Source organism: Cohnella nanjingensis (assembly GCF_014212125.1).
Classification (GTDB): Bacteria; Bacillota; Bacilli; order Paenibacillales; family Paenibacillaceae; genus Cohnella; species Cohnella nanjingensis.
Genome location: NZ_JACJVP010000047.1, coordinates 1 through 114338 on the forward strand (window position 1 = coordinate 1; position 114338 = coordinate 114338).

Here is a 114338-nt window from a genome sequence, read left to right on the forward strand (position 1 = left end):
TGTTAGGACGGGGTTGGTGTTGGGACGGGGTTGGTGTGGTTGAGGCTAGCCATGGGGCTGGTAAAGATAGAGAGCGCCGCAATTACAACCCCTCGCCATAATGATCACGCCATCGCCACATCTCCGCCAGCACCGTCCGTCCCCTCCCATTCCAGCCCACCCGCCAATGTAGGTAGTTTAACTACCCTCTTTTGCTCGTTTCACCCGCCACCCGCCAATGTAGGTAGTTTAACTACCCTCTTTCGCTCGTTTTCCCAGCCACCCGCCAATGTAGGTAGTTTAACTACCCTCTTTCGCTCATTTTCCCCGCCACCCGCCAATGTAGGTAATCTAATTGCCTTCTTTCGCTCGTTTCCCCCGCCACACACCAATGTAGGTAGTTTAACTACCCTCTTTCGCTCATTTTCCCCGCCGGTCCTTGCAGGGACTAAAGAAACGGCAGGATCGCAGTTTGGCGAAGCGGATGCGGAAGCGGAGGTTAAAGAGTAGACTTCAGGACCGCCCCCACGCCAAAACGCCCCTATCCGGATCCCGGACAGGGGCGCTCTGCAGCGATTACTGTTCTTCCTTGAACTTGAAGCTTCGAGCCATATAGATCACCGGCGTCGAGGCGACGGAGATGACGAATTTGAGCACATAGGTCGTGATCGCGATCTCCCACCAGACATCCCACGGATACTCGCCCGCGAAGGCGATAGAGCAGAATACGAGGGTGTCCACCAATTGGCTGATTCCCGTGCTGCCGTTGTTGCGGATCCACAGTTGGCCGCGGCCGGGGTAGGCCTTCTTGAGTCGGCTGAAGATGCGTACGTCCAGGAACTGGCTGACGAAGTACGCGCACAGACTGCCGAGCACGATCCGAGGGACCATGCCGAAGATCGTCTGCAGCGAATCATGCGCCAGATCGTCGGGAGCCGGCTTGAACACGAGCACCATCTGCATGATGACTAGCGACATGATCATCGTGAAAAAGCCGAACCAGACCGCCTTCTTCGCTTCCTTCTCTCCGTACTTCTCGTTGAGCAAGTCGGTGGTGAGGTAGATGGTGGCGTAGATGGTGTTGCCGAGCGTCATGACGATGCCGAACATCTCGATCGTCTTCACGACCTGAATATTGGCTAGCACCGTTGCCGCCGCGATCCACATGTACAGTCCGTTCTTGCCGAACAGCCGGTAGCAGGCGAGGAACAACGCGAAGTTGACCGCGACGAAGAGGACGCCCCAGAGAAAGTTGAACATGGACAAATGCCTCCTAGTTTTGATAACGCGGGAGTTTGCGAACCGCGGCCTCGTGTCCCGAGGCAATGCCTATCATTATAGCACAGGAACCGATTCCCGCCATACGCCAATATCCGGTTTCGTAGAATCGCACAACAGGCGCCTCGAAAAAAGGAACGCCGCACGATGGACGGCGGTTCGGCTTGCTTATCCGGCTCGCCAAGCGCGTTCAACTGCAGCGTTTCTCCGCTATCCAGCTCCTTGTTCATCGGCCATAGACGTTCTTATGCGGCCGTACACCTAGCGATCGGAATAGAAGGCGCCGGGAGGGCACGCTCGCTATCCCCACCTCGAATGCTAGGCGCTCGCTATCCCCACCTTGCTATCCCCCGTCTCGAAATACTAGGCGTTCGCCATCAACGCCGCGCCGATCGCGCCAGCCTTCGTGCCGAGCGTCGGCGGGACGATCCGGACGCCGCGCCCCATCGAACCGATGACGCGCTCGCCCACCATCTCGCGCATCGGCCCGAGCAGCGGCTCTCCGATGTGCGAAGCGCCGCCGCCGAGGATGATAAGCTCCGGATTCGCAATGTGGATCATGCTTACCAGTCCCGCGCCCAGCGCTCTCCCCGCTTCCCGCAGCACTTCGACGGCCAGCGGATCGCCGTCCTTGGCCGCTTCGCTAGCGTGCCGCGAAGTCATCTTCCCGCCGCCCGCCAGCGCGAGCATCCGGGCGCCGCGTGCCGGATCGGCCTCGGCCGCCGCGGCGGCCGCGCGGCCGATCGCCGTGCCGGAAGCGTACAGCTCCAGGCAGCCGACGTTGCCGCAAGGACACTGCGGTCCGTTCCAGTCGATCGTGATATGGCCCAGCTCGCCCGCGCTAGCCGTGAAGCCGCGTACGAGCTTGCCGCCGCTGACGATGCCGCCGCCGATGCCGGTGGACACGGTGATGAATACGCAGTCCTGCGTCCCGATGCCCGCGCCGGCTTTCCACTCTCCGTAAGCCGCGGCATTGGCATCGTTTTCCACGGTGACCGTGACGCCCAGCAGCCGCTCCAACTCCCGGCCCAGCGGCACGTCCCGCCAGCCGAGGTTCGTGGCGATCTCGATGATCCCGCCGTTCGGATTGAGCGTCCCCGCCGTCGCGACGCCGACCCCCGACAACGCATATCGCTCGCCCAGCAGACCGTTCACGAGCGCGACCATCCGTTTAATGACCTTCTCCGCGCCTTGATCCGCATGCGTCGGCTGCTCATCCGATGCGAGCACGTTTCCCTGCGCGTCGACGATCACCGCGAGCAGTTTGGTTCCGCCGAGGTCGATCCCCGCCAGCACTTTTTCTCTCATCTCTTCATTCTCCTCCGATCAAGGATGGTTCTTCTGCATGCGGCACCCTTTCCCTAGATCTAAATATACGATTGATTATAACATCCTATTAATCCAATCACTTCTATTTACAACCATTCTCGCCCAATCGCGAGCTGGCGGAGAAGCTGCAGTTGACAGAGGGGACGGTAAAGGTCTACCTCAGCCGAACCTACGGAAAGCTCGGCGTCTCCTCTAGAACCCAGGCGCTCAGCCAGGCGCGGGAATTGGTTTGCTGGATTAAGATCGGGCTCTCGCTCCGGCGGGATACGCTGGCGAGGAGAGCCTCTTTTTGACGCGGAATCGAACTTCTGCCGGTCCCGTTTCGTCTACCTACCGAATCGGTTAAGGAATACGACCAGACGAAACGGAGTGAAACCCGATGATCCGTACACACGCACGCAAACTCCTGTTGATCGCCGCTCTGTTCCCTCTTCTACTCGCCGGATGCGGCGGCCGGTCGGGATCGGCGCCGAGCGACTCGGCGCCTCCTGTATCTACCGCTACAGTTGCAGCTACAGCTACACCCATAGCATCGCCCGCATCGACCGATACCCCGGATCCGTCCGCGAGCCCGTCCGCATCCGCGACGCCCGAAGCGACGGCGGGGGACGGCGAAGCATCCCCTTCGCCAGTCGCTGCCTCTTCCGCCCATCCGCGGACGCCCATGACTCAAGTCACCGCGCTGCGGCTCGCCGACGCGAAGACGGGCTGGGCGGGCGGCCTCGGCTGGATCGCGCGAACCGACGATGGCGGCAAGGGCTGGCAATTGCAATATGAAGGCGACGGCGAAGTGAACCAGCTGTTCGCCTTGAACGGCGAAAGGGCATGGGCCACGCTGAAGTCCGGCGATCCCGCGCAGTATATCCTGCTGCATACGACGGATGGCGGCCGCCATTGGACCAAGGTAGGAAAGGCGCCGAACGGCGGCTTCCTGCACTTCATCTCGGATAGCGAAGCCTACAGCGCGAACGCGCGAACGACGGACGGCGGGCGGACGTGGACCAAGCTTCCCGCACCGGCCGGCATCGTAGGCGATGCCTATTACCGCGACAGCCGGAACGGCTGGGCGGTCACGCAGACGAAGGGTCAGTTCAGCTTCGTGCGCACGTCGGACGGCGGACGCACTTGGGTCCAGGCTATGACCCGAACTTGGGAAGGCGAGATCTCCGGCGTCACGATTCGTTCGACGGGCAAGAGCGACGCCTGGATCGAGCTGGACGGCGGGTACGGTATGACGCAGCGTTCCTACTCGCTGTTCCACACGGCCGACGGCGGCAAGCATTGGACGACCGTCATTGCCAAAGGCACCGCGGGAGGCGGCCCGGCGCCGGGCTTCAAGACCGCCGAGGAAGGCGTGCCGAGCAATGCCGGCAACTCCCCGGGCGCGCTATATGTAGTCAATCCGACCGTCGCCTTCATGAGCGGCCAATGCCAAGCCTGCGACAAGTCCAATACGATGGGCCATACGACGAATGGAGGGAAGACTTGGTTGAACGGCAAAGCCGAGTTCGGCGGATATGGCGAGCCCCTCGTCGCGGCGGCGGATGCCAAGCACGTCTGGTGGATCACCACGGACAACAGCGAGCCGTCGGTGATGTACACCTCATCGGACGGCGGCGCACATTGGACGAAGGCGCATACGTTCGACAAGCCGGAAGCGCCGAAATCATAAAACAGCAAGCCCCCTGCCGGTCTCGGCAGAGGGCTTGCTTGTCGTAGGGAAGGGGCGTTAGAGTCCCGCAGAGGCTGCTCTTCGGCGGCGAGCGAACAGGAGCCCCGCGATCCCTAGCAGCACGCCGATGTTGATCGCAAGGTCCGCGAAGTTCATGATGCCTCTGCCGCCGGACCAGGCGATGAAGTCGGTCACCTGATTGAACAGCACGCGATCGATCGCGTTGCCGACCGCGCCGCCCACGAAGAATGCGGCCCCTGTCTGCAGCCAAGCTCCCTCGAGTTGTCCTTTTCGCTTGGCGTACAGCACCCAGATGACGACGGCGATCGCGACCGGCACGAACAGCCGGCCGTAGCCCTCGAAGGAGCTCCCCGCGGCGCCTGTATTCACGATGTGCGTGAAGCGCAAGACACCCGGCCAGACCTCGATCGTATCCCCTAGCGGAAGCTGCGCGCGAATCCAGATCTTGGAGAACTGGTCGACGGCGACGACGAGCAGCGTGACGATATAGAGCAGCATCGTTTAAGCCCCTCGGCGCCGCCTCGATCGAGGCCAAGCGCGTATGGCGCGGAAAGACTGGGGCCGTCCTCCGCCGTGCCGGGTTCCAAGCCCCGGCTGCGACCGTTGTCTCATGCGTATCCCGTCCTTCCTTCAAATGCTTGCAAGAGACGCGCGGGCGATGTCGACCGGTCCACGAGAAAGACGGCTTCGTCGGCCGGCAGCACGCGCAGGCTCGGTTCGGCAAAGTCGCCGTACGCTCTCGGATACTTCATATAACGGATAGCCCGATGGTCCTTCACGAAGATCAGCAGGTTGGCGTCATCCAGGTATCGGATGTCGTCGGGGATCCGATCCATCCGGCGAACGCCCTGAATGGACTTGGGATCCGCGTACGGATGCAGGAGATAGAGCGTATCCCAGTCGAAAGCGGTCATGTCCCGAAGCGAGATACGCTGGCCCGCTTCGGCATGGCTTATCCATCGCTGCAGGTCTGCTTGGTCAAGCTCCTGCGGCTTGTCGGCACGATCGCAGAGCGCCGCGCCTGCGACGGCCGCCAGCACGGCGAGCGACAAGAAGGCGATTTTCCTCTTCCTCATCGGTGCACCTCGAAACTTGCGCCATTGGGATTCTTTCTTCCCTTTTTTACGCCGGGAGATCCGATCGGTTTCAGGCTCGGCTGGCCAGTTCCTGGCAAGCGCACGCTAAACCCGGCTCACTCCAGCCGGAATACCCAGGGACCGCGAATGACGGTCTGTAGCCGTTCGATCTTCATCGAGACCGTCTTTTCCTTCTCCGGCACCGGAAGGTACAGATGCTGCAACGCTCCCGTCGACTCATCGAACTTCATGTCCCCCTCGGCAGGGAACACCATTAGCAGCGATTCGGCCGCGCCGGGATCGTAATGCACGTCGACATCCACCTCCAATAGGTCCTTGACGTTCGCGTCGCCAGGGTGGACGGACAAACGTCGAACCTGCCGTATCGTAACCGGGAATCCTTGGAGATCGAACGTGCGATTCACTTGCATGCTCGCTCCCGCTTTCGGTACAGGAACGGATATTTGATCAGTCCCGGCCGGAGGACGCGACAGGATCATCTCCGGGACCGTTAACGTATATCCGCCCGGTCCGCTGTCCGTTCTCCTATAGTACATCTCATTGGGGTGCGGGAAAAGGGAATCCTGACTCAGCGCCACCGCATCGTTCGATTCGTTCGTCATCCGGGGCGGGTGCCGGTCCCATGGGTACATGCCGTACGACTCGACATGCACCTCCTTCGGAAGTTGCGGCAGGAGCGATACCTTCGTTCGCCCATCCGTCATCTCCTGCGTGACCGCGGTGACGGAAACGCCTTGGCGGACATCCGTTATCCCGAAGTCCTCTACGCGATCGGATCTATCCGCTTCCTCCAGCCGGAGCGGAACAGGTCCCTTCAGGCCCTCGATCAGAATCTCCATGCGCCCGGTCAGCGCAAGTTCCCCGCGGTAATAGAAAATGCCCGTCCAGTCCCGAGCCGACCATGAACGTTGGCTCTCAAAGGGATACATCTCCCCCTTTTCATTGCGGAGGATAAAGCCGTCTATCATCGTAGGCGTCGTACCGCTCAACTCCGCCACTGCTACTCGATCGCCCGCCCGAAAGCCGCGTATCTCCAGCTCTCCACCGTTAAATGCAAGATGGATCGGCTCCCGCAGCACGTACTGCGTCCCTGTCTCCTCCGTGTCTCCTACGACGGCAAAGCCGGGCAAGAACTGAAACGCCTTGCGGAGCTGCGCGCGCACTTCGGGCGAACCGGAGGCGATCGAGACGGCCAGGAAAAGCGCGACCAGAATCGCCAGTGCCGCCGCAATGCGGCGCTTGCGCCGGGAGAACGACCGGCGGCCGGCAGGAACGTCGCCGATGGGGCGTGTCGGAACCCGCTCGTCGTCTGCGTCCTGACCGCTCTCCGGCACGCCGATCCCGAGCTTCGCGAACGCAGCCTCCTTTAGGCGATCAAGCGTGTCGGCATCGAGCGGTATCGCGGCCGATGACTCGATGTCAGAGATCCGTCGGTGAGCTGCGTCTTCGTCCATTTCGTCCGTCAACAACCGCATCTGCATCTCTTCCCGCTTCAGCTCCATGACAACCCCTCCTCCCGCTCCGAATACAGACGAGCCTTCAGCAGCCGGCGAATTCGCCTTAACCGGTTCTCTACAGCTTTGCGGGTCAGTCCCAAATCCCGCGCGATCGTTTCCTGAGATTCGTAATAGAAATAAGCGCGATAGAAAATCGTCCGGTCCAGCGTCGGCAGGCGATCCACCATCCCCCACACTTCATCCATCTCCGCCTTGCGCAGTACCGAACGTTCCGTATCTTCGGACGCCACCGGCTCGGTTCTCCAGTCGATAGGCGCTATACGAGCCTCTCGGATGATGCTGCGCCGGCAATCCAACGCCCGGTATTTGGCGATAATGAGCAGCCACGTCTTCAACGACCCCCGCGAAGCGTCATACTCGCGTATGCGGTGCCAGACGGAGACGAAGACGTCGCTCGCGCATTCCTCGATGTCTTCCTTGTTCCCGCACCCTTGAAGCACCCGCCCGATCAGGCTATATACGTTGGCGCCATAGGCGTCGATGAGCGCCGCCAAGGCGGCGGGCTCGCCCGATCGCAGCCGTTCGGCCCACCGATTATCCGACTCTTCCATCGCCGAGCCCCCTTCCACACCTATTACTACGTCGGCATCGACGGTCATCCCTCAGGGCAACGAAAAAAAAAGAAAACCCGATTCGCCGTCTTCTCGGGAACAGATTTGACGCGAAACTGATCATGCGATAGATATAATAAAATCCGCCCCCTGCCGCCTCGCGGCAAATCAGGGACGGACATCTCGGGCTGCGGGGACCGTTTCCGTCTCCCTTAGAGCCACCAGTAGATCGGGATGCACAGCACGCTCGTGATGATGCCCGACAGACTCATGGCCATGCTGCTAATGCCGGCTTGCGCTTCCGATTCCCGCACCAGCCGGCCCGTCCCGATCCCATGCGCGGCGGTGCCGACGGCCGCGCCGATCGCGAGATCGCCGCGGATCCGCAGCAGCCGCAGCAGCGCGGGACCGAACATGCTGCCGAGCAGGCCGGTCAAGACGGTGAAGACGCCTGCCAACTGCGGCGTACCGCCAAGCTGTCCCGCGATCTCGATGGCGATCGGCGACGTCACCGACTTCGGCAGCATGGACAGCAGAATCTCGCGCGTGCCCCCCAGCAGCCACACGACGAGTCCCGAGGCGGCGATGCCAGCCGCCGACCCGACGGTGACGCCGACGGCGACGGCCTTCAAATGACGGCGCATCGTCTGGATGGCTTTGTACAAAGGTACCGCCAGCGCGACCGTCGTCGGACCGAGGAAAAAGGTGATGAGATCTCCGCCCTTGCGATACTGTTCATAGGGAATATCGCATACGAGCAGCAGGACGATGATGGCTCCTGTCGTCGCGAACAACGGATGCAGCCACCGCCGGCGGCCGTTCAGCCAAAGCGCGGCGACATAGGCTGCGACCGTCAGCGAGACCCCGAAGAGCGGTTGCCCGGCGAATGCCCGAAGCTCATCCATGGCTGTCACCGGCTTCCGCGCCGCGTGCCAGCTTCGCGGTCACCCAGCCTGTCAGCGCCAGGACGATGGCCGTGCTGACGAAGAGGTTGGCGACGATCGGCAGCCACTGCTGCCCGATCTGGCCGAAGTAGACGATGACGCCAACGATCGTTGGCGCGAAGAAGATCAGCATATGCTTGAGCAGGAACTGCGCGGATGCCTCGATCCACGCCAGCTTCACCCAGCCGGCCAGCAGGGAGAGCAAGAGGAGCAGCATGCCGAGCACGTTGCCGGGCAGCGGAATATGCAACAGTTGATGGCCTGCGAGACCCGCTAGGTTAAACAAGAGCAAGATGGCAAATCCCTTCATGGGCGCTTCCCCCCGCCGTTAACGCTAAAATCCGCTCGTTTTAGCTTAACACGGATGGATGCGCTGCGGATGGCTTTTCGCGCTGCCGCTCTCCAAGAGAAATCGGGCGGCAGCCCGCTACGGTGCTATTGGGTGTGGTAGGGATATGGCGACGGCGGAGGGTTACGATTGGGTGTGATGGTACGCCGCGAGGCTGCCAGGTTACTCGTAAGTACGGCGGGGATGCGGGCAACTGTACCGTGACTCTTGGGTATGGCGGATAGGCGACCAGGCTGCTCATTACCCTGGGTGGGGCGGGATGCGGCGAGGTAAGCATGTTCTTTCGGACGTTGTGAGATACAGCGAACTACACCGTTACTCCTGGGCGTGGTGGGAATGCGGCGAGGTAAGCATGTTCTTTCGGACGTTGTGAGATACAGCGAACTACACCGTTACTCTTGGGCGTGGTGGGAATGTGGTGAGGTAAGTATGTTCTTTCGGACGTTGTGAGATACAGCGAACTACACCATTACTCCTGGGCGTGGTGGGATTGCGGCGAGGTAAGCATGTTCTTTCGGACGTTGTGAGATACAGCGAACTACACCGTTACTCCTGGGCGTGGTGGGAATGCGACAATAAGGCGCGTCTAGTCCGATGCGGCTGAAAACCCAATTATGACACCGACCAGCACGGTACCCCAACTCCCAGCGGGAGCGATCATTTAGTTGCAAAAGTACAACTTTTTTAGCAAAATGCGTACAAAAAAGGGATAAAATTGCAAATGTACAACTTATTTCGAGGAAAACTTCTGTTTCAGCGGAATACGTCCGAATAAGTTGTACTTTTACAATTCTTTCGGCTTCAGACGCCCTCTCAGCCAAAATAAGATGTTCAAATACAACTAATTCGACGAAGGCTTGATCCAAATGAGGCGCCAAGGCCTCTTGTCATTCGTCTTTATCGGGCGCAAATGAGGCCCCAACACGCTTGTCGTTCACCTTCATCATGCAAAACTGAGACTCCCCGCCTCACAAAAAGCAGCCGCTTCCAAGCACATGGCCTGGAGCGGCTGCTGATGTTTGTCTGCCGCATCCTTCTTGCGATTAACGGTACCGAACGAGCAGGTCGATCGGATATCGTCCGGCGTTGCGGCCGTACAAGGCGATCCCGCCTTCGTCCGCCTGCAGCTGCAGCTTGAAGCTGCGGCTGCGGTCGAGCTTCGCGGCCAGCCTGCCCGGAACGGACGCTTGGCAGAGGTAGCCGTACGAACCCGCTTCCTCCAGCTTGTTCGCTACCGGCTGGTAGTGCCAAGACAACACGCCGCGGCTGTCGGCCGGATCGTCGGCGAGGACGAACACGCCGATCCGCTCTCCGTCGACCGAGACGTTTACCCGCGCTTCGTGCTTCTCGTCGTCGGTCATGTAATACGTGCTGGGGTTGTATTCCACATTGGCGGAAGCCCCGTGCATCATGCTGATGCCGTGCTGATGGATGTGCTCCCCTTCCACGTTGCGGGCGAGCAGCCGCTTCGCGCTCGCTTCGAACAGAATCTCGATCTCGCCGATGACTTCGTACGCCGACGGCTCGGGAAGCTTCACGTCATAAACGAATTCGCCGGCCTTGCCCCCGCTCGCCTTCGCGCCTTGAATCGAAGACCATTCATGCGCGAACGTATGCGACGCGAACCCGGTAACCGGCACGCTCACGAAGCCGCCATCCGCTTCGTAGACCCCATGTTCCCGTCCGCTGCGCACGTCGAACGTGGTAAAGTTGCGAGTGACGACGCGTCCCGCCTCATCCACTAGCTGTACGCCCAAGACGGCCACGGCATCCTGCGACGGCATGCGTACCGCGAGCGGCGCCAGCGCCGCTACGCCATACCCTTCCCAGGAGACGTCGATCTCGCCGCGCTCGGCGATTTTTCGCGTCCCCAGGTTGTCGTAGCTCAGCTCCCATACGAGGCGAAGCGTCTGTCCGTGGTAACGGTCGGCATAGCTCGAGCGCAGCAGCGCCACCGTCGTTTCCGCACCGGCCTGGACGGTCTGGCACGGCGCGGCGTCGATCACGATGAAGTCGGGCGCATGCAGATCGGAGAGCGTCATGCCCGGCACGAACGCTTCGTATCCGAATTGTTTGTCCGAGCCGTCGAGCCGGTAGTAGCCGTTGAATTCGTTGACGACGTCGCGGAACTCGGTGAACACGAAGCCGCACATCTTGTCGTGGCGGCGGAACTCGTTCAACATGTAGCGGTAATGCCAAGCCAGGTCGCTGTCTCCCGCCCCGCCGTCCACGATGCCCCAGACGTTGCCGCATTCGCTGTTCATGAGCGGCGCGTCGGATTGCCGGTTGCCGCCGATATAGTTTTTGTCCGAGCCGGGGTACGTCATGTCGACGACCTCTTGCAGGTGGCTCCGAACTTCCTCATAGCCGTTGATGTAGAAATGCCACGTGTTGATGTCCGTCTCGACATGGTCCCGGTTGCACGGCGAATTGTCCTCCACGATCCGGGTCGGGTCGAACCGCTTGGCCCAGTGGTAGCGCTCGCGCACCCACTCCTGCGTCTCGGGCAAGTAATCCAACTCTCCGCTAAGGTCGCCCGTCAGCCCGGTTCCCTTGCTGTTGGTCTTGAGTCCCCAAGTCTCGTTGAACATCACCCAAGAGAAGATGGACGGATGGTTGTAGTCCCGTTCGATGATTTCCTGCGCTTCGCGCTCGTACGATGCTCTGGCTTCCTCATCCGGATTGCCCCAGAAGCACGGCATGTCTTCCATGACGAGAATGCCGAGCTTGTCGGCCCAATACAGCTTGCGAGGCTCCTCGGGCTTGATGTGAATCCGCACGAAGTTCAGCCCCAGCCGCTTCATCAAGTAGATCTCGTCGCGCATCTCCTCGTCGGACGGATAAGTGAAGTACCCCGTGGCGTGGAAAGACTGATCGAGCGTGCCGTTCAAGTAGACCGGCTTGCGGTTCAGCGTGATCCAACGGTAATCGCGGTCTCCGAACTTCGCCGTGCCGATCTCGCGAATGCCGAAGTAGGTGCCGACGGCGTCCTCGCCGAATTCGCCGGAGAGCCGAATCTCGCCCTCGTACAGATGCGGCGTCTCCGGGCTCCACAGCTGCGGATCCGCGACGTCGAAGGAGGTCGCGAATTCGTTCTCGCCCGCCGCAAGCGTCAGCTCCGTCTCATGCCGGACCGCGCCGTCCGCGAAGTCGAACCGCAGCTTCGCCTTCCCGGCTTGCCGCGCGTCGAGGCGTCCGGTCACTTCCACCCGCCCGTCGAGCCGGGTCGCGAACTTCGCGTCCCGGACATAGGTTTGCGGCCGCGCCTCGAGCCAGACAGGCTGCCAGATGCCGCGAATCTCGCCGTATCCCTGCTTGCCGCGCGCCTGATGCGTGAGGTCGTTGTCCTCCGCACGGACGACGACCGTATTCGTAGCGTCCGTGAGCCAGACCGGCGTCACTTCGAATTCAAAAGCGCCGTATCCGCCGAGATGCGTGCCGACGTGCGTGCCGTTCACCCATACGTCGCAGGAATAATCGACCGCGCCGAACCGCAGGAAGAGGCGGGAGTCGGCGACGGCCGGCTTCCACTGCAGCTCGCGGCGGTACCAGCCGACGCCCTTCTCGTTCGCGCCGACGCCGGACAGCGGGCTCGCCCAAGAGAATGGCACGGTGATGCGCGCGTCATAAGCGCTCGCCTCTTCATCCTGCCGCGGCTGTCCATGGCCTTCGCCCGCGGGATCGAGCCGGAAAGCCCAAGCGCCGTTCAAGTTCAGCCAATCGGACCGCTGCCAATCGGGACGCGGATATTCGGGACGCGGCAGATTCGTCTCAACGGAAGAAGCGATAGAAGATGACATAGAAGTGAACACGACCTTTCGATAGCTGGATTTGCCCCCATTTTAACACCGTCATTATTCATTTGCAATGTGTATTATAGTTTTACAATACAGTTGATTCGTTGTACACTTAGCTCAATCAGAATGATGAAGCAAAGGAACGAATCCATGAGCGAATCGAAGCAAGAAACGATCCGATATCCCGCCTCCCGCATCGTCGATATCGCCAAAGCGCTGTCCGGCGACGTCCGCGTGCGGATTCTGGAGGCGCTGGGCGACAAGACCATGAGCGTCAGCCAATTGGCCGAAGCCTTGGGCGTCGCGCAGCCGACCGTCTCCATCAACGTGCAGATCCTCGAGCAAGCGGAGCTGGTCGTGTCCACGCAAGGCGCGAACCGCGAGAAGCTCTGCTCCGTGACCTGCCGCTCCATCCTGCTGGAGCTGCCTGCGAAGCCCGGCGAGGGCTTGCACCGGACGGAGGAGATCCATATGCCGATCGGCATGTACTCGCATTGCTCGGTGCAGCCGACCTGCGGCATGGCCGCTCGCGACGGCACGCTCCTCGGCTCCACGGACGACCCTCGCGTCTTCTACATGCCGGAGCGCATCGACGCCGCCCTCCTATGGTTCTCCGGCGCGGGCTATATCGAATACTACTTCGCCAATCCGATGCCGCCAGGCGCCTCGCTGGACGAGCTGCACATCCGGGCGGAACTGTGCTCGGAAGCGCCATCCTTCAAGATGACGTGGCCATCGGACATCACGGTCTCGATCAACGGCCTGCCGGTCGGCACCTGGACGAGCCCGAGCGACTTCGGCGACCGCAAGGGCAAGCTCACGCCGGAGCGGTGGAGGGCCGGCTCCGAATACGGGCGGCTCACCGAGTGGCGCGTAACGGCCGGCGGCAGCCAAGTGAACGGCGAGGCCGCCTCGGGCACGACGATCGGCGAGCTCGGCCTCGCGTTCAACCAGCCGATCCGCGTCCGCTTCGAAGTACGCGAAGACGCCCCGAACGCCAACGGGATGAACCTGTTCGGCGCCGGATTCGGCGATCATCCGCAGGACATCGTCCTGTCGTTCGTGCGCTACCATGAGCAGCCGCAGGCATAAGAAAGACGACTTCCGAATGTTCGAAAGCCGTCCTTGGCAGCGCGGAGCGTCTTGCAGTCGAATAGCCGAAAGCCGTCCTTGGCAGCGCGGAGCGTCTCGCTGCCTATATCCCGTCTTCGCCCCTTGCCGCGAACGGCACGGAACGTGCCGCCTCCGCCGCTAGATCGGTATCCGTCGTCACGTAGGCGGCGCCGGCCTCGATGAACGGCAAGGCGTCCGCTCTCGAATTGACCGTCCACATCGAGACGTCGATCCCCGCGCGCACGCACCGCTTCACGTCCGCGGGGGTCGCCGTCTTATAGTCGTAATCCAGAAACGCCGGCCGGAGCTTCTGCGCCAGCGTCAAGTCATCCGGCGTCGGCGGCCGGGCGGACAAGTATCCCAGCTGCACGTCCGCGTTAATCGCGCGCACTTTCTCCAGATCGCCGGCATTGAAGCAGATGAAGCTGCATTTCTCCATCATGCCGCTAGCTTCGACGATCCGCACCAGCGCAGCCAGATCGGCGTCGCGATGGTACTCCTCGATCTCGACGAACGCGTGCAGGCCGTACGACCTGCAGACGCCCAGCACCTCCTCCAGCGTCGGAACGCGCAGGCCGGGATAATCCGCGATGCGGTTCCCCCCGTCGATGCGCAGCTTCCGAATCTCCTCAAAGGCAAAGTCCTTGGTCCGCCCCGTTCCGTCGGTCATCCGATCGACCGTGCGATCGTGATGAACGATCCAGCGGCCGTCGACCGTGCAATAGGTGTCGCATTCGATGCCCCAGAATCCCGTCCGGCCGGCCAGTTCGAAGGCGGCGATCGTATTCTCGGGCGCTTGCATGCTGTAGCCGCGATGGGCGACGTACTTCACGTTTGGCATAGCTCCTCCTCCCGCCCGGATCGGCTTCATCCTTTGACCGCCCCGAGCATCACGCCTTGATTAAAGTATCGCTGCAGGAACGGAAAAATCAAGAGCAGCGGCAGCGCCGTCAAGACGATGGCCGACATGCGGGCCGCGGGCGTATAATGGTAGGCCACGCTGGAAGCGTTCGAGATCGACGGGTCGTCCTCGACAAGCATCTGTTTGAGAAACACTTGGAGCGGCATCTGATCGTTGTCCAGGTATAGGATCGCCGAGAAATACGTATTCCAATTTTGCGCCAGATAGAACAACGTAAACGTCGCGATCGCCGGGAAGGACAATGGAACGATGATATTGAACAGCAGCCGCCACTCTCCGCTGCCGTCGATTCGGGCGGACTCCTCCAGCTCGATCGGAACCGCTTGGAAAAAGCTGCGCATCACGATCGCGTTAAACGCGGAGACCGCCGAGGTCAGCCATACGGCCCAGAAGCTGTCAAGCAGCCCAAGCGCTTGGACGACCAGGTAGGTCGGAATAATGCCTCCCGAGAAGAGCAAAGTGAAGAAGACGATGAAATGGAGCGTTTTCCTCCCTCGCAGCCACGTCTTCGACAGTCCGTACGCCATGAGCGTCGTCAGCGCGATATTGATCAGCGTCCCCACGACGCTGATCGTGACCGAATTGCGCAGGGCGCTCATGAAGCCGGGATGCGACATTAAGTACAAGTAGCCTTCCAGCGTAAACGTTCGGGGGAGGAGATAGAAGCCGCGCGTCAAGTACTCCGTCTCGGTCGAGAACGAGATGGCCAGCACGTAGAGCATAGGAAACAGCGCCAGCGCCGAGGCCGCCAGAACCAGCCCATAGACGACGATCGCGAACGCGCGGTCCGCTCCGCTCGCGCGTACCCGCATCAGAACACCCCTTCCTGTCCCGTTTGCTTGGCCAGCCGGTTGACGAAAAGGACCATGATCAGGCCCACGATCGATTTGAACAGACCGACTGCCGTGGAGTAGCTATAATCCCCCTGTGTCATCCCGACCTTGTACACGAAGGTCTCGAACACCTCGGACACGCCTTGGTTCATGGAATTCTGAAGCAGAAAGATATGCTCGAAGCCGAGATCCATGACGTGTCCCATCCGAAGAACCAGCAGCACCACGATGACGCTCCGCAGCGCGGGCAAGGCGATATGCCAGAGCATGCGCCAACGGTTCGCGCCGTCGATGGCCGCCGCTTCGTACAAGAGCGGGTCGACGGCGGCCAATGCGGCCAGGAAAATGATCGCGCCCCAACCCGCGCCTTGCCAGACGTTCTGGAGCAGCCAGACCCAGCGGAAGTAGGACGGATCGGTCATCAGTTCGAGCCGCTCGAATCCCCAGCCCGCCAGCAATTGGTTGATGCCGCCCGACCCGGTCGCGAACAGCAGGATCGTAATGCCCACGATGACGACCCAGGAGATGAAGTTGGGCGCGTACAGGATCGTCTGGACCGCGGCCTTGAAGCGCTTCGCCTTGATCTCGTTCAGCAGCAGCGCGACCAGAAGCGGCGCCGGGAAGAAGAACAGCACGTCGAACAGGTTCAGCATGAGCGTGTTGCGGAGCAGCGTTAAGAAGTCGCCTTCGGCGAACAGCCGGTGAAAGTGGCGCAGACCGACCCACTCGCTGCCCCCGATGCCGTCGAACGGACTGTACGCCATGAAGGCGATCGAGATCCCGACCATCGGGATATATTTGAACACGATGAAGAACAACAGTCCCGGCAAGATCATCAAGTAGACGGGAAACGCCCTTTTCCAGTAGCTTTTTGCCATGTCATCCCTCCGCGACTCGCAGGCTGCCGGGTATCGCCGCGTCCCGGGAAGCGCGAGCCGCCCGGAACGTTCGGGCTAACCGATCTTAGGAATGGGCTTTGTAGGCGGCGTTGACTTCCTGAACGATCTGATCCCCGCCGCCGCTCTTCCACTCCGCGATCGCATCATCGATGCTCTCCACCGGTTTTTTGCCCGCGATGATCTCGACGACCGCCTTCAGGAATTTATCGCCCAGCGTCGAGCCTTTCTCGGCGTAGGCCGGGGATGACGGAAGATAACCTTCGGCGACGTTGCGATACGGGTACTTGCGGGCGTCCCCGATCGACTGCTCCATCCCTTGCGCCCATTCCGGCGCGCTCCACTTGTAGATATTGAAAGTGTTGGTATTGCCCCGCAAGATCCAGTTCCACATCAGGCTCTGCCGGCCCTCGCCTTCGGCCTTCAGCGCATCGGTCATCTCGTAGGCGCCGTCCGCGCCCTTCCGGTAATGCACGCCTTCGATGCCGTTCTTGAGGACGTCCTCTCCCTCGGCGGATACCCACCAATCCAGCAGCTCCAGAATGCGATCCCGCTTCTGATCGTCCATATCCTTGCCCAGCACGACCTTGATCTTGCCGCTCGAAGGCGTCGAGTTGCCTCTTGCGCCGCCTTCCCCGATCGGAGGCGACAGCCGCGCGAACTCGGCGTTCGGGGCGATCTTCTGCAGCTCCTGCGTCGTCTGCCTGCTGAATTGATAGTGCATATCCGCGAAGCCGATCTTGCCCTGCGCGTACTTCTCGTTAAAGTTCGTGTTCGTGACGAAGTCCTTGTCGAGCACGCCTTCTTGGTACGCCTTTTGCATGAAGCCGAGATACGCCTTCCATTCCTTGGACTGGGTCTGGGCAGGGATCAGCTCTCCGCCTTCCTCCTTCCAGCCGTTCGCGATCCCGAACGCCGCCTGCAGCTCGGGCATGCCGAGATTCATCGCGTTGCCGAGCGCCGAGAACCCGTACGTATCGGGCTTGCCGTTGCCGTCCGGGTCTTGGGTCGCGAACGCCTTCGCGATCTCATAGAACTTGCCGATCGTGAATTCGTCGTCCTTCGGAAGCGGAATACCGAGCTTGTCCAGCCAATCGGCGCGCGCATAGATCGTATTTTGAGCCGTCTCGTAGATGGGAATGCCGTAGATCTTGCCCTGCGGATTCAGCAGCGCCCACTCCTCGGGCGTCGCGATCTTCTGAAGCGTCGGATATTGGGACAGGTACGGCTGCAGATCCAGGAAGGCGCCCTGGTTCGCCCACTTTAGGAACAATGCGGGACTGTCCAGCCGGATAACGTCGGGCATCTTGCCGGAAGCCGCGATGACGTTCAGTTTCTCGACGAAGTTGGCATTCGGGACCCACTGTATCTGCAAGTCGACGTTAAACTTCTTGTCGATGTACTGAATGATCGGATGATTGTTGTCCGGCCAGCCGCCGCCCTTCCAGGACGCGATGACCATGTCGATCTTGACCTTCTCCGTTTGCGCGCCTTCGCTACCCGCGGGCGAACCGCTCGCTGCGCTTCGATCTTCGTTCTTGTTTGCGCAGCCTGCCGTTACTCCCCAAGCCATACAGACAGCCAGCATCAGTAGAGCCGTTTTTTTCATGCGGACAAGACCACTCCCCGTTATCGTTCGATTTGGAATGCCTTCGGACAGCTTTATTGTAGCGCTGCGGGAGCGGCCGCTTTTTCATTATCTGACGGTCTTTTCGTCCAAAATTACGATGTTGGGTCCGCTCGGCGGGGATAGCGGACGGAGACGACGCTCCCTTCGCCCGGCTTCGAGCGGATCCGCACGCCGTACGGCACCCCGTAATTCAGCACCAGCCTGGCGTGAACGTTGAGGATGCCGACGGACTCTTCCCGGACGAACGGCGCGGGCTCCCGCTCGATGGCGCGCATGCGGGCATTCAGCGATTGCAGCGCCTCTTCCGGGAAGCCGTTCCCGTCGTCGGCCACCTCGAGGAGGAGATCTCCGCCCTCTTCGTACGCCTGAATGCGAATGCCGGCGTTTCCGTTCTTCGGCTCGACCGCGTACTTCACGCTGTTCTCTACGATAGGCTGCAGCGTGAGCTTGATCACGAGCCAATCCATGTTGGCCTCATCCACCGCGATTTCGCTCTCGAACTTGTTCAGGAAACGGATCCGGACGATGTTCAAATAATCCCGCAGATTGCGCAGCTCTTCCCGGAGAGGCACCTCCGATCCGGGCATCTTGGAGGCGTAGCGGTACACGCTGGCCAGATTGGCCGCCATCTTCTCGATGCTCGGCACCTTCTCGATGAAGGCGATGCTCTTGATGATCTCCAGCGTATTGTAGAGCAGATGGGGGTTGATCTGATTCTGAAGCGCCTGGATATGCGCGTCGCGCTGCATCAACTGGAGGCTCATCTCGTTCAGCTGCAGGTCGCGGACGGTATGCATCAGCTCCGACAGTCTGGCGGTCATGCGATTGAAGCTCCCGTTCAAGTGCTGGATCTCGTCGCGGCCCGGGATCGCTTCGGCGCGAACGGTCAGGTCGCCTTGTTCCACCCGCTTCATCAATCCGCTCAAGCGGATGACGGGTCGGACGGCGCGGCTGATCATGCGGGGGATGATCAATAGGGACAGGAGAATCATCCCCGCCATCAGGAATAACGTGAACTTGCGGGCGACCGCGAGCCCCGTCGCGAGCTCGTTCAGCGGCACGTAAGCGACGATGCGCCAGCCGGTCGCATCCGAGCGGTCGTTGGAGGTGAGGATTCGGGCGCCATTCAGCCGAACGAGATCGTTACGTTCAGTCAGCCGGATCTCCCGCAGCGGCGTATCCGCCAGCGCTCTCCCCACCCAGCGGAGATCCGGATGATAGACGACGCCCCCTTCGGCGTCGACGATGAAGAAATAGCCCGTCTCTCCGAGACGGGCCTGACCGAGGATGCTCTGAACCTCGGAGATCGACAGGGCGAGATACAGATTGCCGGCCAGCTTGAGCGTGTTCGGGTCGAAGACGGGAATCACCAGCGCGATAAACGGATATGCGGCAGCCTTGCCCTCGACGTCGCGGCTGTAGTAGGAAGGCACGACCTGGAGCGTACGGGATAGGGGAGCGGTCAGCCAGGGCGCCGAAGCGTTCATGGGCGGGCTTATCTCGTTGTCCTTCGAATAGACGAGCCGATCGTCGAGCGATCGCAGCACGATCCCGAGAATATGGGAATCGTTGATGGCGATGTATCGGGACAGGATGCCCTCGACGAGCGCCTGCTGCTCCCGGCTGAACAGACCGCCGTTTTTCAGCCACTCCTGGATCATCCCGCTCTCCGGATTGCTGCCGAGCAGCGGGTTGGTCGGCAGCGGGCCGGCGATCGAAGCGTAGGTGGATTGGGCCATTTGTCCGAAGTAGCGATCCAACTGATGATTGATGCGGGACGTGGAGTCTTGGGCGATGAGGTAAAAGTCGTTCTTCGCCGATTCGGTATAGGAATAAGAAGTCAAGAGCCCCATCAAGACGATCGACGACAGGCTGATCGCGAGCGCCAGGACAAGGATCTTGGTCTTGATTGAGAAGCGGTAGTGCCATCCGCGCCCGTTCATGGGTTCATCCTCTTCTTGTATTCCAGCGGAGAGAGGTCGATCGACGCTTTGAAGACGCGCGTGAAATAGGAGGTGGAGGCGAATCCGGTCATCTCCGCGATCTCGCCTACCGAATAGGAGGTGGAGCGCAGCAGCTTTTTGGCTTCGTCTACGCGCAGCCGATTGACGTAGCCCACGAGCGATTGGCCGGCGTGCTTCTTGAACAAGGCGCTGAAGTGAGACACGCTGAAGTTCGTGCGTGCGGCCATCTCGGTTAGCGTGATTTCTTCCTTGAAGTGGGCCTGGATGTAGCGGCAAGACCGTTCGATGGCTTCCGGCGTGCTGGCGATGGCGGGACCGGGCTGGTTCAAATACCATCTCTCCAACAACGCCTGGAAATGAAGGGCAATCGTCCCGTCATCCGAACGGTCGGCGGGCGGGCTGGACGAATAGGCGATCCCGGACTCGTTCAACAGCGTCTTGAGCTTGTCCTCGAACAGGCGGAGCAAGATCGCGCGGGCGTTCCGGTTCAAGCGGTTCAAGCGCAGCACCGATTGGAGCAGTTCGTCCTGCTTGCGCATCAGGTCTTTGGGCGCGAGCCCCCATCCGTTGTCGAGCAGCGCCTGGAACTTCAAGAGATACGCGTTCAGCTCCTTGAGCGACGCGATCTTCTCCTTCGCGCGCTGCAGCGCTTGCTTAAGCGTGTCGAATTCAACCGGTTTCAGCAAATATTCGGAGACCCCATGGACCATCGCTTGCTGCGCGTATTGAAAGTTATCGTAACCGCTGACGATGACGGATACGAGCGGCGTACGCTGCTCCTCGATCCGCCGGATCAGCGACAGCCCGTCCAGCTCCGGCATCATGATATCGGTGATGAGCAGCATCGGCCATACTTCCTGGATCAGGGTCCAGGCCTCTTCCCCGTTGCTGCAAGCGCCGACGACTTCGAACTCCTCCCCCGCCGCCTTTACCATCTCGACGATTCCTCTCAACACCCAAGGCTCGTTCTCTGCTACCAATACGGTGTACATGATGCCGATGGACCTCCCTCCGCGGTGGTTCATGCCGTTGCCTAGCAGGCTGGCACCGCGGGCGGATTCGGGTCCCGGCATCAGCCTGCCTTTTTCTCATCCGATTCAAGGGGGCAATTCCCCTACAGTGTAAACGCATGCGCAGGCACGAGCAATCACCCAATCTATTGAAATTATAGTGAAGGCTTCGAAGCCCCGCTATCGACTCGTGTTAACGGATCGTTAAATCTGCGTAAGCCGCGCGATAACGGATTGGCGGATGGCAATTGTCGGGGCGCAAAAAGACAAGTGCCGTCACCCTAAGGTGACAGCACTTGGCACTTGCATGCGGGATGGATTAGGATGGATATAGCACGGAGTCCGGGATGCTAGTTGCGACTAGCACAACTGCGGATAGCGACTTTCGGATAGGGACTTGCGGACAGTAACAAGCGGACAGCAACATGCGATAGTGACTTGCGATAGTGACTTGCGACAGTGACTTGCGATTAGCGACTCGAGATTAGCGGCTTGTAGCCCCCAACCGGCTTACCCGGCGACGACAGAAGCAGCGCCATAGACGACGGGGAAGTGCTCCCCCTGCAAAATGTCGCCCTTGTTCACCGTCACGTAGGAGATCATCGGGTGATTGTTGGTCGGTTCGTATCGGGTATGGCCCGGCATATAGTGAACCGCGATCGCCCGGCGTTTCAGCTCCGAGCGGTTGTGCGGGCTGCCGTGCCAGGTCAGGCTGTGGTGGTAGCCCACCTGCCCCTTCTTGATCTCGAACGGCACGGCTTCCACGACGGCGCCCTCGGGCAGCAGCTCGGGCTGGCGATGGTACGGCTTGAAGTCCGGCGTGCTGGCCAGATACCGCTGATGGTCGCCCCACTTGTGGCTGCCCGGCACCATCCACATGCACCCGTTCTCGATGACGGCGTCGTCGAGCGCGACCCAGGCGCTGACGAGGTCGGCGGGCTGGATGACCGGCCAGAGCGGATGATCCTGATGCCAGCCCGTCGGGCCGCCGGACACGGGCGGTTTGTATTGGATCTGGTCGTGCCAGATCCGCAGCGTATCGGTCTTGCACAGCTGGGCGATCTCCTCCGTGATGACGGGGTGGGCGGCGTGCTTCAAGTACAGGTCGCTCGCCATCCAGATGTTGACGATCTGCACGACCTTCTCGTTGACGCTCATCTTCATGTCCTTGTATAGCGAATCGCTATCGCCGCCGAGCATGTTGTGGTTCAGCACCGGCCGCTTGACGGACTTGCCCTCCATGACGAGGTCCAGTTCTTCCCGAAGTCGTTCCACTTCCCCTTCGCTTAACACGATATCCCCTTTCAGAAACCCGTTCCGTTCGAATTCGGCCAGCTGCTGCGCGTTCAACATGGGGGTTGCACCTCTCCTCTAAGCTTTATATGATGGGGTTGATAGCTTCATTGTACGGAAGGTTCGACCCCTTGTATTTCCCGAAACGCAACATTCGTTTGCGTAATTCTAAGCATTCCTTTGCAGAAAAAATAGTTCGCTACAGATCGGACAATCTACGACTCGCGGAGAAAGAGGGATCCCCTTGCGCATCGGCACTCTGGACGCCATCGCCCCCACCGTGAACTTCGCCAGCCGGGCGACCGCGCCGGCCGGCAGCAACTTCGGCATCCGCGTCATCCCGGACTGCCAGCTCTTCTATGTCGTCTCGGGAAGGGCCGAACTCCGACTCGCCGGGCAATCTCATCCGATACGGGACGGCGAATGCGTCTACTACGGTCCGGAACGCGCGACTCGGCTGTCGGTTCTGGAGTCTACGGACTATTTCAGCCTTCATTTTCACTGGCATCATCCTTCGCCCGCCCCCGTTCATCCTGCCCATGGCATCCGGGAGGCATCGCCGCGATCGCTGGACGAGGGCAGTCCGACGTCCACGACGCTCGACCTCCCGCCCTTCGGGGAAGTCGCGATCCCGACGCTCCTCAGCGTATCGGGATTGGAACCGATCCTCGCCCGCATGGTGAAGGAATATGAGCTGGAGCAACCGGGCTGCGCGATCGCCCTTCGCGCCCTCATGATGCAGGCCGTCGCCGTCCTGGTCCGGCAGCTGCTCGGCAGTCGCCCTCCGGCGGGCGCCGCTAGCCGCATCGAGCCCGCGATCGCGGCCATGCAGGCTGAGCCGGCGCGCGGCTGGACGGTTGCGCAGCTGGCGGCGCTGTGCGGCTACCACCCGATCCATTTCGCGAAGCTGTTCAAGGAGGAGATCGGCCTGCCGCCCAAGCCCTACCTCATCGGCGAGCGCATCAAGCAGGCCAAACGGGCGCTGCTCCAAGGCGTGAAGGTCGAAGCGATCTCGGAGCGCCTCGGCTACGCCAGCATCCATCACTTCAGCCACCAGTTCAAGCAGGTGACGGGCCTCACCCCTACGCAGTTCCGGCTGCAAGGCTCGTCATTCGAATAACGCAGCACATACGACAAGAGCTATCCTTCGGTCATCTAAGGATGACATCGGGATAGCTCTTGCGCTTGTGCTTGTCATGCGCTTGAGCCTACTTTTGTGCTTATGCTTACGTTTGCGTTTGCGCTCCTCTTTCTAGACAGCCGCTGTTGCGATACTCTCTTTGGAAATCGCAATCTCTCCGTCCTGCGAGAATGCTTCAACGCGTTCTCGGCCTTGCGAGACCGCTGTAACGATACTTTTTATCGTTACAGCTCGGTTTCGGGCTTGCGAGACCGCTGTAACGATACTTTTTATCGTTACAGCTCGGTTTCGGCCTTGCGAGGCCGCTGTAACGATACTTTTTATCGTTACAGCTCGGTTTCGGCCTTGCGAGACCGCTGTAACGATACTTTTTATCGTTACAGCTCGGTTTCGGCCTTGCGAGGCCGCTGTAACGATACTTTTTATCGTTACAGCTCGGTATCGGGCTTGCGAGACCGCTGTAACGGTACTTTTTATCGTTACAGCTCGGTTTCTGTCTTGCGAGGCCGCTGTAACGATACTTTTTATCGTTACAGCTCGGTTTCTGTCTTGCGAGGCCGCTGTAACGATACTTTTTATCGTTACAGATCGGTTTCTGTCTTGCGAGACCGCTGTATCGATACTTTTTATCGTTGCAACGCGCTCTTGCGCACGCCCGTTACAGACATCGGGGCGGATCTCCCGGATTCGTCCGGGGCGCGGGTGACCGGGAGCTTGTCTTTCCCGACTACTTCGGCAATTCCATGTTCAATACGCTCGGCAATCTTCACGTCAACCCCCGCAGCGGCTTGCCGTTCATCGACTTCGAACCGGGCGGCACGCTGCAACTGACGGGGGAGGCGGAGGTCCTATGGGGCGAGGAGGGGATCGCGGACTGTCCGGCAGCGGTCTGGTGCGCTTCAAGCTGAAGGAAGCCGTGGAGATCGCCTACGATCGCGCGACGCTTGGAGGCTCGTCAGCTATTCCCCGCACAACCCGCCTCGAAGCAGTTCGGCTAATTGAAAAGTCGCACGGCACCTTCGACCGCAAGGCCATTTCCGCCATTCCGCCATTCCGCCTCACCAATTTTGACTCACCAATTTTGACTCACCAATTTTGCCACATCAAATTTGACTCACCAGCTTTACTTCACCAAATTGCCTCACCGGCTTTGCTCCACCAGCCCTCCGCAAAATGGATCACCAGCTTTACTTCACCAAATTACCTCACCGGCTTTGCTCCACCAGCCCTCCGCATAATGGATCACCAGCTTTAACTTCACCAAATTTGCCTCATCGGCTTTGCTCTCCAGCCCTCCGCAAAATGGATCACCAACTCAGATCACCAGCTTCGCGGCTCCGCCATTCTAACCTCGCCAACTAGCTTTTCCAATCTGAAAAGCCCACGTTTGCCCCGAGTCCACCTTTAAGCACACCTTGCTTCAAAACGCAACAAAGCCCGCTCCCGGAAATCAAATCCGTTAGCGGGCTCGTCTGCTTCAAAATAAATCGGAAGTACCTTCCCTACACCTTCGCTACTTCCGTCTGCAGACGGTTCTCCATGAGCAGCTTCATCTCCCGCAGCAGATCGACGGAGGCGTCGATCTCCACCTTGCGCGTGGATACGCTCTCTACGCTGCAGCCGATCGGAATTCCCTTCTCCAGGCCGAATTCGAACAGCTCCTCGAAGATCTTGCGCGAGAGCCGCACGGACCGGTCGAGAATATCGTTGCAGTAAGTCAGCTCGTTCTCTAGCCATCTCGGGATGCTGATGCCGAGCCACTTCATGAACGCCAGCGTCTTCTGCGAGCCGCACGGCGCCAGGTTGAACAGGATCGGCACCATCGGGATGCCGTGTTCCCGGCAGTGATAGTAGTAGTCGGACAGGAAGTTCTTTGAAGCTTCCACGTCGTACGCGGCCTGGGAGATGAAGAAGGCGCAGCCGCTCTCCTGCTTGCTCGCGGCCCGCAGATGCTCGTCTCCCTTGCTCTCGTGACGCTCGGGGATGACGACGCCCCCGACCTGCAGCCGTCCGTTCAGTTCGGCGCCGAGGCGATAAGCCTCCGGCAACCGCATCGTGACGGCCTGCCTGCTGGAGGAAGCGCCGACGAACACCGAGAACCGGTCCTTCCCCTCGTCCGCCCGAATCCAATCCGCGAGCTCTTCCTTCGACTGCTTGCCCACGACCTTGTAGATAATCTTGGCCGCGTCCAGCGCCTGAAGGTAATCCTTGCTGTATCGGGTCGGATCCACCGTCGCCAGGTAAGGGAACGGCCGATCCTCGTCGATGCGGTCCGCTTCGTCCTGCACGTCGTACAGGATAAGCCCATCGATCGCGCAATTCCGCAGGCGATCGACCTGCTTCTGCGCGATCTCCGCGATCTTGTCTTCCGTATGGGTCGCTTTGGGCGGCGTAATGCCGTATGTCAAAATGCCGGGCTCCCGGCGCGCGATCTTCTGTCTCAGCATGAAGCGTTCTCCTCAACTCTTCGTCGTTTATACCCCAGTTTACCACTTTGGGAGGGCGGATTGCAGCCGTTATTTCCAGAATCCGTCCTGAATAATCGAGCGATGCCGAATCAGCCTGCGGCAATACCTTGCAGCCGTTATTTCCAGCATCCGTCCTGAATCGTTGAGCGATGCCGAATCCGCCTGCGGCAATCCCTTCTCTTCCTTCGCACCATCCGAATCGGCCTGCGGCAAGACCCGCTCCCCCTTCGCGCCATCAGGCGCTGAGGGTCGAGCGTTCGCTCTCCGTTCTAGGGACGGCCTCGATCCCCCGGACTACCCGGTACAGCCCGAATCCGGAGACCAAGATCAGCGCGGCCAGCACGGTGAACAGCACTTCCCCGTTCGTCCGGCTGAGCAGCAGCCCGCCCAGGATCGGGCCGAGGCCGCGGGAGAGGAGATTGCTGGCTCCGTACACGGAGAAGTAGAACCCGCGCTGCTCCGCCGGGGCCAGGACGGAGATGACCTTCTGCGTATGCGGGCCGAAAGCCATCTCGCCGATCGTAAAAACGAATTCGGCGATGAACAACGCTACGATCCAGCTGGAATAGCCGTAGCCCAGCGCGACGGCGGCGAACAGCAGCTGCGCGATCGCGAGCACGATATACGAGCGCATCTTCTCCGAGCGACGCGCGATCCAGATCTGCAGCGCGATGACCATGACGCCGTTGAAGGTCATGAGCGAAGCCAGCAGCGTTCGATAATCCTCGAATCGCGTCTGCAAGTGCAGCGGGAAGGTCGTCTCCACCTGCGCATAGAGCAATCCGACCGGCAAGCAGTACAGCGTCATGAGCAGCAGCGGCTTGTGCATCCGCCAGGAGATCGGCGGCCGCCGGCCCCCGCCTGCGCGCGTGCCTCGGGCGCTCCTGCGCGGGGCGGTCTCCGGCAGCTTGAACGCGACCAGCAGCGCGTTCGCCAGGAACGTGCACGCCGAGAGCAGGAATACCGCCGCCGGGTTCCATTGGAACATGAGGAGCCCCAGCACGGGGCCCACCGCGGCGCCGACGTTGAACGCCGTATGCATCAAGGCGAACACTTCGGCCCGGCGATCCTCCTCGACCATGTCGGTAATCTGAGCGTTGGCGGCCGGCATGAACAGCGCGAAGCCCAGTCCGTTCAAGATCGAGATCGCGGCATACTGCCAGACGTCGCTCGCGAAAACATAGCCGATCATGCTCAGCATCTGAATCGTTAAAGCCGCTAACATGAGCGGCTTGCGCCCGTAACGGTCGCTCCAACCGCCCCCGAACCAGCTGACCACGATGCCGCAGAGCGGCTGAAGCCCGACGATCAGCATCGGCAGCATGACGGAGCCTTCCATCTGGTCGTACAGATACAAGACGAGAAAAGGCCGGATCATAAAGCCGGTGATCGTCGTCAAAGCCGCGCCGACCACGCGTATCCATACGCCGCCGTCGTATTTGGCGAATAAGCCTGCAAGTTTGCTAGATCTCATAATTTCTCCATTTCTTCACGGCCAAGTCTTGGGTGGTGTCAATGTGGATGCCGTATAGCCTCCGGGCGTCTCGCCCCATTCCGTCCTCCCATTATATACGACGGATCGCCGGACGGGAGAATGAAAATAATAGATGCCGCCTGAACGAAAAAGAGGCCCTATTCCGATCGATCATCGGAATGGACCACGGCGCCATATTGAATATGAAACGTCGCCCGCTTCTCCGGGACACTTGACCGCGGCGCCATCCGTCGCGGGACTTCCCGCGCTTCCCTCGTCATTATACCTGAATATCGATGCCGCATAGATACGATTTCCATCGCAAGGAGGCAGCCGCCTATCGCGATAGACGCTGCCTCGTGCGTTTCCGACTATGCAGATTTATTTATTTTTCACCCAATAGAAGTTCCATGACATACATCTCAAGCGCTTCATAGTTTCGGGAATCCTGATAGCCGGACACGAGCCCCTTGTCCAAACGTCGAACCTTTGTCTCTAGCAGTTTGACCATTTTCAAGCTATTTTCCAAATGAGCATACGACAATTCTCCGGATTGCGTTCTCATCGCCTTCACGTCAAGACCGATATATTCGCCATTGCTGCCGTATCCGCTGTCCATAAGCACTTTAATCTGATTAAAGGCGGAGCGCAAATTTTCGACGCCGAACGATTTATCCTGATCGTAGCGAAGGCCGTTTTGATCGTTCAGATGGACACCCCATAATTTGCGGTGCGCCAAGCAGAAAGCCATTTCCAAAGCGGGGTCAAGACCTGCCAGCACAGCATGCGCGGATTCCAGCAAAGCACCGACGCGGTTCGGATCGTCGGTTCCGGCCGCGAATCCGAGTACGTGTCCGACCGTCGGAATGAAGCTGCGGTCGATCGGTTCGTTCGGCTTCGGCTCGATCAGAATGCGAATGCCGGGATCGTAGGCCAGCATCGCATTTACCGCATCGCGCAAGCGCTGCAGGCTGACGACCGGGTCCTTGCTCTCCGCGCACAATGTCCCTTCCCTCGCCAGCCACAGCACCAGACGATTAGTCCCGAGCTCTCTTGCGATATCGATGGATCGCAACGACCTCCATAACGCAAACTCTCTGTCCTCCGCCGAATTGGAAGTGTAGCCGCCATCGATCGTTCTCCCGTCCATCCATAAGCGCGGAGCGACAAATTCGGCTTCCAAGCCTTGCGAGTCTATGTGCTGCTTCAGTTCCCTCGCCCGTGACTTGATTTGGCTTTCCGACAAGTCGTTCATATCCGGCACCGCGTCGTCATCGTGAAACTGAATGCCCGTAAACCCGATTTCCTTGAATTTAGCCAGCTTCTGCTCGAAAGAAAATGAAGTTCTTACTTCGGGACCGAATGCGTCGGCTCCTTCATGCACGTTCCACGGGCCGACCGAAAATTTGAAGTTCGCCATCTTTATCTGCCTCCGTTATCGATTTTCGTTTATTAATGCGGATTGCATCGCCGCGAACTTGCTGGGCATAATCCCGACCGCCGATTTGAATGACCTGCTGAACAAATGGATGCTTGAAAATCCAACCTCTTCCGCAATTTCGGTCAAGGTAAGCTTGCCGTCGACGATTCTTTTTTTCGCCTGCTCAATCCGAATATGCGTCACGTACTTATGAATCGATATGCCGAGTTGCTTCTTGAACAAATGAGACAAATGGTTTGTGGACACCCCGGCATGCTCGCCGATCGACACGTTGTTGAGTTGAGGGTCGGAAAAGCATTCGTGAATATAGTTTATCGCTCTTTCGATAAACGCCCATCCTTTTGTCATTTTGCCTTCGTCGTCCTTGCGATCCGCTTGGTTTTTCAAGAAGATGTGCAGCAATTCCAGGCAAATCGATTTCATAATCAGCGAGCTTCCGGGCTGTTTATCCAAAAACTCTTTATTCAGCAGCAAAAACCGCTTCTTCAAATCAATCCGGTCCGCCAACTGCAAATGGGAGATAGGGACGATCGAAGCCAGTTTCATCTCCCTATCGACGACCTTTTTCCTCATCCGCTTCGTCGCGGCCGTATACTTCAGCAAGCTCCGCTCTTCGTCGTAAAAAAGATCAAAGTGATAAATATATTGAATCAATGGGACAGACGAGGTCGATTTGATGATATGGGACATAAAGGGGTGCATAAGCAAAATATCGCCCTCTCGAGCCTCATACTTTACGCCGCTCAGGAAAAATTCCGCTTCCCCTTGCTCGATATACGTAAAGACGTGATCGTGATCCATCCATTCCCCGGTTAACGAGCTGGACTTCATAATTTTCACGGCCCTGACAAAAGGGGATATGCTGTTCATCCACGACTCATCCATCGCATTGACCTCCTGACCGACTTCGTGCCAATCGAAGTTATCCTAGTACGTAATGGCAACCTTTGCCCCGGCAGTCGCCGATTGCTCGATCGCTTCCAGAACGACCTGGTTCCGATACCCGTCCTCGAAGCTGGGGGAAGGATTGCCCCCCTTTCCGGAAATCCCCCGCATAAACTCGTGCATCAAATTAATAAACGTATGCTCGTATCCGATCGGATGCCCCGCCGGCCAATAAGCTCCCGCATAGGGGTGTACGCCCTCTGTACAAGTAATCGATCGAAAGCCCTGAATCCCAAGAGGATCATTCTCCAAGTATAGTTCAAGGTTGTTCATCCGATCCATCTCCCAACGGATCGAGCCCTTCGAGCCGTTGATTTCGATGCGGTTTCCGTTGCGATTCCCTTTGGCGAAGCGAGTAGCTTCAAATACGCCCACTGCTCCGTTCTCGAATCTTGCCAGCGCGGCAGCCGCATCGTCCACATCCACCTCGGCTACGGCGCCGCCGCTGGCCGCTGCCTCCAATCCTCCTGACATTTCGCCGACGGGCCTCGTCTTAATGAATGTTTCCAGAAGGCCGGACACTTCGCGGATTTCCCCGACCAAAAACCTGGCCAGATCGATGGAATGTGCCATCAGATCGCCCAACGTCCCCGATCCGGTCACTTCCTTCCTCATGCGCCACACGAGCGGGAACTGGGGATCCATAATCCAATCTTGCAAGTATTGGGCGCGAAAATGATAAATATCCCCCAGTACGCCCTCCTGAATGAGCTTCTTCGCCCATTGCACGGCCGGCGCGAATCGATAGTTGTGGCAGATCATATGGACGACGCCCGCTTGCTCCGCGGCTTTCCACATTTCTTTGGCTTGCAGGGTATTCATCGCAAGCGGTTTCTCGCAGAGAACGTGCTTGCCTGCTTTTGCCGCCGCAATGGCGATCTCCGCATGCGAGCCGTTCGGGGTGCCGATGTCGACGACGTCGATATCGTCCCTCTCCAGCAAGCGGCGCCAATCCGTCTCATAGGACAGCCATCCTAGCTTTTCCGCAGCGAGCCGAACGGCGTTCTGATTCCGTCCGACTAGCGTTTGCAGCACGGGCTCCACGTCCGTATCGAAGAAAAAGGGCAAATCCCTATAAGCATGGCTATGCGCTTTGCCCATGAATTTATAGCCGACCATGCCGATGCGCACCTTTTTTTGAGCCGTCATGACGGAGTCACGCTCCTCTGACCGGAATGTTCAACCGCTGCTCGACAAAGTCGCGGCAAACTTGCAAGCTCTGCATCGGCGTACTCGTCGACTGATCGATTTCGACGGTCATCCAGCCCTTATAGTCGATTTCGTTCAAAGCTTCTATAATCGGCGGAAAATCGATAGAACCCAGCCCAAGCTCGCAAAATACGGGGAGCGCCTCATTGCCCAGCAGCATCGGGAAGTCCTCTTTCGTCGCCTCTTTGGACGTCAAATCCTTCAAATGCACGTATGCGACCCGATTGCGGTATTTCCAAATGATCGCCGCCGGGTCCATGCCCGCTCCGGTCAAGTGAGCCGAATCCGGCGCGAAAAACACCACTTCCGGATCGCATAGGCTCATAAGCTCGTCGAGTTCGTTCTCGTCCTGCACCTCCGTCCACAGATGCGGATGCAGGCAAGCTTTAACTCCAAGCTCGTACGTCCTTTTAGCTGCCTCATTAATCGTCACCGCGGCTTGTTTCAGCTCCTCCAGACTCGTCGGCTTCTGGCGGGGGCCGCCGGGACCAAACACCAAATGCTCGGCTCCGCACTTGGCGATGACGCGCGCCAGACGAACGTTGTAATCGACGATTTCCTGACGAACCTCAGGATTCGCGAATCTCCGATTCATCCCTCCGGAAGCTCCGCCGTAAAGGGCCGTCATCGCAAGACCGTGCCGCGCCAAAATCTCCTTGAATTCCTCCATTCGATCCTCGTAGGTTAGAACGAATGACGCCCACGGCTCAATCGCCCGGTAGCCGAGTTTCGAAGCCTCCTCCAGCGCCTTGAAATGATCTTCTCCCCACGTAATCGCATGTACCGCAATACTTCCTTTGAAATTGGACATGATTAAGCCTCCGCTAAACCTATTATAGATCGTTTTCCTGCCTCGGTTTGTCAGCCTTTGACCGCTCCGGCGGTCATGCCGGTCATAATCTTGTTGCTGAAAAATAAATACATGACGATAATCGGCAGAGAGGTTATGACGAGACCGGCGATTTTGCCGGTATAATCCGTCGTATATTGGCCGCTGAAGAAGGTCAGCCAAATCGGGAGCGTGAACAGCTCGGACGATTTATTCAGCACAAGAGCGAACGAAAATTCGTTCCACGTGCCGAGAATGCTTAGAATCGCTACCGTCGACATGATCGGCAGGCAGATCGGAAAAATGACTCTGAACATCATGTAATCGAACGAACTTCCGTCCATATACGCCGCCTCTTCGATTTCCTTGGATATTCCTTTTATGAAGCTGTCAAACAGGAAAATCGCTACAGGCAAATGAAACGCGATGTACGGTAGAATCAGCGTGAAGCGATTATCCAACATCCCCATCCACTTGAACTGTACGAACAGCGGCACCAGAAGCGCGTGAATCGGAATCATCATGCCGGACAGGAACAGCATCACCATGACCTGTTTGCCTTTGAATTCGATTCTGGAAAAAAAATAACCGATGATAAATGAGCAAATAATGATCAACGGCACCGCGATGACCGTGTTGAGCAAGCTGCTGAAAATCGCAGAACCGATATTTCCGATATTGAAAGCGTTCGAATAATTGACCAGCGAAGGGCTTGAAGGAAGCGACATCGTGCTTAAGCTGAATTCCTTATTCGTTTTCAAAGACGTATACAGCATCCAGACAATCGGAAACAGCGCCGATAAGGAAAACAGCAAAACAAACAGATTTGTTCCCGCATAACCCAGTTTTACCGTAAAGGACGCGTTTCTTCTCATCGTTCCCCCCCACCGCCAATCCATCTGGACATCGCGAGAACGATAAGGGCGCACAAGATAAGCATACCGATGGAAATCGTGCTTCCATAGCTCAATCGGCTCATCGTGAAGGCGTTGTTGTACGCGTATTGGGCCATCACCATCGAGCTTCGGCCGGGTCCTCCGCCCGTCATCACGTAGATGTGATCGAATACTTTCAACGTTCCGGTGATACAGAGAATAAGGGCAACGCTCATCACGTTTTTCAACAAAGGCAAAATGACATACGCCGTCTTCTTGAACCACGTGGCTCCGTCGATTTCGCTAGCTTCCAGCACTTCCTTCGATATATTCTGCATCCCCGCCAGAAAAATAATGAAATACAAGCCGATATATTGCCAGATAAGCGGAACCGATACCGAATACAGCACATATTTGGGATTGTCAAGCCATAACACGGGCTGAATGTGAACGAGATCCAACAGCCAGTTGAGCATTCCCAAGCGATAGTTGTACATTAGCGACCACAAATAGCCGGTTACGATAGGAGCCAGAACGACTGGCAAAAAAATCGCGATCCGGTGAAGGCCCTCTAGCTTCAGAAGCTTGGTCATAAAAAAGGAGGCGATCAGAAAAGCAATCCCGACCTGTCCTACGACGCAGAAGAAAGCGATGATGACGTTGTTTTTAAGCGAAAACCAGAAGTCGTTGTCCTTCGCGAGCGCGACATAATTTTGCAGCCCGACAAATTCGGTGCCCCCTTCATTGCGCACGCTGTAATAAATCGAGATCAACAACGGTAGCAAAACGGTGAACGCGTAAACGCAAAAAATAGGAATCAAATAACGAAACGCCGGCCCGGCTTGCAGCTTGAAGAGTCGGCTACTGCTCATACAATCCACTCCTCTCCTGAAAGAAAAGCAAGGGCTTGGGGGAGCGGCGCTCCCCCGGCCTCTCTATCGATTCATCTCCCGGCCGCCGTTGTTACTTCTGCGTATCCCTTACGGTCTGGATTTTCTTGGACAGCTCCTCGGGGGTAGCGCTTCCGATCAGCAGATCCTGGAGTCCCTTGTAGATCACTTCGACCAAAGCCGGACTAAGTTGGATATCGTAGATCGGCGAGAATTTCTTGTCGCTCATCAGTTTGAAATAATCGACCGCCAACGGAGAAAGCTTCGATTCGTCATAATCCGTCACCTTGACGGGAGGCTGCCCGTTATTTTCGATTTTCTTCCTGCCGTACTCCTGGCCGGACACTTTTTTGATCAGCGCGATCGCCGCGTCTTTCTTCGCTCCGGTCAGCTTCGAATTGTAGGCCAACGACCAACCGGAACCGCCCGCAACGGACAGAGGGTCGCCCTTTCCTCCCGGTACGGCTGGAAGAATCGCAAGTCCGGTCGCCTTCTGAACATCCTCGGGAGCATCGCGGGAAATATTGGTGACCGCCCAAGCCCCGTCCACCATCATGGCCGCTTGCTTGTTGTAATACAAGGTCCTCGCCTGATCGCCGTCGATGCTGTTAATGTCCGGGTTGAACGTGCCCATTTTCGCCAAATCCTGAAGCGCTTTCAAAGCATTTACGAATTCAGGGTCCGTAAATTTCGCTTTTCCTTCCTTCATCGCCTTGAACCAATCCGTACCGGTGTAGCGGTCTGCCAGCGTTCCGAACAAGACCGAACCGACCGGCACGTTCGACTTGTTGCCCATCGCGATCGGGGTTACCCCGCTGTCCTTGAGTTTGTGGATCGCGGTCGTAAATTCCTCCCACGTTTTCGGGAACGAAGCGATGCCCGCTTTCTCGAACAGCTCTTTGTTATAGTAAATGACATGAACAGAGAACATCGCCGTCGGTACGCCGTAGATTTTGCCGTCGGTCGTAAACTCGTCGAAGCTGTTCGGCAGAAAGCCGTTTTTCCATTCCGGGTCCTGATCCAACGCTTCGTTGAACGTTCCGACGTATCCCTTCGGAATGTAGTCGATCAGCATGGAGCCATTCGCCACGAACAAGTCGGGCAGTTCTCCCGAGGCGCCTAACGTCGTCATTTTCACCCGGTAAGGATCGTGCGGAACCGCTTCTTCGACGAGATTGACCGCGGGGTGCTCCTTTCGGAACTCCTCCAAGGCATCCCGGAATAAAGCGCCGTTCTCGTCGACGTCGAAATGTCCGATCGTCAGCTTGATTTTATCCGCGGAAGTTTCGCCGTCCCCGTTGCCGTTAGACGAATTTTTGCCGCATCCGATTAACCCGATAGAAGCGATAAGTAAAACGATCAGAAGCATTTGCATTTTTCTATTTCTAGTAAACAAATGAACCCCTCCTAATGTTATAGATTTGCGAATATCTTATCGAATCCCGCCTTGGATCTTGCCAACAGTTCTTCCATGCTTGCCGAAGTAGACGGGCTCAACACTTCTTGCGCGACGATGCCGGAATATCCTGCCGTCTGCAAGCCTTGCAGAAATCCGCGCAAATCGATAACGCCTTCGCCGGGATACAAGCGATCGCCATCCAAAAGGTTCTCAATCGGCCCGGCCTTGGCATCGTTGATATGAACGTGCACGATATGCTCCGGCTTTAATTTCAAAAGATCGTCTACCGCTAGTCTGTTCGTATGCCAATGATAGGAATCGACCAGCAAGCCCACATTCCGCGCCCCAATCGTCTCGATCCAATCCAGCGCGTCGTCCATCTCCCATAGAAACGGATTAGCCCATTGCGTCCGCAAATGCCGGCTGCCGACGAATTCCAGTCCGAGACGAATGCCGTAAGCTCCGAGAATATCGGCGCAAAGCCTCAATCGGCGCGTCGCCGCAGCCATAAAAGGGGCGGCCGCCTCATCGGTGGAAGGCAAAATATACGTACAGCACTTGAAGCAGCCTAAGGACATAGCCGCTTGTCCCGCTTCCGCCAGAGCTTTCAAACCTTCGCGAAATCTCCCCTCGCTCGATCGCCAATCGACATCCAAATCGATGGAACCGATAATGACCCCGTTGCTTTCCAGCAAGTGCGCCGCTTTTTCCCGTCCGTATTGCCGAATAAAATGAACCGGATTAAGATCGACCGCTTGAAAGCCAAATCGGGCCGCGCCCGAAACAAACTGCTCGTCCGACTCGATCGTTCCCAGACCCGCCCGCGTTAATCCTCTAAATCATTTGTAATTCCTCCTAGGACCAATCGAACAAAACGCCAATCGGGTCCACTCCCTTGTTATCGCTTACATGATTAATCTAACGTTTTTCCGATTTGAAGTCTTTGATCACAAAACCGATTTTTTATCTAGAACAACGATCTGTGCCCGCTCCCCCGATCCTTTTCCTTCTTCTCATGAGAACTGAGACGAGCCCTTATCTTTAAGCCCGAATATCAGGTATAATCGTCGTACCGAATCGAAATGAATAAACCGAGTTTAGAGATGGCGCGAGAGGCGGAAAGACATGCGCGTGTTGGTGGTGGAGGACGATCCGACGTTGCTTCAAATCGTTCGCGACCTGTTTGAGAGCGAAGATTTTCTGACGGATGGAGCCGAAACGGGCGAAGACGGATATTACCTGGCGCAGCAGGCGGTGCACGATCTGATTATCTTGGACGTGATGCTGCCCGGTATGAACGGGGTCGAGATCGTCAAGCGGCTGCGGGCTCTTTCCAATCCGGTCCCCATTATTCTGCTTACAGCCAAAGACAGCGTGGAAGATCGCGTAAACGGTCTTAACGCGGGAGCGGACGACTATGTGGCCAAGCCGTTCGCCGTAGCGGAACTATTGGCAAGGGCGAAGGCGGTTCTCAGAAGACGAGGAACGATTGACGCGGAAGGCGAATTGTCCTGCGGCCCCGTCAGACTGGTCCCCTCCGAACGGGACGCCTTCGCCGGAGAGCAGCCTCTGAAGCTGACGGCCAAAGAGTACGAGCTTCTGGAATTTCTGCTATACAACCGGGAAAGGATTCTGACACGCGATCAAATCTTCGATCGAATCTGGGGATTCGATTCGGGAGCCGCGATGACGGCTGTCGACGTGTACGTGCACCATCTGCGCAAGAAGCTTGACGTTCACGGCGCGGGCGGCTTGATTCGGACCGTGCGCGGAGCCGGTTATATGGTCAAAGGCGAGCCCCATGTTCCGTAACATCCGAAGACGCCTCGTTATCGTTAACGCCTCCGTGCTGCTTCTCGTTCTTGCGACGCTAGGCGCCGCGCTGTACCTGAACATGCAATACCGCCTGTACCACGACATCGACGAGATCTTGCAGCAATCGAAGAGCCGCATCCGTTCGGTTCGCCATTTGGACGAGCTCATTCACTCGGATCTTCGTCAATTGCAGCAGGACGAAAGAACGACGTATCTGTTCTGGGACGCGAAGGGCGCCTTAATCGGCCAACTGCCGGAACGGACCTTCTCCTTGCAGGAAGCCGGAGACTTCAAACCGGACAAGGACTTGGATAAGCCGCTTACCGTTCGGTCCGAGCATAGCAAATACCGAATACTGCAGGTTCCAAGCGGGAATCCCCCTTCCGGCTCTTCGGGGTCCGTTGACACCATCGCCATCGTCAAAAATCTGGGGGATGTCACGGGCACGCTGAGGGCTTTGCAGCGGGATATTGCGGCTGGCATTGTCGCGGGCGTCATCCTCTCCATCCTCTTAGGCTACTTTCTGGCGGGCCGGGCTCTTGTGCCCATCCGCCGCTCTTGGGATAGACAGCAGCAGTTCGTAGCGGACGCCTCGCACGAGCTGAGAACGCCGACGGCCGTCATCCATGCGCAGACGGAGCTTCTGCTTCGTCAGCCGAACCGTTCGATCGAACAAGAAAGCCCGAACATATCCAAAATCCTGAGAGAAAGCAAGCGGATGGGGAAGCTGGTGGACGACCTGCTGACGCTGGCCCGGACGGACTCTAACCAGTTGCAGCTTCAAACTACCCTCTTCCCCCTGGACGATCTGCTGCGCGAGTTGTCGGAACAGTTCCGATTAATCGCAGACACCAACTATATCCACATCGAGACCGATATTCAGGAATCCATGCTTTTTGCGGGAGACGAGGGCAGAATTCGCCAGTTGCTTATTATTCTGCTGGACAACGCCTTCAAGTTTACGCAGCCGGAGGGGCGGATCAAGATAACCGGACGTTACGCATCCCATTCGGTCCTTATCCGCATTGAAGACAACGGCTGCGGTATTTCCGAAGACGATCTGCCGCATATTTTCGAACGGTTCTACCGCGGCGACAAGTCCCGTTCGCGCGCTGCCGGCGGGACGGGACTCGGCTTGTCCATCGCGGAGTGGATCGTCAAGGCGCACGGCGGTAAGATACGCGTGCAATCCGCCGTCCATGTCGGCACGACGGTCGTACTGCTGTTCCCGCGCGGTAGATGACGGAGTTCGCATGGCGCGCGAAAAAGCCCTCAGTCTACCAAATAGACTGGGGCTTTTTCCCGGATACGTGGCGACGTCGCTCCAACTTATTTACCTGCAGAACCGGCTTCCGACATGGGTTTTCTGACGGTAGGGCGAATGGTCTTGGAAGCATTAATAGTTAAACGTATTTTCAGCAGGTGATAAAGATTCGCCAGCAGCAGCCCGATGAACAAGTACATCAGTCCGCCGAACGCGCCGTAAACGGCGGCTCCCGCCGCGGCTGCGAGGATTCCGAAAACAATCTGGTCTATGACTTTGGCCGGCGAAGTAGGCAGATCAGTAAGCATAAAGAAGCCGAAGAACAGCGCAGCGTTAATGAACGGCGGCCGAAGCGCATCGGCTGCATCGCCGACGGAGTAATGGCCCATCAGAAACAACGCCAGGAAAAAAAATCCGAAAAACGAAAAGATCTGCGGGAATTTATGGACCCTATCCGTGACGATATATCCGCCGATCAGAATCAACGCAACGCCCCACGCGGGCAGATCCCCGAATGCCCCCCACCAGCTTTGTCCCGCGTGAAAAATCGGGATAGACAGCATCAATCCGAAGGCCGCCGGATTAAAGACCGGTTTTTTCCGGTGGACAAGCAGATGTTTGGACAAAATGGAAATGGCCGCCGTTCCCGCAACGATAGGCCAGGAGGTCGTCGTCCCCAAGACCAGGGCTATGATGAGTCCCGTAATAACCGCCCCGTCCGGCAGGATTCGCTTTCTTTTTTCGATCAGACAACAAATAACGTCCACGACGAGCGCAGCGCCGACGGCAATGAGGCCGTTGATCATGCCCTTTATGTCCTGCGACCAGGCGGAGGCAATAAGCAAATATGCGGCCATGGCGATGGCGACATAACCTTTGGGCGATTTGAACCATTGGCGCAATGTCACTTATATCCCTCCCATTCTAACGATTTGCATATCGGATGCGATGAAAATACCTTGAAGCTCAGCCTCTTCGATCAGAGCCTCCCCGCCTGCCGCGTCCATCACAAACGCTGCGGTCGAGAACACGTCCGCCATCATCGCATAAGTCGCGATCACGCTGCAGCTGATCCAACGACGGGGGGACGATTGGGTCCCGGGGTCGATGATATGGTGCATGCCGGGTATTTTGTCGCTTGGGCGCTCGTAGCTTCCGGAAGTACAGATGGCCCGGTCGGAAATGTCGATCTCGAAAATGATTTGATCTTTGCGCACGGGATGCCGAATGCCGATTTTCCAAGGCTTCCCTTGTTCGTCGGACCCGCCCGCATACAAATCGCCGCCGGCATTGACCAAGAACCCTTCAAACGACTTCAATTCATGGGCGGCCAGATCGATGGCGAAACCTTTGGCTACGGCTCCGAGGTCGATGACCATAGGTTTATGCAAATATATCGTTTGTTCTCGTTCGTTGATGACGACATCCCGATACGTAACGGGACCGTCGGAGGGACTTTCAACCGTTTGTCCGGTCAAATAATGGCGGTTAAAGCCGAGCGCCTCCATCGTTTTTCCCACTGTCGGATCGAAAATGCCGTTCGTCCGTTTCGCCATTTCCAAAGCAAGCTTGAGGGGTTCGAACAGCAGCGGGCTGACCGGCACGCGGGTCCCGACTTGCCGGCAGGCTATCATCAACTCGCTGTCGGGGCTAAAACGGCTGCATGCCTGCTCCACTTGCCGAAACGCCTCAAACGCCCGATCTATCCTCGCTTCCGCTTCCTTCATGGCGTCTCGTTCCCTGGCGACGACCTGTATGTCTACAACCGTATCCATGAATAATTTCGTTTTTTTCATGGCATTAACCGTTCTTGGCCTGGGAGATGGCATTTTGTACGGCGTCCTCGAATGCTTGGGTACTATAGGTCGCGCCGGATACATTTTTCACTTTCGCGCTTTGTTTTTGCAATACTTCATCAGGCAGCCCAACGATGTCGCTTTCCGAATAATGCATGGCAAAATGACTGACCTCGACATCCGTTATTTTATCGTTCTTAATCGTTACGGTCACTTCGATCGACCCGCGTCGATTGCTGCCCATGCCCGTATAGGAGCCATCGGTATATTGGCCGACGGGGCGGCTCGCCGAAGGGGGGCTTGAATCGCTGGCCGAAGGGCTGCTTGGGCTGGATCCGCCGTCGCCCGAGTAGCCGTAGCTCGGCGAAGCGACGCCCGGCCGGCCGTCATTCGGCTGGAGAATGGCTTGGGGCGATTGGGTCGGCCCCGGGATGGATGCCTGGGTATCCGTAGTGACATATCCGGCGGCATAGACCGCCGCTATGGCCGTAGAGCATAGGACTACCCACTTTTTTTTCATTTTGGCCATGTCGATTCCTCCAACCCTGCATTATCTCTTGCTACAATTCCAATATAAAGGAGCAACATTGAAATTATCTTAAAGACCGGGCCAATCGGAACAATAAAAAGAACCTTGATAGGCCAAGGTTCTGGCCATCAAGGTCCTCTAACCGGTCTCAAACACGCGCCATTCATTGTCTCATCTATTACCGTAATCAGTCTCGATTATAGCCGTTACTCGCACGAAGGATGAAGTTCCTTAAACTTTGTAGGCCTTCATGGCCTTGAATACTTCCTTGAACGAAGGCTTCTTGCCGTACATCAGCACGCCTACCCGGTAGATCTTGGCGGCCAGCCAGCCGATGACGAGGACCGACACCAGCAGGATGCCGACCGAGAGCGCGATCTCCCACCAGGCCGGATTCGCCAGCCCGATGCGCAGGAACAAGATGAAAGGCGAGAAGAACGGAATGTAGGAGCAGGCGACGATGAACGGGCTGTCCGGATGCGACAATCCGAAGATCGCGATGTAGAAGCCGGCGAGCGTAAGCATCGTGACCGGCATGACCGCCTGGCCGAGATCCTCCGTCCGGCTGACGATCGAGCCGATCGCCGCGAATAGCATCGCGTACAGGAAGTAGCCGAGCAGGTAGAGCACGACGGCGAAGATCAGCATCTTCGGATCGATCGTATCGAGCCGGATGCCTAGATTCTTGAAGGAATCGGCGTTATGCGGCAGCGACAAGTTCACGACGGTGGCGCCGACGAGCACGACGAGCTGCACCAGGCCGACGATGAACGTGCCGAGCACTTTGCCGAACATCTGCTTCAGCGGCGATACGCTGGTCACGATGATCTCCATGACGCGGGAGCTCTTCTCCGCCGTAATCTCCGTCGCGATGAGCTGACCGGTGATCATGACGGCCATGAACAGCAGGATGATGATCGCGTAGGTGAGACCGATGGCGGTACCTTGCTCCTCCGCCGTCTTGCCGTTCGCCGAATCGCTGATCTGCACGGAATTCAGCTTCACGGGCGAGAAGAGCTTCTGCAGTTGCTCCTTCGTCAGCTTTGCGTCCTGCACCGCTTGATTCGTCTTGACCTCTTGGAGGGCCGCTTGCAGCGCTTGAGAGGTATCGGTGTCGAGCATCTTTTTGGAGTGATAGGTCACGTCCGGGAAACCCGCTTGGTCATTCGTCACGAAGGAGAGGTAGCCTGTGATCGTCTTGTCTTCGATCGCTTGCTTCAGGACGGCGGCGTCGGCTTCCGCCGAACCTGCCGCCTCGATCGGCACGAGCTGGACTTGCGGCTTCTCCTGCTTGCCGAAGTACGTCTCCAGCCCTTTGATCAGATCGCCCGGTTCGTCCGTGATATAACCGACCTTGGTCGCGCTGCCGCCGGAGGTGAACTTGTCGATAAAGTAAGGTACATTGGCCCCGACGACGAGCAGAACCGCGAGAATAATCGTCGTGATGAGGAACGACTTGCTGCGCAGCTTGTTGCGCATCGTGAAGGACATGACGGTCCACATGCTATTCATGACGCTCACCTACCGTTCGAATGAAGATTTCGTTCAGCGTCGGCTCCAGGAGCTCGAACTTCTGAATCGGGCCTTGCGCCAATGCATGCTTCAAGATGTCCTGCGCCGTCTCGGCGCGCGCGATCTGCAGCAGGTAACCCTGCTCGGTGCGCGTCACGCCCTGTACGCCCGGGATGGATTCCAGTCCCTGAATCGGCGCTTCGGCGGACAATACGACCTTCTCTCTCGGGAACCGGCTCTTGATCTCCCGAATCGGGCCTTGGAGCACTGGATTCGACTTGTGCATGATCGTGATGTTGCGGCACAGCTCCTCGACGTGCTCCATCCGGTGCGTCGAGAACAGGATGCTCGTGCCTTCGTCCCGCAGCTCCTTGACGGTCGTCTTCAGCAGCTCCACGTTGACCGGATCGAGGCCGCTGAACGCTTCGTCCAGGATGACGATCTGCGGACGATGAATGACGGCTGCGATAAATTGGATCTTCTGCTGATTGCCCTTCGACAGCTCTTCGACCTTCTTGTCGTAGTATTCCGGCACCTGGAAGCGGTCCAGCCACCGTCTCAGGTTCGCCTCCGCGTCTTTGCGGGACATGCCGCGCAGCTGCGCGAGGTAGACGATCTGCTCGCTGAGCTTGACCTTCGGATACATCCCCCTCTCCTCCGGCAAGTAGCCCAGCATCCGCAGCTGCTCCTCGCCGTAAGGCTTGCCGTTGTACCGGATCTCCCCGCCGTCCGGCATGATGAGTCCCAGCACCATCCGCATCGTCGTCGTCTTGCCGGCGCCGTTCGCCCCCAGCAGACCGTAGATCTCCCCTGCCCCCACTTCGAAGCTCAGGCCATTCACGGCGGTCTTGTCGCCGTACTGCTTCATCACTCGATTGACTACCAACGGATTCATCGTCCCGCTTCCTCCTTTCGAACTAAGCACGCCAATATCTCTTCCATCTCCATCCGCTGCGCGGACAATAGCTTGTAACCTTGCGCCAGGCAGTATTCCTCGGTCTCATCCGCCCGATCGGTCTCCAGCCGGTAGATGCCGGGACCCGCTTCTGCCGCGCCCTGCACGCCGGGGATCGCCTGCAGCTTCGCTAAATCCAAGCCGGTCGCCGTCTGGATCGCGAACACCCGCCAGGCGTCGAACAGTTGGTCCTTCTCATACATTCCGAGCGAGCGGCCCCGATGCAGGAAGAGCACGTAATCGGCCAGCCTGCGCACTTCCTCCGTAATATGAGTGGCCAGCACCAGCGTCCGGTCCCCGCTCTCCATGTAGCGATGAAGCTCTTCGAGCATCGTCTTCCAAGCGAACGGATCCAGGCCGCTCGACGGCTCGTCGAGCAGGAGCAGCTCCGGATCGTGCGCCATCGCGATCGCCAGCTCCACCTTGCGGCGCATGCCCTTGGACAGCTTGCGCAGCTTCGTGTTCCCTTCCGCCTCGAACTTGCGCATCAGCTTGCGATAGCGGTCCCAGCTCCACGTCGGATACCACGCCGCCGCGAACCGGGCCTTCTCCTCGGCGGTGAGCCCCCCTTCATAAGCATGGGGCAGCTCCGCCACGAAGCCGATGCGCGCCTTCGCGGCGTCGTCCCCTCCCGGTCCGACGCGCGCTCCGAGGAGCTTCGCCTCTCCCTCTTCATACGGCTCCATCTGGAGGAGCATCCGGAACAAGGTGCTCTTGCCCGAGCCGTTCGGGCCGACGATCGCGGTCACCATGCCGCTCGGGATGTCCAGCGTCAGCGGCCCCAGCGTGAACTGCCGGCGCCGTACGGCTGCTCCCCGCAGGGAGATGGCCGCCGGTTCGCGCGTCAATCCCTCGTTCATGGCGAGTCCCCCTTCGTTGCGGTCGTCCGACGCGCATAGACGTCCTGCAGAATCTGTTCCATCTCTTCTAGCGTACATTGCAGCTGGAGTCCGGTCTCCACTGCCCGTTCGAAGGCTTCGACGACGCGCTCGAGCCGATGGCCGGCCCTCGCCGCCGCATCTACGCCGGCGACGAACGTCCCGGTGCCCTGCCGGGTTCGAAGCAGTCCTTCGTTCTCCAAGTCCTGGTAGACCCGCCGAACCGTGATGGCGCTGCACCGGAGGTGCGAAGCGAACTCCCGGATCGACGGCAGGAGCGTGCCTTCCGCCAATTGCCCGCCGAGGATCAGCCCTCTGAGCTGAACCTCGATCTGATGATAGAGGGGCTCGGGGCGGTTCTCATCGATTTGAATCGGTATCCACACCAGCCTCGCCTCACTTCCGTGCGTGCTGCGTACGCAGCTGCTGATTCCGTGCCATCAGAACGTGTAGCTCCGGTTGCGCATGAATCGGACGGCCAACCGCTGCCCCGCCCAGCGGGCTAGCCCCGTGACGACCACCGCTACGATCGCCGCGAGCAACGGCGCTTCCCGCACGGCCTTCAGAATCTCCATGTACAGGCTTACCTGCCGCCAACCTGCGATCGCGCTTACGATGCCGGCCACGATCGAGAAGGCCAGGTACCACTTCACGTACGTCTTGCCGGAGAACCCCAGCTCCAGGATCGTAAGCCCCGCGTTCACGACGAGGCCGTACCCCATCCACACCAGCGCGGCGGCGACCCATACATCGGGACCGAACGCCTGCCGGATGTCCGGCGAGATAGCATACTGGGCGACGAAGAACAAGGTTCCCGCCAAGGCCATGACGACGAGCGCTTGAAGCGTTCGCGCGCCGGCGACCGCGCCGATCGGGATCGGCATTGTCCGCCAATGCGCGATCCGCTTCGTGAAGATGTCGTCGCGCCAGTAAGTGAACACCGTCCGGTTCATCAAGCAGCCGAACACCGGGAAGCAGAACAAGTAGAGCCAATCCGCCATTCCGCTTAAGAATCCAAAGCGGGATTCCCATTCCCCCGGCGCCTGCAGGATCGAGTCCAGCATCGTACTGAGCATCGTTCCGGTGTAGAGAGCGAAGAGCGAAGTCGCCGCCACGCCGATCCATTCCCGCTTCAGCTCGAACGCCGTAATCGCGCGCACCGCCCGCCAACCCGTCATACGCTTGCCTCCCCATCATCCGTCGCTTCTTGCCTCAGGTGTCAAGAACAGTGTTTATGTGTTTATGTGTGTATATCTTTATACACAGTATATTAACTGTGCTTATTCTTTGTCAACCCCGATTTGGGAAAAAAGAACATTATGGGATCCTCAGTCACAGATGATGATGAACGTGCCCAATCGTTGATTCGAAGGTTTCAGAAGATCATAAACGGCGTTTTCAGCGGGGCGGGACGTCTGATTTGCAACTGTAACGATGCTACGAAAGCAGAGATAGCCACATTTTGCGGTTATCGCACACAGATTGTGGCTCGCGGAGGCGGAGATAACCGCAATTTGCGGTTATCGCGCACCCGATTGGGCTGACGGAGGCGGAGATAACCGCATTATGCGGTTATCTCACACAGATTGAGGATCGCGGAGGCGGAGATAACCGCAATTTGCGGTTAACGCGCATCCGATTGGGCTAACGGAGGCGGAGATAACCGCATTATGCGGTTATCGCACACAGATTGAGGCTCGCGGAGGTGGAGATAACCGCATTATGCGGTTATCGCACACAGATTGAGGCTCGCGGAGGCGGAGATAACCGTATTATGCGGTTATCGCACACAGATTGAGGCTCGCGGAGGCGGAGATAACCGCAATTTGCGGTTATCGCGCACCCGAATGAGCTTGCGGAGGTGGACATAACCGGCATTTTGATCGTTAAAAGGTTCCTCGAGACAGCGGATCGGTGCTGATCAGGGTCCGTGCGTCTGCGAAGTGGGGGCGAACCGCGCGGGAATTCGGTTTGTTGCGGGGCTGCGAATGCTTTAGAATAGAGGGATCAGCGCGGCCGGCGAACTTGCCCGGCGCATCTATCGGAGGCTAATGAGATGACTAAGAGAACGCCCGGCAACGGGACGAGCCATCGGCAAGGAGAAAAACGCGGAGGGGGCGACGGATTCCGAGGCGCGAGGGGCGACGGCCGGCCGGGAGACGAACGCGCGGCTCGGGGAGCCAGCGTCGGCGGTTCAAGCGGACGCAGCGCGGGAGGGCGCGGAGCGAGAGGCAGCTCCGGCAGTGTTGGCGGCTCTCCTGCAGCGAACGGCGGTGGCCGGACTGGCAGCCGCGGCGGGCGTGACGGCAACGAGGCCAGGCCCGGCGCTCGCAGCGGACCAGCGCGCAGCGGGCCGAAGCGCGCACCCTCGTCGCCGAAGGCGGACCGGACCCGCTCCTACACCGTGAGCGAGCCGGCCGAGCTGCTCGCGTTCCTGCTCGCCAAGCTGTCCCATCAAGGACGCAACGCCGTGAAGGCGATCCTGGCGCGCGGCCAAGTGTCGGTTAACGATCGTGTCGTGACCGCCTACAATCATCCGCTGAAGCCCGGCTACGCCGTGACGATCAGCATGGAGAAGCCGGACCAGGCGCCCCCGCTCGTCGGACTCTCGATTCTCTATGAGGACGACGACCTCATCATCGTCAGCAAGGAAGCCGGCCTGCTCTCGATCGCTTCCACGCAGGAGAACGAAGTGACCGCCTATCGCCAGCTGAACGAACACGTGCGGCGGACGGATCCCGCGGGGCGCATTTTCGTCGTGCACCGGCTCGACCGCGACACGTCCGGCGTGATGATGTTCGCGAAGCGCGAGGACGTGCAGCAGGCGCTGCAGAACAACTGGCAGGAGGCGGTGCTGGAGCGGACGTACGTCGCGCTGGTCGAAGGGAACGTCAAAAAGCCGGAAGGCACGATCTCCTCCTGGCTCAAAGAGAGCAAGACGCTCAAGATGTTCTCCAGCCCCTATCCGAACGACGGACAGCATGCCGTCACGCACTACAAGACGCTGCGCGCGAGCCCGCAATTCTCGCTGCTGCAGGTAGAGCTTGAGACCGGGCGCAAGAATCAGATCCGCGTACACATGCAGGACCTCGGCCATCCCGTCGTCGGGGACAAGAAGTACGGCTCCCGCTCCAAAGCGCTGACCCGCCTCGGCCTGCATGCCCGCGTGCTGGCCTTCGCGCATCCGGTCAGCGGCGAGACGATGCGCTTCGAGACGGAGATTCCGAAGTCGTTCCTTCACGCGTTTAAAGACGAGGCTCGTCCTTAGTGAAAGACTGCTTTGCTTATGAGACTTTGATGACGTCGGCAATACCGTATCCTTAACGGATCGTTAGTCATTTATATGCTGTCCGATTTTGTAGTGGCCGTAACCTTGGCAGAATCGGATCTTGCGCAAGAAGTTGCGGATAAATGGATCGCAAGCAGCGAAGAGCTGCGAAGGTCAGCGGGCTGGAGTTGTTACTGCTGGCTTTTGGGCAATCGACCGGACGGTGCATTTTCCGAAAGCAAACTCGCCCATATGCTTGAAATGGCGGAAAACACGATTCACGATTTTCCCGAAAGAACGAAATACGCGATGAACAATTTTATTTACGCCGTGGGGATCTCCTATTTGCCTCTCCATGATAAGGCAGTCGAGACCTCCGGTAGAAGTCAAACGGGACAAGTCAAAAAGCAAGTTTCTGCTGGCTTCCGAAAATATACAAAAGGCAGTGGATAAAGGATAACTTGGTTTCAAACGCAAACATGTAAGGTGTTAAACTGTCGCCTCTACGGACATCTGCAGATTCTTAGCAGCTGTCCGTTTTTTCATTAAAGTAATGAACATGGACTGAAGCGATGTTCCGTTTGCTGTCGGCCGCCCGGAGCGCTCCAGCTCCGGCTCTTTTATGCGGCGAGTCCGACCGCCTTTCCCTCTGTTCCGCCCCGCACGAGCCTTGCGGTACAAGCATTCCTTGCTCCCGTAAAGTTTAGGCCTGTTCAATCCGCCCAAGACCCGGTAAAATCAGATTATGTCGGTTTTTGTCAACTGGTAAATTCATCTGATTGAAAATACGCCTCAAGGGTGGTTCTTTTGGTTCAACTCCAAAGCTCCTACAATGGGTCCATGGTTGCATTGTCCATTCTCATTGCAGTGATCGCTTCTATCACCGCCCTCCATATGGGCCGGCAAGTCGCCAAGTCCAAAGGACGCTCCCGTTCGAGCTGGCTCGCTTGCGGCGCCGCCGCCATGGGGATCGGCATCTGGTCGATGCACTTCATCGCCATGCTGGGCATGAGCCTCCCGATCGAAGTCCGCTACGATGATCGGCTTGTCCTCTTGTCGGTCGCCATATCCGTTCTCGCATCGGGCATCGCGCTCTACGTCGTCGGCAGAGACAACCTGAGCCGGAGGCGGCTCCTCATCGGCGGGTTCGCGATGGGCATCGGCATTGCCGGCATGCACTATACAGGCATGGCCGCGATGAGGTTGAACGCGCATGTCCGTTACGACCCGCTCTTCTTCGCCGCCTCCGTCCTCATCGGGATCGCCGTGTCGACCGCCGCGCTGTGGATCGCGTTCCGTCCCGGCGGCGCCGGCGGGTGGCGCAAGCGGGCGTTCGGCGGCCTCCTCATGGGCGTTGCCATTGCCGGGATGCACTATGCAGGCATGGCCGCTACCGCTTTCGAATCGGATGCGCATACCATGATGGGCACCGGACGTCAATCCGGCTCTCCGATGCTGGGCTTCGCGATCGGCCTCTCGACGCTGCTGGTCCTCGGCATCTCGCTGGTCTGCGCCTTCATCGAACGCGTCTGGCTCGCGCAGCTGAAGCAGCAGCTCGAGCGCGACAAGCGCATCGAATCGCTGTTTCGCCACAGTCAGGACGGCGTCTTCTCCTTCACGCTGACCGGCCGCCTGCTTGACGCCAACCATGCGGCCGAGCACATGACCGGATTCAGCCGCGCCGAGCTGCTGGCGATGCCGCCGACGGATCTCGTCTGCGAGGAATTCCGGCAAACGACGAGAACGCAATTTATCGAAGCCGTCGGCGGACAGTCCCGCAACTTCGACAGCGCGCTCACGCACCGGGATGGCAGCCGCATCGAGGTCAACAACACCAACGTGCCGGTCGTCGTCGAGGACGAGGTCGTCGGCGTCTACACGATCGTCCGGGACATTACGGAGCGGAAGATGTCCGAGCGGCGCATGAAGCATATGGCGCATCACGATGAAGTGACGGGTCTGCCGAACCGCCGCCTGTTCGAACGGCAAGTCACGAAGATATTGGCGGGCCCGTCCGCCGACGTTCAACCGCTGGCCGTCCTCTTCCTCGACATTGACCGATTCAAGCTGGTCAACGACTCGCAGGGCCATGACATCGGGGACTTGCTCCTTCGCGCCATCGCTTCGAGATTGCGTCAGGCCGTCGGCGACGCCGGCATCATCGCCCGCCTCGGCGGCGACGAATTCTCCGTCCTGCTCGCCCAGGGCGTCACCCGGGAGGCGATCCAATGCATCGCCGCGCGGATCAACCGGGAGATCGATATTCCCTTCTCGCTGCGCGGCCGGGACATTCACATCACGGCTAGCATCGGTATCGCGCTCTATCCCGATGACGGCGACAACTGCATCGCCTTGATGAAGCATGCGGATACGGCCATGTATTCCGCCAAAGCGGAAGGCAAGAACACGTTCCGGTTCTATCGGCAGACGATGAACGAAGAGCTGACCGAGCGCGTACAGCTGGAGAACGAGCTGCGCAAGGCGCTGGAGCGCGGAGAGTTCTTCCTCGTCTATCAGCCCCAAATGGACATCGCGAGCGGCCGGATCGTCGGCGTCGAGGCGCTGATCCGCTGGCGGCACGGAGAGAAAGGACTCGTCTCCCCCGCCGACTTCATCCCGCTCGCCGAGGAGACCGGCATGATCGTCCCGATCGGCGAATGGGTGCTCCGTACGGCCTGCCGTCAGGCGAAGCGCTGGCATGGCGCGGGGCTCGCGGACCTGCGGATGTCGGTCAACCTGTCCAGCCGGCAGTTCATGAGCCAGGACCTGGCCGACTCGATCCGGCGGATCATCCAGGAGACCGGGTTCGATCCGGGTCTGCTGGATCTGGAGATCACGGAGTCCATGACGCTGGACGTGGGTCGCGCCATCGCCACGCTTCATCAGCTGAAGCAGCTCGGCGTCTCGATCTCGATCGACGACTTCGGCACGGGATACAGCTCGCTCAGCTACCTGAAGAACTTCCCCGTCGACCGGCTGAAGATCGACCGGTCGTTCATCAGCCAGATGCTGTCCGACACCAACGACCGTTCCATCGTATCGACGATCATCGCGCTCGCGCACAACCTGAATCTCCAAGTCGTCGCCGAGGGCGTCGAGACGGATGCGCAGTCCGCCTTCCTCGCCTCCCATGGCTGCGACGAGATGCAAGGCTACTTGATCAGCAAGCCGCTGCCGGAGGAAGACATCCATCGCCTCGTCCTGCAGCGCGTCCACTGAATCCGGTCATCATCAAGAGAAAGCAAAAGGCTCATCCCGCGGACCCCAGGGTCCTGCGGGATGAGCCTTGTTCGTGCCGGCGTGCAGAGCTTAACCGAAGATCGCGTCGATGACCGGCTTCGTATGGCCGCCCGGATAGAGAAGGTAGAGCAGCACGTACACCGTCACTCCCGTAATCGCGGTCGCGAACCAGATCACGGCGGTCGTCCGTCCCCATCTGCGGTGCTTGGCGAAGTTCTTCTTGAAGGCCAGCGTCAGCGTCGTGATGCCGAACACCGCGGCCACCATCGCGAGGATGATATGGAAGACCAAGAAGATCGTATAGATCGTCTTGAGGTGGTCCGGACCGCCCCACTCGGTGTTGCCCACGAAGATCGTACGGGACACGTAGATGATGAAGAACAGCACCGCGGCGATCGCGGCGGCGATCATCGTCTTCTCGTGCGCCTCACGCCTGCGCTTGATAATGAGACGCCAACCGATCGCGACCAGAATCGCGCTCAGGGCGATAAAGCTCGTACTAATCGTCGGCATAATCGTATAACTCGACATGTCTTGGCTCACCTGCTCCAGCGAACTTAATCCTCTACATTGTAACTTGCCGCGCAACGTTGTTCAAACGTTAAAAGGCTTCTTCACACATTGTTCAAACGTCCCGAAGCGGCATGATCGAACGTAGGATCCTCGTCCTGCGCGCGCTCGCGCTTGTACCACTGCATGAAGACGGTGAACAGCGCGATGATGTTGACGCCCTCCTGCAGCAGCTTCATGATGATCCCGCCGAGCTGTTGATCGTCCAGCGGCGAGAGCAGGCTGAAGAACGCCGGTCCGCCTTCGAACTTCGAGAGCAGCGCGGACGGATCTCCCGAGACGCAATAGCCCATCGCCTTCACCCACACTTGAGGATCGTTGTAGACGCCGAACAGCGGCGTGCTGGCGAAGATGATCAAGACGCAAGCCGGCGTCAGGAGCAAGCCGTTCAAGAAGATGAAGCCCAGCTTGCGCAAGTTCGTCAGACGGGACCATTCGGGCACCGGGGACGTCACGTGCCACCAGCTGATCATCGACGTGAGGAACAGCGCCAGATAGTACAGCGCGTGCACGCGATAGTGCGTCATGATCCAGTCGTGGTTGTTCGGCATGTGATAGAACGAAAACAGCAGGTTGAACGCGAACAGGCCGAACAGCGGGTTCATCAAGAACCGGAACGGACGCCACGCCTTGTGCGAGAAGACGGAACGCCACAGCCATGGCGGTACGCCATACAGCAGCATAGGCGGTACGATAAAGTAAGAGACGGCCATGTCCGACATATGGAACGTGAACATCAAGTGCCCCATGAGACTAAGAGGTCCGCCCTGCACGAGATAGAGCAGCGCGACCCCCGCGATGAACGAGGCCTGGCGGCCGAAGCCGACCGGACCGCTGTCCGCGAAGCGTTCGCGCCACGGACCGACGACGAACGTGTACAAGACGATGATCGCCAGCATCAGCGTGAGGAGATAGGGACTCCACAAGTCGACGAACGAGAAATATTGCAAGCCCATCATCCATTCCTCCTTTCTTCATGATGTCCAATTCGAGGAAAAATAAGGCTTCTCCGTCTCCGGAGGGGGCCTATCCTCAAGAAAAAAGAGGCGGGGTGAATGACCCGCCTCTCTGAAGTTTAATTCGATTTTACCACCAAACCCAGTACAGCGCCATGATCACCATCGTGAACACGACGATGACGCCGAACAGAATCCCGAAGATCGGGAACAAATGGCCGCGGTCCTTCATGTGCATCCAGAATGCCATCTGAACGAACACTTGGAGAATCGCCATGGAGACGAGAATGATGTAGGTGAAGGTCTGATTGATCTCGCCGGCCGCTACGGCGGCGAAGGCGATAATCGTCAGCGCGAGGGACATCACGAACGCGACGATATGCTTCTGCGGTCCCTCTGCCCTGTGGCGTCTAGTTTCTTCCTCGGAGGAAGCCGAATGGTTGCTCGCCATACGATTAACCCACCTTTCCCATCAGGTAGACAACGGTGAAGATGAATACCCAGACGACGTCGATGAAGTGCCAGTAGATCGCGGACACGTAGATCTTCGGCGCGGTGACGACCGTCAGGCCCTTCTTGAAAATCTGGGCGATCAGCAGTCCGATCCACAATACGCCGAACGCGACATGCGCGCCGTGGAAGCCGACAAGCGTATAGAAGGACGAACTGAATGCGCTGGTCGCGAATTGATGTCCTTCGCTGACATAGGTGTTGAACTCGTAGATCTCAAGGCCGAGGAAGCAAAGTCCGAGCAGGATCGTGACGATCAGCCAGACGATCATCGCCTTGACCCGGTTCTGGTGCATCGCCTGTACGGCGAACACGCTCATGAGACTCGAGAACAACAGGATCATCGTAGCCGCGAATACCATCGGCAGTTCGAACAAGTGGTCCGCCGTCGGACCGTCGAGGGTCTGATGGCGGAGCGCGATGAAGGCGGCGAACAGGGTGCCGAACAGGACCGTCTCCGCGCCGAGGAAGAGCCAGAAGCCCAGGACTTTATTGCGTCCTTCTAGCGTCGCTTTCTCCGGTTCGTGCGGCAAGTGTCCGTCTGCATGTTCATGTGCGCTCATACGTGCACCCCTTTCTCCTGCTCCTCCGGTTCGATATGGAACCCGTGGTCGTCGAACACGGAACGAAGGAACATACAGCCAAATGTAACGACGAGTCCGGCGATGGCGATGATCAGATGATCATACATGAAGCCGAGGCCGGCTGCGAACAATCCGATGCTCATAACGAGCGGCAGGATCGAAGGCGAAGGCATGTGGATCGAACCGACCGGTTCTGCCGGCGGCATCTCAGCGTTGCCCTTTTGCTTCTCGTTCCACCAGGCGTCGTAGCTGCGCACCAGGGGAAGCTGTTTGAAGTTGTATTCAGGCGGCGGCGACGGGATGGACCATTCGAGCGAACGGCCGTCTTCCCAAGGATCGTCCGCGACTTTTTGTTTCTTGGCGGCGCTCGCAATGACGTTCACCAGGAAGAAGATCGTGCCGATCCCCATCAGGAAGGCGCCTACCGAGCTGATGAGGTTCATCGTATCGAAGCCTTGGTTCGGCAGATATGTCCAGACGCGGCGCGGCATCCCCAGGAGCCCCAGGAAGTGCTGCACGAAGAACGTCAGATGGAAGCCGATGAAGAACGTCCAGAACGTGAACTTGCCAAGCGTCTCGTTCAGCATGCGGCCGAACATCTTCGGCCACCAGTAGTGCAAGCCGGCGAAGATGCCGAAGATCAAACCGCCTACGATAACGTAGTGGAAGTGAGCGACGACGAAGTAGCTGTCATGGTATTGGAAGTCAGCCGGCGCGGATGCGAGCATAACCCCGGTGACGCCGCCCATGACGAACGTCGGAATGAATCCGATCGCGAACAGGTTCGCGGTCGTGAAGCGGATCGAGCCGCCCCACAGGGTGAACAGCCAGTTGAAGATCTTGACCCCGGTCGGCACCGCGATCAGCATCGTGGCGATGGAGAACAGACCGTTCGCGACCGGACCGAGGCCCGTCGTGAACATGTGGTGAGCCCAAACCATGAAGCCGAGGAACGCGATCAGGACGGTCGCGAACACCATCGAGCTGTAGCCGAACAGACGCTTGCGGGCGAACGTGCTTACGACTTCGGAGATGATCCCGAAGGCCGGCAGGATCAGGATGTACACCTCGGGGTGACCGAACACCCAGAAGATGTGTTCCCACAGGACGGCGTTGCCGCCGCTGCCGGTCTCGAAGAAGTTCGCATGGAACAACCGGTCGAACGTCAAGGCGACCAGGCCGACCGTCAGTACCGGGAAAGCGAAGACGATCAGCGCGGACGTGATGAAGATCGTCCAAGTGAACATCGGCATGCGCATGAAGGACATGCCCGGCGCGCGCATGTTGATGATCGTGGCCATGAAGTTGATGCCGCCGAGCAGGGTGCCGATACCGGCAATTTGCAGGCCCATCAGGTAGTAATCGACGCCGTGGCCGCTGCTGTACGTCGGACTGGCAAGCGGCACGTAAGACGTCCAGCCTGCGTCAGGCACGTTGCCTGCGAACCAGCTGATGTTCAGCAGGACCCCGCCGGCGAAGAACGTCCAGAAGCCGAGCGAGTTCAGAAACGGGAACGCGACGTCGCGCGCCCCGATCTGCAGCGGGATGACGGCGTTCATCAGCGCGAACAGCATCGGCATCGCCGCAAGGAAGATCATGGTCGTGCCGTGCATCGTGAGCAATTCGTTAAACGTATCCGCGCCGACGAAGTCGTTCATCGGCTTCATCAGCTGGATCCGAATCATCATAGCTTCCAGCCCGCCGACGATGAAGAACAAGCCGCCTGCGATTAAGTACAAAATTCCGATTTTCTTATGGTCGACGGTCGTCAGCCAGTCCATCAAGCCTCGATAACGCTTGACTGTGTGCGCGTGTGCAGCCAAAGCCGCGTACCTCCTTCATTACCCGCAGAAGCTAGAGTATTAGTAGTCAAGCTTGTAATCGGCCAAGTACTTGGCGATACCGTCGAGCTCTTCTTGCGTCAGATCCAGGTCTTTCGCGCTCGGCATCATGTTGCCCGGCTTGACCTTCTGCGTGTCGGTAACCCATTCCTTGATATTCTCTTCAGTCGATTTTTCGTCGTTGTAGAGAATGCCCGCGATCGTCTGGCGGCTGCCGATACCCGTCAAGTTCGGCGCGCTGCTGCCCGCGTTGTTCTCGCCTACGGCGTGGCAAGTCAAGCACTTGTTCTCGAACGCTTCCTTGATCTTGCTGTCTTCAGGCATCACGGCCGGCGCCTTCATCGCGGCGACCCAACGGTCGAACGAGGCTTGGCTGACCGCCTTGGCCTTGAAGTCCATCAAGCTGTGGGAAGGTCCGCAGAGCTCCGCGCATTTTCCCCGGAAGACGCCTTCCTTCGGGAATTCGAGGTACAACTTGTTCGTCGTGCCCGTCCCCGCGTTCGTATCGATCTTGCCGCCGATCGAAGGAATCCAGAATGCATGCGTCACGTCAGCGGACGCCAGCTTGAACTGAATCTTCTTGCCGGTCGGCACAACCAGCTCTTGCCCCGTCTTGATCCCATACTCGGGATACTCGAACTCCCACCAGTATTGGTGCGAAGTAACCGTAACCTGCAGCGCTTTCGGATCTTTGGAGTAGTCCTTCGACAGACCGAATACCGTGTTGATCGTCGGGACGCCGAGGATCAGCAGCAGGATGATCGGAACGACCGTCCAGATGATCTCGAGCGTGTGATTGCCTTCGACCTGCTTCGGCACGGTCTTGTCGCCCTTGCGGCGACGGAACCGGATCAGCACGTAGATGCAAATCGCAAATACGACAACGACGACCAGCGCCATGATGCTGATCGACAGCGTCATGAGGTCAAATTGTTTCTGGGCTACTGGCCCCTGCGGGTTCAGAGTGGACAAGTCCTCTCTTCCGCATGCGGACAGGAGTAGAATCATTCCTGCCGCCAGCGGGAGCAGCCGCTTCATTACGCGCCACCGATTCATCATCATTCATCCCCACTTTGACTTTTTCATAGATTGCCTGTTTGCATTAGGTGTGGCGGGCGGCAACCTACGTGTTGCGCGATGTTGAACCAATCAACACACGTTCTAATCACTCTAATAAATATTAAGTTTGGCACGACGGTTTGTCAATGTTCACAGAACAGTTCACAAATTGTTCTCAAAACTGTCAAAATCGTTGCCGCTCAAGGGTTTTCGCGTTCTTCGGACCGTCTCGGAAGCGCTGTGCGGAGGATTTGAAAGCGCCATCCGGACCCGCTTCGGACCTTATCCCGCCCCGGTCCCGCTTCCGCTCCCTCCCCTCATCTTTTACCAATCGCACCGGGTTTTATGTACGGCGCCCGGAGCATACTTTTACCCGCCGGGCGAACAATACGAACATCAAGCGGATGAGGGATGGAGGAAAGGGAGCATGCAGCTGCGTAAAGCGATCGTGTCGCTCGGCGTCGCCGCCCTTGCTTGCGGACTGCTCGGAGCGTGCAACTACAAAGGCGAGTTCCACCGAAGCGCCCACGATTACGGGAGCCGTCTGCCGAACGACCCGAAGATGGCGCGCGTTCGGGCGTACAGCCCCGTGACGACGGATCCGAAAATGCACGACAACCGTTACTTCGAGTATAGTTCCAAGCTGTCTTACAAAGTATCGAATCTGCCCGGCGTCAGCGACGCGATCGTCATCCTGACGGACAAGAACGCGTATGTCGGCATCACGACCGACCGGTCCGCCACGGGCACGATGTCCCATGGCGGCAAGCGGGTGCACGAGCAGGACAACACCGGCACGACCGAAGGCGTCTACAACGTCGATACGGGGAGCAACCGCTGGGACATGCGGAAGATCGTGACGCCGTACAACTCCTACTTCTCGCACAAGGACATCTCGGACTTGTCCACCGAATTCAGGCAGACGATCGCCTTGAACGTCCGTGCGCAGGCGCCGAACGTGCAGGGCGTTCATATCTCCGCGAACCAGGAATTCATGAACCAGATGCTCGACTTCGCCAGAGCTTCCTGGGCGGGCAAGCCGCTCGCGCCGCTCACGCCCGAATTCAACAAGCTGGCCAAATACACATTCAGCCTGGGCGACCAAGTGCCGATCCCGCTCACGGACAAATAATTAGCGACGCTATATTATAAAGGAAATAACGGCGCGAAGGCCCGCCGGCTTCCTCTGGCTGGTCTTCGGCATGCCGTCATCGCTCGGATGAGAACGGCCTGCTCCCGTTCGATCCGGACCTGGACCGGCGAGGCTTATCCGTCCGGCCGCGAAAAAAAAGCGGCAAGGGAACCCTAAGGCCCCTTGCCGCGATCATCTCCGCTTCAGGAAGCGGACGAATTCAATTTGAGCAACTCGCGTTCCACGAGCATCGTAAGTTCATCCTCATAACCGCCGGTAATTCTGTATTTCCGAATGTAATCTTTTACGAACTTGCGTGGGTCCTTGGGCCGGAAAATTCTCGTCAGTTCTCGCAGGCTTTCCTGAACTTCGTTGTGACTACGTTTCGCCATGCCATATTCCCTCCCAGCGGAAAAATCCCGCAAGTTTCGCTACACTGTCAACACCCCGGCTGCCTATTGATGATATTTACTTCATGCTCCTCCCTATTATACCAGTTATCGGACGGGGTTGAAAGCAAAACCGGATTACACCCTCACCTCGAACAGATGAAGGCCGCCCGACAATGCGAATCGCTCGCCCGGGCGAAGCTCGTAGCGTTCGCCCGCCTGCAGCCGGCTCCCGTCCGGCAGAAAGGTGCCGTTGGAGGACCCGTGGTCCTCGAGCAGGAAGGCGCCACGCTCCGCTTCGTACCGCAGCGAGCAGTGCTTGCGGCTGATCTCCCCCGAATCGAACGGGAAGACGAGGCCGCATTGGGCGGCATCCCTGCCGATCGAGAGCGGCCGCGCCGACAGCTTGAAGCTGGCGCCCGCGAACTCGCCCTGCAAGCCGCAGAGCCGAGGCTCCCCCTCTCCGGCTTGAACGAGGGGTTCCGGCGCCGAACCCAGTCTGGATAGCGGTATCGTATAATCGGGCAGAATCGCGCCTTCGTCGTCCCCGCGATCTTCGTCCCAATCGCCGTCCAAGTCGGCGGACGTTTCCCGTTCCGCCTGCTCGGGCGAGGCTTCGTCGGGCAGCGCGTACTCGTCCCTGCGGTTCTTACCCCTCGCGGTCATCTGTAGAAACGCGACGACCGCCAAGGCCGCCACGACGATGCCGATCCCCATGGCTGCGAGCAGAGGAAGCGTTCCGATGGCATTCTGAGCAGCCGTAGCGTCCAGCTTCATGGACGCGGCCGCCGGTTTCGCTCCGATCGCGGAACTCCCCAGGGTTCCGATTGTTGCGAACGCCCGCCGACCGGATATGCGGATCCGGCCCACGACCGTCTTCATGAATGCCTCCCCCCTCTCTTGTCTATTATCGGTTCGGAGCGACACCGAATTCACCCCCGCGCGCGCGCGTCGCCGCCTGATTATTGTAAACGCTTTCGAACTGTCGAAAAGAAGAAAGGCCTCTTGCATGCCCCTATTAAACAGTATACCGAAACGCGCCTTCGGCTTCAATTCACATTCTCCATAATTTAGAAACTTTTAATCCTTTTTACTGTTCTCCGCGCGATCGTCCGCGCCGTCTCCGGTGGCTTGCGGACCGGATTCCCGGAGCTCCCGCCGGACCACCTTGCCGATCAGCGAAGTCGGCAGCGCTTCGCGGAATTCGTAGCGGTGCGGCACTTTGAACGGCGCGAGGCGATCGCGGCACCACCGGTTCAGCTGCATCTCCGATACCTGCCATCCCTCCCTTAGCACGATGAACGCTTTGACCGTCTCTCCGCGGTAATCGTCCGGCACGCCGACGACTGCCGCTTCCCGGATCGCGGGATGCTCGAACAGCACCTCTTCGACCTCTCTAGGATAGACGTTGAAGCCGCCCGCCAGGATCACGTCTTTTTTCCGGTCGATGATCGTGAAGAATCCGTCTTCGTCCATCCAGCCGATATCGCCCGTCCGCAGCCACCCGTCCTGCAGCACCTTGTCGGTCTCCTCCGGCCTTCCCCAGTACCCCTTCATGACTTGCGGCCCTCGAACCGCGACTTCGCCGATCTCGCCCGGCGGCAGCTCGACGAACAGGTCCTCGCCGACGATCCGGGCGTCCGTATCCGGCAGCGGGATGCCGATCGTTCCCGGCTTGCGGAAGCCCCACAACGGATTGCAGTGCGTCACCGGCGACGCCTCCGTGAGCCCGTACCCCTCGTTCAGCCGTCCGCCGGACAGCTGTTCGAATCGGTCCTGCACCTCGCGCGGGAGCGGCGCCGCTCCGCTGACGCACACCCGGATCGAGCGCAGATCTCCCTCCCTCGCGTCCGGATGATTCAAGAGAGCGATGTACATCGTCGGGGCGCCGGGGAACACGGTGGGACGCTTGCGGCGGATCGTCTCGAGCACCGCCTTCGGCTCGAAGCGGGGAATGAGCAGCAGGCTGCTCCCCAGGTAGACGCTCTGATTCATGAGCACGGTCAACCCGAACACGTGGAAAAGCGGGAGCGCGGCCAAATATCGTTCCTGGCCTTCCTTCGTGCTGTAGAACCAAGCCGTCGTCTGCATCGTGTTGGCGATGATGTTCGCATGCGTGAGCATGACGCCCTTCGCGACGCCCGTCGTCCCGCCGGTGTATTGGATGAGCGCCAGATCCGTTCCGGCGTCCGCCGGCTCGCAGAGGGGCGTGTCCGGCGCGCGCCGCAGCAGCGCGCTCCAGCGCACCGTGCCGTTCGCGCCGTAGCCGATCTTGAGCCCCGGATGCTCGCGTCGCCGCTTGAGCGGATACAGCCGGTTCTTGGGGAAGGGCAGGCCGTCCGAGAGCGAGGTGACGATCAGGTGCCGGATCGCCGTCTCTCCCCGTACCGCTTCGACCCGGGGCACTAGCAGATCCAGCGCGATCACGGCCTTGGCGCCCGAATCGGCCAGCTGGTGCCGCAGCTCCCGCTCCCGGTACAGCGGATTCGTCTGAACCGCCACCGCGCCGGCCATCAGAATCCCGTAATAGGCGACGACCGCCTGCGGGCAATTGGGCAGCAGGATGGCGACCCGGTCTCCCTTCTCGATACCCAGTCCGCGCAGCGCGTTGGCGAGACGGGCCGCCCGCTTCGCCAGCTCCGCATAGCTGTAGGATCGGCCGAGAAATTCCATCGCTTCGCCGCCGGGGAACTTCCCCGCCGCATCCGTCAGGAATTGCGCGGCGTTCCCGTCCGGATAGCGGAGCGTCTCGGGTACTTCCTTCGGATAATGGCGCAGCCAGATCTTCCCGCTGCCGCGGCCGCCGGCGTTGTCGTTCATGCGCGCGTTCCTCCCCCGTATGAATGGAATTCCCGGCATTCGTCCCGGATGAATTTTAAACGCTTTCAAATGAATGGGTTTGGATCATTTTATTCCGAGCCCCGCCCCTCGTATGCCAGGACGCGCTAATAAGGCCGCCGCATGCCAGAAAAAAAACGGCCTGGAACTCCGGCGGCCCAGGCCGTCGAGAACCGCTGGGCCGAGGCGAGATTCGCGAAATAAAAAAGCGCTGAGAAGTCTCCAAGACTTTCTCGGCACTCTGTGTTGTTCTTCGTACATTTGGCTCGTCTTCGCCGCAACAAGGCTAATGTGATGTACCCAGTACGTCTCTTTGCGAGTCTTCGCTGCTTCTGGGCCAAAGTGTCGTACCCAGTACGTCTCTTTGCGCAACTTCGCCGCTTCTGGGCCGAAGTGTCGTACCCAGTACGTCTCTTTGCGCAACTTCGCCGCTTCTGGGCCGAAGTGTCGTACCCAGTACGTCTCTTTGCGCAACTTCGCCGCTTCTAGGCCAAAGTATCGTACCCAGTACGTCTCTTGGCTGGTCCTCGACCGTAACAAGCCGCCGGGAAACCGGCGGCCCGCTAACTTGACTCCATAGACAGCTCCGTTCGACCGAACTGCTAGCGAACCGCTCACATTAAACCGCGCCGAGCGGCGCATCTATCGCGGGCGCTCTAACGGCTCGCCTCCAGCCTACCGGAGCAGATCCTGCAGATCCTTCAGCGTCGGCTTGTGGAACGACACGACGACTTCGCCATCCCTTACGTTCACGTCCTTCACCTTCATCAGCTTCGGCAGCTCGCGGCCGAGCGGAATCACCACGTCGTCGAAGTTGTCGGCAGGCAAGCCGACGTCCTTCACGGACGCTTTCTCTACCGTCGCCGTCAGATTGGGATCGTCCCAGGATAGCCGGTAGGTCAGCGTCAGGCCGACGGGCACCCGGTCCGCGACCCGGATATTGAGATCCGCGACGAGCCGATCGGTCCCGGACAGGCGGAACGCCGCTCCCTGAATCACAACATCCTTGCTGTACTGCGGATTGCGGGCGATCGAGGCCTTGGCCAGATTGTTCACGTCGGCCTCCGTCAGGACGAGCTCGGTGGACAACCGCCGCAGCATGTCGAGACCGCGCTGCTCGAGCGGCACTTCCTCGTACTGCAGATCGAGCTTCTTGTCGGGCGACACGTACCAATAAGCCAATGCCCCGCCCGCCCCGACGAAGACGATCAGCACGATTATGGCGATCAACAGTTTTTTCATGAATAGACGTCCCCTTTCCCTGGTTCGGCCGCGCGCTGGGCAACTACCGATTGACTTCCGCCTTACGTAAGAGTATAACATTATATAAATTCAATGACGGGAACGCGTTCCCCGGACTCCTCGAACCCCAGAGAGTCGGCGCTTGCTGCGAGCCGACGTTCGAACCCGGCCGAATATCCTCCCCGAGAAGCCGCGCCGAATCACAAGATCTGCTGCCGCTAGGCGCGGACGGAAGCCCCCGTTAGAGAGGCAGCGTCTGTCTGGACGCGACGAAGAGCGCCGCATCCCCTTGCGATCCCCCGCGATCGGAGGCCGTTGCGGAATTAGGGTGGTAACACGGAGATCATCCGTCCCTTTATGAGGGGCGGTTTTTTGTTTTTCCGGCATCCTGCGGGGAGAGGACGCTTGCGCGTCCGCCCGAATTCGAACCGTCAACCGCGAGCGCCGGCGCCATCTGCGCCGCTCTCTTCTCTTACCCTCTATCAGAAAGGAAGATCGCCATGTCCGATCCGATGTCCGCCGCCCCCCTTCCCGCCGTCCGTCTGGAGGATATCCTTCAAGCCTCCCACGTGCTCCGGGACGTCATCGTCCCCACGCCGCTCCAGCCGAACCGCTCGCTGTCCGCCAAGCACGGCTGCAACGTCCTCCTCAAGCGCGAGGATCTGCAGGTGGTCCGTTCGTTCAAGATTCGCGGCGCCTACAACTTGATCTCCTCGCTGCCCGAGTCCGAGCGGGCCCGCGGCGTCGTGTGCGCCAGCGCCGGCAATCACGCCCAAGGGGTCGCGTACTCCTGCCAAGCGCTCGGCATCCCCGGGATCATCTATATGCCCGCCACCACGCCGCGGCAGAAGATTAACCAAGTGAAGCTGTTCGGAGGGGACAACGTCGAGGTTCGCCTGATCGGCGACACCTTCGACGACGCCTATGCCGAAGCGATCCGCGCCAGCCGCGAGACGGACATGTCCTTCGTGCATCCGTTCGACGATCCGCGGATCGTCGCGGGCAACGGCACGGTAGGCAAAGAGATCTACGAGACCAGCCGGCAGCCGATCGACGTGCTGCTCGTCACGGTCGGCGGGGGCGGCCTGGCTGCGGGGGTCGCCGCCTACGTAAAGACGGTCAGCCCCTCCACCGTCATCATCGGCGTCGAACCGGAAGGCGCCCCTTCCATGCGCGCGTCGCTGGACGAACAGGCGGTCGTGACGCTGGAGGAGATCGACAAGTTCGTGGACGGAGCCGCCGTGAAGCGGGTCGGGGATCTCACCTACGCGCTCTGCCGCGAGCTGCTGGACGACGTCGTCGTCGTGCCGGAAGGCCGCATCTGCACGACGATCCTGGAGCTGTACAACGAGCATGCCATCGTAGCCGAGCCAGCGGGCGCGCTCACGGTCGCGGCGTTGCCGATGCTGGCCGACCGCCTCGCCGGCAAGAACGTCGTCTGCATCGTCAGCGGCGGCAACAACGACGTCGACCGGATGCAGGAGATCAAGGAACGCTCGCTCATCTACGAGGGACTGAAGCATTATTTCATGATCAACTTCCCGCAGCGCGCGGGCGCGCTGCGCGAGTTCCTCGACGACGTGCTCGGCCCAAGCGACGACATCGTGCAATTCGAATATACGAAGAAGCACAACAAGGAGAACGGACCGGCGCTCGTCGGCATCGAGCTGAAGAGCCCGGACGACTACGATCCGCTAGTCGAGCGCATGACGCGCAAGGGATTCCGCTACGTCGAGCTGAACAAGGATCCCCAGCTGTTCAATTTGCTAATTTGACCTCCGGTTAATTTGGTATTTACAAAGGTACATTACATTAAAATAAGGAGTGAAAGCAGAAGCAAGATAAAGGAGCGGGAACGATGGGGGAACAGCCGGAGATGACGACCCTGCCCCGGAGAGGACCGAAGGTACTTATCCTGTATGCGCAATTCGGAGAAGGCCACTGGCAGGCGGCGCAAGCGTTGAAAGCGGGCTTCGAACGGCACGGCATCGCGGACGTGCGCCTCCTCGACCTGATGGCCGAATCGCATCCGATCGTGAACGGCGTCAGCCGGTTCGTCTATCGCAACAGCTATGCGTACTGGCCGCAGGTCTACGGCTGGGTGTACGCGGCCACGAAGGACATGAAGCCCCGCTCGCTGTTCGCCCATTGGCTGCATTCGTTCGGGGCGGACACGATGAAGCGCCTCATCCGGCGCGAGCAGCCGGACATCGTCATTCATACGTTTCCCGCCCTCGTGCTGCCCGCGATGGCCGGCCGGCTCGGTCGTCGCATCCGGATGTACAACGTCGTCACCGACTTCGAGCTTCACATGCGCTGGGTGCACCCGCAGGTGAACAAATATTATGTCGCGACCGAGGATCTGCGCGACCAGCTGGCCGGAACGGGCGTGCCGCGGGAGCGCATCGCCGTCACCGGCATCCCGCTGCGCGGCGCCTTCGGCCGGGGGCACGGGCGCAGCGCCTTGGCGGCCGCCGCGGCGCGATACGGGCTGGACGCCCGCCGCCCCGTCGTGCTCGTCATGGCCGGCGCCCAGGGCGCGCTCCCGGGCGTCCGCGAGCTGTGCGGCCGCCTGTGCGCGGAGCCGGGCGTGCAGACGGCGATCGTCTGCGGCCGCAATCGCGCCCTGGCGGACGACCTGCGGCTCGCCTTCGCCGGGAATGGGAACGTCGCGGTCTTCGATTACGTAGAGCAAATCGACGAGCTGATGGGGCTGTCGACCTGCATCGTCACGAAGCCGGGCGGGTTGACGCTGTCCGAGGCGATCCTGGCCGGCCTCCCCATCTTCCTCTACCGGCCGGTGCCGGGACAGGAACGGGGCAACGCCCGCTACTTGGCGGCCAAGGGCGCGGCCGTCGTATGCCGTACGGGCCGCGAGCTGGCGAATGCCGTCCTGGGCCTCTTGGGCGATCCCGCGAAGCGGCGGGAGATGCTGTCGGCGCTGGAAGGACTGCGCAAGAAGGATGCGGCCGACCGGATCGTTTTGGATATTTTGCAGGATTTGCCTATAATTGAAATGAACGAATCCGCAGCCCGGATCTGAATCGGCCGGACCGTAGTCGGCTTCGCCGTCCGCCAAAGCGGGTAAACACGTCTTTATCGGCGGCGTTTCGGCGAACGAGCCGGACGGATCGATTCCGCTCCGAACGCGGACAAGACCCTGCCCGGCCCTTCGGCCGCGGCAGGCTTTCAAAGGAGATCTCCTGTGAAATCAGCCCCCTTGCGGTCCTTTTTCAATCCGGAAATGTCGTTGCTCGCTCTTATTCTCTTCATGGTCGAATTCGTACGGGGCGCGGCGCTCATCAGCTTTCTGCCCATCTACGGCAAGAATACGCTCGGCCTCGACCTCGACGTCATCGGGGTCGCGATCACCGCGCATTACCTGGTCGATACGGCATTGAAGCTGGGCATCGGATACTTGATGCACCGCTTCGCCGTACGCACGCTCATTAACGGCGGACTGCTCGCTTCGCTCATCGGCGTCTTCCTCCTCGGGTATGCGGATGTACCCTGGCTGTTCATCGCCGCGTCCGGGCTATACGGCCTCGGCATCTCGCCGATCTGGATCTACTGCCTGACGAAGGTCAAGGAAGAAGGCCGCGGCGCGCAGATGGGCTTCCTCTATACGATCTGGCTCGTGGGGCTCGGCGCCGGCCCCGTCGTCATGAACCTGCTGCTGGAGCGCGGCGCTTCGCTGAGCTACTGGGTCATGGTGCTTGGCTCCGCCGCGGCGTGGCTGCTGTCGTTCCTCATTCCGGCCGAGTCGCGCGCGGACGTGGAGACGGTACCGTTCCGCCGCCAGCTCGCCGTACTCGGCTCCCGCCTGAACGAGATGAAGCCGCTCCTGCCCGGCATGGTCATGCAGACGTTGGCGGCCGGCATGCTGCAGCCGATCCTGCCCAGCTTCGCCAAGGATCATCTCGGGATGTCGCCGACCCAGTATTCGATCCTGCTCTTCATCGGCGGCGGATGTACCGTTGCCGGCTTGATCCCGATGGGACGGTTCTCGGACTCGTTCGGCAAAAAGTGGTTCCTCGTCGCCGGCTTCCTCATCTTCGGCGTCGCGCTTTACGGGTTGACGCTGCATCCGGTCCTCGGCTTGGCGCTCGCTTGGGCGCTCGTCCTCGGGCTGTCCTACGCCGCCGTGCTGCCGGCCTGGAACTCGCTGCTCGCCGCCTACGTGCCGCCCGGCCAGAAGGGTCTGGGCTGGGGCGTCCTGTCGACGGTCGAAGGCATCGGCGGCCTGCTCGGCCCCGGCATCGGCGGCTTGATCGCGACGGCGAACGGGGAGCCGTACGTGGTCGTGGTGGCCGCGGCGATCTTCGCCGTCATCAGCTTCATCTACCTGCTCTTCCCCTTCCGCCTGTTCCGGGGCGAGAATCCGGCGCAGCCATCGTGAGGTACGCTATGCACCTGCTATGGACAGCCTTCGCGTCCGGACGTTGGCAGCAATGGACGCACGAATTGAAAAGCCTGGACCTGGACAAGATCCAGGCGCTGCTGGACCGCTTCTCCGCGCTGGGTCCGCTGCCGGGCATCCTGCTCCCGCTGACCGAATCGCTGCTGCCCTTCCTGCCGCTGGTCGTGTTCGTCGTGGCGAATGCGCTGTCCTACGGCATGTGGCTCGGCTTCCTCTACTCCTGGATCGGCGTCTGCATCGGCTCGCTGCTCGTCTTCCTGCTGGCCCGCGGCATCGGACGGCGATACAGCGAGCGCATCCGCGCACGGATGCCCAAGATGGAGAAGTTCTTCTCCTGGATCGAGACCAAGGGCTTCACGCCGATCTTCGTTCTCTCTTGCTTTCCCTTCTCCCCGTCCGCGCTGGTCAACATCGCCTCGGGCATGTCCATGATCCCGCTCCATACGTTCATGATCGCCGCGGTCATGGGCAAAGCCGTCATGATCTTTACGCTTTCTTTCTTAGGACACGACTTGAACGCGCTCGTCCATCAGCCTTGGCGCTTGGCCGTCGCGGGCGTCATCCTCGTCCTGCTGTGGCTGCTGGGCAAAAAGCTGGAATCGCGGTATGTCGGGTAACGGCGGGAAGGCCGGCGTCGCGTTGCGTCGGGTAGAAGCTGACGAAAATGGACGGAAGACGGCTTAAAGCCGATTCAACGAGAGGAGCGACCGCCATGTCTTGGGTGAACGTGATCGGATACGGACTTTCCATCGCCCTCTTGGCCGCCCTCCTCGGCTGCATGTTCCTGATGGTCCGCGTCTTGTCCGGCGATGCCGGCAAATATCCGGAGCTGAAGGAGATGGTCGAGGCGCTGTTCGGCACCCCCGCCCATCTGCGTCCGGGACCGGGCGCAGCCCCGGATGTTTCGGCCGCAGGAGACGGCCCTATGCAGGATCGCCCGCACGGAGACCCGCCGGTTCGGAGCGACGGCGACGAGGAGATGACGCCCGCCGTCTACGACGAGACGTGTCCCGCCTGCCAATCGCCCGTCACGCACCGGCACGTCTTCTGCCCCTCCTGCGATCTCCGCCTGCAGGACTAAGGTTCGCACGCACGGCGAGCGGACGCCAGCATAAGCGGCATTCGTCCGTGGCACCCTATTCGGGTGACTTCACCGAATAAGGAGGAATCGCCATGTCCGGCGAACAACCGTCCGCAGGCCAGATCAAAGCGAGCCGCGCCCAATCCAAGGCCGACCGCTCGGGCCAAGGCAAGGCTGCAGCAAGCCGTCTGCAATCCGAAACCGACCGCGCCGCCGTGCCGAAGCACGGACAGTAACGCATCCTATGACGAGGTGAGACGATGAGCAAAGACATGAATCCGGTCTCGGGCGAGCCTGTCGAAGTCGATGGCGTATACAAGAACGAGTGGGGCCGCGAAGAAGAGCTGAAGCGCGGCGACCTTTTCCCGGCCGACGTCATGCTCGGCAACACCGAATGGGAATGGGTCGAGATGAGCTTCGACAACCACCACGAGGGCGAGACGGACCCGAGGCTCGTGCCGAAGGAGAAAGATATCGACAAGCAAGGCAAGATTCTGCATCCCCGCAGACAGGTGGACCGCGGCTCCAAGGGCTGATCGTCCGCTTCGCTCGAAAAGAGGCTATCCTCGCGACCGCACGCAGCGGCCGGGGATAGCCTCTTGCCTTGTTCATCTTATTCGTCGGACGCTTCGCCTTCCTGCCGGTCGAGCCAATGCTCGGTGAGCTTGTCCAGACGCCGCAGCCGATCTTCGTAGGCGAAGATGGCCGACGCGACGGTCAGCAGCCGCGTCCGCGCGGCCGGGTCCTGCTCCCCCTCGTTGATCAGCTCGGTTAGGAGGACCGTTCCTTCCGGCGGCGGCGCCGCGGCGGCGGCGTTGGCCTTCAGCTTGCCTTCCCATTTCCAGAGCAGCTGCTCGTGATAGCTGCACAGCGTCTCGATCTGGCGATCCACGAGCCGGCTCCAGGAGCCTTCCGGCGCGGCGGAGAAGTAATACTCCTCGACCGCGTCGACCAGCGTCACGCCCCGCTCCAACGCGGACAGCATGCCCTTGTACACCACGAGCAGGCGCGCGCGATGAGCCCGCGACTTGCGCCGCAGCACCCGTTCCTCCGCGAACAGATCGTAGAAGCCCTCCAGCTTGCGCAGATTTCCGCGGAGGCCGTTCAGCTCGTCCTTGAACACCTTCTCCTTGAGCTCGTTGGAGACGGATGTCCGAAGCAGCCGGGACAGCTGCGATTGAGCATCTTGAACGTAACTGAGAAACCGGCTGCGATGACGGGGCGGCGCAACGGCGATATTGACCACGAATGACGAGACGATGCCGGTCAGCAGCGCCGCCAGACGGTCCCAGATCAGCGGCCAGCCGAGCCCGTGCGCCTCCATCAGGACGACGACGGTCACGACGGTCAAGCCGATCGTCTCCTCCGCCTTCAGCCGAATGCACAGCAGGATGACGAAGATCGAGACCAAGCCGATGGACAGAGGACTGCTACCGACCAGCCAGACGGCCAGCAGTGCGATGCCCGCGCCGAGTAAGTTGCTCTGCAGCTGCTGAAGCACCTGCACCCAACTGCGATAGATGGAAGGCTGAATCATCACGATCGCGGCGATCGCCGCGATCAGCGGCGACTGCAGTCCGCTCAGTTCGCCGACCCAGAGGGCGATCGCCACGGCCAGCCCGGTCTTGAATACGCGGGCGCCGATCTTCATGGCGATTCGGCCCCCTCCCCCGTCAAGCGGATCTCCGTCTCCGCCAGCGGTTGCCCGTTGACCACGAGGACGAGCCGGTGCGCGCCCGGATGATGGCGGCGGGTCGACAGGTCGGCGAAGGCGTGCCGCCTGGCGCCGCTGACTTGCTCGCCTCCGGCGGCGACGCGTTCGCTGAGCTTGAACAGCTTGCGGTAGGCTTTGCCGCTCGGGCGCGGGTAATAGACGGCCAGCTCGAGCCGCAGCTTGGCCCCCGCCCCCTCAGGCATGCGCAAGGCGTATTGAATCTCCGCGGCGCCCCCGATCGACACTTCGGAAGGCGAGGCCGACCAGGCCGTCACCTCGATGCCGGACAGCGGCGCCAGGCCGAAGAGCGCCAGCGCCTCCGGATCGGCGGATTGGCGGATCAGGCTTCTGCACGCGTGCCGCAGCAGCGCGTCCGTCTCCGGCTGCCGGCCGAACCAGCGCTTGGCCAGCTCGAGCACAAGGGCCGGATGGTCCTTGGAGATGTCGTTCAGATTGTTGGCTACGCTGCGGCGGACATACTCGGACGGATCGGCCTTCAGCGCCTCCAGGATCGGCAGGATCGGCGACGGGTCGCGCTTGAACGCGGGCAGCGCGTCCGCCCACGGCAGCCGGGGCCGGCATCCCTCGCTCGCGAGCCGCCGGACGTGCTCGTCCGCATCCAGGCTCCACGCCTGCATCTGCGCCATCATCCGGGGCGTATCCCGCTTGATGAACGGACGCACGGCGAATTCGGCCGAAGAGAGCGCCGTGAACTTCGCCAGCGCGCGCATCGATCGCTCCCAGTCGTCCAGGCCGAATCGCTCCACGAAGTCCGGGAAAAACAAATACGGGAAGCCCCGGCAGTCGTCCGCGATCCCTTCGAGGACGTCCAACGCTTCTTCGTACCGCTGCGGCAGCTTCTCTCCCAAGCTGTCGGTGATGCGCCGGATGCGCCCTTTGAGCTCCAAGCGTTCCCAGCCTTCGCCCAGGACGAGCCGGACGAAGCCGGCCGCGTCGAACCCGGCATGCCGCCGCCTTACCCGTTCTCCGAACTGCTTCAGAAATGCTTCGTCATATATGGCTTTAAGCGGTTCGGCCATGCTTTTATCCCCCTTGCGCGCTTCCCCATCGGTCAGGCTTGATCCCTTATTATAACATCTCGCGGGCCATCTCCGCTCGGTCCGTCGGCGCCCCGATCCCGGCAGCCTCCCGGATCCGCCCGCTGAGCGCGAACAGGAAGGCCGACGCAAAGGCGGTCGTCGCAGCCGTCTTCCAGCCTTCCTTTATCGTCAACAGCAGCAGCACCGCGCTCTCGTCCATCTGGCGGGTATCGACCGCGTCCATGCCGACGGCCGCCGCCGCAGCGACGATGCCCAGGGCGAAGAAGCCTCTGGCCGCCTTGCGGGCGCCGAGCAGCCGCCACAGTCCCCACATCGCGCACAGCCCGCACACCGCATAGAGCGGAATCAGCCAGTCTCCCGCTTCCATCCAAGGCAGCAGCCGGACGCCGGTCATCTCCAAATACCGGTCGCGCAGCCGCTCGTGCAGGGCGAACCGCTCGTCGAGCGCGAGCCACGCGAATACGGCCGCGACGACCGTCCAGCCTAGACCCTCGCGGCGCTCCAGGAAGCGGACTCGCCGCCGGGCCGTCGGTTCCGGGGCCGGCGCCTCCCGCTTCCCGGCGGCGAGCAGGGCGTTCAAGCCGGCCAGCGCCGCCCCGAGTACCAGCAGCACGCTCTCCAGCCAACCCTGCGGGGTCGTCTCCGCCGCCACATAGATCCAGTATTGCGGCCATCCGGCCGCGATCATCCCGCCTGTGAAGCCGGCAACGGCCAGCCACAAGGCGAGCAGGAGCAGCCGCTCCGCGCGGCGCCAGCGATCCAGCTGCCTCTTGCGGTCCTGCCGCTTCATAGCGTGTCCACCAGACGGCGCGGTTCGCCTGCGGCCAGCTCGCACAGGTTGGCGATCCACATCTCGTAACCGCGTCCGATCACCTCTGCCGAGTACCAAGCCGTGTGCCCCGTCTGCAGCATCCGGCCTTCGGCGAGCCGCGAGGCCTGCGCCTCCGAGAACGTCGCCCTCCCCCGGGCCGTGATGACCACTACTTGGGTACCTGCCAACGAGATCCCTCCGACTCTACAATTCTCCATATCCTTCCACTAACTATAACCCATTTGGACGCGTTCCGATCGCAAAAGTTTGAGCTAGAAGGACGAACGCGCTGCTAGGCACCTGGAACGTTCAAGCAGGAGAGGTGAATAGCGCCAGCTAGAATCGCATCAAGCGATAAATAAGAAAACGTTTTCAGAGAGGGACAAAAAAAGTCCGCGGACGTATGCCCCCGCGCCCCCTTACCTGCCGAGCGACGCGTCGATATCGGGCTCTCCCGTCCACTCGCCGGCTATTGGCTTACCCGCTTTTCTTGACGGAGTTGGTCTCCGGATACCGGAACGGGAACGTAATCTCGAACGTGGTGCCGCTGCCTAGCTGGCTGTCGACCTGGATGTTGCCCTGATGGTTGTCGACGATCTTGTAACTGACCATCAGACCGAGCCCGGTCCCCTTGTCCTTCGTCGTGTAGAAGGGCTGCCCCATCTTGGACAGCTGGGTCTCGCCGATGCCCGGGCCTTCGTCGGAGATGCGGATCTGGACGGTGTCGTCCACACGGCGCATCCTCACCCGAATCGCGCCGCCGTCGATCATCGCTTCGATCGCGTTTTTGATCACGTTAATGAACACTTGCTTGACTTGGTTCTCGACCCCGTACACCCAGAGCGGATCCGGGCCGAAGTCGGTCTCGATCATGATGCTGTGGAGAATCGCCTGCGTCTCGAGGAGCGTGACCGTCTCTCTCATGCTGCTGCGGACGTCATGATAGGACAGGTCGTAGACCTGCGGCTTCGACAACATGAGCATCTCGCTCACGATGCCTTCGATGCGGGTGAGCTCCGACTTCATGATGTCATAGTACGTGCCGGTGTCCTTGCGCCCCGAAGCGAGCAGCTGCAGGAACCCCTTCAGCGACGTGAGCGGATTGCGGATCTCGTGGGCGATCCCTGCCGCCAGTTGGCCTGCGACGTACAGCTTCTCGGAGTTGATGAGCAGCTCCTCGTTCTTCTTCCGCTCGGAGATGTCCCGGATGATGACCTGGATCGCGGGCTCGTTCTCCAGCGTCGTCATGAGCTCCACGATCTCCGTGTTGAGCATCTTGCCCTTCAGCGTGAACCATTCCTGCTCGAGCGGCCCGCTGTTGCCCGTGATGACGAGATTGTGCATCCGCTCGCGCACCGCTTCGTGGTCCTCCGGACGCAAGAAGGCGTAGATCGAAGCGCCGAGCAGCTCGTTCGCCTCCTCCGCCTCGAACATCCGCAAGCCGGCCTCGTTGACGAACACCCATTTGTCCCTTTTGAAGATAGCGATCGTGTCCAGCGAGTTCTCGACCAGCAGCTTGTAGCGCTCGTCCATCTGATTCATGCGCTTGTCGATGTACCAGGTGAACAAGGTCGACACCAAGAGCAGCAACATGCCGAGTCCGATGATCAGCGTGAGCAAGTTGATATCCTGACTCATCTTGTCGACGCTGGCGCCGTAGAAGGGCGACAGGTATTCGATCTCCAGCCCCTTCGAGCCTAGCAATTGCTCCACGAAGACCGAGAATCCGAGCACGAGACTCGCGAGCCAGTTGAACCGCTCCCCCGACAGTTCCGCCAGCCACAGGGAGGCGTAGGTGCCGCTGAACAGGAACAACAGCGACAGCACGATCAGCGAAGGCTCGACGATGGGCGCCCGGATGGGCTGGCCAAGCACGCTGAAGTAATTCATGAAGGTCACGCCGAAGCCGAGGATCAGACTGCCGACGAGCAGGCGGTAACGAATCACGTTGTGGAAGGTGAGCATGACGAACGCCATCAGCGAGAAGAAAATCGTGAAGAGCAGCGAGACGGGCATGCTCCAGGTGATGAAGATCGGATCGCCCTCCGCGAGGACGCCTACGAAATGCTTGACCCACATCCCGACGCCGAAGACGAATGCGCCCCCGGCCAGCCAGAAGACGCGGAATTGATTATTCTTTCTTTTGAGATTGCCGGTAAAGTTGAACATGGTATATGATGCGAGTATGCTGATCAACAGCGCCAGCAGCAGAAAACAAGCGGACCACACCGCTCCGGTACCGTTCATAGGCCAATCCCTCGCATCTTCAGGCTAAAATGACAATTCTGTTGTGACAAGTAAAAACGGCTTCGCCATCCACTTTAAAGGGCGATACGTTTTTATCGGAGACGGATCAGCGAAGGATAGGCGAACTTATACTTTCTGATACGTTAACTTAAACTTCGACGGATTTTGCAAAAATCCTCTCCTAATTTCAACCAAAAAGTGGAGGTAATCGGCATGTTTCGGCAAACTCTTACGGAATTCAAAACTTTTGCCATGCGCGGCAACGTCATCGATCTCGCGGTCGGGGTCATCATCGGGGGCGCGTTCGGACAGATCGTCACCTCGGTCGTGAACGACATCGTCATGCCCCCGATCGGTCTATTGCTGGGCGGCGTGGACTTCAAGGACCTGTTCTGGCAGATCGGCGCGACGCCGGTGAATGCAGGCGGGCCCGTTGCTATCGATACGCTGAGTAAGGCCAAGGAGCATGGGGTCGCGGTCATCGCCTACGGTCAGTTCATCAATATTATCCTAAACTTCCTCATCATCGCGTTCAGCGTGTTCTTCATGGTAAAGGTCGTCAACAAGCTCACCGCCAAAAAGAAAGAGGAAGACGCGCCCGCCGCGGCGCCGACGTCCAAGGAGTGCCCGTACTGCCTCTCCGTCATCCCGATCGCGGCTTCGCGCTGCGCGCACTGCACGTCGAGCCTGGAAGATCACGCGGGACAAGCCCACTGAGCGTGGGAGAGGTCTGATTGGAACAACTTAAGCGCGAGGGATTCGCTTGAAGAGTCGAGAGCGTGACCGGCATTAGGCGCCAGAGGAGTGGGGATATGGCAGAGCGGTTCGACATCTATGACGAGCAAGGACAGTGGATCGGCACGGCCACGCGCGAAGAGACGCACGCGCAAGGCTTGTGGCATCGCTCCTTCCATTGCTGGCTCGCCAGGCGGGGCGAGGACGGCCGGACGATGGTCCTGTTCCAGCGGCGGACCGCGAACAAAGACACCAATCCCGGCTGTTACGACATCACCATCGCCGGGCATCTCTCCGCCGGCGAGACGGTAGAGGACGCCGCGCGGGAGATGGAGGAAGAGATCGGCTTCTCGGCGCCGTTCGAGCGGCTGACCGGGTTCGGCACGGTACGCGAGGAAGACAGCGGCACGGCGCGCGGCGTCCCGTACATCGACCGCGAGGTCAGCGCGGTCTTCGGCTGCCTGACCGCGCGCAGCCTGGACGCGTTCCGGCTGCAGCCGGACGAGGTCGCGGGACTGTACGAGGCGGACGCCGCTGCTCGCGCTTATGCGCGGAGCAGCGGCGTCCGTTGAGGCCCGCGGCGTAGAGCTGGCGGCCGACGGGAGCCTTGTCCCGATCGCGTCGGTCGCGGTCATCGCGGACGCCTTCGTACCGCGCGATAGGAACTACTACATCCGCGTCTTCGAAGCGCTGGTCGCGCTAACGGCTTCCGATTGCGAAGCGCTGTAGCGCAAAGGTCGCTCATCTATGAAGTTTAAGTTCAGGACAAGCAATTTCAATTTATCGAAATCGCATCCGGTTTTCGCGGGCGACATGGAGAACAGCGCCCCAATGGCGGGAAACCGACTTTTCTGGACGACGATTAAGGCGAACTCGGATTTCGTTGAAGAGTTTGTCGCGTTTCCATTCCTCCATAAGGATGTGCCCGGAAAAGGCTTCGAGGAGTTTGATGTACTCGTCAACATGATAAATGCGCTCCCAATGCGGCCTCAGATAATCGATTCCAAGCATCGCCGCCAGTTGCCTGATTCTCGGCACAGGTGCGCAGTCCGTTCCGGCCCATAAGAGGACTGCGCCGTTCTTGAGCGACAGTTCGGGGGCGATCATGCGGCCGGGGTCGATCTCGGCCGGCGCAACGGTACCGCCGCACTCGGTACAAGGGCCGTTAGAACCGGCGCTCCTCGTCTCTGCAATAATTCCGTAAAGCACGCCAAGGTACTCCGACACGGTCGTAATGACGCCGACAAGGGCGCCTGGACGTTTGGGGTTGAACGGTCTAACCGGGATATGCGTGCGATACATGGACTAGCGCCCCTTCAGTTGCATCCGATTATTGTTGCATAAACTTGGATTCCACACGGCCGCTCCGATTCCTTTTTTTTTCACATCTGAGTTTATTCCTCGCAATGTTCATACATTCCCCTATTCCCCTCCAGCGTAAAAGAAGCGGCATCGATCAGCATAGACTCAAGGCACCAAGCGGAAAGATTTATTCTGGTAAGTTGCCAGATCGCGTCCCTACTTCATACGACGGACTTACGTTGTCATACATCAAGTGCAAGATCATGCCGGTCTTCGCATGCTCCAGATTGTGACAGTGGTCCATCCACATACCGGGATTGTCTGCGATAAACGCCACTTCATAGGTTTCGCCTGCATACACGTTCAAAGTGTCGGTCAACCATGGCGTCATGACTTTCTTGCCATTCTTCTTCAATACCGTCATATGATGCCCATGGAGATGCATGGGGTGCTCTGTAATACTTTTATTAATGAAGGTTGTCTTAATCTTCTCGCCTTCTTTGACCATAAAAGTGGGTATGTTGGGGTAGACTTCCCCGTTGATGGTCCAGAGAAATTGAATTTTCCCGTCGTAAAATCCCATTTTATTGCCCAGTATCATTTTGAATTGTCTGTCAAACTCCGTATCGGAGGTTAATTCATTGATTACCGGTTCCCCATATTGAGACGGATCGAACAGGTTCGATTCCTTCTTGAAGCTTGGATTCGCAGGCGGAGTATCCTCATAGAAAATAATACCTGGATCTTCATCGTTCTTATAATCACCAAGCTTAAATAGAACTGATCCGTCCGGCATCGTAAAGACGACATCATATCTCCCACCGGATGCAAGCCTGAATGCAGTACGATCAGTCAACAAGTCCGGCTTCTGAATCCGCATGCCATCCATGCTCGTAATCTGATAATCGACCCCTTGGAGAAGATATTTGCGTGATTGATTATGCGTATTAATGATTCTCAACTTTATTTTCTTGCCGGGTTCCACTTTCTTCATTTGAATGAGATCCTGATTTCCAAAAGCAGTCTTATCCCCCTGGTTCGTAACCCATTGATGATTGATGATCGTAAACGCTTCATCGTAAATTTCCGTTTCCTGCCTAGACTCGACAATTAGCGAACCGAACAGCCCTTTCTCGACCTGTTCCGAAGCCTGCTGATGAGAGTGGAACCAGTAGGTTCCTTCCTGCTCGGCGCGAAATTTATAAGTGAAGCTTTCCCCGGGCTTGACGACATTCTGGGTCATACCCGGTACACCGTCCATCGCATTCGGTACATTGTAGCCATGCCAATGAATCGTGACCCCCTTGGCAATATCTTTGTTGATCAGCTTTACTTCCACCATGTCTCCGTAGCGCGCACGAAGCTCAGGAGCAATCTCTCCATTATAGGTCCATGCTTCGATCTTGGCGCCGGAAGCAAGCGTAACTTCACGCATCTGCGCAACGAGTTCAAATTTGATATCTGCGGGAGCCGAGATGTCTCCTGTTAGCGCTGCTACTTCCACCGTATCGGAAGCGTTAGACGGCATATTCCTATTATGGCCTGAATGATGACCGGACGGATGACTTGAATGCGCGATTGGCGAACCTCCCCCATCGTCCATCACATGATTCATCATGTCGGAGGCTTCCGGTAATCGGGACGAATTGACTCCTGATAATACAACAATTGCTCCAACTGCGATGACTACGGCTGCCGTCAAAGCACCGGTTAACGCCAGCTTGATCATTCGCCTCCATAGTTTATGCAAGACGAACTCCCCCTTCAGAACCGCTTTGTATCTTCTAATGACGAAGATTGCCGGAACGAACAAGATAAGAACGATTAGAAGGGGCCGTGAAGCTATTTCAAGCGGGCTTGGCAGAACCGGCTGAGCAAAAATGTTTCCGAGCGCATTCATGCCGGATGCTAATGCTGCCGCATAGACGGGCAAAGTCACCATAGGATGGGTTACGGTAAGTAAAGGGTGCGGCGCAAGCTTTTCCTTATTGGAATCACGAATGCTTCTCCATTTGGGCAATGTGCTTATTAGGATGGTCAAATGCGTGATTACCATGACAGGAGCGACTGCTTTAATGATGCCTTCTACGAATATCCATTCTCCGAAGATCAACACGCTTCCGATCATGATGCACCATGCCAAACAGATAACAATGGCAATCCAACTCACCCAGAGCAGCGAATTTCTCCCGATCTTCAGGTATTTATTGTTTTTGACATATGGAAGCCAAGTTACAATTAATGAAGCGATAGACCATAATACCGTCATAGCGAATGCCAACAGAATACTGGAGAACGTGATAAACATTTACTTCACCTTTTTCGTTTTTATTTTGCCAAACGGTTTGAAATAGGAAATTGCCGTCATAAAGAGGAGTGCTACCAAGTTCGCAATGGCGCCCGCGAGAAGGGAATACGTTGTATTCTGAAATTTCGCATTGCTGAAAGCGAGTTCCCTCGATTGATCTGCTTCGCGAAGCAATTGCGATAGCCAAGAGCTCATATACTTGATTCCGAAGAGAATCAGCAAGATCGTCAACACCAGCTTTATGGCGATCCAGTAATGCTTGAAAAGTCCCCAATTCGTCCATTGAGATAACGCAAAACCTGTTAACAGAGCGACGAGCGCTGTATATCGAATCAATGCGATATCGATCAAGTGCATATTGTCGAGGGTGTAATAAAGCCGCTCGCCATTATTGGACATCATCATGTAAATGCCGAGCAACAGCATGGCAATCGCTCCTCCCAACCAACATACTATCGAGATTACATGGATTGTAATCAACAATTGCTTCTTCTTCATCGATAATCGATAGCTCATCATTTCTTCCCCCCGGTACTCGGTTGTTACTTTCTGAAGACCATGTTAATCCTGAATTGTTGCGAACTTGTGGAGGCCATCTGGAGAGATTGTGATGCTTCCGTTTATCCGGTGTGGATGTTGTATAATGGGGAAAATAAAAATGGATTGACGCGAGGGACACGGAGATGGGAATCCAAGTTTTGATCGTGGAAGACGAGGAAAAGATTTTATCGCTAATGGAGACCTTCCTTCGGACGGAAGGCTACGATATCCTTACCGCTACAGACGGGGCAACTGCAGTGCGGATATTTGCGGAGAACAAACCGGATATTGTTGTCCTAGATTGGCTGCTTCCGCAGATGAACGGTCTGGATGCATGCCGTAAGTTCAGGCAGCTTGGGGAGCCGGGAATCATTATGGTAACGGCCAAAACAGAGGAAACGGACAAAATCATAGGCTTGGAAATGGGCGCGGACGATTACTTGACGAAGCCCTTCAGCTTGAGAGAGCTTTCCGCGCGAATCCGCTCCTTATTGCGGCGAATGAATCGAGGCGGTAGCGTCGGGAAAAGCAATGAACTTCGAAGGGGCGATTTGACCATACACGAGGATAGCTTGCAAGTGTTTAAAGGACTCCAGGAAGTGAACTTGACCCCTACTGAATTCAAGCTTCTTCATCTGCTGGCGTCAAAGCCTGGACGAGTGTATAGCCGAATGCAGCTTCTTCAGCACGCCTTCGAGGAAGAATTCGTTATTGACGAACGCACCGTGGATTCCCATATTAGCAAGCTTCGCAAAAAGATCGATGACGATCAATCCGTTTACATCCAAACCGTTTACGGATTTGGGTACCGTTTTGGAGCAAACCATGAAAATTAGAACGAAGCTTATCCTGTTCACGAGCATATTGATCACATTCATCCTGTTCTGCCTGCTCGCTGTCACGCATATTCAATTTTACATTGTTCGCGATTACGCTTATTTGGAGAATAAAGCCGTCTTCAAATCGTTACAGGATGAGTTCCAGCAATATTATGCGCATCACGATGAATCCTGGGAAGGCATCCAAAACAGCTCATTCGAACATAGCCCTCCATTCGTCGAGATCGCCTTGGTCGTGGATGGGGATCAATTGTACCAGAAAGGGCAGCTCAGTCTGGAGAATATCATGGAGGGAGGATTTCAACTAAAGATTCATTCGAACGATCGAGTGGTCGGCAAACTATACGTCATGAATGAAAGCCAATACAAAACGTATGAGTTCAGATCCATTTGGTACAACATATTGCCTAATATCATCCTTGTATCTTTACTAATCACCGGTGTTGCCGCTGTGTTCATCATCTTCTTATTGTCCTGGACGCTAACCGTTCCGATTCGTAAAATCATTAAGGGAATTGACACGGTCAAGATGGGGGAGCCGGAAGTCATATTGCCTGTCCACAGGAAGGACGAGTTCGGGGCGATAGCGAGAGCGTTACAGGAGATGAATGATAGTCTCGCAAATCTGGAACAGTCCCGCAAGCAGCTATTATCCGATGTAGCGCACGAATTGAAAACGCCGCTTATGATTATGCAGGGAGAAATGGAATTAGCCCAAGAGATGGAGACCACACTTTCCTCGGAGAAAATATCGTCTCTACTTGATGAAGTGTTGAGATTATCTCGTCTCGTTCATGATGTGCTGGATTTATCTAGACTGGAGGCCGGCGGCACGGAACTTCGTCCGACAACAGAGAATATAGTTGCCATAATAAAGGGAATGGTAGAGAAGATCATGTTCCTGGCGGAAGATAAACAAATAGGTGTATCCATGCATATTTCGGAGGGTGTAATCGATGTATCGGTCGAGAAGTCTCGTATCAATCAAGCCATCTACAATATCCTGATCAATTCGATCCATTACACGAACCAAGGCGAGCAGGTGCAAATCCGTGTTGCACGGATATACCATGCAGCGAGGCAGAGCAAATATGCATGCATCACGATTGAAGATAACGGGGTCGGCATTTCCGCAAAGGATCTGCCCCATATTTTTAACCGCTTCTATAGGGCAGACCATTCAAGAACGCGACCAAGCGGCGGGACTGGCCTCGGCCTTGCTATCGCGCAGCAGAATATCCTGGTCCATCAAGGTTGGATCGACGTGCAAAGCGAAGTAGGCAAGGGTACAACGTTTCTCATCTATCTTCCAATCCCTCCTTCTATTTGACATAGCCTTCTCGACATTCGCTGGTGCAGGTGGGACGAGGCAGAATGCCGGATGGATATGGAGCGCTCGTTAACAAGCGGCGCCTAACTTAAAATTCATCAAAATGGGTAATCTAATTCAGACGATGCATCGAAGGAGGAAATCAAACATGCGAAAATGGATCATGCCCGGCCTTCTGACAGTCTGCTGTCTGTTCGCCGTCATGCTGATGTTCTACTCCCTCCGGAAAGGCGAAACGCCTTCCGTTCCGCACGAACAGGCCCCCTCAGCCACGGCTTCCGGCGAAGCTGCGCCGGCGGTCGGTGCCGAAGCGGCAACGGCCGTCTACAAAAGCAACTGTCTGTCTTGCCACGGCGATCAGTTGCAGGGAGCGATGGGACCGGCCCTGACAAAGGTCGGTTCGACGCTGTCCGAAGATGACATTCGCAAGCAGATTACCAACGGAGGCGGCGGCATGCCCGCTTTCAAAGGGACACTGACGGACGAGCAGGTTAATGCGGTCGCCTCCTGGCTAGCCGCAAAAAAATAACCATGCCGGGAGGACCTGCCGCACACGCTCCTGCTGTTTCCGCCTCCGACCGGCGATCCGGCTTCAGCTTGCCAGCCAATTCACGCAGCAGCCGGATCAGCTTGTCCGCGCCTCCGCAAGGCTGCAGCTATTGTAGCCGATGCACTTGCACATAATTGTCGATCGTATCCTGGATGCGGATACCCGCTTCCGCAATCTTCTCGATCCCATTGCTGTACTTTACTTTGAAAGTGAATGTATACGGGCCTTCCGGCAGTCCAGACAACGGTTGGCCATAGTCCCGGCTAAGGATGGTCCCTTTCCAGAACACCGGTCTCGCCGCTTCCTGCGCCTTCAGATCGGCGCGAAGCCCCTTCTCCGCCTCCACCGTCACCGCGAGCGGCTTGGTCAACGACGCGCCCGTATCCGTCACCGAAGCTTCCAGCATGAACGCTTCTCCCGCCCAGAACCAATTGGCCGGTCTCGGCGCGTCCGGGTAGGCGGCGTTGTAGCGCAGCCGATTGGCTTCCCACGCTTCCGTGTGACGAACTGCGCCCGTGATGCCTAGCGGCCATACGCGGACCGCCTTGCTTGACGTTACGGCCGGCGCGATCCTGTCGCTTACCGTCATCGTCACGGCCCACTCTCCAACCTCCATCATCCGGAGCGTCGGCCCCATGGTCGGATAGGGATGGCGCAACGTGTAGGAATAGCTCTTCTTGGTTCCCGACGGAGACGTCAGCTCGTAGGAGACATCCAGCTCGTCCCGGTCCGGATCGTCGACATCGGTCAGGAACGTAACCGTATCCCCTTCGTACACCAGCGTCGGCGTCCATGCGAAGTCCCCGGTAGGCGGCCTGTTTGTAACGAAGTAGATATACTCGTACTTGCCCATGTTGCCCGCGCGATCCCAGTCTACCACCATCAAGCGATACGTTTGGCCAGGCAGCAAACCGTTGACCTGATAGGATTGCGAGGCGTTCGGGAGCGTCACGTAGTTCTCTGTCGTCCCGTTGCCGTCTAAGTCGATGTTGGTCATCGATCCGTCTGCATTGACCTTTTGCATGCAGAAGCGCCTGTAATCATGCCCCGAAGACGGCGCCGCATCCTTGAAGGCGTCGAAAGTCACCTTCACCGACGTAGGTTTGATCTCTAACACTTCGTTCGTGTCCTCCGGCTGGACGGTATCGACGAAGTAGAATCCGTTGGTCGAGTAGGGACCCCATTGATAGCCGTCATGTGCTCGCGCCCGCCAGAGCTGCAGTCCCTCCGGAAGAGGCGTAGGGGGCTTGTACGACATCGCCGATGTCGAGGTCTCCGTGTCCACGCCCTTCAGACCAAGATCGGCCAGGAACGTCTCATAGTCTACGTACTTGATCGGATCGCGTTCCGGGTCCGTCACCGATACCTGGAACACGGGCTGATTGTAGTTGATGAATATCGGGTGATCCGCATCCGGACCATTATAGTTCAGCAGCGTCGTGGTCGGCGGTTTGTTGATGATAAAGTAGACCACGTTACTCGGATCCGACCAAGCGCCTTTCGAGAAGACGCGGCCTTGCACCTTGATGATCCTGCCAGTGTCGAATGTACCCTGCGCAGCCTCAAACGACTTGTCGGCGCTAACCTGCTGGAGGTAGAACGCTGTCTCCCCATTATCTACGTAGGTGAAGTTCAGGTTGTACATCTCCTGCGGATCGTTCTGCGCATCGTAGTAATTCCAGTATGTCGTCGGATCCTTCAGATACACGCTAGGATTTGCTGCCGTCCCGCTTGGCACGGTGATGACCATCGAAGGCTTGGTCTGATTGACCGGGCCTAAAGCGTCCTTGACGATACGCTGCTCCGCCCAGTAGGACCAGGCTCCGTGAATGTCCTGTACTTGCTCCTGAATGATGAGCTCGACGCCAGGGCGATTGTAGAAGTTGCGCTGCCCCTTTGTCCAAGTTTCTTCATCGGCCCAACGCGTCCGGAACAACCGGTCCTGGAATCGTCCCGGCACGTCCAGGTCGTACGACTGATCGCCCGACAGATAATCCAGCGCTTCGCCGTCCGGATAGACGACGCCGGTGAAGAGTACGTTCGGAACGGCGACAGGCCTACGGTGGACATAAAGCGACTTGGTGATCGGCTCCGAGAAGAGACGGTATCCCTCCATGCCGGGATCATCCTGCGCACGGTACGTGATGTCATACTTGCCCGGTTTGTCCAGCACATTAATGGTGTCGTTAAAAGTTCTGCCGTTGTAGACACTGATGCCTTCCGGATTCGCGAAGTAATTCGGATTATGCACGTATGTCCACTCTTCAGCGCGCTTCGGATCGCTCTCGATGTCGCTGAACAGCTTCTCGTACATGATTGGGTCTCCGACCAGCGCGGTCTCGTACGTTGGCTGCGGGACCGTCGTTCCGTAGTTGGTCCGCTTGACGTTGCTGAATACGGCCTGCTGCTGCGAGAGCGACATGATACCCGCGGAACCTCTGGTAAAGGTGCTGTCGTTCGCCTCGAGCCACTTCACACCGTTTACGAAGACCCGAATCGTTCCGGCGGCAGACTCCAGTTTGACCGCGTAAGCGGCGAATGGCGCGCGGTTGAGCGGCGTGCTTTGCAGCAGCGTCTTTGCCCCGCCAACGACCCGGAACAGCGAGAGCATGTCCCTGGACCACTCGACGGCATACATGTTTTTCTCGTCTTGGATCTGGATCGCAGCGCCTACCGGCCGATCGTTGACCGGATCGTTGACCGCGACGTTGAATTCCAGGGTCTGGTTGATCATCTTGCTCGCCGGATCGTAGAACAGTCCGCCCCAGTTTTCGGTGAAAATCTCGATCGAGTCGGCGTCTACCTCCCTTATAGCTCCTGCTCCACCGGAATTCGGGACCATCGGAAGGACGTACGACTTGTTTTCGAAGTTCTGGTCTAAATAAGGGAAAATGTACAATGACCCATCCGGCAGAATCGGCGTGGAGTCTAACTTCACCGCTTCGTTGTTGGGGCACCGTAAAAAGGTCCAGTTCGGCTTGTACGTTGTAAGGGCGCTATCCAGCTTAACATTGACATTCAATTTGCACGGCAAATTGTAATTGTAGCGATCCTCTCTCTCGGCGGATGCTTGCACGCTAAACTTCTGCCCGGACGGGAGTTTCATGACCGGGCTATTGTTGTACGGACTTCCGGCCGTGATCAAATCAAAGGTGTCCGGCGTAATAATCGGGTATGCAGGGTACACGGCGCCGAATCCGTCACCGAAAGTGCCTTCTCCGCCATAGGCCAGGGCCAGATCAAGACTATTCAAGTTCGAAGATACGGCAGCTGCTACCTGAAACGTTCTTCCCTGTATTCCACCCGTTGTATTGATCGGAGCCATCGTCCGTGCAGCCAGCATCGAGCCGCTGTCATTTACGGATAAGGAGAAATACATGGCTCCTTCAAAGAACTCTCCAAGACTACTATTGGCATGAATCTTATTGATGACGTTGAAATATGAGCTGAACAACGATCCTCCCGTGATCAGGTAGGTATCTCCATTGTTCGCAACGATAATCTTGGAGCCGCCATTCACTTTGTAGTACCCGATATTACGCCAATCCCTAGCTTCCGCTCTTTGTCGAGCTCGGGAATCCGTGATATTCCAGATGATCGTATTGTAGCGGATCGAGTATTTGACCGCCTGCTCGCCAACGGCAATGATGAAGTATTCACGATCCTTGGAAAGATAGAATCCGAAACCCTGTCCATCTCTGTCGAATTCACCGCCCCATAAAGGCGTCGGCCTGTAAATCCAACCCGCGTTCAACGGGTACTCCTTGACGAACGCACCCGTGGCATCAAATACTTTGATGGCGGTGCTAGAGATGAAGTAGAGGTTCTCGTCTTCCGCAAGCGTCATGAACGCCCCATCGGTTTGCCAGGATTTCGTGAAGGTCTTTATGATATTCCCGGTTTGAGCGTCGCGGAGGGCAAACCTATACTCCCCCGTATAACTATATCCCTGGCCGTTCACCCAATTGTTCTGATATGCGTTATTAAACGTGATTATCCGATGACCGGACAGCACCCGTTGTAATGGAACGCCCTCCGTAGGGGACCAGACTTCCAGAGACTTCAGATCCGATGCCAAGTTGTACTTCGATCTAGCATTGGGACCAAGCCCGGCGTCCGGATACCCGACTGCAAAGCTGCCCCGAACAGCTGTTTTCGTGGAAATCGCGGTGCTGTCCGTCTTCCAGGCAACCTTGTCGCTGCTGCCTCCCAGATAGGGGGACTTTAAAATCCACGAACGTTTGATCGAATCCGGCGTGTAGTTGGTGACGGGAGGACCGCTGTCCGGATCTTGGCTCGGCTGCTGCGTAATCCCGTATGCGTTGAAGTTAACGATCGGCGCTTGATTCAGCACATTCGTAACAGCCGTTGGAGATACGGCGGTGAGGCCCGTATCTGCGGTAACCGTCGCCCTGTACTGCCGTTTGCCTACGGTCGTGTACTTGGTCTTGTAGGTGAGCTTGAAGTCGCCATCGTAGAGGGTCGTCCAGGGCTCATCTTCAAAACTGCCATCGTTGTTATGATCGTACCGCTCCTCGAGCACCAGATGTTCGATAATATCGTTGTCCGGGCTCTCGGCCTGAATGTAAAGCGTGTTCTCTACGTTCCGGTACGTCTCCGGTGGCGCGATCAGATTCACGACAGGAGGGGAGGGGGCGACGATTTCCAGGACGAGCTTATCCCAGGCGCTGCCCTTGCCGGTTGTCGTGTACACTTTCCCTTCCAGATCATAAAGTCCAGGCTCCGATGGCGCTTTGTCCGGGAAGGCATAGGTGTACGTCGAGAAATCGGATTTCTTCATCCGAACCTCGTCCTTCGATCGATCCAGCGAAGTTGTATAGCACTCGTTGCCTGTCAGGTAAGAGTTATTCAGATGATGCTTGTAAGGGAACGGCTTCCCTGCAATCCATCTGGTGATGCCCGTCACCTTGGCATGCGGATCCGGATCGTCTGTACAGATCTCGGGCGGATCCGGATGATCCGGAGGCTTCGGCTCCTCTTGGACCTTGACGGTGAGCTGCGTCCATTCGGATTCCTTGCCGGCGCTGTTCGTGACTTTCAGCTCGACGAGGTATGTACCCTTGTCCGAGAAATCGGTTGGTTTACCCGTCTTAACGGTTCCCCCGGGAGGCGTGTACTTCCAATCTCTCTTGGTGATCGGCTTGCCGTCCGGTGAATACGATTTTTCGTCTCCGAGCTTGGCATCCGTTTTCGGCTTGATATAGATCGTAGGAGCGTCTCGATTGTCGCCCTCTAGATGGCTGATGATCGCGATCGGGGCGACTGGATCGCCTTTCGCGTTCACCATGATCTGGAACGGAAACGTGTTGTTCTCCTCGTTCGACTCGACTACCATGCCTGTTATGTCGACCTTGGCCGTCAGCTTCTGCATTCCTTTGGTGGGGAATGATGTATTGAAGGTGACATTTGTTGTAGCGCTAGGCGCAAGGTTTGCTACGCGTTTGTTTGGAACCGTCACGCCGAAGAGACCGACATCGAACGCCCCGCTGTTCGCGTCTCCAATATTTTTGGCCGTCACGGTGATGGTGACGGGGTCGTTGACGTAAACAGCGTCTGGGTAGAGGACTTTGGTGATCGTAAGATCGATAGACGGAGTTGGAACTGATTCGATTGGAATAAGTGGCTTAACCGTGAATGTCTGGTACCACCATTTCCCATCCCCGCCGATACTCCACATTTGGACGGATCCAGGTGAAAAGTCTCTAGGTGGGGAGAGGATGACGGCATAATCGAGAAGGTCTGAAACTGACCAACGTTTTCCGGTCAAACTATTATAGTTATCTAGCCAATTCTTCCAAGTATAGGGGTCTATCATACTGCTCTGAATGCCTGAAACATAGGACTGATTATCCCTATAGCCGTCTTTATGAACTCCACGTCGAATACCTTCGGGATCAAGCCAAGGGTTCTTTTTCCAGTTCTTCGCAATGCTCCTCGTGGCATCGATATCATTTGGGAATTTCCAGTTTGTAAATGGAGTGCCGTTTATATCCTGGCCAAGGTAACGCCATTGGTTGTTTGAGTTACTTTGACCGTTACCTGGCACGGAGGCAGGACCTCCATAAACGACTACAGCTTCTCCATAGCCTGCTTCATTTAATAGATAATCTAGATTAAGGGGAAGTCTGTTCGCGTTAGTTGTAGGAATATGGTATTTGTCAATAATCGCTTGCGCACGTCTCTGTTGATCATCATTACTGGCAGCCGATGTCGGAGAAATGGGAAGGGAGCCAACCAAGAAAGCAGCAACAAGCAATAATGCAAAGAGCTGTTGGAGTCGTTGCTTCAAAAAGGTCACTCCCCGTAAATTTGAATAGCAAGACCTTTATCCGTATTGGGTTTGTAGACAATAAACTTATGTCCGTCGTACTTTGTTTGGATAATGCTGCTTTCGTTTCCTGGTACGAAGGTCATATTGCTGATACGAACAGAGTCCTTGTATGCTTTCTCATACGATTTCGGGAAATAAACTTGTAAAACATCCCGAAGTAGGGATAACTCTTCTTTGTCGGTTGCATAGAGGTCAATAGTTAACACCTTAGCTTCACTGGTATACTCGATTCTAAATGTAATATCGTCATTGGTATCATCGCTACCTTTATGAACGACGACAGCTCCTTTAAATCCTTCTCTTACTGTACCGTACTTGTTTTTGGCGGTATTAATCATATCCATTATGGTTTTCGTAGTATTTGGGAACCCCACAACCTTATTAGGCGACTCCGGATCAAGCACACGCGCAATCATAACCACCGCCTCCGCACGGGTAGCGCTCTTGGTTTCGCCCATCGTGCCGTCCGAATAACCACTCAAGATACCCAGAGATTTCGCTACAGCTACGTACCCCTTGCTTTGCCCCTCGTCGTTTTTCCCCAGGGCTCTGACCGTCATCTCCGCGATCTCGCCGCGCGTGATCTTCTGGTTCGGCTTGAACTCGTCATTCGGGTAAGCACTCGCGACAATGACCCCTTGGTTCAGCCCGGTTGCGATATACGGCCGGAACCAGCCGGTGTCGTCGGTGAAGGAAGTATCCTCGTCGGTCACGTTGAATTTCATGGCTTTCATTAACGCCTTCAAAAACTCGGCGCGTGTAATGGTGGCGTCAGGCTTGAACGTATTGTTCGAATAACCGCCAATCCAGCCAGCTGCAACAGCCTGATCAATATTGGATTGGGCCCAGTAGCCCTTGGGCACATCTGTGAACTTCCCCGTCGCTGCGAATACAGACGAAGCAAAAATGATAGAGGCAAGACCTACAGATACGGCTACTTTAATGATCGTTTTCATTGGTATCGTCTCCTTTAGGTTCGTTGGAAATTAGGGCCATTTCATGCAACTAACCGGATTAAATTTCTATCATCTCTTCTCCCTTGTCTCAGTCAGATTTAACTTACCTAATGACCAGGTCCCCTCCCCACATGGCAGTCCGCAAACGCAAAAAAGGAAGCACGAAGACGTCTATCGTTCGTCTGCGGGTGCTTCCTCGCAATGGTGCATATCCTGTTTTTGGATATTATACTTCCAACCTTCTTTTTTCGTCAACCTTCGATTTTGTTCGCCCTCACGGGAGGCTTATCGCCCTACTGCTCGCGCCCTACTCTACTCCTTCAAGCTTACTCGCACCTGTCCCCAAACGAGCTTGCCGTCCCGTACGCGGCCCTCCCACCAGCTGCCGTCCGCCGGCTGCTGGAACAGCACTTCGAGTCGTCCGTCGCCATCGGCGTCCCAGACGCGGAAAGGCCGGCCATCGTCCAGCGCGCCGAATGCGCAGCTGTCGCCAGCCGTGTGCCACACCAGTTCGGTCCCTTCCACGCGCCCGAACTGCCAAGCGCCGTCAGCCGGCACATATCGCAGCATCTCGTCGTCTTCCCGCTCGAAGCGCCCATTCCAGAAGGACAGCCCTTCGGCGAACCGGCCTTGACCTTCCCAATTCTGATACCAACGGTCGATCATGCCGTGAATGTTGTAGAACAGCGTGCTGCGCGGCGCGACGTCAAAGTCGAACATATCGGAGTCGCCGTACAGCTCGCCCGCACCCTGATGGATGCATCCGTGCAAGCCCGAGCCTTCGATGAGCCGACCGAGCTCCTCTACCGACCGGATCGTCTGCGGCTGGTACAGGATGCGCGCTTCGACTTGCTGATTGTAGCAACGCGACTGCCGGATCGGCTCCGGCACCGCATTCCAAGGCGCAACGAGCGCAGGGTCGTAGCCTTGCTGGTTGTACCAGGCTATCGCCTTGCGAATATAGTTGCGATGGAACTGCAAGAAAGCCTGACCGTATCCCGGCGGCAATTTCGAAGGATCGTTTACGTGATTGGCATGATGCCAGTTCATATGCTCATCCAGCAGCGCCTGCGGAAAATTCGGTATCGTCGGCACGGCCACCGCTCCCCTCATCCCGGATGCCCGCCTCAATGGGCGGGCGGCCCTTGTTGCTGCCAGTATATGGGGAAGATGGGCATCGGGTGCCTATAGCCTTTTCCGAAGGATCAGGGTCACTCGATGATCTCGATGCGGCGGAGGCGCCAGATACGGTACAGATGCGTCACGACGACCTTGAGCAGCGCGTAGGTCGGCACGGCGACGAACATGCCGAGCAGGCCGAACAAGCTGCCTACGCAGAGGAGCACGATGATGATCGTGAGCGGATGGATATCGAGCTTCTTGCCCATGATCTGCGGCGACAGCAGCCGGTCCTCGATCTGCTGGGCGATGAGGATGACGATGATCGTCTCGACGACCTTCCAGGGAGAGTCAATGAAGGCCACGATAACGCTCGGCACCGCCCCGATCAGGACGCCGACGTATGGAATGACGTTGAGGAACGTGAACACGATCGCGAGCAACAGCGCGTACGGCAGCCCGATGATGAGATAGCCGATGAGCATCAGGATGCCGAGGCCGAGACTGACGAGGATCTTCCCCTGGATATAGGCGCTGAGGGCGTTGTCCATCTCCAGCATAATTTGTCTCGCTTCTTCGTCATGCTTGTCGGGCACGAGCCGTATGATGAATTCAGGTACCTTGTTCCCCGTTTTCAGCATGTAGTAGGCGATAAAAGGAACCGTCGACAGCAGCAGCACGATATTCGAGACGAACCCGATGATGCTGTTGAACGCGTTGCCGGTGTTGGAGATGACGCCGTTCACCAAATCGGGAATCTTGGCGGTGAGGTCGATCTGATGATCCTTCAAGTATTTGGCGGCCCATTCGTTCTGCTGGAGCTTCGCGACTTGCTGTTCGGCGAGCTTCACGAGCTCGGGCAGATTGGCCATAAGGCTGTCGATCTGGCTCTTGAAGATCGGACCGATCAGCATGATGATGAACACGATCAACGCGGCCAACGCCAAATAGACGATGCCGATGGCGAGCGGACGGTTCAGCCGCTGCTTCTCCAGCAGATTCACGACCGGACGGAGCAGATAGTACATGATGACCGAGAGCAGCATCGGCAGCAGCAGCGTCTCGATGACCGTTAGGAACGGACGGAAGATAAAATTGACTTTGGAGGCGAGGAAGATGATCAGGAGTACGACGATGATGCCGTATCCGATACGGAAATACTTGCCCTGCGGCATGACGTTCACCCGGCTTTCAAATTGGTTACCTCTTTAGATATAACCTTCGCCGGATACTTGGAAACTCCTGTCGACCAAAATAGACCCGAAACATTTCAGGCGTACAATCGTATGTATAGATGCGTTCAATGCCATGGACTGGGGGTACGCGCGGATGAGCAAATCCATATTTACGGTCGGGCTTTCGGCTTACGGGGCCTTCGCCAAGGTCAGAGACAACCACAACGCCGAACTGGTGCACGACGAGTATCACGATCTGGGAGACGGACGGGGCATCGGGACGTTGGTTTTCGAAAAATATTATTTCCGCACGAGCAACCGGGCGGCGCTCGTCGTGATCATGGACAATCTGCGCGGAGAGACGGAAGTGCGGGCGGTGGCGACCGGCAGCTCCGAGGGTTTGTTTTTCAACCTCGACTGGGGCGCGGGCGGCAACTTCGTCCGCAGCGTATCCGACATCTTAGAGGATGATATCACGGGCTGGCGGGACGAGGAATAATTGGCGAGTTTAGATCCAATTGACGAAATGAAGCGCAATAGAGAAAAGCTCCCGAGGGACATTCGACCTTCCGGGAGCCTTTTGGCGTGGTGATTCCTATATCGGCAGCAAGTCTGCGGCTTCAACGATTGCGAGAGCGGAATGTCACTCCAGCGGCAGACCGGCGGCCTTGCGAATCTCGTTGGCAAGCCGGTTGAACTCATCTTTGTCTTGCTGATTGATCGCTGCGAACCAAGCGGCCGACAGGAACTTGATAATCTTGTTCGCGTCATCTGCGGTCATCGTGACATCCCCCTCCCCGCTCGTATTCCACCAGCCCTCGTTACCGAACGAATGGTTCAGATCGACGGCGACGCCGCCCACTTTGACGTTGTTCTGATATTGATAAATATTGGCGCGGCTGCTCTGCTTGCCCCCGCTCCAGGCGTAGGACTGCCAGAAATGCCGGCAAGCTCCGCGCTTCGCCATCTCTTCGATAACGGCGTACGAGCCGTACAACCCGGTCTGATAGCCCGGAATCTGGGCCGACGCCGCTCTCAGATAGGCTTCGATCGCGTTGTAGTCCGAAGGCGACGCATCATAGTCGGCGGCGAAGTAGATCGTGCTGCCGAGCGGCTGGCTGACGCTGCGCGCTTCTTTGTAGGCGGCAGCGCCGTCGCTCTGCCCCGCCGGAGCGCCGCCCTCCGGACGGTTCGCGGACGTCTCGAACACCGAGACGATCTGCATGCCGGCCGCGGTGATGGCTTGCGCTTCGGACAGGGAGAGGCGCTTCCAGCCATAGCTGTCCGGCACCAGGTAGCGCGCGGCGAACTTGTAGCCGGCGTCCGCGATCGCCTTCGCCGTCTGCGCGGTGAGCGGCGCGGAGCAGTCGATGCCTCGGGTCGTCATCGCTTCCTTGCCTCCCTTCTGCTCACGCTAGCTTGAGATAGAATATTCAGGAAGGCGGTACGCCGGTGCATCCGCGATGCGGCTCTTTGGGCCGAGCGTGGATTTAGTTGGTCGATGGGAACGATCTATGGGAGTGGTTAAGGCGATGTGGTCGATGAAGCAGGCAGTACGATTAGGTAGATAGGTGCATTTGAGTTCGCGGTGCGATGAAGTCGACGGGCGCGCGCTAAGGCCGACAGGTGAGATGAAATCCCGAGTATGCGATGGCCAACTGGTGCGATTATTGACCAGGCAGTCCGGCGGCCGCCCGCACTTCGTTCGCGAGGCGGTTGAATTCCGCCCGGCCAGCGGGCGTCACGGCAGCCCACCACCCGGCCGAGAGAAAGCGGACGAGCTTCTCCGCATCCGCTTCAGAGATCTGGTACGGCGCAGGCGTCGTCGGGCCAGCAGGATCGGGCGATCGCGACTGATCATACGCGTACAGGTGATAATCGTCCATCAGTTTGATGAGTTTATCTGCGTACTTCGGATCCGTCGCATACCCGGCGGCCGCTACCGCCTTGGCGGCTTTCCTCCCATCGGTGCGCAGGACGCCCGCATACCTGCGGTTCTGAAGCAGAACCGAGTGATCGGCGATCGATTCGTTCCAGCCCCGGTAGGCGCGGAAGGTCGCCGGCATCTGCACATACTGGCCGTTCACGTACTCGGTCGTCGACATCGTGATGCTCCCTGCGGGACCGGCGCCCTTCATGCCGAAGAGATTGTTCGCTTGCCGCGTCAGGCCGCTCGTGCCCCAGTTCGATTCGAGCGCCGCCTGCGCGATCGTCAAGGATGCCGGAACGCCAGTGCGCAGTTGGTCCGCCTGCACGGCAGGCGCGATCTGCATGATGAACCCGTTGGGGTCGGGCATGCGCTACTCCCCCTTTTCCAAAGTGTGCTTGTCATTATCGTATGCTTGGACGCCTAAGGCGCGGAACGGCGCGTGTCCCATGGTATTCAGCTAATCGGGAGGTTGGCCGTCCTTCGAGTTGGCCGAGGCGCCGGGCGGGTTGACCGCCTTGTGCTGCATCTGCCCCGCCGCGGCCGCCACCAGGAAGCCATTCGCCAGCGACAGCAGGTAGAGCCGCCAGTCCCGCCCATTCGCGCCAGCTGCCAGTTGAGCTATGACCAGGATAAGCGTGGCTACCCCAACCGCGAACAGGTCGGTCGGCAGCTTCGCCGCCACGCGGTCCAGATAGTTCTTGGTATATTGCACGACAAAAAAAGTCAGTAAAGAAGCGCCCCCCATCGTGGAGAGCGCCTCCCAGGTGAACAGTTGGCTGGGTTCCATCAGGGTGCCACCACCTTCCAGAGGAGACCGATGGCGGTCATGAACAGCCCGATGACCGTCAGCGTCGTGCCGATCAGCCAGCGCTGTCCCGCCCGCCTCTTCTCGTTCTCGCTGTCGATCCGGGCGTTGAGCGCCCGGACCTCGTGTTCGTAATGCTTGGCCGCTTCGTCAAGTCGACGGCTCTGTTCGTCGATCTGACGATTCACCGTGCGCGTCGACTGCAGCGACTCCTTCGCGGTTTCCCGCGCTTCCTCGGCCATCTTTTTGACTTCGTTGATGTTGTCGATCTTCGTCTCGACCCGGACCATGCGTTCCCGAATCTCGGACAAGACTTCCTCGCTAGACATTAGCCTCACCTCCATGAGGTTGAAGAAGGCCCCGCCGTTCAGCGATAGTTACGGTTATTCGACGGGTTGGAGCGGCTGTCCGTCTGTGCCGAACCCCATACCGGTCAGTTCGGCCTCCACGGACGGCTGGATCGTCGCCGGAACCTGCGCGAATGCGCGGCGGCCCGCTAGAATGAGAGATACGTATACGGATGCGATTGCCAAGGGTACGGCCTCCTTTGTTTGAGATGTTAAAGGTAATCAAAGGGACATTGCTGCAGGATGATTATGCCCTCTCCGGCTTGGCAAGCAGCATCTCATAAAGTTCAGCTACAGCTTCCATGAGGGTGAGATTGTCATCCCTTGCGATGACCAGCTGTGTCATAGCGTCGTCGAGGTCTGATACGAGCTTCTCGATTTGCTGCTGCGGCGATTCAGGTTGCGGAGCATTGCGGATGGCTTCGATTTCCTCTGCAGAAAGACCTTCAACCCATCGGGATTCCACGAAGTCCCATTTGGGCAGGAACAGACCCTCGGGGACGCGTTCGGCAATGGTGTATCCGGTGATTTGGAGTTCTTCGGGCTTTTCGTCTATTTCAACTAGCCCTTGGGCCTCGTAAACTGGGCTTGCTCCGAAGAAGTCGTCTGAGACAATGATAGGTCCCACATATATGCCTTCATTGTTAATGATGATAGCCTCTTTCATGAATCAACCCTCCGTCCTAAAAGTCAGCCCCTCTAAAGAAAGCCAAACGTTGCGAATTCCAAAACCAATGTTAAGGGTTCCATCTGTAAATATATTTAACGTGCCGGCGTAGGCTGACATTCCATCGCTTGAAATTACGGGCAATGCTGTACTGGCTGCTGGAATATACCCCTTTGGCAATCGTAGAAGTACTTTTCCACTTTCCGTATTTCCGGCCTTTATTAGCCCTCTCAGATGCACAATACCTAGATCATCTTTATAATATCCTACAGATGAAAAATAACTCTCATTAACCCACCCGTTAAGCAACGTGGGAGCTATCCATTGTGGTTGCTGCTTTTGTGCCTTCGTTGATTGAAGTGTAGAAATAATGGAATTAACGGAACTAATACCGCTTGATAAGATATCGACTGTTCCCTTAAGGTTGTAGGCACATTGTCCAGTAATGTTTACTGGAGCAATACCAAGTGCATGCCGTTCTTTAGTGAGGTATGTTACTGAGTACATAGCCTCTCTATTAATAGGAGAAAGGGCTTCCCCATATACATAATCCTCCCCATTCAAGACAAGTGGTCCTTTTTGAACCCACTTAAAATCTCTAAAATCGTTTTGGAAGAAAGTCAAGAACCTTTCTGGCCGATATTTCGTTCGGCTAGGTGGACTTGCATTAATGGCGTTAACGTAACGGTCACCAAAAACTTGAGCAAACTCTCTTACAACAATGCCTGTGCCAACCTCAATCTGATTGGGTCCCTCATGCATTACCAGATCGCCTTCATAATTAATAGGTTCATCCGTAGATTGTGCAAGTTGGTAAATCAATCGATAAGGAGTGAAGTAACCTTTCGGCCCATATCCCGGAGCATAATCTGTCGGCAGTATAGTTGTACCGCCAATCATATTACCTGGAGTAGGTGATCCGCTGTACCAGGATGCTCTATATGCCCATCCCTTTGTACCCGAGTCATTGTATTTTTGACTGGCATCTCCGGTTGCAAAATTGTACATTACCCAGCCGTTAAAATATGCTTTGATTTCCTCTGCACTTGGTTTAAAGTTGTCGCCCCAACCGGAATCTGCTGCGGGAATTGAGACATAAAATGTGCCATCACCAGAGAGAGCAAATGAGTCTGCATTTAACGTTGTATCCAAATTTGGAATGGACTTTCCATCATATTTCACTAAGGAAGCCTTACCTGCAACATATGCCTCTAGGAAAGGTGCTGCCGTAAATTTCACCCTTTTAAAACCACTATAATTATCTAGTGCCCAAGAAACAGAAATAGAACCATCTAACAAAGTTTCACGGAATCTTCGTACAACTCGTGGTCGGCCTTGTCCATCGGAATATAATTGATCTGCAACAGTCCCGTCCAGGTTAGAACGAAGGTTAACATCAGGAAGGCTCAAACGGGATGGAAGTTGTGGATAAAAGCTTTGCACGGAGGCTCCAATATTAAGTATTGGGTCTTCCCATACAAAAGTTCCAATCTCGGAATCAATCAAAAAGGTTTCAATAATAATATATTTTGTAGTCGAGCTAGTGATAAACGTATCTTTACCTGATATATCCTTAATTCGCGAGTATGATTTACCATCAAAAGATTCATATATGCGCATTCTGGCTCCACCGGAATTAAGCGAATACGTTGTACTAGGAACAACTGATATTTGAGGAGAACTAGACGACTCAGCTACTGCATTACCTGTCTTTGTATGAGACAGTTTATAATTATCGATGATTAAGGCATTAAAATTAATTCGTTGCCACTCCGTGAATGGCGGCAATAAATTACGACCAGGATTGTCCACATAAACCGCATTAACATGCTTTATATCATCCACATACGGATACATTGCAGCAATCTGTGAAGTAATCATTCCATCTAATGTTGCATATTCGCTGGCAGAAATTTCGAAAACCCGAGCTCCATCGAAGTTTGCCGTTTGTCCAGGAATCCCAGAAATTCCAAACACCATTGTACAATTTGAATAAGTCGATATAGGTGCATACGCTCGCCAAGCAGGATTAAACTTATCTGTCGAAGTTATCGTATTTATTCCTTTTGAAGCGGAAGGGCCATTAAAAATATAAAAACTACCATTTGTTGCACTTCCGTTTTTAATATCCACAATCGCGACGTAATACTTCCCTGCATTCATAGTAAAAGCTGAAGAAGCTATCTGTCCGGTGCTCCCACTAGTGAAACCTGTGTTGATCGTCAATCTAATACTGTTTATACCTAACGTTTTATTTGTTGAGTCGAGGGCTTGAGAAACTTGATAGACCCCCCACTTACTCAACTCCTCACAATTCCCATCCCGCCCCAGCAAATTCACCAACGTCCGCCCTGACATCCTAATCGAATCCACCCGCGATGTCCGGCTAGCGTTGTACACATTCACGCCAGGCTTTAGCGTGATCGTTGTCGGCGGGGTCGACGCGAGAACCTCGTCCTCCAGTGTGGCCAGACTTGTCGCAGGCGGCGTATACCAATCTTTCTCGCCTGTAACGGCGCGAAGCTGCGCCCCCATCTTGGACAAGAGATTCGTAGGCGTGTCTGTATCGGTAGAGCCGACGGCCACCGAATCGTCTATCGTCCGTTTACCGATTACGGCATCCGTTGCGGCGCCTGGCCCCGTCTTCTGAACGAAGGTCAACGCCGTCGTCCCCAATGTAACCACGCCCGTGTTGGACATGACCCAGCCTGTGCCGGCGTTTACGCTCCCTTCCGCGACATAGACGGAAATTCCGGATGCGATCTTGCCCGAGCTATCCGCGTCTGCCGCCCGGGTCCAAGCACCGGATGAAGCCGTGTATACGCCGTTCTCGCTGCCGGTCGTCTGATTCTTCACCAAGACGCGTTCTCCGCCTGCTAGCACGACACCGTCGACCGTCAGCAACCCGGACAACATGATGTTAGAAGTCGTTGCCGCCCTCACATCAGCGCGAACACCGACCATACCTAGCGCGGCATCGATTTTGTCCCAGTTATCGTTCATCATGGTCTGAATATTGAATGTATCCGCACCGTCCGTGACGGGATTTTTCTTCAGCAAGTTCAAGATGGTCGTGAAGATCGCCATGACTGCCCCTCCCTACGCATCCAGGAACGGCGCGAAGTCCGTTAGCGGATGGTTCTGAATTTGTTGGATCGTCATCTTCTGGACCTCGGAGATGTTCAGATAACGATAAGCGAACTGTACTGCGAGATGAGCGGGCTTGATCGCCTCGATCGCCGACTTCAGATCGTCGAGATTCGGAGGCAGCCCTAGCGTGTCGATGAAGCGAACCGTGAACCGGTACAAAGACGGCTCCTCCACGACGTCGATCGATCCGCGATCATAAGATTGGGCCACCGTATGGAGCAACTCAACCGTAACCGTTCCCGTACCGCGAATCTTGGACATCAACAAGCTGCGGCGTTGGCTGATCGGCTTCGTGATATCCGTAGGAATCGCTAGCTCTTGCTCCCATATGTCCAATCCCCACGTCGCAGAATTGACGAAGAATTGATTCAACGTATCCTCTACAGCCAGCCGAAGATCGTCCAACTCCGTTCCCTGAGCGTTTAACAGAGACTGCATGACCAGAGAAGTCGCATAGTAACCCGGAAGATAATCGAGCATGGCTGCCCCCCGGGTGCTCAACGCTGTATTAGCCACTTACGTTCACCGTCCCGACGACCCCGACCTCGCCAAGCCGCATCGTAACGTTACCTACGCCGCCGTTTACCTTGAGGTCCGTGAAATCCACGATCGACGGCACATCCAGCAGGATGCCGATAATGCGGGAATAGCGCACCGCCGTATCCGAGAAAGCAAGCTGCTTCAGATAATCCCGAAGCGCGAATTGAATAGCCGTCGATGCCTCTTCCACCGTCGCCCCCGCCTTCAACGTCAGCAGAGCGCTCACGTTAATCGGCACTTCTGTCGCCGCGGCGACTGTCACGCTGGCTCCGATCGGCGCCTTGCCTTCGCCCTGACCGGCGCTAGGCGCGATATAGTTCTGCACTGCCGTCACGATAGAGGCGTTCGGCGCGCGCTTGTCCGAGCCGAGCACGAACAGCTTAACCGTTCCCGGTCCGTTCCACAAAGGCTGAACCTGCGCGCCGCCGACGCTTTCCACCTGCAGCGCCCACTGCACGTAGTCCGATTTGTTACCGCTCGTCCCCGGGCTGCGCACCTTCAGCAGATAGCGCTCCAGCAAGGACTCGTCGCTTTCCACATCCGCCCCGCCGGACATTCCCGCTTCGTTGCTCACGCCCGTAATTCCCGGCACGGAAGTCACCAGCAAGGTGATCGCGCCGGCTGGCACGTTGCCTACCGTCCCTGCGTCCACAGCCGCCACGTTCGCGGTTCCCTGCCCTTGCGAATCAAGCGTCAACGTCTGCTCTCCCGTCACCTCAAACTCGACAGAAGGCGAGCTGGTGACCGGATCCGCAGCCGTAGCTACCCGCGTCCCCTTTGGCACGTCGGTACCGGCCGCCCCCAGCAGCTTCACTTGCCCCGTCGCCTTTACCGCCGGACGCCGAGTGATGCCATGCTCCTCGCACCTAGCATCCAGATAGGGTCCGAATGTCGTAGAGGCGAAGCCCCGACGCAACACTTCCTTCGCCCAACCGGCCGACAGGAACAGCTCGTAAGCCGCCGGCGCGAGCGAATCCCAGATATACGAACCCTCCGAACGATCCACGTCGGATGGAATGCGTCCCAACATGCGCTGAAGAATCGCTTCTTCCGTCTGTTCCGCCAAATAATCCGGCAATCCCGCCATTACCGATTCACCACGCTTCCTTGTAGAGTCCCCGACTCATCCCGAACGCTCGTAACTTCACAGCTGAAGTTGCAGCGGTCGCCATCCCACTGGAACGAGAAGCCGCTGACCGCCGCGGTCCGCGGGTCCGTCATGAGCGTCTCCGTAGAGATCCGCTGAATCTCGCTCTCCGTCGCGGCGCGGGACAAACCGAGCCCGATATAATCCTCGTATTCCTGACCGTAGTCGCGAGAGTAAGCCAGATACCGGTACCGCTCGGTCATGAGCGCCTTCTTGCACCATTCGAGCCAAGCGTCTCGACCTTCCGAAGCGGCGATTTTGCCTGTAGGCGTCAGCACGAACTCTCCCCGTTCGAAGTCGAACCGCCAGCTTCTGCCAAATACGGGCTCGGTGCTCAGTTCATCTTGCTCCATTTCTACCTGGATCTCTTGCGTCGGAAATAGATTAGCCACCTCGACTCACCACCCTGCATACGACCACCGCATAATTGCCCGCGTTTACCGGAATAGCTAGGACGCGATCTCCGACACGAAGACCGGTCTGCAACTGCTCGGAAACGAGGTAATCGGGAATCTCGTGCTTGAACGAATCTAGCTTCAAGCCGGCATTCGTAATGACGCCAAGCTCTGCTGGCAGTCCGGACACCGCCTGGGTCGCGATTCGGCTGAAGCGGCTTTCGAGCGTCGAGGCGAGTTTCTTGAACGGATCAGGCACACCAATCCCTCCTGACTTTGGCTTCTTTAGCCAGTTCTAGCTGCATTTGCCCGGGCTCTCCGAGTTGGTGCCGCACGTTCGTCACGAACAGCTCCATTCCATTCAGCTTGACCCGGTCTCCCGCTCGCAGCGTATTGATATCGGGCGCGTTGACCGAGAATGTCTCCTGCATCCCGAGCAGCGTTCGATTGGCCGCTTCCCGGGCCTGCTGCGCCGTCTCGATCTTGCAATCCTGAAGCACTTTCTGAAGCGTGCCGTACTTGTCGGTTTCACCTTTCACCACGGCCAGCACGGGAGACAAGCTCGTATCTCCTCCTTGGCTGCCCAGCACCTTCACTTGGGTAACGGCTCCTTCAAGCGTCCGTTTTTGCGTCGTGTCTTGCACGTACTCCAGCTCCCAAACTTTTGCGTTGTTCCCCAGCTTCGCCAGCTCCAAGCCGTTCGGCGTCATACGCGGCCGATAGAGGTCCCCGCCCTTATCGGCGGTCTCCTTCAAATCTTCCATCATCATGGAAAAAATGGACTGGCTGCGCTTGACGCTCCTGGCTAACACAATCTTCGTATCCGGCACGTTGCCGATCGGGATGTCCCAGGATTGCGCGTATTGGCGGAGCCGTTGGGAGGCGGTCTGTCCGGTAGGCAGGAGCAGTTCGTCTTCCGACTTGGCCAGGTAGATCGTGCGATCGTAGACGGTCACCGAGAGATGCTTGGTGCCGTTGTTCGAGCTCTCGCACTCCCAGACGACGCCCGGATTCAGCAGGTAAGACATCTGACTTCCGCCGTAAGCAATGCCGGAAACACGAATCTCCTGCCCCGGCGTAATGATCGGCAGATCGGACGCTACGGCGAGCCGGATATTCGCCCGATAGGCGATCTCCTCCAGCGAATCTTCCAACGAGATTTCTTCCACGAAATGCTTGAGATAGTACTTGTTCGCGTAAACGACTTCGTAGCTCATGGCATCACCAGCTTTTGTCCGGGTGCGACGCGGTTCGGATCTTTGCCGATCAGCGCCTTGTTTTTCTCGTAAATGGCGCTCCACTTCGCGCTGCTGCCCAGCTCCCGTTTGGCAATGGCCGTCAACGTATCTCCGCTGCGAACGTTGTATACCTTCGGTACCTGCTTCGTGTCCGTCCGAGGAGACGCCGCTCCGACGGGAAGCGTGGTTCGCGTTTTCAACTCACGCCAAGTACGAAAGGTAATGTCGAAGTAGACATCGCCCGGTTCTCCTCCGCGCAGCGTGGTAGAATGACTGGAGATAAAGACCAACACGTTGATGCCGGTCTCCGTGATCAGGAGCTGCACCGGTTTCTTGCTATCCATGTAGGTGGTCAGCAGGTTCATGGCCTCGACCGGATTGGGCGTTGCCGCCTGTTCGTCGAAAGGATGAACCAACGGAAAAAACGAGGAGAAAGAAATCTCCTTAATCTTCGCGCCTTGCGCAAAATCCACTTCATCCAGTGCGAGAATATTCGTCGTCTCGAATTGCTTGTCCCGCCGAATCGAGACCTCCTCCGGGTTGACCGGAAACTGGAATCGGTTTTTCGTGGCGGGATCAATGAGATAGAATTCCACGGCTGCCTCACCCTCTCTCCGAGAAACTCTTTAAAGGGCTAAGCCCTGTTTTCCATGGCCTGCTTCATCGAAGCGGCCAGCTTGGCCCCAATGTCGCGGGCAATCGCATCGTAGTCCAGGTTGTTTTCTTTGACCGTAATTTGTACGGCACCTGTCGGAATTTGGATCGAGGGTGGTGGAGGCTGCGGAGTAGGCGCCGGTGCCGAAGGCGATTTGGCCGGTGCCGAAGGCGATTTGGCCGGTGCGGTTGCGATTGCAGCGCCCATTAAGATCCCTTGTGCTCCTCCAGTCAAGTTCATGGGTCCAGAGGTAGCGTCAGGCTCTGGCAAACTTACGGGATCCTTCTTCTTTTTCTTCTTTCCCAGGAATCTACCAGTGAGCCCGCCGACAAAATCGCCGATTGCGCTGCCGCCCATTCCTCCAAGCGCGCCGCCGATGATGCCGCCGATCGCCGTCCCGACGACTGGAATGATCGATCCTATGGCTGCTCCAGCTGCCGCTCCCGCCGCTGCACCACCCCACCCGCCGGCCACGCTGCCAACGGCTTTGGCGCGTTCGGTACCGTTACTTGCCGTAGCAATTTGTGCCACGTCGGACACGATACCCAAGGGTTTGGATAGCTTGCCTAGGAATTTGGAGGTTTTGAGCATCCCCTTGCCGAGCGGTGACGAACCGGCTAGCAAGGCATTGTCCAAAAGCTTGGAGCCGAAACTTTTTGTTTTCCCTACCATCCTACTTACACTGGGCTCAGCTTTCACGGATGACTCAGGAGAAACGACGGATAACACATTTCCATCGGCGCCATAGATTTTTTTTGGCGTGTCAGGCACGGATTGATTTCCAGTAATAATTTTGGCAGCCGCTGTTGATTCTGTTGCAGGACTTTTCGCTAACTTTTCTTCTACCCCAGAGAACTGCTCTACCGCTTTATTTTTTGGTAAAAACCTTTGCAGCAATGATGGTTTCTTTGTCACCTCAGTCTGGAGCTGTGGGGAGGGATAATAACCATTACCATCTGCTCGTAGGATACCACTGTGTGTAGCAGCCGGATTTGGTGCAGCCCTGCCGCCAACATGTCCATTTCCTCCTGGTGAAGCTTTCGACCTTCTAGAGGGCAAATCTGACAGTTTATTAGATATATATCCCGAAAGTACTGATGAACCGAAATCGACTATCTTTTCCTTCCAGTCAATTCCCTGTTTACTATTACTATTCTCACAACAACAATCCGTTTTTCCGGTGTTACTACTGCCTCCGAGGAGTTCAGCGTTAAGAGTTGCTCTGTTCAATGCTCTTTGAACTTTAAGCGCAATACCGCTAGCATCAAACCTGTCCGTAAAGCTGGCGCTGAAAGCCTGCCCCGCGTCTTTGCCGCTCTTGACGATGGCCGAATAATCGCTCATCTGCGCCCTCACCGACACCACCCAAGCCTTCTTGGTCAACGACTCCAGGCTCGTCCGGATCTTCCTCAGCGGCTCGCAAAGGCAGTCGCTCAGTTTGACGATCGGCGTGATGCGGATCCGGCTCAGCCGCTCCGCCCGCTGCTGCAGCTTCTCCATGTACTTGTCCATCGCCTGGAGCGCCGTCTCCGTCTGCTTGAACCCGTCGGCATCGATGACGAAGTCGACGCCCGCAATCTTCATATCCGCCATACGCTCATCCTCCTCTCCCGCCGTGCTTGTCGCGCTCGCCCTCGAGTTCGAGCTCCATGCTTGCCATCAGGAAAAGCTGCTCCCCCCGGGGGAGCAGCCAGAACGCTCCGGGGCGCAGATGGTGCCGCACCCAGATGGCATGTAGCATGCCGGCCAGCGCCCCGGATCGAATTAGTTTTTTACGTCGGCGAGCTCCGTGTTGAAGCCCGACAGGTCCAGCACCACGTCGCCCAGCGCCGACAGCTCGCCGGCGAGCAGGATGCGCTTGATCACCTCTTCGGCGCTGCTCGCGCCGAACTTGGCGAGCAGCTGGGATGCACCCCAGCTAGGGGAGGTCGTGGCGGCCGCGATGAGCGACACGTTGAACAGCTCCTCGTCCAGCCGCTCGATCGTCTGGCCCCGCTTCTCCTTGCGCTCCGTCGAGCGTTCGCGGATGCTGAACACCTGCTTGCCGGTCAAGCCGCGGAGCTTCACCGGGACGCCGAGCCGCTCGAGCAGCACGGTACGCTCCGGGAGCGTATCGGCGTCCAGCAAGCGCTGGAGCATCTGCTCTTCGGTCATCGTTTCATAGTCGATCGACATGCGTATCTTCTCCTCCTTCGATTAGCTGGCCACGATCGGGTCCAGCAGCTCATAGCCTTCGAACGTGAACGCCGTCTCTTCGGCCACTTCCTCGCCCGCCGTCCAGTTGGCCAGCTGCAGCTTGTCCGCGACGCAGTTGATCAGGCGGATGCGCTCGAAGCCGTACGCTTCCGGATCGGCCAGCTTGTTAATGACGTCAAACTTCGCGAAGCCGCGGCGGAGCATATCGCTCGTCACCTTGTAGCCGCTCATCGTGCCGGTGCCCTTTTTGGCGCCAAGCTTGTGCACGGTCCACTCCGAGCCGGCGAGCTTCAGCTCGCGCTTCTCCACCTCGACGGACGCCTCCAGATGGTTGATGTTCGTCTGCCAATTTCCGTCGATGAATACTTGCCCGTACGTACCCAGAATTGCTCTAGTCGGATCCATCATGTTCCGTTATCCCCCTTATCGCACGATGAACGTGCCGAAAATTTGTTCAACCACGTCGGTCAGACGCGCTTCCCATTTCAGGAACACTTGGTCCGGGGCGGCGACGATCGCGTCATCGACCGCGACGTCGTACCCGGTCGCCTCGATGACGCCGGCTTGAGCGAGCGTGTTCATGTACTGCTTGCAGGCGCCGACCAGCGCCAGACGGCCTTCTTCGGTGTTGTTCACCTTGCCGATGTACTGGTCCTCCGCCGTCCGCTGCAGATCGGCGTTGATGCTGTCCAGCACGCGGATCGTGCGGATCTTCTTCCATGCCGCGTTCTGGGTGCCGCTGAGCGTCACCAGGCTCGTCACCCCGCGCAGCGCCTTCACCAGACGGCCGTCGTGAACGAACAGGAATACGCCGCCGCGCACCGCCTGCTCCTGCTCGGAACGGGTCCAGCGGCGGGTCACGTCGTCGAACGGAGTCGGCGCGTACGTCGTCGACGCGCTCAGCGCTTGGCCCGCAATGAGGCCGGCCACGTAGGCGGACAGTTGGGCGGAGCTGTATTCCGCGCCGTCCAGCAGCGCGCCGGTGCCGACGTTGACGATGCCTTCCAGGTTAAAGCCGGCGCTGCGCGCTGAAGCTTTAGCTACGGCATCGGCTGCTTTGTCTTCGGCGGCGCTGCCGCCAAGCACGGCGATGACGCCGTTGCCCTCGGTGCGAATGCGCGCCACCCAGGAGGCGAGGCTCGTCAGCAGCGCCGGATCCGTCACGCCGTCCAGCGTGACGACGTTGAAGGACTGCGTCTCGAAAGCGGACATCGCGTTCACGTAATCGGACGCCGCGATGCCTTCGATGCCGGAAGCGCCGCCGCTCAGCGCGGAGCCGGAGAGGTTGGCGAGCGTGCCGTTGCCGTCCGCGAGCTTCGACGCGACGATCCATTTGTTCGCGGCATCGCCGTTAACGGCATCTACCGCGGCTTGAATCGTGCTGCCCGCAAAGGTGAACGTACGCAGCAGCGTCGTGCCCTCGTAGAGCTTGATGTCCTTCTTGGCCGCGTCGACAGGGTTCGCTTGGATCGTCACCTTGAAGGCGTTGCCCCGCGCGCCGGACTGCTTCGCTTCGAGCTTCAGGACGTTCGCCGGCGTCGCCGCGGTGTCCTGGAGCGTCTTGGCCGCCTTGGCTTCGGTGCCGTCCGTCAGGCGGTAGGCGAGCACCTTGCGCGCGCCGCCCAGCAGGGCGAGCCGCACCGTCTGTACGGCGGACGCGCCGCCCGTCTCGTCCAGCGAGTAGGCGTCCGCGATGTCCGCTTCGCGCGTCAGCTCCACGAACTGGCGGACCGGACCCCAATGCGCCTTGACGGGCACGATGACCACGCCGCGCTCTCCGGGTTGAATGGCCGCTGCCGCCGCCGCTCGAAACGCCATATAGAAACCGGGCAATACCGGCATATCCGTCAAATTCCAAGTGCCTCCTGCCATATCAGTTCACCTTCCTGTTCAGAAATTGGTCGATTCGTTCCTTAACCTCGTTAACCGTCAGTTCGGCTTCCTTGTCCACGCCATACAGCGCGCCTTGCACGACTTCCGGCCGCATGCCGCTCCAGCTCTTCCCGGCTGTAAGCCGCGGCTTCGGATGCCGCGGATTTCTTGCTTGCCATGCGTCAACACCTCTTTCTTATGGAATGGATCTGCGAAAAACGACTTCCTCCATCAGCGGCTCTTCCTCGTACGGACGAACGACGCGCCGTCCGAGCGTCAGCCCGATCTGGCCCTCCGTCCATTCATCCGCGCTCGGATCGGCCGCCTGCTGCCGGACGGTCATATAGCGGCGCTCCCCGGCGTTCAGCGCGATCTTGCCCGCGGCGGCCAGCTGTTCGGCCACCCGCACGACGGCCGCTTCCCGATCGTTGTCGGTGCGTCCGAGCACATGCCCGACGAACCGCTTGCGCGTCTCGGCGGCCGCCGCATTGCCGGGCGCCGTATCCACGCCGTTCAGCCGCCACAGGACCGCCGGCCGATCGTAATCCGTCGGCCACCGTCCCAGGTAGACGCGCCATGGCGCGCCCAACGTCTGCGACGTCCATTCGCCCAGCGCCTGCAGCCAGGGATCCGCAGGGACCGTCTCGGCCAATCCTTCCGGATGAACGGCATCCACCCGGAACCGCAGTCCGTGCGTGAGGGCGTCCGTCTTTCCGTCCACCCGCTCCGTACCGATCGCGCCCTGGTAGCGGCAGGTGAACGTCTCGCCCGAATCCGGGTCCGTCAGCAGCTCTTCGTCCAACGCCCGGATGATCGCTTCGCTCAAGGCGTCGACTGCCGCGAAGCCCGCTGCGCGATCCGCATACGGCCAGATCTTGTAAGTGCGCCGCCGCCCCGGCCAGCCTTCGTCCTCGGTCTCGACGCCCTGCGCCAGCACGAGGTACGGCTTGTCCGCCGCGACTTCGGCTTCGTGCCGGTCTAGCACTCTGCCGCCTACCGCCGGGACGGCCGCGATCAACCGTTGCCGAATCCCGTTCCTCATCGCGAAGTCACCCTTTCTTCCGTCCCCATCCCGTGCTTGCCCTCCCCGGTGTGAGATGATGGCGAGCGGGTCGTCGTCGTTCTCTTGCGACCCTCTCATCCTTAGGTGGCAACCGTGCGACAGCCTCTTCCGGCTGTTGACCTTCTTTTGACCGTAAGCTCCCCAACCCCGTCCGCTCACCCGACCTGAACGACCCGGCCCCCGATATTGAGAGCGATCTTCCGCTGCGCCCGGATGATGTAGGTGCCGACGCTGGACTTGCTGATGTCGAGCAGCCGGGCGACCTCCGCATAGGAGAAGCCCTCTCCGAGCGCTAGCGTGAAGCAATCCCGCTCCCGCTCCGTCAATCCTCGCAGGGCCGCTTCCAGCCGCACCCGCCGAAGCTCGGCTTCCGGCCCGTCGGCCGCGCGATCGCCGCTCCGGCTCGCCTGCAGCTTCGACGGATCGGTCAGCACCTCCCGCTGGTAGCCCGCACGCCGTTCGATCCCCCGCCGGTTGCCGGGCCTGCGGCCCGACTCCAGCCAGTCGATGACGTACGAGCAGCTGGCGATCATCTCGATGACGATGCGCCGCTCCCGATCCAGCGCCAGCACCTCGTTCATCTCCTCCATCGTACGAACCTGGTCCATCTCATGGATGCGGCGCGTCAGCCGGTCCGCCGACAGCAAGAGCATCGTCCGGGTCGCCCGGTAAGCCTCCGGCGTCGCTTGCCCCAATGCCACGATTTTCATCTGTATCCACGCTCCTCCGTTTATGTCTTTGCCAAATTGGCAAAGTCTATCGGTGATTCGTCCTCTTCGCGATGTACGCCAACAACGATTCTTCCTTATCCAGGCCGGCTCCTCAAGCGGGCCAACACAGCGTTTCATCTCCGATCCCAAAACAGGAACACTTGTTCTTATTTTGTTCGGTGAATCGATCATATATTGCCAATATGGCAACTGTCAAGAAAAATTTGGATACTCTCTCGATTTATTTTGCCAATACGGAAAATATTATGCTATAATGAAAAGACCCCTTTCGGAAGGAAGATCGGTATGACATTGGGCAGACGCCTTCGGGAGAGGCGGGATCAATTCGGCAGGACGCAGCTCGATGCGGCCAGAGCGCTTGGCATCAGCAACGTCCAGCTGTCGCGCTACGAGTCGGACGACCGCAAGCCGGAGCCGGAGATCCTGAGCCGCTTCGCCGAATACTATAAGACGACTACGGACTATCTGCTCGGCCGCACGGACGATCCGACGATAGAGGTCAAGCCTTCCTCCGCGTTTGAAGCGTTCATCAGCAATCCCGAGCACGGATTGTTCTTCAAGGATTACCTAGACGCCCCGGAAGCGCGCAAGGAGGAGATGCTCCGATTCTGGGAGTTTCTCCGCGAGAAGGAGCGCGGACGCAAGCCGTCCGACCGCCAAGGCGAATCATAGCCATACCCAGCCGTTCGCGCCCGAGAGGGCGTTTCTTTACCGCCGCAAACCGAACATACATTCCCATAAACGAGGTGCTCTGATGCTTCAATACTATCACCCAACCCCGCTGGAGCAGTGGATCGAGACGCTGTGGACGAAAGCGGGCATCGCGTCCGCTTCCCAATTGACGATCGAAGAGGTAGCCGGCCGCCTGAACGTGTGGGTTCACTACCTGAACTACTCCAGCCGGGCGTTGGAATGGATGGGGTTGCGCTCGATCCTGATCGACCGGCGGCTCAGCCGGGCGGAGCAGTGGGAGGACTTCCTCCACGAGTTGTGCCATCTGCTGCGTCATGCCGGCAATCAGACCGTCATGCCGCTGCCGTTCCTCGAGCATCAGGAGGCGGAGGCCAAGCGGTTCGTTCTGTACGCGTCCATGCCTTATTATCTGATCAAGGAGCTGAAGCTGCCGGATCGGCAAGGGGACGCGATCGAGCTGCTGTCGAGCAGGTTCGGCGTGACGTATACCCTCGCGAGCCAGCGGCTCGAGCAGTTTCAGAGGCGGGCGTTCGAGGCGATTTTGTGGGAAGAAGCCGGGAAAGCGGAGCGCATTCTCCTGCGGAGAAAAGCAAAGACCGAGGCGGCGAAGTCCCCGAGCGCAGTTGCGGAACGGGAGCCGGAGGAGGCGCTTGCGGGCAACCCCTGAAGGCAGCCGCTTGCGGGCACCGAAATCGAAAACCGGCGCCGACGGTACTGTATATTAACGAAAAAATGCCGTCGGCGCGATTGCACCACGCCGTCTTGCTTCCTTCCGAATACCGCGAAGTATCTTCTTGCTGTCATACTTCATTCTGCCGGATTGGTAAGGGTGTCAACCGAAGACGTCAATCATGGTGGAACACTTCTTCCATGTTCGCCCACCATTCACCTGGTCCGCGCGTGTCGAGCGGTTCTTGGCAAGGTTCGCAATAATCCCACCACTTCTGTGTCGTCGGATCGGCGGCCATTTTCGCCATGTCGGCGTCGTAGTCGTTCCCGATATACTCGTAATAGCTGAAAAGATAACCGTCTTTGTAATAGATCGAATAGTTTCGGATATGGCACTTGGTGATCATGTCCAGCACGCCTTGCCATGCGTTCTTATGCAGTTTCTTGTACTCCTCCAGCTTCTCCGGTTTCACTTGGATGACGCTCCCGAAACGCTGTATGGCGCTCGCCCCCTCAGAGTCGGTAAAATTCCACGGCCGTGCCGCCTAGAATCGCGTCGATTTCTTCGCGGGTACGTCCCTCGAGCAGTGCGTTCGTTTCCCGCCACACCGAAGCATAGTCTCCGTTCAGGATCGCGACGGGCCAGTCGCTGCCGAACATGAGGCGGGACGCGCCGAAGACCTCGATGGCGTAATCCGTGTATCGTTGCAGTTCCGCCGCCGACCAATTTTCCGATGCCGCCGTATTCAGTCCGGAGATCTTCGCGTACACGTTCGGAGAAGCCGCTGCCGCCGCCAGCTGTCCGGCCCACGGCTCCCAGCCCCGGTCCTTGATCGGCGGTTTTGCCAGATGGTCGATGACCATGCGCAGATTCGGGACCTTCTCGGCGAGAGTGGGGATATGCTTCAAATGGTTAGGAAATACGGCGACAACGTCGAAGGACATATTGAACTGCGCAAGCACCTTCAGTCCTTCGATAACTTCCGGACGTATGACCCAGTCCGGATCCGACTCTTCGTGAATCAGATGGCGGACGCCTTTCAAATAAGGATTTTTCGCGTAGAGTTCCAATTTGCGGAAAACCTCGTCCGGACGGTCGAGCGGCACCCAACCGACCACGCCTCCGACCCACTCGTACGCTTCAGCCGTTTTCAGCATGTAATCCGTGTCCTCGAAGGCGTTCGCCGCCTGCACGATCACCGTTTTGTCCATGCCGGCACTTCTCAGCTGCGGCTCCAGTTCCGGCGCTTCGAACGTACGGAAGATCGGTCCGTACGCCGGGATGAGCCAGGGATAGCTCAGCTTCTCCAGGTTCCAGAAATGCTGATGGGCGTCGACTCTCATCCTTTTGACGACCTCCTCCCCTTTTATCTAACCCTGTATTCAGCAAAAAGCTCCGGTATGATCTCGGTCGATGCCCCCGGCATTTCCGGCAGCACATACTGTCCATCTCTCACCGTAACCGGTTCCACAAAAATGTGCCGAATCCAAGGAATATACTCGAGCATAATGGCATTTTGCGTTGACGCGACGAGATGCTGATGAATTTGTCCCATATCTCCAACGTGCGGGCAAATCGGAATATCGTAAGACGCGGCCAATCCGGCGACTTGCAGCCATTCCGTTATTCCCCCCACGCGGGTAACGTCGACCTGGCAATATTCCACAGCGCCATGATGAATATAATCCCTGAAAGCATACTTATTGTACACATGTTCGCCCAGAGCGATCGGGACGTTCAACTCGTCGGCGAGTTTTTTGTGGCCCATGATATCGTCGGGGTTCAGCGGTTCTTCCAGCCAGAACAAATCGAACTCTTCCAGCTTCTTGCCCCATGTCATGGCCGTGTTGATGTTCCACTGCTGATTGACATCGATCATGAAAATCACGTTGTCGCCAATGGCCTTGCGGACCGCTTTGCAGCGATCGTAATCTTCGCGGGGATCCGGTTTGCCGACTTTGATTTTAACGCCTTTGAAGCCGGATTCGATGATCTCCGTTACGTCTTTTAACAAGCGCTCTTTCGACCAATTGAGCCAACCGCCGTTCGTATTATAAGCTTCGATTCGTTTGGACTTCGCCCCTCCGAGATACTGCCACAGCGGTTTATTCGAAGCCTTCGCCATAATGTCCCATAGCGCGATGTCGACCGCCGCCAGCGCCATGTGCGTTATGCCGGATCGACCGATCCAGTGCATCTTGCCGAAGCGCATCTCGTCCCACAGCTGTTTCACCATGAACGGATCCTTGCCGATCAGCAACGGCGCGTAGTATTTATCGATCGTATCCGCGATCATATCATCGCCATGCGCGCAAGTTCCCGTATAGCCATAACCGACGAATCCTTCGTCCGTGTAGATACGTACTCCCGCCAGTCCCCAATGCGTGGCGACGTTAATGGCATCGGTAATGGGGGGCGTAATCGGCACATGCAAGACAAAGCTTTCTGCTTTTGTGATTTTCATCCTCAAACTCTCCCTTAGCGTGCAGTATGAAATCGATCAATAACCGAGCGAAGCGCCGCCGTCGACGGGAAGAACGACGCCGGTTACGAAACCGGACGTTTCGCCGGCCAAGAAAAGAACGGCTTGCGCCACTTCCTCCGAAGTCGCCGGCCTCCCGAGCGCGTGCATGTCATTCAAATCTTGTACGGTCTTGGCCGGATCATCCTGCTCCCTAATCCATTGTTTCAGCAACGGCGTCGAGACGCCGGCAGGACAAATACTGTTCACGCGTACGCCAAAGGGCGCATAATCCAACGCCAACGACTTCGTAATCGCGTTCATTCCGCCTTTGGTAGCCGCGTATACCGGGTTCATCTTTTGACCGATCAAACCGTTCAGAGAAGACATGTTTACGATGGATCCTCGCGTTTCCTTCAATTTCGCGATCGAATGCTTGACCATCAGAAACACGCTTTTTAAATTCACATTGAAAATGCGATCCCATTCCTCCTCCTCGAACTCTTCCAAATATTTAGGCATGATTACGGCTGCGTTATTGACCACGATATCGATTTGTCCGAAGCGTCTCACCGTTTCTTGAATGAGCAACCGAACTTCTTCTTCTCGCGATACATCCGTTTTCACGGCAATCGCGTTGTATCCTTCGGACTTCAAATGATCGGCAACGCCGGAAGCCTCTTTCCCGTTCTGGTCGGCAATAACCACGTTTGCCCCTTGCGAGGCAAATAAACGCACGATGGATTCGCCAATGCCCGACGAGCCGCCGGTTACGATCGCCGTTTTTCCGGACAAAACCATTCTTTTCCCCCCTCAGAGCAACGTATCGTATACGATACATCCCAAGATCGCTTGTTCAAAGAACGACCTCGTCCTCAGCCACGAACGTATTAACCAAACGGCCGAGCTTTTCGATTTCGATGACGACTTCGTCTCCCGGCTTCAAATAAATCTGCCGTTCCGGCGAATAGCCGAGAACGACGCCTTCCGGCGTTCCCGTAAGAATGACGTCCCCGGGAAGCAAGGTCATATGCTGCGACACGTAACTTACAATTTCATCTACCGGAAAAATCATATCCGAAGTATTCGAGCTTTGGCGCACTTCTCCATTCACGATCGACCGGATGGCCAGATCGTTCGGGTTGCCCACTTCATCAGCTGTCACTAGATACGGTCCAAGCGGACTGAATCCATCGCAGCTTTTGCCGAGCAGCCATTGCTGCGTCCTCATTTGCAAATCCCGTGCAGACAGATCGTTGACGCAGGCATAACCGAATACATGCTCCAAAGCCCGTTCCTTGGGTACATACTTCGCGGCCTTGCCGATAACGACCGCCAGTTCCGCTTCGTAGTCCAACTTCTGCGTGACTTTCGGAATTGCAATCGGCTTCCTATGCCCGGTAAGCGTATTATTGAATTTGCTGAACAGGATCGGAAACGCCGGAATCGGCGCGTTCGTCTCCTCGGCATGTTTGCGGTAATTGAGACCGATGCAGATGATTTTTTGCGGCTGAGTTACGCATGGTCCCCAATCCATGGCGGCTTCGTCCAGCAGGTTCGCCGAAGCGTTCGAACCCGCCGCGTCGGCGGCGATACGTCTCAGTTCTTCCAGCCGGCTCGTGCCGCCGGCAATGACCTCCATGATGCCGCCTGAGAATCCGGAGGCCGTCACATCCAGGATCCCCCCGTCGACTTTCATGCCGAGCGATTCGCGGCCGTTCCGGTTAAACGTGACAAGTTTCATTTCCATTCCTCCCATGGGTTCAGGCGTTCTTGCCGAACGTTACGCCGCCATCAATATAAACCGGACTGCCCATCATGAACTTGGAATCGTCGGAAGCCAGGAACAGCGCGGCTGCCGCCACGTCCTCAGGCAACCCTAATTGTTCGCTCAACTGGCGTTTCTTCAGCGATTCGATAGCCGCTTCGTTGTCCGCGTATGAGGTTTTAAGATAATTCTCGACGAATGGCGTTAGGATCGTTCCCGGAAGCAAAGCGTTGATGCGGATGTTAAAGGAGGCGTAATCTACCTGCATGGATTTTGTCAGCGCCAGCACGGCGCCTTTCGACGCAGCGTAGGAGGCGCGCCGGGCCAACCCGATTTCCGCCACGCAAGAGGACATATTGATGATGCTTCCGCTTCGTTGCTTCATCATGTGAGGCAGCACATATTTACTCGGAAGATAGACCCCTCGGACATTGACATTCATGATTCGATCCCAATCCGAAGGATGGATTTCATGCAAAGCGCCGACGCCGCTGATTCCCGCATTGTTGAACAATACATCGATGCGGCCGAATTGCGCGATCGAATCCGCGACAAGTTTCTCGACCGAATCCGGATTGGTCACGTCTCCCGGAATGCAAACGGCAACGCCTCCGCCCGCGCGAATTTCGCTTGCCGTTTCTTCCCCTTTCTCGATCGAAATATCGTTGACGACGACGCTTGCGCCTTCCTTTGCGAATAAAAGCGCGGAGCTTTTGCCGATACCGGATCCGGAGCCCGTAATCACCGTTACTTTGTTTTTCAATCTCATCGGCGCATCACCTCTTTGGTTTATTATATAAAACCAAATTTATTATAATGAACTTATTAAGTCCAATATAAACCAACCAACTTCTTTCCGCAATGCTATCTCGTCAATCATAAAATGACGGAATGCTCAGAAAATGATACTGCGAACCGAGTGATCATGCGGCGAGTTTGTTGTATAGGTTGACGATGCAGGTGGATTGCAACACGCAGAAAAAACGCGCCCCAAGGAGCGCCCGTTGGCAAGCTAATCATCGAACGAACGGCTGACTTTCGGTCTTTCACAGGCCATTTTCGGGGTTCAAGCTCAGTTTGTCCGCCAATTGCCGGATTTCCCGCAGCGCGTCTTCCCTTTTTTCCTCCCACATATGCGAAGGCATCGAGCAGCTCACCGCCGCGATCACCCTTCCGGTTTCATCGCGAACCGGCGAAGCCACGCAGCAAAATCCGAGTATCGATTCCTGCAGGTCGTAAGCGAACTTTTGCCGCTTGATTTCCTGTAAGGATGCCCAAAGCAATCCCCTGTCCGAAATGGTATTGGGTGTTAATGGGGTTAACATCCCGGTCGGGAACCGCTCATTTAATTCAACCACGTCCAGTTCGGACAGCATGACTTTACCAAGCGCGGTCGCGTGAGCGGGAATTCGCATGCCCGGCTCCGAAACGAGGCGGATGGGGGAAACGGCTTCTTCCTTGGCCAGATATAGCACTTGGTCCCCCTCCAATTTGCCTAGCTGTACCGTTAATCGAATCCTTTCCACCACCGGTCTTGCTTCTTTGGCAAACTGGTCGATCAAACTGAACTTTTTGAAAAACGCGTTTCCGAAAGAAGCCATGGCCGATCCCAAAGAATAGGTGCCATCCTTTTCGGATACGGCCCAGTGCAGCGATTCCATCGTATGCAGCAATGAAAACATGGAGCTTTTGTGGATTCCGGTCTCTTTGGATAAATCGATCAAACGAAGTTTTCCCGGTTGATCCGCGATGAGCCGAAGAACGGCATTCGCTTTGTCCAAGGCTGGAACCCAATACTTCTTTTCCAAGTTTCATATCCTCCTAGCGAAAAAAGTTTTGTATAGCAAACCTTATTTCACTAAGAGTAACAAATGATAAAATGGCCGTCTACAGGATTGAACAAAATACTTCCTGCAAGAAGTAAAAATGAGAAACCCAGGTGCTCCCCAACCTCCTATCGCTGCAAAAACCTGTATGCCTTCGGAGTCAGGCCGAATCGTTTCTTGAAAGTAGCGGAAAAATACGACGGATTATCGAATCCGACCATCGTCGCGATTTCCTGCGTTTTGATTTCGGAATTCGCGAGCAGCTCTCTGGCCTTTTCCATTCTGATTTTGGTGATCGCTTCCGTGACGGTTTCTCCTGTTTCCTTGTGGAAAAGCCGGCTTAAATAACTGCTGTTCACGTAGACGGCATCCGCGATCGTCTGCAGTTGCATTTCCTGAT

113 protein-coding genes, 2 pseudogenes and 1 other annotated feature (1 of these 116 running past the window's edge) are annotated in these 114338 nt (G+C 57.8%); of the genes and pseudogenes, 28 read left to right on the top strand and 87 right to left on the bottom strand.

Annotation, left to right across the window (positions count from 1 at the left end; translation table 11 throughout):
• Positions 1-555: 555 nt before the first annotated feature.
• Positions 556-1239, bottom strand: a complete 684-nt coding sequence (locus H7C19_RS27405; RefSeq protein ID WP_185672281.1) for a queuosine precursor transporter — start codon at positions 1237-1239, stop codon at positions 556-558.
• A gap of 381 nt (positions 1240-1620) precedes the next feature.
• Entirely contained in the window at positions 1621-2565 is a 945-nt protein-coding gene (locus H7C19_RS27410; protein ID WP_185672282.1) for an ROK family protein, read from the bottom strand.
• A gap of 125 nt (positions 2566-2690) precedes the next feature.
• On the opposite strand from H7C19_RS27410, the pseudogene H7C19_RS27415 reads away from it, so the two are divergent.
• A pseudogene (locus H7C19_RS27415) lies at positions 2691-2879 on the top strand (response regulator transcription factor); the annotation flags it as partial.
• A 371-nt stretch (positions 2880-3250) separates the two neighbouring features.
• A complete protein-coding gene (locus tag H7C19_RS27420) occupies positions 3251-4258 on the top strand; it encodes a WD40/YVTN/BNR-like repeat-containing protein (protein WP_185672283.1) in 1008 nt (335 codons plus the stop codon).
• A gap of 57 nt (positions 4259-4315) precedes the next feature.
• Here H7C19_RS27420 and lspA read toward each other — a convergent pair whose 3' ends face one another.
• The 8 genes from lspA to H7C19_RS27455 all read right to left on the bottom strand — a co-directional run bounded on the left by lspA (position 4316) and on the right by H7C19_RS27455 (position 12537).
• A complete protein-coding gene (gene lspA / locus H7C19_RS27425; protein ID WP_185672284.1) occupies positions 4316-4777 on the bottom strand; it encodes a signal peptidase II in 462 nt (153 codons plus the stop codon).
• A gap of 110 nt (positions 4778-4887) precedes the next feature.
• Positions 4888-5355, bottom strand: coding sequence for a hypothetical protein (locus H7C19_RS27430; RefSeq protein WP_185672285.1), 468 nt, complete (start codon positions 5353-5355; stop codon positions 4888-4890).
• Between the two features lie 116 nt (positions 5356-5471).
• Positions 5472-6878, bottom strand: coding sequence for a hypothetical protein (locus tag H7C19_RS27435; RefSeq protein ID WP_185672286.1), 1407 nt, complete (start codon positions 6876-6878; stop codon positions 5472-5474).
• Complete coding sequence (locus H7C19_RS27440; RefSeq protein WP_185672287.1) at positions 6869-7444, bottom strand: sigma-70 family RNA polymerase sigma factor; 576 nt, start codon at positions 7442-7444, stop codon at positions 6869-6871. Before H7C19_RS27440 ends, H7C19_RS27435 begins: the two co-directional genes overlap by 10 nt.
• Before the next feature lie 212 nt (positions 7445-7656).
• A complete protein-coding gene (locus H7C19_RS27445) occupies positions 7657-8349 on the bottom strand; it encodes an LrgB family protein (RefSeq protein WP_185672288.1) in 693 nt (230 codons plus the stop codon).
• On the bottom strand, positions 8342-8698 hold the full coding sequence (locus tag H7C19_RS27450; protein ID WP_185672289.1) for a CidA/LrgA family protein: 357 nt from the start codon (positions 8696-8698) through the stop codon (positions 8342-8344). Before H7C19_RS27450 ends, H7C19_RS27445 begins: the two co-directional genes overlap by 8 nt.
• Positions 8699-9198: 500 nt before the next feature.
• Positions 9199-9603: a hypothetical protein gene (locus H7C19_RS34475; RefSeq protein ID WP_221469510.1), complete on the bottom strand. Its 405-nt coding sequence runs from the start codon at positions 9601-9603 to the stop codon at positions 9199-9201.
• A 177-nt stretch (positions 9604-9780) separates the two neighbouring features.
• Positions 9781-12537: a glycoside hydrolase family 2 protein gene (locus H7C19_RS27455; protein WP_185672290.1), complete on the bottom strand. Its 2757-nt coding sequence runs from the start codon at positions 12535-12537 to the stop codon at positions 9781-9783.
• Positions 12538-12684: 147 nt separating this feature from the next.
• Here H7C19_RS27455 and H7C19_RS27460 point away from each other — a divergent pair, with 147 nt between their 5' ends.
• Positions 12685-13626 (top strand): ArsR/SmtB family transcription factor, encoded by a 942-nt coding sequence (locus H7C19_RS27460; protein WP_185672291.1) that lies wholly within the window; start codon positions 12685-12687, stop codon positions 13624-13626.
• 103 nt (positions 13627-13729) lie between these two features.
• Here the strand turns inward: H7C19_RS27460 and H7C19_RS27465 are convergent, their stop codons facing one another.
• The 7 genes from H7C19_RS27465 to H7C19_RS27495 form a co-directional block, all read right to left on the bottom strand.
• Positions 13730-14488, bottom strand: coding sequence for a glycerophosphodiester phosphodiesterase (locus H7C19_RS27465; protein WP_185672292.1), 759 nt, complete (start codon positions 14486-14488; stop codon positions 13730-13732).
• A 26-nt stretch (positions 14489-14514) separates the two neighbouring features.
• Positions 14515-15381 carry a carbohydrate ABC transporter permease gene (locus H7C19_RS27470; RefSeq protein ID WP_185672293.1) on the bottom strand — a complete coding sequence of 289 codons (867 nt, stop codon included), beginning with the start codon at positions 15379-15381 and terminating at the stop codon, positions 14515-14517.
• Complete coding sequence (locus tag H7C19_RS27475; RefSeq protein ID WP_185672294.1) at positions 15381-16280, bottom strand: ABC transporter permease; 900 nt, start codon at positions 16278-16280, stop codon at positions 15381-15383. Before H7C19_RS27475 ends, H7C19_RS27470 begins: the two co-directional genes overlap by 1 nt.
• An 85-nt stretch (positions 16281-16365) precedes the next feature.
• Entirely contained in the window at positions 16366-17907 is a 1542-nt protein-coding gene (locus H7C19_RS27480) for an extracellular solute-binding protein (RefSeq protein ID WP_185672295.1), read from the bottom strand.
• 113 nt (positions 17908-18020) lie between these two features.
• Complete coding sequence (locus tag H7C19_RS27485; RefSeq protein ID WP_185672296.1) at positions 18021-19871, bottom strand: cache domain-containing sensor histidine kinase; 1851 nt, start codon at positions 19869-19871, stop codon at positions 18021-18023.
• Complete coding sequence (locus tag H7C19_RS27490; RefSeq protein WP_185672297.1) at positions 19868-20965, bottom strand: response regulator; 1098 nt, start codon at positions 20963-20965, stop codon at positions 19868-19870. The genes H7C19_RS27485 and H7C19_RS27490 overlap by 4 nt, the downstream gene beginning before the upstream one ends.
• Before the next feature lie 447 nt (positions 20966-21412).
• Positions 21413-22255, bottom strand: a complete 843-nt coding sequence (locus H7C19_RS27495) for a phytanoyl-CoA dioxygenase family protein (RefSeq protein WP_185672298.1) — start codon at positions 22253-22255, stop codon at positions 21413-21415.
• A gap of 184 nt (positions 22256-22439) precedes the next feature.
• Here H7C19_RS27495 and H7C19_RS27500 point away from each other — a divergent pair, with 184 nt between their 5' ends.
• From H7C19_RS27500 to H7C19_RS27510, 3 genes are all read left to right on the top strand, one after another.
• A complete protein-coding gene (locus H7C19_RS27500; RefSeq protein ID WP_185672299.1) occupies positions 22440-23315 on the top strand; it encodes an AraC family transcriptional regulator in 876 nt (291 codons plus the stop codon).
• A 653-nt stretch (positions 23316-23968) separates the two neighbouring features.
• Entirely contained in the window at positions 23969-24244 is a 276-nt protein-coding gene (locus H7C19_RS27505) for a pyridoxamine 5'-phosphate oxidase family protein (protein WP_221469511.1), read from the top strand.
• Complete coding sequence (locus H7C19_RS27510) at positions 24229-24591, top strand: hypothetical protein (RefSeq protein WP_221469512.1); 363 nt, start codon at positions 24229-24231, stop codon at positions 24589-24591. Before H7C19_RS27505 ends, H7C19_RS27510 begins: the two co-directional genes overlap by 16 nt.
• Before the next feature lie 247 nt (positions 24592-24838).
• Here H7C19_RS27510 and H7C19_RS27515 read toward each other — a convergent pair whose 3' ends face one another.
• From H7C19_RS27515 to H7C19_RS27565, 11 genes are all read right to left on the bottom strand, one after another.
• Positions 24839-25783 (bottom strand): methylenetetrahydrofolate reductase, encoded by a 945-nt coding sequence (locus tag H7C19_RS27515; RefSeq protein WP_185672301.1) that lies wholly within the window; start codon positions 25781-25783, stop codon positions 24839-24841.
• 69 nt (positions 25784-25852) lie between these two features.
• Positions 25853-26017: a hypothetical protein gene (locus H7C19_RS27520; protein ID WP_185672302.1), complete on the bottom strand. Its 165-nt coding sequence runs from the start codon at positions 26015-26017 to the stop codon at positions 25853-25855.
• Between the two features lie 22 nt (positions 26018-26039).
• A complete protein-coding gene (locus H7C19_RS27525; protein WP_185672303.1) occupies positions 26040-27278 on the bottom strand; it encodes an MDR family MFS transporter in 1239 nt (412 codons plus the stop codon).
• Between the two features lie 385 nt (positions 27279-27663).
• Complete coding sequence (locus H7C19_RS27530; RefSeq protein WP_185672304.1) at positions 27664-28698, bottom strand: TIM barrel protein; 1035 nt, start codon at positions 28696-28698, stop codon at positions 27664-27666.
• 15 nt (positions 28699-28713) lie between these two features.
• Positions 28714-29604 (bottom strand): AraC family transcriptional regulator, encoded by an 891-nt coding sequence (locus tag H7C19_RS27535; protein WP_185672305.1) that lies wholly within the window; start codon positions 29602-29604, stop codon positions 28714-28716.
• A 42-nt stretch (positions 29605-29646) separates the two neighbouring features.
• A complete protein-coding gene (locus tag H7C19_RS27540; RefSeq protein ID WP_221469513.1) occupies positions 29647-30813 on the bottom strand; it encodes a Gfo/Idh/MocA family protein in 1167 nt (388 codons plus the stop codon).
• A gap of 7 nt (positions 30814-30820) precedes the next feature.
• Positions 30821-31684 (bottom strand): sugar phosphate isomerase/epimerase family protein, encoded by an 864-nt coding sequence (locus tag H7C19_RS27545; protein WP_185672306.1) that lies wholly within the window; start codon positions 31682-31684, stop codon positions 30821-30823.
• 50 nt (positions 31685-31734) lie between these two features.
• Positions 31735-32463: a carbohydrate ABC transporter permease gene (locus H7C19_RS27550; protein WP_246469845.1), complete on the bottom strand. Its 729-nt coding sequence runs from the start codon at positions 32461-32463 to the stop codon at positions 31735-31737.
• Between the two features lie 110 nt (positions 32464-32573).
• Positions 32574-33449 carry a carbohydrate ABC transporter permease gene (locus H7C19_RS27555; RefSeq protein WP_185672416.1) on the bottom strand — a complete coding sequence of 292 codons (876 nt, stop codon included), beginning with the start codon at positions 33447-33449 and terminating at the stop codon, positions 32574-32576.
• A gap of 91 nt (positions 33450-33540) precedes the next feature.
• Positions 33541-34836 carry an extracellular solute-binding protein gene (locus tag H7C19_RS27560; protein ID WP_221469514.1) on the bottom strand — a complete coding sequence of 432 codons (1296 nt, stop codon included), beginning with the start codon at positions 34834-34836 and terminating at the stop codon, positions 33541-33543.
• A 44-nt stretch (positions 34837-34880) separates the two neighbouring features.
• Positions 34881-35681: a sugar phosphate isomerase/epimerase family protein gene (locus H7C19_RS27565; RefSeq protein ID WP_185672417.1), complete on the bottom strand. Its 801-nt coding sequence runs from the start codon at positions 35679-35681 to the stop codon at positions 34881-34883.
• Between the two features lie 310 nt (positions 35682-35991).
• Between H7C19_RS27565 and H7C19_RS27570 the strand changes: the two genes are divergently transcribed.
• Positions 35992-36678 (top strand): response regulator transcription factor, encoded by a 687-nt coding sequence (locus tag H7C19_RS27570; protein WP_185672309.1) that lies wholly within the window; start codon positions 35992-35994, stop codon positions 36676-36678.
• A complete protein-coding gene (locus tag H7C19_RS27575) occupies positions 36668-37924 on the top strand; it encodes a sensor histidine kinase (RefSeq protein ID WP_185672310.1) in 1257 nt (418 codons plus the stop codon). The genes H7C19_RS27570 and H7C19_RS27575 overlap by 11 nt, the downstream gene beginning before the upstream one ends.
• An 86-nt stretch (positions 37925-38010) precedes the next feature.
• Here the strand turns inward: H7C19_RS27575 and H7C19_RS27580 are convergent, their stop codons facing one another.
• The 8 genes from H7C19_RS27580 to H7C19_RS27615 form a co-directional block, all read right to left on the bottom strand.
• On the bottom strand, positions 38011-38853 hold the full coding sequence (locus H7C19_RS27580; protein WP_185672311.1) for an RnfABCDGE type electron transport complex subunit D: 843 nt from the start codon (positions 38851-38853) through the stop codon (positions 38011-38013).
• Positions 38854-39720 carry an FAD:protein FMN transferase gene (locus H7C19_RS27585; RefSeq protein ID WP_246469847.1) on the bottom strand — a complete coding sequence of 289 codons (867 nt, stop codon included), beginning with the start codon at positions 39718-39720 and terminating at the stop codon, positions 38854-38856. It abuts the gene before it with no gap.
• 25 nt (positions 39721-39745) lie between these two features.
• Positions 39746-40270 carry an FMN-binding protein gene (locus H7C19_RS27590; RefSeq protein WP_185672313.1) on the bottom strand — a complete coding sequence of 175 codons (525 nt, stop codon included), beginning with the start codon at positions 40268-40270 and terminating at the stop codon, positions 39746-39748.
• 231 nt (positions 40271-40501) lie between these two features.
• Positions 40502-41782 carry an ABC transporter permease gene (locus H7C19_RS27595; RefSeq protein ID WP_185672314.1) on the bottom strand — a complete coding sequence of 427 codons (1281 nt, stop codon included), beginning with the start codon at positions 41780-41782 and terminating at the stop codon, positions 40502-40504.
• Positions 41775-42677: an ABC transporter ATP-binding protein gene (locus H7C19_RS27600; RefSeq protein ID WP_185672315.1), complete on the bottom strand. Its 903-nt coding sequence runs from the start codon at positions 42675-42677 to the stop codon at positions 41775-41777. The genes H7C19_RS27595 and H7C19_RS27600 overlap by 8 nt, the downstream gene beginning before the upstream one ends.
• Complete coding sequence (locus H7C19_RS27605; RefSeq protein WP_185672316.1) at positions 42674-43597, bottom strand: ABC transporter ATP-binding protein; 924 nt, start codon at positions 43595-43597, stop codon at positions 42674-42676. Before H7C19_RS27605 ends, H7C19_RS27600 begins: the two co-directional genes overlap by 4 nt.
• Entirely contained in the window at positions 43594-44001 is a 408-nt protein-coding gene (locus H7C19_RS27610; protein ID WP_185672317.1) for a GntR family transcriptional regulator, read from the bottom strand. The genes H7C19_RS27605 and H7C19_RS27610 overlap by 4 nt, the downstream gene beginning before the upstream one ends.
• Positions 44002-44055: 54 nt before the next feature.
• Entirely contained in the window at positions 44056-44793 is a 738-nt protein-coding gene (locus H7C19_RS27615; protein ID WP_185672318.1) for a hypothetical protein, read from the bottom strand.
• A 1226-nt stretch (positions 44794-46019) separates the two neighbouring features.
• On the opposite strand from H7C19_RS27615, the gene H7C19_RS27620 reads away from it, so the two are divergent.
• From H7C19_RS27620 to H7C19_RS27630, 3 genes and pseudogenes are all read left to right on the top strand, one after another.
• Complete coding sequence (locus tag H7C19_RS27620; RefSeq protein WP_313732029.1) at positions 46020-46883, top strand: RluA family pseudouridine synthase; 864 nt, start codon at positions 46020-46022, stop codon at positions 46881-46883.
• A gap of 72 nt (positions 46884-46955) precedes the next feature.
• Positions 46956-47343 (top strand): annotated as a pseudogene (locus H7C19_RS27625) (DNA alkylation repair protein); the annotation flags it as partial.
• Between the two features lie 407 nt (positions 47344-47750).
• Positions 47751-50102, top strand: coding sequence for a bifunctional diguanylate cyclase/phosphodiesterase (locus tag H7C19_RS27630; protein WP_221469515.1), 2352 nt, complete (start codon positions 47751-47753; stop codon positions 50100-50102).
• A gap of 90 nt (positions 50103-50192) precedes the next feature.
• Here H7C19_RS27630 and H7C19_RS27635 read toward each other — a convergent pair whose 3' ends face one another.
• The 6 genes from H7C19_RS27635 to coxB all read right to left on the bottom strand — a co-directional run bounded on the left by H7C19_RS27635 (position 50193) and on the right by coxB (position 55643).
• Positions 50193-50654 carry a DUF420 domain-containing protein gene (locus H7C19_RS27635; RefSeq protein ID WP_185672321.1) on the bottom strand — a complete coding sequence of 154 codons (462 nt, stop codon included), beginning with the start codon at positions 50652-50654 and terminating at the stop codon, positions 50193-50195.
• 83 nt (positions 50655-50737) lie between these two features.
• Positions 50738-51649: a cytochrome c oxidase assembly factor CtaG gene (gene ctaG, locus H7C19_RS27640; protein ID WP_313732019.1), complete on the bottom strand. Its 912-nt coding sequence runs from the start codon at positions 51647-51649 to the stop codon at positions 50738-50740.
• Between the two features lie 130 nt (positions 51650-51779).
• Complete coding sequence (locus H7C19_RS27645) at positions 51780-52100, bottom strand: cytochrome C oxidase subunit IV family protein (protein ID WP_185672323.1); 321 nt, start codon at positions 52098-52100, stop codon at positions 51780-51782.
• Positions 52101-52104: 4 nt separating this feature from the next.
• Positions 52105-52722 carry a cytochrome (ubi)quinol oxidase subunit III gene (locus tag H7C19_RS27650; protein WP_185672324.1) on the bottom strand — a complete coding sequence of 206 codons (618 nt, stop codon included), beginning with the start codon at positions 52720-52722 and terminating at the stop codon, positions 52105-52107.
• A complete protein-coding gene (gene ctaD, locus H7C19_RS27655) occupies positions 52719-54524 on the bottom strand; it encodes a cytochrome c oxidase subunit I (protein ID WP_185672418.1) in 1806 nt (601 codons plus the stop codon). Before ctaD ends, H7C19_RS27650 begins: the two co-directional genes overlap by 4 nt.
• Positions 54525-54605: 81 nt before the next feature.
• Positions 54606-55643, bottom strand: coding sequence for a cytochrome c oxidase subunit II (coxB, locus tag H7C19_RS27660; RefSeq protein WP_185672325.1), 1038 nt, complete (start codon positions 55641-55643; stop codon positions 54606-54608).
• 427 nt (positions 55644-56070) lie between these two features.
• Here coxB and H7C19_RS27665 point away from each other — a divergent pair, with 427 nt between their 5' ends.
• The gene (locus H7C19_RS27665; RefSeq protein ID WP_185672326.1) at positions 56071-56775 is read left to right on the top strand and encodes a YhcN/YlaJ family sporulation lipoprotein; all 705 of its coding nucleotides are present in this window, start codon (positions 56071-56073) and stop codon (positions 56773-56775) included.
• Between the two features lie 203 nt (positions 56776-56978).
• Here H7C19_RS27665 and H7C19_RS27670 read toward each other — a convergent pair whose 3' ends face one another.
• The 4 genes from H7C19_RS27670 to H7C19_RS27685 form a co-directional block, all read right to left on the bottom strand.
• A complete protein-coding gene (locus tag H7C19_RS27670) occupies positions 56979-57167 on the bottom strand; it encodes a hypothetical protein (protein WP_185672327.1) in 189 nt (62 codons plus the stop codon).
• A gap of 135 nt (positions 57168-57302) precedes the next feature.
• On the bottom strand, positions 57303-58046 hold the full coding sequence (locus tag H7C19_RS27675) for an FHA domain-containing protein (protein WP_185672328.1): 744 nt from the start codon (positions 58044-58046) through the stop codon (positions 57303-57305).
• 198 nt (positions 58047-58244) lie between these two features.
• The gene (locus H7C19_RS27680; RefSeq protein WP_185672329.1) at positions 58245-59984 is read right to left on the bottom strand and encodes a long-chain-fatty-acid--CoA ligase; all 1740 of its coding nucleotides are present in this window, start codon (positions 59982-59984) and stop codon (positions 58245-58247) included.
• A gap of 693 nt (positions 59985-60677) precedes the next feature.
• A complete protein-coding gene (locus H7C19_RS27685) occupies positions 60678-61244 on the bottom strand; it encodes a hypothetical protein (protein ID WP_185672330.1) in 567 nt (188 codons plus the stop codon).
• 84 nt (positions 61245-61328) lie between these two features.
• Positions 61329-61602 (top strand) — a binding site (T-box leader).
• A gap of 142 nt (positions 61603-61744) precedes the next feature.
• On the opposite strand from H7C19_RS27685, the gene ilvA reads away from it, so the two are divergent.
• The 7 genes from ilvA (at position 61745) to H7C19_RS27720 (ending at position 67281) form a co-directional block, all read left to right on the top strand.
• Complete coding sequence (gene ilvA, locus H7C19_RS27690) at positions 61745-63019, top strand: threonine ammonia-lyase IlvA (RefSeq protein WP_246469849.1); 1275 nt, start codon at positions 61745-61747, stop codon at positions 63017-63019.
• 83 nt (positions 63020-63102) lie between these two features.
• On the top strand, positions 63103-64287 hold the full coding sequence (locus H7C19_RS27695; protein ID WP_185672331.1) for an MGDG synthase family glycosyltransferase: 1185 nt from the start codon (positions 63103-63105) through the stop codon (positions 64285-64287).
• A gap of 228 nt (positions 64288-64515) precedes the next feature.
• Entirely contained in the window at positions 64516-65643 is a 1128-nt protein-coding gene (locus H7C19_RS27700) for an MFS transporter (RefSeq protein ID WP_246469850.1), read from the top strand.
• 8 nt (positions 65644-65651) lie between these two features.
• The gene (locus tag H7C19_RS27705) at positions 65652-66281 is read left to right on the top strand and encodes a TVP38/TMEM64 family protein (protein ID WP_185672332.1); all 630 of its coding nucleotides are present in this window, start codon (positions 65652-65654) and stop codon (positions 66279-66281) included.
• Positions 66282-66376: 95 nt separating this feature from the next.
• The gene (locus H7C19_RS27710; protein WP_185672333.1) at positions 66377-66745 is read left to right on the top strand and encodes a hypothetical protein; all 369 of its coding nucleotides are present in this window, start codon (positions 66377-66379) and stop codon (positions 66743-66745) included.
• Between the two features lie 92 nt (positions 66746-66837).
• Positions 66838-66981, top strand: a complete 144-nt coding sequence (locus H7C19_RS27715) for a hypothetical protein (protein WP_185672334.1) — start codon at positions 66838-66840, stop codon at positions 66979-66981.
• A 24-nt stretch (positions 66982-67005) separates the two neighbouring features.
• Positions 67006-67281, top strand: coding sequence for a transposase (locus H7C19_RS27720; protein WP_185672335.1), 276 nt, complete (start codon positions 67006-67008; stop codon positions 67279-67281).
• Between the two features lie 77 nt (positions 67282-67358).
• Here the strand turns inward: H7C19_RS27720 and H7C19_RS27725 are convergent, their stop codons facing one another.
• The 5 genes from H7C19_RS27725 to H7C19_RS27745 all read right to left on the bottom strand — a co-directional run bounded on the left by H7C19_RS27725 (position 67359) and on the right by H7C19_RS27745 (position 72578).
• Positions 67359-68396, bottom strand: coding sequence for an aromatic acid exporter family protein (locus H7C19_RS27725; RefSeq protein WP_185672336.1), 1038 nt, complete (start codon positions 68394-68396; stop codon positions 67359-67361).
• A complete protein-coding gene (locus H7C19_RS27730; protein WP_185672337.1) occupies positions 68393-69499 on the bottom strand; it encodes a DNA alkylation repair protein in 1107 nt (368 codons plus the stop codon). The genes H7C19_RS27725 and H7C19_RS27730 overlap by 4 nt, the downstream gene beginning before the upstream one ends.
• A 49-nt stretch (positions 69500-69548) precedes the next feature.
• Positions 69549-70310: a DUF8692 domain-containing protein gene (locus H7C19_RS27735; RefSeq protein WP_185672338.1), complete on the bottom strand. Its 762-nt coding sequence runs from the start codon at positions 70308-70310 to the stop codon at positions 69549-69551.
• On the bottom strand, positions 70307-70519 hold the full coding sequence (locus H7C19_RS27740; protein WP_185672339.1) for a hypothetical protein: 213 nt from the start codon (positions 70517-70519) through the stop codon (positions 70307-70309). Before H7C19_RS27740 ends, H7C19_RS27735 begins: the two co-directional genes overlap by 4 nt.
• Before the next feature lie 289 nt (positions 70520-70808).
• Positions 70809-72578, bottom strand: a complete 1770-nt coding sequence (locus H7C19_RS27745) for an ATP-binding protein (RefSeq protein WP_185672340.1) — start codon at positions 72576-72578, stop codon at positions 70809-70811.
• 213 nt (positions 72579-72791) lie between these two features.
• Here H7C19_RS27745 and mscL point away from each other — a divergent pair, with 213 nt between their 5' ends.
• From mscL to H7C19_RS35035, 3 genes are all read left to right on the top strand, one after another.
• On the top strand, positions 72792-73295 hold the full coding sequence (gene mscL, locus H7C19_RS27750; protein WP_185672341.1) for a large conductance mechanosensitive channel protein MscL: 504 nt from the start codon (positions 72792-72794) through the stop codon (positions 73293-73295).
• Between the two features lie 95 nt (positions 73296-73390).
• The gene (locus H7C19_RS27755; RefSeq protein WP_246469851.1) at positions 73391-73885 is read left to right on the top strand and encodes an NUDIX hydrolase; all 495 of its coding nucleotides are present in this window, start codon (positions 73391-73393) and stop codon (positions 73883-73885) included.
• Entirely contained in the window at positions 73860-74042 is a 183-nt protein-coding gene (locus H7C19_RS35035) for a hypothetical protein (RefSeq protein WP_246469852.1), read from the top strand. Before H7C19_RS27755 ends, H7C19_RS35035 begins: the two co-directional genes overlap by 26 nt.
• Before the next feature lie 51 nt (positions 74043-74093).
• Here the strand turns inward: H7C19_RS35035 and H7C19_RS27760 are convergent, their stop codons facing one another.
• The 3 genes from H7C19_RS27760 to H7C19_RS27770 all read right to left on the bottom strand — a co-directional run bounded on the left by H7C19_RS27760 (position 74094) and on the right by H7C19_RS27770 (position 77421).
• Entirely contained in the window at positions 74094-74615 is a 522-nt protein-coding gene (locus tag H7C19_RS27760; RefSeq protein WP_185672342.1) for a hypothetical protein, read from the bottom strand.
• Positions 74616-74802: 187 nt separating this feature from the next.
• The gene (locus H7C19_RS27765; RefSeq protein WP_185672343.1) at positions 74803-76923 is read right to left on the bottom strand and encodes a multicopper oxidase family protein; all 2121 of its coding nucleotides are present in this window, start codon (positions 76921-76923) and stop codon (positions 74803-74805) included.
• Positions 76924-77421 (bottom strand): DUF2269 family protein, encoded by a 498-nt coding sequence (locus tag H7C19_RS27770; protein ID WP_246469853.1) that lies wholly within the window; start codon positions 77419-77421, stop codon positions 76924-76926.
• A 185-nt stretch (positions 77422-77606) separates the two neighbouring features.
• On the opposite strand from H7C19_RS27770, the gene H7C19_RS27775 reads away from it, so the two are divergent.
• The 3 genes from H7C19_RS27775 (at position 77607) to H7C19_RS27785 (ending at position 80161) form a co-directional block, all read left to right on the top strand.
• Entirely contained in the window at positions 77607-78299 is a 693-nt protein-coding gene (locus tag H7C19_RS27775; protein WP_185672345.1) for a response regulator, read from the top strand.
• On the top strand, positions 78289-79632 hold the full coding sequence (locus H7C19_RS27780; protein WP_185672346.1) for a sensor histidine kinase: 1344 nt from the start codon (positions 78289-78291) through the stop codon (positions 79630-79632). The genes H7C19_RS27775 and H7C19_RS27780 overlap by 11 nt, the downstream gene beginning before the upstream one ends.
• A 148-nt stretch (positions 79633-79780) precedes the next feature.
• Entirely contained in the window at positions 79781-80161 is a 381-nt protein-coding gene (locus tag H7C19_RS27785; RefSeq protein WP_185672347.1) for a c-type cytochrome, read from the top strand.
• A 127-nt stretch (positions 80162-80288) separates the two neighbouring features.
• Here H7C19_RS27785 and H7C19_RS27790 read toward each other — a convergent pair whose 3' ends face one another.
• The 4 genes from H7C19_RS27790 to H7C19_RS27805 all read right to left on the bottom strand — a co-directional run bounded on the left by H7C19_RS27790 (position 80289) and on the right by H7C19_RS27805 (position 89784).
• Positions 80289-86501, bottom strand: a complete 6213-nt coding sequence (locus H7C19_RS27790) for an Athe_2463 domain-containing protein (RefSeq protein ID WP_376775449.1) — start codon at positions 86499-86501, stop codon at positions 80289-80291.
• Entirely contained in the window at positions 86498-87490 is a 993-nt protein-coding gene (locus tag H7C19_RS27795; RefSeq protein ID WP_185672349.1) for an S-layer homology domain-containing protein, read from the bottom strand. Before H7C19_RS27795 ends, H7C19_RS27790 begins: the two co-directional genes overlap by 4 nt.
• A gap of 312 nt (positions 87491-87802) precedes the next feature.
• On the bottom strand, positions 87803-88603 hold the full coding sequence (locus tag H7C19_RS27800; protein WP_185672350.1) for a tyrosinase family protein: 801 nt from the start codon (positions 88601-88603) through the stop codon (positions 87803-87805).
• A gap of 98 nt (positions 88604-88701) precedes the next feature.
• Complete coding sequence (locus H7C19_RS27805) at positions 88702-89784, bottom strand: AI-2E family transporter (protein ID WP_185672351.1); 1083 nt, start codon at positions 89782-89784, stop codon at positions 88702-88704.
• Between the two features lie 154 nt (positions 89785-89938).
• Here H7C19_RS27805 and H7C19_RS27810 point away from each other — a divergent pair, with 154 nt between their 5' ends.
• Positions 89939-90283 carry a DUF6054 family protein gene (locus tag H7C19_RS27810; protein WP_185672352.1) on the top strand — a complete coding sequence of 115 codons (345 nt, stop codon included), beginning with the start codon at positions 89939-89941 and terminating at the stop codon, positions 90281-90283.
• Positions 90284-90427: 144 nt separating this feature from the next.
• On the opposite strand, the gene H7C19_RS27815 is transcribed toward H7C19_RS27810, so the two are convergent.
• From H7C19_RS27815 to H7C19_RS27910, 21 genes are all read right to left on the bottom strand, one after another.
• Entirely contained in the window at positions 90428-91171 is a 744-nt protein-coding gene (locus H7C19_RS27815) for a DUF1906 domain-containing protein (RefSeq protein WP_185672353.1), read from the bottom strand.
• A gap of 280 nt (positions 91172-91451) precedes the next feature.
• A complete protein-coding gene (locus H7C19_RS27820; RefSeq protein ID WP_185672354.1) occupies positions 91452-92081 on the bottom strand; it encodes a glycoside hydrolase family 73 protein in 630 nt (209 codons plus the stop codon).
• 90 nt (positions 92082-92171) lie between these two features.
• Positions 92172-92501 (bottom strand): hypothetical protein, encoded by a 330-nt coding sequence (locus tag H7C19_RS27825; RefSeq protein ID WP_185672355.1) that lies wholly within the window; start codon positions 92499-92501, stop codon positions 92172-92174.
• On the bottom strand, positions 92501-92848 hold the full coding sequence (locus H7C19_RS27830; RefSeq protein WP_185672356.1) for a hypothetical protein: 348 nt from the start codon (positions 92846-92848) through the stop codon (positions 92501-92503). The genes H7C19_RS27825 and H7C19_RS27830 overlap by 1 nt, the downstream gene beginning before the upstream one ends.
• A 54-nt stretch (positions 92849-92902) precedes the next feature.
• Positions 92903-93052: a CD1375 family protein gene (locus H7C19_RS27835; protein WP_185672357.1), complete on the bottom strand. Its 150-nt coding sequence runs from the start codon at positions 93050-93052 to the stop codon at positions 92903-92905.
• 61 nt (positions 93053-93113) lie between these two features.
• Positions 93114-93533, bottom strand: a complete 420-nt coding sequence (locus tag H7C19_RS27840; protein WP_185672358.1) for a YomQ N-terminal domain-containing protein — start codon at positions 93531-93533, stop codon at positions 93114-93116.
• Between the two features lie 3 nt (positions 93534-93536).
• A complete protein-coding gene (locus tag H7C19_RS27845; RefSeq protein WP_185672359.1) occupies positions 93537-96620 on the bottom strand; it encodes a hypothetical protein in 3084 nt (1027 codons plus the stop codon).
• A gap of 12 nt (positions 96621-96632) precedes the next feature.
• Positions 96633-97163, bottom strand: a complete 531-nt coding sequence (locus tag H7C19_RS27850) for a YmfQ family protein (protein ID WP_185672360.1) — start codon at positions 97161-97163, stop codon at positions 96633-96635.
• Positions 97164-97191: 28 nt separating this feature from the next.
• The gene (locus H7C19_RS27855) at positions 97192-98310 is read right to left on the bottom strand and encodes a baseplate J/gp47 family protein (protein ID WP_185672361.1); all 1119 of its coding nucleotides are present in this window, start codon (positions 98308-98310) and stop codon (positions 97192-97194) included.
• Positions 98310-98762, bottom strand: coding sequence for a DUF2634 domain-containing protein (locus tag H7C19_RS27860; RefSeq protein WP_185672362.1), 453 nt, complete (start codon positions 98760-98762; stop codon positions 98310-98312). The genes H7C19_RS27855 and H7C19_RS27860 overlap by 1 nt, the downstream gene beginning before the upstream one ends.
• Entirely contained in the window at positions 98755-99024 is a 270-nt protein-coding gene (locus H7C19_RS27865) for a hypothetical protein (RefSeq protein WP_185672363.1), read from the bottom strand. The genes H7C19_RS27860 and H7C19_RS27865 overlap by 8 nt, the downstream gene beginning before the upstream one ends.
• Positions 99017-99982 (bottom strand): XkdQ/YqbQ family protein, encoded by a 966-nt coding sequence (locus tag H7C19_RS27870; protein WP_185672364.1) that lies wholly within the window; start codon positions 99980-99982, stop codon positions 99017-99019. Before H7C19_RS27870 ends, H7C19_RS27865 begins: the two co-directional genes overlap by 8 nt.
• Entirely contained in the window at positions 99979-100599 is a 621-nt protein-coding gene (locus H7C19_RS27875) for a LysM peptidoglycan-binding domain-containing protein (protein WP_185672365.1), read from the bottom strand. Before H7C19_RS27875 ends, H7C19_RS27870 begins: the two co-directional genes overlap by 4 nt.
• 38 nt (positions 100600-100637) lie before the next feature.
• The gene (locus H7C19_RS27880) at positions 100638-102251 is read right to left on the bottom strand and encodes a hypothetical protein (RefSeq protein ID WP_185672366.1); all 1614 of its coding nucleotides are present in this window, start codon (positions 102249-102251) and stop codon (positions 100638-100640) included.
• Positions 102252-102255: 4 nt separating this feature from the next.
• The gene (locus H7C19_RS27885) at positions 102256-102399 is read right to left on the bottom strand and encodes a hypothetical protein (protein ID WP_185672367.1); all 144 of its coding nucleotides are present in this window, start codon (positions 102397-102399) and stop codon (positions 102256-102258) included.
• Positions 102400-102422: 23 nt separating this feature from the next.
• Positions 102423-102833, bottom strand: coding sequence for a phage tail assembly chaperone (locus H7C19_RS27890; protein WP_185672368.1), 411 nt, complete (start codon positions 102831-102833; stop codon positions 102423-102425).
• 21 nt (positions 102834-102854) lie between these two features.
• Positions 102855-103262 carry a phage tail tube protein gene (locus tag H7C19_RS27895; protein WP_185672369.1) on the bottom strand — a complete coding sequence of 136 codons (408 nt, stop codon included), beginning with the start codon at positions 103260-103262 and terminating at the stop codon, positions 102855-102857.
• Between the two features lie 15 nt (positions 103263-103277).
• Positions 103278-104726, bottom strand: coding sequence for a phage tail sheath subtilisin-like domain-containing protein (locus tag H7C19_RS27900; RefSeq protein ID WP_185672370.1), 1449 nt, complete (start codon positions 104724-104726; stop codon positions 103278-103280).
• A gap of 1 nt (position 104727) precedes the next feature.
• On the bottom strand, positions 104728-104841 hold the full coding sequence (locus H7C19_RS35925; RefSeq protein WP_512698979.1) for a YqzN/YkzM domain-containing protein: 114 nt from the start codon (positions 104839-104841) through the stop codon (positions 104728-104730).
• A gap of 81 nt (positions 104842-104922) precedes the next feature.
• Positions 104923-105867 carry a hypothetical protein gene (locus tag H7C19_RS27905; RefSeq protein ID WP_221469517.1) on the bottom strand — a complete coding sequence of 315 codons (945 nt, stop codon included), beginning with the start codon at positions 105865-105867 and terminating at the stop codon, positions 104923-104925.
• Positions 105868-105944: 77 nt separating this feature from the next.
• Positions 105945-106499 (bottom strand): sigma factor-like helix-turn-helix DNA-binding protein, encoded by a 555-nt coding sequence (locus H7C19_RS27910; RefSeq protein ID WP_246469854.1) that lies wholly within the window; start codon positions 106497-106499, stop codon positions 105945-105947.
• A 306-nt stretch (positions 106500-106805) separates the two neighbouring features.
• Here H7C19_RS27910 and H7C19_RS27915 point away from each other — a divergent pair, with 306 nt between their 5' ends.
• Both H7C19_RS27915 and H7C19_RS27920 read left to right on the top strand, forming a co-directional pair.
• On the top strand, positions 106806-107192 hold the full coding sequence (locus H7C19_RS27915; RefSeq protein ID WP_185672372.1) for a helix-turn-helix domain-containing protein: 387 nt from the start codon (positions 106806-106808) through the stop codon (positions 107190-107192).
• Positions 107193-107274: 82 nt separating this feature from the next.
• The gene (locus H7C19_RS27920) at positions 107275-107880 is read left to right on the top strand and encodes an ImmA/IrrE family metallo-endopeptidase (RefSeq protein WP_185672373.1); all 606 of its coding nucleotides are present in this window, start codon (positions 107275-107277) and stop codon (positions 107878-107880) included.
• A gap of 178 nt (positions 107881-108058) precedes the next feature.
• On the opposite strand, the gene H7C19_RS27925 is transcribed toward H7C19_RS27920, so the two are convergent.
• From H7C19_RS27925 to H7C19_RS27960, 8 genes are all read right to left on the bottom strand, one after another.
• Entirely contained in the window at positions 108059-108382 is a 324-nt protein-coding gene (locus H7C19_RS27925) for an L-rhamnose mutarotase (protein ID WP_185672422.1), read from the bottom strand.
• Between the two features lie 13 nt (positions 108383-108395).
• Entirely contained in the window at positions 108396-109226 is an 831-nt protein-coding gene (locus H7C19_RS27930; RefSeq protein ID WP_185672374.1) for an amidohydrolase family protein, read from the bottom strand.
• A gap of 23 nt (positions 109227-109249) precedes the next feature.
• Positions 109250-110347: a mandelate racemase/muconate lactonizing enzyme family protein gene (locus H7C19_RS27935; protein WP_185672375.1), complete on the bottom strand. Its 1098-nt coding sequence runs from the start codon at positions 110345-110347 to the stop codon at positions 109250-109252.
• A 36-nt stretch (positions 110348-110383) separates the two neighbouring features.
• Positions 110384-111145 (bottom strand): SDR family NAD(P)-dependent oxidoreductase, encoded by a 762-nt coding sequence (locus H7C19_RS27940; protein ID WP_185672376.1) that lies wholly within the window; start codon positions 111143-111145, stop codon positions 110384-110386.
• Positions 111146-111200: 55 nt separating this feature from the next.
• Positions 111201-112088 (bottom strand): fumarylacetoacetate hydrolase family protein, encoded by an 888-nt coding sequence (locus tag H7C19_RS27945; protein WP_185672377.1) that lies wholly within the window; start codon positions 112086-112088, stop codon positions 111201-111203.
• A 19-nt stretch (positions 112089-112107) separates the two neighbouring features.
• The gene (locus tag H7C19_RS27950; RefSeq protein WP_185672378.1) at positions 112108-112881 is read right to left on the bottom strand and encodes an SDR family NAD(P)-dependent oxidoreductase; all 774 of its coding nucleotides are present in this window, start codon (positions 112879-112881) and stop codon (positions 112108-112110) included.
• 277 nt (positions 112882-113158) lie between these two features.
• A complete protein-coding gene (locus tag H7C19_RS27955) occupies positions 113159-113920 on the bottom strand; it encodes an IclR family transcriptional regulator (RefSeq protein WP_185672379.1) in 762 nt (253 codons plus the stop codon).
• 146 nt (positions 113921-114066) lie between these two features.
• Positions 114067-114338 carry the final stretch of a response regulator transcription factor gene (locus H7C19_RS27960; protein WP_185672380.1) on the bottom strand. The gene runs 1222 nt beyond the window's last position, so the window shows 272 of its 1494 coding nt (coding positions 1223-1494); its start codon lies off the right edge, out of view — the gene reads right to left on this strand; the stop codon is at positions 114067-114069.

Bases quoted from the DNA above. Each gene is read 5' to 3' on its own strand.
- H7C19_RS27765 (WP_185672343.1), bottom strand. From the start codon at position 76,923: ATGTTTATCACGTTCTCCAGTATTCTGTTGGCATTCGCTATGACGGTA.
- H7C19_RS27615 (WP_185672318.1), bottom strand. From the start codon at position 44,793: ATGACGGGTTGGCGGGCGGTGCGCGCGATTACGGCGTTCGAGCTGAAG.
- H7C19_RS27440 (WP_185672287.1), bottom strand. From the start codon at position 7,444: ATGGAAGAGTCGGATAATCGGTGGGCCGAACGGCTGCGATCGGGCGAG.
- H7C19_RS27475 (WP_185672294.1), bottom strand. From the start codon at position 16,280: ATGGCAAAAAGCTACTGGAAAAGGGCGTTTCCCGTCTACTTGATGATC.
- H7C19_RS27595 (WP_185672314.1), bottom strand. From the start codon at position 41,782: ATGAATAGCATGTGGACCGTCATGTCCTTCACGATGCGCAACAAGCTG.
- H7C19_RS27855 (WP_185672361.1), bottom strand. From the start codon at position 98,310: ATGGCGGGATTGCCGGATTATTTGGCGGAACAGACGGAAGAAGCGATT.
- H7C19_RS27910 (WP_246469854.1), bottom strand. From the start codon at position 106,499: ATGAAAATCGTGGCATTGGGGCAAGCGACGCCGGAGGCTTACCGGGCG.
- H7C19_RS27560 (WP_221469514.1), bottom strand. From the start codon at position 34,836: ATGCTTCTGATCGTTTTACTTATCGCTTCTATCGGGTTAATCGGATGC.
- H7C19_RS27820 (WP_185672354.1), bottom strand. From the start codon at position 92,081: ATGCCCGACCCCAACGGGTTCATCATGCAGATCGCGCCTGCCGTGCAG.
- H7C19_RS27845 (WP_185672359.1), bottom strand. From the start codon at position 96,620: ATGGCGATCTTCACGACCATCTTGAACTTGCTGAAGAAAAATCCCGTC.
- H7C19_RS27800 (WP_185672350.1), bottom strand. From the start codon at position 88,603: ATGAGGGGAGCGGTGGCCGTGCCGACGATACCGAATTTTCCGCAGGCG.
- H7C19_RS27940 (WP_185672376.1), bottom strand. From the start codon at position 111,145: ATGGTTTTGTCCGGAAAAACGGCGATCGTAACCGGCGGCTCGTCGGGC.
- H7C19_RS27570 (WP_185672309.1), top strand. From the start codon at position 35,992: ATGCGCGTGTTGGTGGTGGAGGACGATCCGACGTTGCTTCAAATCGTT.
- H7C19_RS27555 (WP_185672416.1), bottom strand. From the start codon at position 33,449: ATGAGCAGTAGCCGACTCTTCAAGCTGCAAGCCGGGCCGGCGTTTCGT.
- H7C19_RS27805 (WP_185672351.1), bottom strand. From the start codon at position 89,784: ATGCCGCAGGGCAAGTATTTCCGTATCGGATACGGCATCATCGTCGTA.
- H7C19_RS27770 (WP_246469853.1), bottom strand. From the start codon at position 77,421: ATGAAGAAGAAGCAATTGTTGATTACAATCCATGTAATCTCGATAGTA.
- H7C19_RS27950 (WP_185672378.1), bottom strand. From the start codon at position 112,881: ATGAGATTGAAAAACAAAGTAACGGTGATTACGGGCTCCGGATCCGGT.
- H7C19_RS27430 (WP_185672285.1), bottom strand. From the start codon at position 5,355: ATGAGGAAGAGGAAAATCGCCTTCTTGTCGCTCGCCGTGCTGGCGGCC.
- H7C19_RS27745 (WP_185672340.1), bottom strand. From the start codon at position 72,578: ATGAACGGTACCGGAGCGGTGTGGTCCGCTTGTTTTCTGCTGCTGGCG.
- H7C19_RS27915 (WP_185672372.1), top strand. From the start codon at position 106,806: ATGACATTGGGCAGACGCCTTCGGGAGAGGCGGGATCAATTCGGCAGG.
- H7C19_RS27605 (WP_185672316.1), bottom strand. From the start codon at position 43,597: ATGAACGAGGGATTGACGCGCGAACCGGCGGCCATCTCCCTGCGGGGA.
- H7C19_RS27785 (WP_185672347.1), top strand. From the start codon at position 79,781: ATGCGAAAATGGATCATGCCCGGCCTTCTGACAGTCTGCTGTCTGTTC.
- H7C19_RS27705 (WP_185672332.1), top strand. From the start codon at position 65,652: ATGCACCTGCTATGGACAGCCTTCGCGTCCGGACGTTGGCAGCAATGG.
- H7C19_RS27755 (WP_246469851.1), top strand. From the start codon at position 73,391: ATGGCAGAGCGGTTCGACATCTATGACGAGCAAGGACAGTGGATCGGC.
- H7C19_RS27720 (WP_185672335.1), top strand. From the start codon at position 67,006: ATGAGCAAAGACATGAATCCGGTCTCGGGCGAGCCTGTCGAAGTCGAT.
- H7C19_RS27900 (WP_185672370.1), bottom strand. From the start codon at position 104,726: ATGGCAGGAGGCACTTGGAATTTGACGGATATGCCGGTATTGCCCGGT.
- H7C19_RS27490 (WP_185672297.1), bottom strand. From the start codon at position 20,965: ATGCCGGGACCCGAATCCGCCCGCGGTGCCAGCCTGCTAGGCAACGGC.
- H7C19_RS27645 (WP_185672323.1), bottom strand. From the start codon at position 52,100: ATGGCGAGCAACCATTCGGCTTCCTCCGAGGAAGAAACTAGACGCCAC.
- H7C19_RS27700 (WP_246469850.1), top strand. From the start codon at position 64,516: ATGGTCGAATTCGTACGGGGCGCGGCGCTCATCAGCTTTCTGCCCATC.
- H7C19_RS27840 (WP_185672358.1), bottom strand. From the start codon at position 93,533: ATGAAAGAGGCTATCATCATTAACAATGAAGGCATATATGTGGGACCT.
- coxB (WP_185672325.1), bottom strand. From the start codon at position 55,643: ATGATGAATCGGTGGCGCGTAATGAAGCGGCTGCTCCCGCTGGCGGCA.
- H7C19_RS27420 (WP_185672283.1), top strand. From the start codon at position 3,251: ATGACTCAAGTCACCGCGCTGCGGCTCGCCGACGCGAAGACGGGCTGG.
- H7C19_RS27715 (WP_185672334.1), top strand. From the start codon at position 66,838: ATGTCCGGCGAACAACCGTCCGCAGGCCAGATCAAAGCGAGCCGCGCC.
- H7C19_RS27885 (WP_185672367.1), bottom strand. From the start codon at position 102,399: ATGCTACATGCCATCTGGGTGCGGCACCATCTGCGCCCCGGAGCGTTC.
- H7C19_RS27710 (WP_185672333.1), top strand. From the start codon at position 66,377: ATGTCTTGGGTGAACGTGATCGGATACGGACTTTCCATCGCCCTCTTG.
- H7C19_RS27795 (WP_185672349.1), bottom strand. From the start codon at position 87,490: ATGAAAACGATCATTAAAGTAGCCGTATCTGTAGGTCTTGCCTCTATC.
- H7C19_RS27465 (WP_185672292.1), bottom strand. From the start codon at position 14,488: ATGCCAAACGTGAAGTACGTCGCCCATCGCGGCTACAGCATGCAAGCG.
- H7C19_RS27445 (WP_185672288.1), bottom strand. From the start codon at position 8,349: ATGGATGAGCTTCGGGCATTCGCCGGGCAACCGCTCTTCGGGGTCTCG.
- H7C19_RS27575 (WP_185672310.1), top strand. From the start codon at position 36,668: ATGTTCCGTAACATCCGAAGACGCCTCGTTATCGTTAACGCCTCCGTG.
- H7C19_RS27780 (WP_185672346.1), top strand. From the start codon at position 78,289: ATGAAAATTAGAACGAAGCTTATCCTGTTCACGAGCATATTGATCACA.
- H7C19_RS27540 (WP_221469513.1), bottom strand. From the start codon at position 30,813: ATGACGGCTCAAAAAAAGGTGCGCATCGGCATGGTCGGCTATAAATTC.
- lspA (WP_185672284.1), bottom strand. From the start codon at position 4,777: ATGCTGCTCTATATCGTCACGCTGCTCGTCGTCGCCGTCGACCAGTTC.
- H7C19_RS27870 (WP_185672364.1), bottom strand. From the start codon at position 99,982: ATGAGCTACGAAGTCGTTTACGCGAACAAGTACTATCTCAAGCATTTC.
- H7C19_RS27730 (WP_185672337.1), bottom strand. From the start codon at position 69,499: ATGGCCGAACCGCTTAAAGCCATATATGACGAAGCATTTCTGAAGCAG.
- H7C19_RS27945 (WP_185672377.1), bottom strand. From the start codon at position 112,088: ATGAAACTTGTCACGTTTAACCGGAACGGCCGCGAATCGCTCGGCATG.
- H7C19_RS27775 (WP_185672345.1), top strand. From the start codon at position 77,607: ATGGGAATCCAAGTTTTGATCGTGGAAGACGAGGAAAAGATTTTATCG.
- H7C19_RS27880 (WP_185672366.1), bottom strand. From the start codon at position 102,251: ATGGCGGATATGAAGATTGCGGGCGTCGACTTCGTCATCGATGCCGAC.
- H7C19_RS27480 (WP_185672295.1), bottom strand. From the start codon at position 17,907: ATGAAAAAAACGGCTCTACTGATGCTGGCTGTCTGTATGGCTTGGGGA.
- H7C19_RS27760 (WP_185672342.1), bottom strand. From the start codon at position 74,615: ATGTATCGCACGCATATCCCGGTTAGACCGTTCAACCCCAAACGTCCA.
- H7C19_RS27435 (WP_185672286.1), bottom strand. From the start codon at position 6,878: ATGGAGCTGAAGCGGGAAGAGATGCAGATGCGGTTGTTGACGGACGAA.
- H7C19_RS27675 (WP_185672328.1), bottom strand. From the start codon at position 58,046: ATGAAGACGGTCGTGGGCCGGATCCGCATATCCGGTCGGCGGGCGTTC.
- H7C19_RS27890 (WP_185672368.1), bottom strand. From the start codon at position 102,833: ATGTCGATCGACTATGAAACGATGACCGAAGAGCAGATGCTCCAGCGC.
- H7C19_RS27695 (WP_185672331.1), top strand. From the start codon at position 63,103: ATGGGGGAACAGCCGGAGATGACGACCCTGCCCCGGAGAGGACCGAAG.
- H7C19_RS27825 (WP_185672355.1), bottom strand. From the start codon at position 92,501: ATGGAACCCAGCCAACTGTTCACCTGGGAGGCGCTCTCCACGATGGGG.
- H7C19_RS27830 (WP_185672356.1), bottom strand. From the start codon at position 92,848: ATGTCTAGCGAGGAAGTCTTGTCCGAGATTCGGGAACGCATGGTCCGG.
- ctaD (WP_185672418.1), bottom strand. From the start codon at position 54,524: ATGGACTGGCTGACGACCGTCGACCATAAGAAAATCGGAATTTTGTAC.
- H7C19_RS27410 (WP_185672282.1), bottom strand. From the start codon at position 2,565: ATGAGAGAAAAAGTGCTGGCGGGGATCGACCTCGGCGGAACCAAACTG.
- H7C19_RS35925 (WP_512698979.1), bottom strand. From the start codon at position 104,841: ATGCGGCCGGAAGTCGTGCAAGGCGCGCTGTATGGCGTGGACAAGGAA.
- H7C19_RS27585 (WP_246469847.1), bottom strand. From the start codon at position 39,720: ATGGATACGGTTGTAGACATACAGGTCGTCGCCAGGGAACGAGACGCC.
- H7C19_RS27665 (WP_185672326.1), top strand. From the start codon at position 56,071: ATGCAGCTGCGTAAAGCGATCGTGTCGCTCGGCGTCGCCGCCCTTGCT.
- H7C19_RS27450 (WP_185672289.1), bottom strand. From the start codon at position 8,698: ATGAAGGGATTTGCCATCTTGCTCTTGTTTAACCTAGCGGGTCTCGCA.
- H7C19_RS27920 (WP_185672373.1), top strand. From the start codon at position 107,275: ATGCTTCAATACTATCACCCAACCCCGCTGGAGCAGTGGATCGAGACG.
- H7C19_RS27525 (WP_185672303.1), bottom strand. From the start codon at position 27,278: ATGAGATCTAGCAAACTTGCAGGCTTATTCGCCAAATACGACGGCGGC.
- ilvA (WP_246469849.1), top strand. From the start codon at position 61,745: ATGTCCGATCCGATGTCCGCCGCCCCCCTTCCCGCCGTCCGTCTGGAG.
- H7C19_RS27670 (WP_185672327.1), bottom strand. From the start codon at position 57,167: ATGGCGAAACGTAGTCACAACGAAGTTCAGGAAAGCCTGCGAGAACTG.
- H7C19_RS27810 (WP_185672352.1), top strand. From the start codon at position 89,939: ATGAGCAAATCCATATTTACGGTCGGGCTTTCGGCTTACGGGGCCTTC.
- H7C19_RS27685 (WP_185672330.1), bottom strand. From the start codon at position 61,244: ATGAAAAAACTGTTGATCGCCATAATCGTGCTGATCGTCTTCGTCGGG.
- H7C19_RS27470 (WP_185672293.1), bottom strand. From the start codon at position 15,381: ATGCGGGTACGCGCGAGCGGAGCGGACCGCGCGTTCGCGATCGTCGTC.
- H7C19_RS27590 (WP_185672313.1), bottom strand. From the start codon at position 40,270: ATGGCCAAAATGAAAAAAAAGTGGGTAGTCCTATGCTCTACGGCCATA.
- H7C19_RS35035 (WP_246469852.1), top strand. From the start codon at position 73,860: ATGCGCGGAGCAGCGGCGTCCGTTGAGGCCCGCGGCGTAGAGCTGGCG.
- H7C19_RS27725 (WP_185672336.1), bottom strand. From the start codon at position 68,396: ATGAAGATCGGCGCCCGCGTATTCAAGACCGGGCTGGCCGTGGCGATC.
- H7C19_RS27600 (WP_185672315.1), bottom strand. From the start codon at position 42,677: ATGAATCCGTTGGTAGTCAATCGAGTGATGAAGCAGTACGGCGACAAG.
- H7C19_RS27850 (WP_185672360.1), bottom strand. From the start codon at position 97,163: ATGCTCGATTATCTTCCGGGTTACTATGCGACTTCTCTGGTCATGCAG.
- ctaG (WP_313732019.1), bottom strand. From the start codon at position 51,649: ATGGGCTTGCAATATTTCTCGTTCGTCGACTTGTGGAGTCCCTATCTC.
- H7C19_RS27460 (WP_185672291.1), top strand. From the start codon at position 12,685: ATGAGCGAATCGAAGCAAGAAACGATCCGATATCCCGCCTCCCGCATC.
- H7C19_RS27495 (WP_185672298.1), bottom strand. From the start codon at position 22,255: ATGTTGAACGCGCAGCAGCTGGCCGAATTCGAACGGAACGGGTTTCTG.
- H7C19_RS27935 (WP_185672375.1), bottom strand. From the start codon at position 110,347: ATGAAAATCACAAAAGCAGAAAGCTTTGTCTTGCATGTGCCGATTACG.
- H7C19_RS27515 (WP_185672301.1), bottom strand. From the start codon at position 25,783: ATGCTGAGACAGAAGATCGCGCGCCGGGAGCCCGGCATTTTGACATAC.
- H7C19_RS27815 (WP_185672353.1), bottom strand. From the start codon at position 91,171: ATGACGACCCGAGGCATCGACTGCTCCGCGCCGCTCACCGCGCAGACG.
- mscL (WP_185672341.1), top strand. From the start codon at position 72,792: ATGTTTCGGCAAACTCTTACGGAATTCAAAACTTTTGCCATGCGCGGC.
- H7C19_RS27930 (WP_185672374.1), bottom strand. From the start codon at position 109,226: ATGAGAGTCGACGCCCATCAGCATTTCTGGAACCTGGAGAAGCTGAGC.
- H7C19_RS27455 (WP_185672290.1), bottom strand. From the start codon at position 12,537: ATGTCATCTTCTATCGCTTCTTCCGTTGAGACGAATCTGCCGCGTCCC.
- H7C19_RS27545 (WP_185672306.1), bottom strand. From the start codon at position 31,684: ATGTCCAATTTCAAAGGAAGTATTGCGGTACATGCGATTACGTGGGGA.
- H7C19_RS27535 (WP_185672305.1), bottom strand. From the start codon at position 29,604: ATGGATGAGTCGTGGATGAACAGCATATCCCCTTTTGTCAGGGCCGTG.
- H7C19_RS27635 (WP_185672321.1), bottom strand. From the start codon at position 50,654: ATGTCGAGTTATACGATTATGCCGACGATTAGTACGAGCTTTATCGCC.
- H7C19_RS27485 (WP_185672296.1), bottom strand. From the start codon at position 19,871: ATGAACGGGCGCGGATGGCACTACCGCTTCTCAATCAAGACCAAGATC.
- H7C19_RS27405 (WP_185672281.1), bottom strand. From the start codon at position 1,239: ATGTTCAACTTTCTCTGGGGCGTCCTCTTCGTCGCGGTCAACTTCGCG.
- H7C19_RS27905 (WP_221469517.1), bottom strand. From the start codon at position 105,867: ATGAGAGGGTCGCAAGAGAACGACGACGACCCGCTCGCCATCATCTCA.
- H7C19_RS27650 (WP_185672324.1), bottom strand. From the start codon at position 52,722: ATGAGCGCACATGAACATGCAGACGGACACTTGCCGCACGAACCGGAG.
- H7C19_RS27895 (WP_185672369.1), bottom strand. From the start codon at position 103,262: ATGATGGATCCGACTAGAGCAATTCTGGGTACGTACGGGCAAGTATTC.
- H7C19_RS27735 (WP_185672338.1), bottom strand. From the start codon at position 70,310: ATGAAGCGGCAGGACCGCAAGAGGCAGCTGGATCGCTGGCGCCGCGCG.
- H7C19_RS27680 (WP_185672329.1), bottom strand. From the start codon at position 59,984: ATGAACGACAACGCCGGCGGCCGCGGCAGCGGGAAGATCTGGCTGCGC.
- H7C19_RS27530 (WP_185672304.1), bottom strand. From the start codon at position 28,698: ATGGCGAACTTCAAATTTTCGGTCGGCCCGTGGAACGTGCATGAAGGA.